Genomic DNA, 113,120 nt, shown 5'->3' on the forward strand with positions numbered 1-113,120 from the left:
AAATAGGTACTCCTCCATCAAACGGCGCAGCCTGTAAAGCTTAACCTAACAGCATTGCCCCCTCCTGAGGAGGGGAACCAGAAGGATTCGTCCCTCTGGACTCCCGAAATAAGCGTTCCTTCTACGCGGCCGTCGTGGATGTGTCCGTCGAGGCGGGCCCGCTTTTGTCCGTTGGACAAAGCTCTGAGTATGCGCTTCGTTCGCGACGTTTTGCCTTGGGGTGGGGTGGTATCCTGCTAGTTCGCACGCTTGACGCAACTTCGTGCTGACCTTCGCTTTCGTCCGCTTTCGCGGACACGCTTTACTTTTTTGGATCCCTATACTCCATCCTCGACAACGAAAAAGACCGTTCACGACGCGCGCAAGGCGTGTCATGAACGGTCTATAATGTTAAATCATTATTTCAGCTTGCTCAGTTTGTCGCCGAAACGCTCAGCCAGCGTGAAGCTCATGCTTTGGCCGCTCAGGCTTACGTTCGGGTTGTCGATTTTCTCGACTTTCGGACCACGGTCGCGGTTGTCGCGATCGCGAGGCGCGCGCTCCGGCTTAGCCGGTTGCTCAGGCGCTTCTTCCGTCTCTTTGATGGAGAGGCTAACGCGCTTCTCAGCTGGGTTGAAGTCGAGGACTTTCGCTTTAACTTCTTGGCCTTCTTTCACAACTTCTTGCGGCGTTGCCACATGGCGGTGCGCCAGCTGCGAAATGTGAACGAGACCTTCTACGCCTGGAGCGATCTCAACGAACGCGCCGAAGCTTACGATGCGGCGGACTGTGCCCGTCACGATGTCGCCAGCGTTGAACTTGCCGTTAGCCGACTCCCAAGGACCTGGCTCAGCAGCTTTCATGCTGAGGCTGATTTTGCCTGCAGCCGGATCGACTTTCAGTACTTTCACGCGAACCGCTTGACCTTCGGATACGATGTCCTTCGGATGCGCGACATGCTGCCACGACAGCTCGGAAACGTGAACCAGACCGTCGATACCGCCGATGTCAACGAATGCGCCGAACGGCGTCAAGCGTTGTACCGTACCTTCGATTTCTTGGCCAACTTGCAGGTCGGACATGATTTTTTGTTTGTTTTGCTCGAATTCCGCGTCAAGCACTTCTTTCGCCGAGAGGATCACTTTATTGTTCTCGCGGTCGATTTCTTTTACTTTCACACGCAGCGTGCGGCCTTTGTAATCGCTGAAATCTTCAACGAAGTGGCGCTCTACCATCGAAGCCGGGATAAATCCGCGAACGCCGATATCCGCTACCAGACCGCCTTTAACTACGTCTGCAACAGTTACTTCGAAAGCTTCGCCGCTCTCGAATTTCGCCTGCAGTTCATCCCAAGCGCGTTCGCCGTCGATCGCGCGTTTCGACAGAACGAGTTTCTCTTTCTCGTCATCGATGGATACGACCTTCAACTCGATCTCTTGGCCGACTTGAACCGCTTCGGCTGCATTATCCAATTGGATGGAGGAGAGCTCACGAAGCGGGATAACGCCGTCGTATTTATATCCAAGGCTTACGAAAGCTTGGTTGTCTTCGAGTTTGACGATCGTTCCTTTTACCGTATCGCCTTTCTTCAAGGACACAAGATTGTCCATGGCCTCTTGTTGATTTTCTTGCACTTTTGTTTCTTCTGACATTTGAAATAACCTCCTCAATTCATACCCCAACTTTATTTAAACGTACACGAGCGCGTTGAAACATCCTCACCCGCATACCGCCTAAAACATTTACTTATAGCCTTCGCGAACCATTTCACGGATATTCGCCATAATTTCGTCCGTTACACGCTCCAGCACATCGGAGGAAGAATCCTGAATGAAGGCCGACAAATCGATTGGCTTGCCGTAACGGATGACCATTCTGCGAAAAGGCTTATACGATCCGATGACCGCAACCGGAATGACAGTCGCTTTGCTCCGCATCGCAATCATGGCCGCGCCCTTCTTACCCATTCCTGCTGGCGATTTGCGGGAACCTTCCGGGAAAATCCCCATTACGCCCCCGTTCTCCAGCAGTGCGATCGCGCTGCGAATGGCGTCTTTGCTGACACCGCCACGCTTGACCGGAAATGCGCCCAAGCCCCGAATCAGCGGACCAAATAGCGGAATGTTGAACAGTTCCGCTTTCGCCATGTAATGCACTTTGCGGGGCACCTTGATGCCTACCGTTGGCGGATCGAAATTACTGATATGATTGGAACAGAGTACGACTGGCCCCTCGGCAGGAATATTCTCCAGTCCAACTGCCTTGAATCGGAACACGACCGCGTAAAACATTCGGAGCAAGCCCCTTGCAACTACGTACAACATAGATTATTTCGCCTCCGCCATTCTGGATCTGCTAAGATCGATAATCGCGGCTACGACCTCGTCGATCGTAAGCTCGCTGCTGTCGACCACGATGGCGTCTTTCGCGCAAATGAGGGGCGAGATTTCTCGTTGTTCGTCGCTGCGATCGCGTTCGGCAATCTCCGTCTCCAACTGCGCGAGCGGAATGCGCTGATCTTCGGGAAGCTCCTGATAACGGCGCTGCGCCCGGATTTGCACGCTAGCCGTAAGGAAGATCTTCAGTTCAGCGTCAGGCAGCACGTGCGTGCCGATATCCCGGCCGTCCATCACAATGCCGCGGGCGGATGCCAGTTCCCGTTGCAATTCTACGAGCTTCGCGCGCACCGATTCGTTCGCGGCAAGCGGAGATACAATCAACGTGACCTCCCGGCTGCGAATCGCTTCCGTGACGTCCTCCCCGTTCAGGTAGACGGTCTGGCCTTGCTCGCCTGGCTTCAACTCGATCCGAATCGTGCCGATGAGCTCCTTCAGCTTGTCCGCTTCATCAGGCGCTATGCCTTGGCGAAGCGCCGCGAGCGTTACCGCCCTGTACATGGCGCCGGTATCGACGTACACGTAACCAAGCTCTCCGGCCACTCGTCTTGCGACCGTGCTCTTGCCCGCGCCCGCCGGCCCGTCGATGGCCACGTTCATTTTTTCCGTGCGGACCCTCTCATCCTTGCTCAACGGTGTTAAACCTCCTTGGGGACCGATACTTGACCTGCATGCCCGCTCCCAGAAAGAGGCAAAGCTCCAAGTCGTCAAGAAAAAAGCAGGCTCTGCCTGCGAATGTGAAAATTATACCACACTAAAGAGGCAGATGCAAAGAACGTACATCTACCGAAAGGGCGTACCTTCCAGTCGATCTACGCCAGTCACCCACCTTCTTATTGGAGCCGATTGGAGCGCCAATTGACTCAATACAGCAGCAATCAGCAGCGTGATTACGATTTTTTGCAGCATTTTCGACACTTCGTCCGAGATACGGATCAGACGTTTGGTCCGACCGCCGGACACCTTGTTTTTTCGCGCAAACCATAGGTTGGCCTTCATCCCTGCAACTCCCTTTCCGACCGCTTGGGAGTAGTGTCTTCGATGAATCGCGCGTTTATGCACGGGAGCCGAAACGACTCATGGAAATACCTGCGAAACCGGCTCGACCGGCTGGCTAGTTTTTCCTCAACTCGAATTGGCGTTCGAAGCAGTACCGGATGATTTTTTGCCGCTCGTTCTCCGAAATTCGCGTAAACTTCGACATAATTTGCAGCCTTCCTGACTCCAGCTTCTTCAGACGCACGACTTCCGCTTTAAAGAATGCGTGATCAATGCCGCCGTTCCGGTAAGGGAGCAGCAGCCAGCATTCCATCTCCAGTCCTTCCTTGAGCGGCCGTTTGCCATCGCTAAGGAACGATACGCCTCCGCCGCCCAAATCGTCCGTCACGACGAGAAAACGAAGTCCCGAGAAATGAACCGCCATCTCCAGTTCCGCGCCGACGCGAAGGAAGTTGCGGCGCTGCACCTTCGTCACAGATTCTGGTTCAGGTTTGCGGATGCGAACGAGCCGGATCACATCCTCTTTATATCCCATAACGTGGGAGTTGAAATAATGCTTCACGCCTTCCGACGACACGTAGTATGCGCTCAACTCGTCCCCAAGGAACAGCCGCTTGTACTGGCTCGTCCCTTCCCGAACGGGAAGCTCGATCAGCAGCTCATTCTCGGTTTCGTCGGCAATGCGGGTCTTATATTCGATGGACGCTTCCTCTTCGTCGGAGGAGGCGACTTGCAAGTAGATCAATTGATTGATTTTCGGCAGCATGATGGTGACTCCTCCCGTTTCCCCCGATTATAGCACAAGCTGTCGAAATGTGGCGACAAAATAAAGCGGGAGGCGCATGTCTGCGCCTCCCGCCACGATCTCCACCGATTATTTGGGAAGCTGCTCGATCGATTCTTCGGTCCCGTTGTCTGCGTTGATGTAAATCCGGTATTTGCCTCCGTTAATTCTACCGGAGAACTCGTAGCAGAGCACTTCCTTGCCCAGATCGTTCAAAATGACCGCCAGCCCCTCGTTCTCCCGCTTTAAGCCCGGGTTCAACGCTTTCCTTGCTTCTCCTGCGGACAGCTTCGGCTTCGGAATCTTGCGCTTATGGTGCTCATAGACATAGTCGTTCGCTTGAAGGCCGGTAACCTCGCCGTCATCAAGCGCAACTTTGATGATTAGCTTGTCGGGATAGATCAATACGCCTTGCTGTGTGCCGACCGCCGTGAATGCTATGACATTGTTGTATTCGTCGTAATTGGTCAGCTTCATGCCTTTATAGCCGTGCGTATTCAAAAATTTCATGGCACTCTTCTCTGCTTGCGACACGGAAAGCTTGCTCGCGGCGACGTCCTTCGGATTCATATACCAAATGAGCTGTCCGCCCTTCTTGGTGAAATCCATCTGAATCATCCGATCGCTGCCGGCGATCGGCGCGGAGGCGGAGAAAGACTCGTATTCCGTCCCTTTGCCATTCTCGACGACGCGGATCGCCGATGTGTCCTTGAGTCCTGCAAATTCCGCGGCCAGCTTCTTAATATCCTCTGCCGTCTTCTTCGTCCCGCCAAGCATCTGGACAGAACGCTTCTGATACATGCTGGCCACAGAAGGCCCCCAGTTGATCTCTGGATACTCGCTTACTTTCTTGTCCACCGTCTTGAAGCCGTCGATGATCGTATTGTCTTGCGTGGACTTCTCCGTCGCAAGCGCGGATTCCACGTCCATCCAGCGCAGGTTGTTCGCCAGCACCTTGCTTTGCACGTTCAACAAATTGCCCGCAATTTCGTCGGAGTTTTTGTAGAGCGTCATCAGTGTCTTATATTCGTCATCAGACAACGGCTCCTTCGCTAAATCCCGTACGGATGCTTTATACGCGAAGTTCGAGATTTTCGACAGAAATTCCTCCGTGGTATTAAACGGCAGCAGCGTCAACGGCAGCTGGTTGATCTCATTCTGCGCTTGGCTGGTCAAGCGCCATACGTTCACCAGCGATTTGCGCTGATACGCCTGCGACGTCGTATTGACAGCCAACGTGCTGCCGAGCTCTTTGTGCAGCTGCTCCACATGATAGGAGAGGTCGTGGAACGCGCGTTGGTATTGGTTTTCCGCTTTGATAAGGATGGAATTCTTCTCTTGATGCTCCTGATAGCCCCAGTAGATCGACCCGATAAACATTAGCGTCATGATGGGGAATAGCACCGCGCTTAATCGATGGTACATAAGGCAAAAGCTCCTTTCGTATGCAAACCCTGCCATTAGTGTGGTTTGCCCGAAGGAGCTTTATGCACGTTTCCTCAAGATCTGGAATTGTCTAACCGCTAGAGCGCGAGCTCTTCGACTTCGAAGTCATTCGCGTTGTCGCACAGACATTGTTTAAATCCAGTATCGACCTTGCCTTTGTCGCGTCGTCCGCGAAGCACGAATTTCTCGCCGCACAGGTTGCAGCGGATCGTGACTTTAACCCTTGGCGTCGTCATGATGTCCCTCCATAACGGAAATGGTCTTCTCGCTTAAACCCACTTCCTTATTATGGACGGAATCATTAAAGCTTAACCTCTTCTTCGCGGCGCAGCAAACGGAACGGCGATCTGGCGTTCGCCCGATTGATTTTGCGCATGCCCTTCACCCATAAATAGATCATAAGCGGAACGATAAACCAAATCCAATAGACCGTACCCGACCCCATGATCCAGTCGTACACGCCATGTTCGATAATGGCTAGCGTCAACGACAGAATAATGAACTGTCTGACGCGGGCGCCTTGCGCGAACTTCGCTTTGCCAAGATAGTAGCCCATTGTGACGCCGAACAGAGCGTGACCGGATACCGGAAGCAGCGCGCGTACGAACAGCGATCCGAAGGAGGCTGGCTGGAAGATGGCGTACAGCACGTTCTCGACCGTCGCGAACCCAAGCGAGATCGCAACCGCGTACAATATACCGTCGTACGGCTCATCGAATTCCGTATGATTATAGATGATGTGGTAGAGCACGAACCATTTGACGAGTTCTTCGACGCCCGCGGATATTCCGAACGCGAAGAGGAAATTATGATCACCCAACCAAATCAGCAGCCCACGCTGGATGACCATGATTGGCAGGACGATCAGCACGCCAAGCAAAAACACGCGAATGACCATTGATATCGGTTCCGCGTCGTACCTGTCCTTCAAATAGAAGTACATGAGCAGAGAAATGCCCGGTGCAACGGCAGCCGTCAAAATCGATAATAGCAGCATCCTCTGATCTCTCACCTCCATTTGGCGGCAGCGGACGCGCTACCGATTATATAAGCACGATCATACCCATCCCCGCAAACGCGAAGCTTCTGCCATTTTGCGAACGCCTACCATATAGGCGGCCAAACGCATGTCGACTTTGCGGGTCTGATGCTGTTCGTACACTTGATTGAAGCCGCGAATCATCATGCGCCGAAGCTTCTCGTCCACTTCGGCTTCCGACCAATAGTAACCTTGATTGTTCTGCACCCATTCGAAATACGATACGATTACCCCCCCGCTGCTAGCGAGCACGTCGGGCACGAGCAGAATGCCGCGTTCGGTAACGATGCGGGTCGCCTCCAGCGTCGTCGGGCCATTGGCCGCTTCGACGATGATTTTGGCTTTGATCCGGTCGGCATTGTCGGACGTTATCTGATTCTCGATTGCCGCCGGAACGAGCACGTCGCAATCAAGCGTGAGCAGCTCGTCATTCGAGATTGTCTCGCGGAACAGATTCGTCACCGTTCCGAACGAATCCCTTCGATCGAGTAAGTACTCGATATCGAGTCCCTTCTCATTATACAACGCGCCGTTCACATCGGAAATACCGATAACTTTGGCACCAGCCTCATGCATGAATTTGGCCAAGTAGCTGCCGGCATTGCCGAAGCCTTGAATGACGACGCGGGCGTCTTCTATTGCAATGCCTTTCTTGCGCATCGCCTCGTCGATCATGATGGCGACGCCACGCGCGGTCGCGGTCTCCCGGCCCTGCGAACCGCCGAGCACGATCGGCTTGCCTGTGATGAAGCCCGGCGAGTCGAACTCCCGAATCCGGCTATACTCGTCCATCATCCAAGCCATGACCTGGGAGTTCGTCATCACATCCGGCGCCGGGATGTCTTTCGTCGGACCGACGAGCTGACTGATTGCCCGGACATAACCGCGGCTTAAACGCTCCAGCTCGCGAAACGACATTTTGCGCGGATCGCAGATGATACCGCCTTTGCCCCCGCCGTAAGGCAGATCGGCAATGCCGCATTTCAAGCTCATCCAAATGGAGAGCGCCTTCACTTCCGCTTCATTCACGTCCGGATGGAACCGGACGCCGCCTTTAGTCGGGCCTACAGCATCGTTATGCTGGGCGCGGTAGCCGTGAAACACTTTCGTCTTCCCGTCATCCATCCGTACCGGAATGCGCACGGTAAGCAGCCGGATCGGCTCCTTCAGCAGTTCCACCATTTCATCGCCATATCCCAGCTTGCGCAACGCTTCCTCGATTACGATTTGCGTTGAAAGCAAGACATCCTTCGATTCTGTACCACTCATTGGAAACGTCACCACCTTTTCAATGCATAATATGGGCGGGAACCGTCGTCTCTATGCGACTTCGCGTCCTGCGGAGAAAATCTCATAACATCTTCACACCCGGACACAATAAAAGAAGCATCGCGCAAAACGGTGGGCCCGCTGCTTGATGCTCCGGAAGCTTGAGATTCGGTTAAAAATGAACGCAAATCTCCGTAACGGCTTTGCTGGGGATAATTACTTTGCCGTATTCGTCCAGCACAGCGGTCGTAACGGATGCTGCTTCCCCGTATTCGGCAAGCAACGCGATCAGCGCCTGGTAACGCGCCAGTTCCAAACCCGCCGGTTCGAAAGCCAGCATATATTTGTTGTTGTATGCATACAGCCGGCCATCTTCGGACAAACCAGCCGTGTTCAATTGTTTGCACGCTGCAATGACGTCTTCGAAATCACGAAACGTATAAAGGACGACATCGCTTTGTTCCATCGTGACTTCCAGCTCGTATACATCCTCGTCGTTCTCTTCTTCCTCCATGGCGCGTTCTTCAGGACGGGCGCCTACTTTGCCCCGCGTGACGATGACGACCATGCCTTGAGCAGGCAGCGCGAACACTTCCACCGCCAACGGCCCGCTTGCATCAAAACCAAGCTCGGTATACGCCTGGTCCATCATCTCGCTGAACAGCTCATGCACCTTGGGAATTTCGCGCCACATGTCTTCCTTCTGGATCCCACGCTCCAGCAGGTCGTCGAACGTCAGAAAAATTCGTATCTTGTCTTGATTGAGTCGTTCGATTTTCATGTTAGGATCCTCCTCTTCGAAAGCATCTGCTTCGTTTCGCGGAACCAAACAGCTACTTATATGGCGCTTAACGCGGCAGTATCTGTTGTAAACAGCGTATGAAACAGCGAGCAATGTGTGCTTAATTCGTGCTATGTACCTATGTTATCATTTTCGTACAGGGAATGCACTAATTCGGACAAAAAAAGAATCGTCCTGGCCTGCCTTATCCTACGCGGCAGAAACCCGAACGATTCTTTTTTTATACGAGCTTAATGTGTGGTCGGAGCCTCGCTTGCGATCTCTTCCGCTTGTCTTTTCACTTCCGGATCGCTGTTCACGAGCATCTCGATTTGACCCCAAGATTCGGTGGAGTTAGCCGTTCCTGCGCTATTCGCCGATGCCGGCTGCGCGGCAGACTGGGCCTGGCCGAATTTGCGGTTCATCACGGCGCTGACCGCCTTGCCTTTCATGGACGAAATGATATCCCCCGTTGCTGCACCAGCCCAAGCGACCATGCCCGGACGTTTCTTCGACAAGTATGCGGCTGCGGCCATTCCCGTAATTGTACCGATAATAAAGCCCGTCATTCTCATCTCACGCAAGTCCTCCTTTGATATCTGGGATACGCGATTAGTGTGCCGCGGCAAGCAGCCCCGCATCCGCCACAAATTCAGGAAGGACACTTGGCGTATACGGCCGCGTTTTCGAAATATGATACAATGAGGGCGATAACGGGTATCCCTTAAGAATAACCAACCTAGATTCATTCCGGGAGGATCACCAATGCAAGTTCCTACATATGCCGTTAGAATTACGACAACCCTCGCACTGCTCGCATGCCTGAGCGCATGCGGCAATCCAGCGTCTCAACCGAACAGCCAAGCGCATGCCGAGTCTGCTGCCAATGTCAAAATCACGGAGCCGCAAGAAGCACCTTTCACGTCAGGCGCAATGAACAGCGAAAGCCCCGCAAAAGAAGACGCTTCCATTAAAGAGACGACCACGCCTAAACCGACGAACACGCCAAAGCCGGACGCGGCGAAGCAAAAGGAACAGACGAAGCCCTTGTATACCATGAATGCCGCGTACCGATTCGAACCCATTGCGGGGACGGGAGCCGCGAAGAAAGCCGTCTTGCTCACGTTTGACGACGGGCCAAAGGACAAGACGACACTGACGGCGATGCTGGATACGCTGGATAAGCATCAGGCCAAGGCGATTTTCTTCGTCAACGGCTATCGCGTCAAAGCAAAACCCGAGCTGCTTAAGCTGATCGCAAGCCGCGGACAGACGATCGGCAATCATTCCTGGGATCACATTGATCTGAAGAAAGAGGACGAATCGACGGTGCGCAAACAAATCGGCGACGTGCAAAGCATCGTGAAGGAGACCATCGGGCAGACGCCTCGATTCTTCCGGCCGCCCTTCGGCTCCGGCGGCGATGTCGTCAAGCAGATCGCCCGCGACTCCGGAATGCTATTCATGACCTGGTCCAACGGCTCGCTGGATTGGGACGCCAGCTCAAAGGATAAGCCGGAGAAAGTCATCTCGAACGTGATGGAGCAGCTTCATCCCGGCGCGAATATACTCATGCACGAGCTCCCATGGACGAAGAATGCTCTGGACAGCTTGCTTACGAAGCTCGAAGAAAAAGGCTATGGTTTCATCGATCCAGCCACGATCGATTCGGTTCCTAAGCCTAAGGCAACGCGCGCAAAGTAATGATGTGATATTGTGCAGGAGCCGCGAGTCGAAGCGGGAATTTCGATGTGCCGAATCCACAACTGACAAACATCCGGGGCCGCGACGTCCCGGATATTTGCCGTCCATCCCCGTTAAACCAACCTCTCGTATACGCGAGGATGTTCTCGGTTCTTGCGAGAGGACCGATAAATGGCAGCACGATCTGGCCGCCATGCGTATGACCGGCTAAGATAAAGTCGATCTGCGCAGCTTGATCTGGCAATAGCCGCTCCACGATAACCGGATCGTGGGCAAGCAGCAGCGTGAACAACTCGGCGTGACCGTCTTCGCCGCTTAACGCCGCAAACACATCTTCCCGATTCGTACGTGGATCATCCACGCCGGAAAGTCTGATTGCCCCGCCGCCCGCTTGTTCGAGCACAACGGATTCATTGGATAGCACGCGAACGCCCTCTTCGCGGAGCATCACTTCCAAGTGCCGAATATCATCGTCGTAATCATGATTGCCGTATACCATATAAATAGGGGCGATATTCCGCAACGCGCGAATATTGCCCCTGCTTCTTTCGAGCGGAACCCCGCCTTCCCGCAAATCGCCGCCGATCAGCACCAGCTCGATATCACCTCGCCGTATGCAAGCATCCACGACTGCTTGCGGAATTCGGTGCCCGTGAATATCCGAGACGAACAGCACTTTCACGCCGTCAAATGACGCCGGCAGCCTGCTCGACGCCATGGTCTGTTCATCCATTTGATATCGAAGCGCATTCCGGCACATCGCATAAACCGCCGCGGACGATAATCCGATAACAGCCGCGACCGCAATCGCCAAGCTATAGACCATAGCGTTTCTTCCCCCACATCAGCAGACCAGCCGCCAGCATAATAAACAAAAAGATAAGAACCCGGTAAAACCAGTACGTAACTTTGAAACGATGGGAAGGATATACGTCGCGGCGCGGAGGAAGCTCCCCCTCGCCTGCCGACCATCCGTTCAACTCGGCGGAAGCGGCCGCGATCTCGGCCGACGCTTCGATATCCGCGCCGAGACTTTGCGTTGTGTCATGTTCACGCTGACGTTTCTTGCCGAACTTCTCTACTCTGCTCATTACTGCTGTTCCCTCCGAAACCTGATAATCAAGCCCATCACGGCATCAATTAGGAAATGCGCCGCAATAGGCGCCCACAATGTATCCGATTGCTCGTATATCCAACCTAACCCATAACTGATCGAGAACACCAGCCCCGTCGGAATCCAATGCCGCAAATAGCGTACGTGAATAGCGGCGAACACAATGCTCGTCCAGTAGGGCCCGATGAGGTGCTGAACGCCTCCTCTAAATAAGGTTTCCTCGCAAACAGCGACAATAAACGACAATAACACGATATGCCAGACCGCTCGGTTTTTGAAAATACGGTCATTAACGCCCCCGTCGTCCCCCACTTCATCCGGAACAAACCGGGAGACGAGCAAATCGACCACGAGCACTGCCGCGGCTAAGCCGGCCCCCCAATAAAGGAACTCCCAAGAGCCCGGGTTGGAAAATAATAAAAATGGGTTACCCTGCTGAAAAAATACCCATATCAAACCGATAATAAAAGTAACAGCTTGCGTGGCGTACAGATTGATGAGCAGCATGCGGTCGTCGATATCGTCAATGGAGACGGTCCGCAATTTGAACTTGCTCAGGTCCAGCTTTTTCATAGATTACCGCCTGTCTTAAGTAGGTTCGTATTTTCTTTTGATTTGAATTCCCCTATACTAGTAGGACAATTGCTGCCGCGAATTATGGCGAAAATTGGGACGAAGGAGATTACCATGGAGAAACGACTAACCCGATCAGAACTCATTTTTAGCCTCAGTTTCATCTTTATGCTCGTCGTAGCCGTGGGCGCCTTCTTCTACGGAGCCAAGATCGGCGCCGAGAAGACGGAAGCAAAGTATGTAGAGCAGGCGAAACATCTCACCGGCGCCGAGGCAAAGCCTGGCTCTTACCCGCAGCAAGATCTGGTCTCCTTCTATCATACTGTATTTTTACCTTATCGTGAATTTCAATCCGAATGGTATAAGACGATGGAGAAGATGAAAGCCGGTCAGCTCACCGAGCCGGCATCCGCTTTGAAGGAACTCTCAAGCCTTGCAAAGCAAAAATACGCGCAAGCCCAAGCGGCTTCCATCGCCGGCTCGTCCCCGCTCCTTCAGCAAGCGCAAGTCGAGATATTGAAAGGTCTGAAGCTGCTCGGAGACGCTGCAAGTCGCGGCGCAGTATCATCCAAGGACGTCGCGACGGACAAGCTGCTCGTCGCGCTGAAGAAGGATTCGTACTACAAGGAAGGCGTCGACCAAATCATGTCCGGCCAGCTGGATTACTACCAGTCCATGCTCCGCTGGAGCAACACCGTCAACAAGAAAATTCCGGCCACTTACGAACTATCAGCCATTCTTGGGATTAACCAATGGAAAACGCTGCCCCTTACGATCAAGAACAAGCTGATGGCCGAACACATGAAAGCAAGAATGCTTCTGACGTCGTATTATCCGCAGGATCTAGTGTCCGCGGTAGACGAGTACATTCTATCCGGCGAAGCGGCCAAGATGAAAATGAAATCGGTCGACGCCGTCGTTGATTTGCTCGTCAATGCAAACGCCGTTCGGTATGGCGACTTCCTGAACAGCAAAGCGAAAGTTTACGCCCAAGAAACGATTCCTCAGCTTCCGTTCTTCTACCCGGAAGATAATTGACGGACCTGCGCAATTAGTCGTACTCAAACCCTTGAAGATCGGCTACGGCCGCCATTCCGCCTACAACGTTGCGGAGGCGGCTGTAGCCTTTTTCGCTCAAATATGCACAAACGCGGTCGCTGCGAATGCCATGCGCACAAATAATATATAACGGTTGATCCGGGTTCAATTCATCCAGCCTACTCGGGATGGTTTGCATCGGAATCCACGTCGATTGCTCCAAATGATAGTAATCCCATTCTTCCTTCTCGCGCACGTCGATAATTTGCGCACGGTCGATTTCTCCGGCATCCAGTGATTCGACAAACTTTTCCGGACTGATTTGCGACCATTTTTCCATAGGAAACACCTCGGTTTTCAGCCTTTATTTGCCCTTGATCATAACGAAATTTTCACAAATGGGCAAGTTTCGGCATTGATTTTATCCACAAGGTTGCTATAAAATAGTAGAGACCATAGTAGTTCGGTGTACGTAAAGTCGAACATTCTCGGCATCATTCGTCAAAACGTTCGATTTTGCGGTCATGATAGAAGTGGATAGCATGCCAGACTCTCGCCCCGCTCCTTTACCAGCGGCTTGCGAGGGTTTTTAGCATATGCGACTCCGCCGCACCCGAAATATTCGCAGATTCGCACGCTTTAAATCGTTAATCGGTCAAAGCGCTGCCGGACTTGCGGGAATAACGCTCAGGAGGCACGTTCACATGTTCAAAGTATTGGTTTCAGATCCGATCAGCGATCTCGGTATCCAGAAGCTGGTGGAAGCTACCGACGTCGCTGTTGACAAAAAGCCCGGCCTTAGCGAGGATGAGCTCATCGCCATTATCGGCGAATACGACGCCCTGCTGGTTCGCAGCCAAACCCGCGTTACCGCCCGCATCATGGAAGCAGGCAAACAGCTGAAGGTCGTCGGTCGCGCAGGCGTAGGCGTCGACAACATCGACCTCGAAGCGGCTACGCAGCGCGGCATTATCGTGATCAACGCACCAGACGGCAACACAATTACGACCTGTGAACACACATTCGCGATGATGATGGCGGTTGCGCGCCATATTCCGCAAGCTTATCTCAAAACGGTCGGCGGAGTTTGGGATCGCAAATCGTTCGTCGGCGTCGAACTTCGCGGCAAGGTGCTCGGCGTGCTCGGCATGGGCCGCATCGGCAGTGAAGTCGCGAAACGCGCCAAAGCATTCGGCATGGACATCTGGGGCTACGACCCATTCATGACGGAAGAACGCGCGGAACAGCTCGGCATTCGCCTCTCCACCGTAGACGATATCGTACGCAACGCGGATTTCATGACGGTACATACGCCGCTCACCCCCGAGACGCGGCATATGATCGGCAGCGCCCAATTCGAAGTGATGAAGAAAGGTATGCGTATCGTCAACTGCGCGCGCGGCGGCATTATCGACGAGCTCGCCCTTGTGGAAGCGATTGACAACGGCATCGTCGCAGGCGCCGCATTCGACGTCTTCGAAGTCGAGCCGCCGGCTGCCGACCATCCGTTCCTGAATCATCCTAAGATCATTGTAACGCCTCACCTGGGCGCTTCCACGGTAGAAGCCCAAGAGAACGTTGCTATCGACGTTTCCGAGCAAGTGCTGAATATTCTACGCGACGCGCCGTTCTCGAACGCGGTGAACATGCCACCGATTCCGGCAACACTGCTCAAGACGCTCCAGCCTTACTTCACGCTAGGCGAGAAGCTGGGCAGCTTCGCGGCTCAATTGACGGAAGGCGCCGTATCCGAGATCAAGGTCAGCTATTCCGGCGAACTGGCAGATGTGGATACACAGCCGCTTACCCGCTACATCGTTCGCGGCGTGCTGGCGCACCATCTCGGCCGCGAGCAAGTGAACGTCGTCAACTCGATGCATCTGGCGAAAGAACGCAGCGTCAACATTATCGTGAACAAAACGAAGGAGTCGCGCGACTTTACGAACCTGGTCTCCGTCAGTCTCCGCACGAAGAGCGAAGAACGTCTCGTCGCAGGCACGCTGCTGACCGGTTATGGTCCTCGCGTCGTACAGATCGACAAGTTCCCAGTCGATGTCGCGCCGGAAGGCAATCTCGTCCTTGTTTCGCATAACGACAAACCGGGCATCATCGGTAAAATCGGTACGCTCTTCGGCAACAACGACGTCAACATCGCGACCATGCAGGTTGGCCGTCAACTCGCCGGCGGCAGCGCCATTATGGTGCTCACCGTCGACAAAGCTGCGCCGAAAGAATTGCTCGCCGAAATTACGGCTTTGCCCGACTTGAACACAGCGAAAGAGATCACCCTTTACTAAAATTTCATATGACCTTTTACCAGGCGCTGTCTCCTCCGAGACAGCGCTTTTTCCATGCATATGCGTGTCAGATTGGAGCCGTAATTAGTTAACCGCGCGATTTTTGCATAAAGTCTATGAAAATTGTTTCACGACCAACAAGATTTCTCGGCTTGCTTCAACAAAAAAAGCACACCGATTCGGTGTGCTCAAACAAATTCTATGGCGCTTCGACAGGAAGCAGCAGCGTGAAGGTCGTGCCTTGGCCGATCTTGCTCTTCGCTTCGATCTTCCCGCGATGCGCCTCGATGATGTTCTTTACGATCGCAAGGCCCAGACCCGTTCCGCCTCCGCCTGACGTGGCGCCGCGCTTACGGGCTTTGTCCGCCTTATAAAACCGCTCGAAGATAAAGGGCAAATCTTCTTCAGGAATGCCTTCGCCTTCATCCGCCACGCCCAACGATACCCAATGCTTGCCGTCCAGCACCGTATAGCTGCCAGTCAGCCTGATGCTTGCGCCAGCGCTGGTATACCTCAGCGCATTGTCCAACAAATTCGTCAACACCTGCTCCAGCCGATCTTCGTCGCCCGCTTGGATGTTCAGCTCTTCCTCGCCAGTCGACAGTTCAAGCTTGATTCCCCGTTCCTTCGCGTAGACGTTGAACTTACGGTGAACTCGCCGCAACAACGCGGTCAAATCGACATCCACCGGGTTCATCTCCATGTGTCCGGCTTCCATCCTGGCGAGATCCAACAGATCCTTCACCAACCGTCCCATGCGAAGCGATTCATCATGAATGACCTGCACGAGCTCCTGCCGCTCTTCAGGGGAACTCGCGATATCATCCAACAGCGCTTCGCTGTAGCCTTGCAGCATCGAGAGCGGCGTACGGATCTCGTGCGAGACGTTCGCTACGAAATCGCGACGAAGCTTCTCAAGCTTAGACTCTTCGGTTACATCCCGCATGACGGCTACCGCACCACGCACGACATCATGCGACTTGAGCGGCGCCATCACGATCGACCAGACCCCGCTCTGGACATGAATCTTGTCGGTCATGTCCCGACCTTTGCGCAGCACGTTCCGGTAAATCTCGAAGAGCGGAATCGGAACCTGATTCCGCACCCGGTATTTGCCCGTCGCCTCGGCCTCGGACCAATCGAGCCCGTTCCACCGGTCGAGCAGCTGCTGGCCTGGCGGATTGGAGAGAATGACCGTCCCTTCAGCGTCGAACGTAATGACCGCGTCCGCCATGCTCCGAAGCACGCTAGCCAGATGGTCCTTCTCATGGTTCAGATCCCGAATGAGCGTATCTAGCTCTTGCGCCATGTGGTTGAACGTATCGGCCAAATCTCCAATCTCATCGTTGGAGCGAACGGGCACGCGCGTCCGGTATTCGCCATTAGCGATCAAATCCGCAGCCTTCTTCATCTGGATGAGCGGCTGCGTGATCTTCGTCGATAGGAAGAAGGCGAAAAACGTAGAAAGCAGAAACCCGATAATGCAGGTATAGACGAACAACACTTTAACCCGATGCGAAGTTGCTTCGTCAAACTGCAGATCGATATACTGCAGGAGAAATCCGCCCAGAATGAGCAGGACGACGGCTACCAAGCCGATAATCGTCATCCACAGCTTACCGACAACACTGCGCCACAGCGGTCCCATCATCGTTTACTTCGGAACCTCCAGCTTGTAACCGACGCCCCACACGGTCGTGATCATCGACGCCGCATCCGGCGACACTTTATTCAGCTTCTCGCGCAGCCGCTTCACATGCGTGTCGACCGTGCGAAGATCGCCGAAAAATTCGTAATTCCAAACATCCTTCAGCAGCTCCTCGCGGGAGAATACTTTATCCGGGGAAATCGCCAAATAATGCAGAAGCTCGTATTCCTTCGGCGTCAAGCTGACTTCATGCCCGCCAGCCATCACGCGATGCGCGTCATGCTCGATGACGAGATGCGGGAAGACGATGTTGTTGCTTGTCAGCGTCTCCTTGGACAAGAAGGCCGTCGCTGACGAGCGGCGGAGAATCGCTTTGACGCGATAGATCACTTCACGCGGACTGAACGGCTTGACGACGTAATCGTCCGCGCCGACTTCGAATCCTTGCACCCGGTTCATCTCCTCGCCTTTGGCGGTGAGCATAATGACCGGCGTTGCTTTGACTTGTCGAAGGCGAGAACACACCTCAATGCCATCAATACCGGGGAGCATGACATCAAGAAGGATGAGATCGAAATCTTTGCCGCTGGCCATCCGAAGCGCGCTTTCCCCGTCTTCCGCTTCTTCGATGACGTAGCCTTCCTTCTCCAAGTACATTTTCAATAATCTGCGGATACGTTCTTCATCGTCTACGACGAGAATGCGGTGCTGCTGTTCGGACATGGCGTACCGGCTCCTTTATAGGTTTCGTTTAGTTATCAACGCCTGCGTACGAGTGCAGGCCGACAAGAACAAGATTGACACCGACGAGGGTGAACATAACAACGATAAATCCGATGACCGCAAGCCAAGCCGACTTCTCGCCGTGCCAGCCGCGGGAAAGACGCAAGTGCAGGTAAGCCGTGTAATACAGCCACGTGATGAGCGCCCATACTTCCTTCGGATCCCAGCCCCAGAAACGCGACCACGCGAGATACGCCCAAATCATCGCAAATACGAGGCCGCCCAGCGTAAAGATCGGATAACCGATCGCGATGATCCGGTAGCTGATTTCATCCAGATCGTCAGGATCCATCCCCCGTGTAAGCGGGTGAATGACCGCGCCGATCGGCTTGCGGATGATGACCCGAATGAGCGCGTAAAGGATGAGTCCAATAATAATGGACCAGACGATCGTATTCCATTTGCGTGCGGCATCGACGCCTTTCATCCAGTGCGGCGTCTCGAATAGGCCGTCCTTCAGGCCGAGGAACGAATCCATCTCCTGCACGTGGCTGTTGTATGGCTTGAAGATTGGCGGCAGCTTGTACACGACCGTATCGGTCTCCGTGCTCTCGACGCCAGCGTTGCTAATATGGACATTCTCTTGCAGGAAGGTAGCCTCATAACCAGCTGCGCGGAAGCCGAATACGCTGATCAAATAACCGACCATAATAACCGCAATGACCATCAGCACCTCGACCCAGCGCTGGGAACGGCGGGCGCGCGGCCCTTTCTCCCGGAAGTCGACAATGCGCAGCAGCTGCAGCAGCGCGACCGCGAATCCCACCGCGAGGAACGCTTCGCCGAGCGCGACCGTCGTCACGTGAATCTTCAGCCAAGGGGATTGCAGCGCCGGTATCAGCGGCTGTACCTCCTGCGGAAATACCATCGCATAGGCGACGATAATGACGGTGAGCGGCAGCGTGAACAAGCCGATCAGATGTTTGCGATAAATGGCAAACGTCACGACGAATGCCAGCATGATCATCATGGCGAAGAACGACATGAATTCGTACATGTTGCTTGTCGGAATATGTCCGCCGCCGATCCAACGCGTTATGAACGACGTCGCATGGCTAATTAAGCCAAGCAGGGAAATCACGTACGATATTCTGCCCCACTTGCGGATATGCTTCTCGGGATCCCGTTTGGTCAACCGCGCGCCCGCGATCGTCATCCCATACGAGATAAAGCCGAGGCAGTATAAGAAGAAAGCGACGAGAAAGACGTCGCTGCTGAAATTAAGCAAAGCGTTCAAGACCGATTACCTCCGTTATCGAGCGACTTGGGCTCCACGTCGATTCCCGTCCGCTTCAGAACGGCGGCGACGTCGCCACGCATGCCGTGAAAGTTTTTGTTCGTGTGGGCGCCTAGGAGCAGCCGCCCGTTGTCCACTCTCAGCCAGATCCGGCGATGATACCAGTAAGAGCCTAAGAAGACACCGAAGATCCAAATGCCGGCGCCGACCCAAATATACGGCATCGCTTTATCGATGCGAATATTGAGCGTGCTAGATACACCCGCGAAGTCGACTCCCTCCATGGACGGCACCTTGATCTCGAACCGATCGGCCAATTCACCGTTGATTTTATCTTGGCTGAACGTGACCCGGTCGTTCTGTTTGACAAAGTAGATGTACGGCTCGCCATTCTCCGCAAGTCCGGGCCCTTTAAGCATGAAAATAAACGCCGGCGCGTTGGGTTCGTCCGACTTCGTGCGCGGATTGCCCGCTTCGTCGATCGCGAAGTCCAAATACTTGGAATTCAGTTCGAGCGTGTACGGGCCAAGCTTATATTGCAAATCCGGGCTGCGCATCGACAGCTTGAATGGCCCGTAAGTCTCGCCCGTTTGCTTGTTGACGAGTACGGGATTCACCGCGGCGATCTTCGCCGTATCGTCGTAGCCGTACTGATAGATATTCATCCCCTTGTAAGACAAGGCTTCGTTGACGATGATGCCATGACGCTTGACTTCTTCGAGCACCGGCTCTTTGGTCGGATCTTCGCAGTCGGCCGCGCAGGTGTAGAGCACCGCGTCTGTCTTGAACAGCTTGGGTCTCGACGTTCCTTTGAGGCTCTCCGGAAGTTCGTCTTCCGTGTAATAGTCGATGGTGAACTTCTCGTTCTTGATATAGTAATTCGTCTCCGGGATCTGTAGCGTCTCTCCTTCGCGAATCGCCATATAGTTATCCATTGACCACCCCGGCATCGACCGCAGCAGCACCGCGATCAGAAACACGATCAGACCGATATGGTTAATGTAAGGGCCCCAGCGACTGAACCGGTTCTTCTCGGCCAGCAGCGCAGCGCCTTCCCGTTTCACCCGGTACCGCTTGCGCTTCAGTTCTTCTTCCACCCGAGCCGTCCAGCTTTCGGGGTCTTGCGTCAACTCGACCTCGTACATCGTGCGCTGGCGTCTGAGAAACTGTTCGTGTTTGCGCACCTGCTGCTTGCTCAGTGCCTTATATAGCGGCAGCACCCGGTCAAGGCTGCAGATGACGAGCGACGTACCGATCATGACGAGCAGAAGCGTGAACCACCAAGATTCGTATGTATGCGAGAAACCAAGCTTATAATACCATTTGCCGATCCAACCGTACTTCTCCTCGTAATACGTCGAGGCATCGAAGGAGACAAAGGCGCTCTCCTGCGTGAAGACGGTGCCGATCATGGCCGCGATCAAGGTGATGACGATGAGCCACACCGCGATTTTGACCGACGAGAAAAAATTCCATACCCGGTCGATGATGCTCGGGTTGGCCTTCTGCGAACGCCGCGCGGCCCCGTCGTAGCGCATCTCGAGCGGTGCTTGCGAAGTTGCCTCCGCCTCCTCCAGCGGATTGCCGCAGCTCTCGCATAGCACCGTGCCGACCGGGTTCTGATGGCCGCATTCGCATTTGGTATTCTGAAAAGATAACAACGTATATATCCTCCTCCGGGTCAGGACTGAAGCAGTTTCGTGACGCGCGATTCAATGTCCTTCTCCGTCATTCCGCCTACGAATACGTCCATGACCGTACCGTCGGGCTTAACGAAGAACGTCGTCGGGAAGGATTTCACGCCGTATTCCGCCATGACCTTGCGCCCTTTATCGAGAAGAATGTCGTACGTCACGCCGTACTGCTGGGCAAACTGATTCGCCGTCAGCTGGTCTTCGCCCAGATTGATGCCGATAACTTCGAACGGCTTGCCTTCACTTCTCCACTTCTCGTATTGCTTCTGCAAATCGGGCGTTTCGGTTACGCAAGGCGGGCAGAACGTGCCCCAGAAATTGATGACGAGCGCCTTGCCTTTGTAATCGTCCAGCTTGTGCGCTTCCCCGTCCGTCCCGAGCAGCGCGAACGCCGGAGGCGCTTCTCCTTTGCGAACCAAGCCGTCATCAGACGAAAAAAGCGCCTTGCCGATTGCGTAACCGCCGAGCAGCAAGACTCCGATGAAAATGACGATCTGCGTTATTCTGCGGTATTTCCCCATTGTTGTGCGTCACCGACCTTGCCAAGTTAAACTTTGGTTCCGATTTCATTATAACGAAAATCGGACGGCAGTTAGATTGCCGTCGCGACGTTATTTTTGAACTTTATGTGTCTTGACTGCCATGTCCCGAAGCTCCTGCACTTCCTTCGGCGTCAAATGGCGATATTTGCCCCGCTGCAGATTCATAAGTCCCAACTCGCCGAAACGAATACGCTTCAGCCGCGTTACAGGATGATGAATGGCGTCGAACATGCGTCGAACCTGGCGGTTGCGACCCTCGTAAATCGTGATCATGATCGTCGCCTGCTTCTTCTCCGGATCGACGTCCTGATACTCCACTTCCGCCGGTTGGGTCATGCCGTCCTCCAGCTTGATCCCTTTCTGCAGCTTCTCGAGCGCCGTCCCATGCGGGACGCCCTTCACCGTTGCCAAATAAGTCTTCGGTACATGATGGCTAGGATGGGTGAGCAAGTTCGCGAACTCGCCGTCGTTAGTCAAAATAAGCAGCCCTTCGGTATCATAGTCCAATCGGCCTACCGGATATACCCGTTCCTTGATGTCCGGCAGGAAATCGGATACGATTTTGCGGCCTTGCGGATCGCTCGCGCTCGTGATGACGCCTTTAGGCTTGTTCATCATGAGATAGAGCTTCTGCTCGCCTCGGATCGGTTTTCCTTTCACCGTAATGACGTCCGTCGCCGGATCCGCCTTGACGCCGAGCGTCGTGACCTTCTCCCCGTTCACTTCGACCAGCCCGGCCAAAATCAATTCTTCGCACTTGCGGCGCGATGCGACGCCCGCCTGCGCTAATATTTTTTGTAATCGTTCCAATTCTTTCACCTCACCTTTCATCATACCCTAAAATCGACAAAGAAGAAAAGCCGAGCAGCGAAAAGAGCCCGTTTTTCGTCGATGTGCCGATTGGGCAGGCCGACAAATAACGGGCTTGGTCAAATAATTGCGCATTTTAACCGAATATGTACAAACAAATGAAGATGGCGGCGAGAAATCCGACGATGTCCGAGAACAAACCAACCTTAAGCGCATAACGACTCCGGCGAATGCCGACGGCCCCGAAATAGACCGTCAACACATACAACGTCGTATCCGTGCTGCCTTGTATGGTGGAAGCGATACGGCCGATCATGGAGTCGGGTCCGTGCGTCTTGATCAACTCCGTCGTAAAAGCAAGCGAGCCCGCTCCGGTAATCGGGCGCAGCAGCCCAAGCGGAAGCACCTCGCTCGGAATGCCCAATTGATCGAATAATGGACGTATGAGTGCAATGAGCAAATCCATGGCGCCGGATGCCCGAAACATGCTGATGGCGACCATCATGCCGACCAAATGCGGGATAATGTTGATCGCTGTTCCAAAACCATCCTTCGCCCCGTCCAGAAAGCTCTCGTAAACGGGAACCTTGCGGAAAGCCGCATAGAGCGGGATAAAAACGATCATGAACGGAATGGTCCAAGCGGAGATCGTCGAAATCCATTGATACATACGGCGCTCACCCCTTCCCGCCGGCCGCTGGCGGAACGGCGGTTATGGAGGCAATCGTAGCGCCTCCGGAAGCGGTTGGGGAAGCTCCCGAAGTATCGCGGCCAATCGATGTAGGCGGACCGCTCCGATCGCCGCTAATCGGGGGCTTGCTTCGGTACCGGTACCAGCGATCGGCCAAAATGGCCGCTGCCGTCGCCACTGCCGTCGCCGCGAGCGTCGTGCCAACAATCTCCGCCGGATGAGCTGAGCCATACGTCATGCGGATCGCAATCAGCGTCGTCGGTACCAGCGTGATGCTCGCGGTGTTCAACGCAAGCAGCGTGCACATTGCCGGCGTCGCCGTTTCTTTGTCAGGGTTCAGCTTCTGGAGCTCCTGCATCGCCTTGATCCCCATTGGCGTTGCCGCGTTGCCAAGGCCGAGAATATTCGCGCTCATATTGCTCATGATGTAACCCAGCGCCGGGTGGCCCTTTGGCACATCGGGGAACAAGAAGCGCACGATCGGCTGAAGCAGTGCGGCCAGCTTATTCAGCAGCCCGCCCTCCTCCGCTACGCGCATCAGCCCCATCCAGAACACCATAACGCTGATCAGCCCGAAGCTAACCGATACTCCGTTCTTCGCGCCGTCGAACGCCGCCTCCGTCAACAGCTCCATTCGGCCGTTGACGACGGCTGCAACGAAACTCGCCGTAATGAAAAACAGCCATATCCAGTTGACCATTAAATGGCCTCCTTCCCCCCAAACAAAACTTTAAGCACCTGCTTTAGCGAACTAGCGAAAGCGTATGTCCAGGGCTTGTTCAGCCGTGCCGTCTGCTCCATCGTCGACCAGGCCGGTCTCTCCGGCATATCGATACGCGTCCCTTCCGGATCGTATACTGGCGTCTCTGCGATTTTCTTCGCGTTCAAATACCATTCGATCCTGCCGCGTTCGCCCAGTGTATAGTTCATCGTCATCGGGCTCACGAGCACCAGCTTGGACGTCAGGTTCGCCCGCTCGCCATTGCCGAACGGATATCGGAACGTGCGCCCAGCCGCCAAGGGCTGTCCGGCGATCATCTGACCTTTATGAACCACTTCTTCCAGCGGGAAGTGTTCGAACCCCCAATCGAGCAGTCGCTTGTGATCTACCCAATCACTTCGGTCGCTGAGCGTGACGGCGGCCAGCTGCTGACTGCCCCTCGTAGCAGAGCTGACGAGACAGCGCAGCGCTGCTTTCGTATAGCCGGTCTTTACGCCGTCCGCGCCTTCATACATACTTAGCATCTTGTTTTTGTTCATCCATTTGTAATCACGGCCGGCGGCCAGCTTCCCCTTCGTCTTCACGATTTCCTTGAACACCGGGTTGTGCATCGCGTAGGCCGTCAGTTTGGCCAAGTCATTCGCGGTGGAGTAATGGCCTGTCTGGTCCAAGCCGCTCGGATTCATGAACTGGCTGTTCTCTAGGCCGATCATCTTCGCTTTCTCGTTCATCAGATAGACGAAGCCTTCCTCCGAGCCGCCAACGTGTTCGGCAATGGCCGTAGCCGCGTCGTTGCCGGAGCGCAGCATGAGGCCGTAGAGCATGTCTTCCAGCGTCATCTCCTCGCCCAGCTTGAGGTAGATCGAGGATCCTTCTTTGCCCGCCGCCCGCTTGCTCGTTTTGACCTTGTCGGACAGTTTGCCATGTTCGATCGCGACGATCGCGGTCATGATCTTCGTCAAGCTCGCGATCAGCATCGGCTTATCGCCATCTTCGCTATATAATATTCGGCCCGATTCAACGTCGATCAGAGCGGTTGCCTGCGCATTCGTATTAATCGGCGGCGCCGCCATTGCCTGGGACGCAAGCATAAACGGACCACCAGCGCACGCCATAACAAACGCAACTATGCCGGTTATCCATGCGCGTGGGGTGAATTGCCTCATATAGAGTGATCCTCCTTGTATCGTGGACGCACGTAAAGCGCCGGGTCTTGTCTGGTACAGTATATGTGCGAAGGACAAGGTTATGTCCTGGAAGTCGCGATCGCAACGTGCAGAAAACAAGAAAACTGCTCCGTCAGAGCAGTTCTCTCGCATGGCTTTGCGCACTAGATGATATGCCCATCCGTGGTGTTGATCGTATCAATATAGACCGAGGTGTTATCCTCCATTTGGTTGCCGCCGTTCTTCTTGAACATGCCCTGCAGCTTTTCGAAAACTTGCGGCGCGGACTCGATTACCCGCTCGACCAGATGGGTCTGACTATCCAGCGGCACGACGCGAACGCCTTGCGCGCCGACGACGAGGAACGCGATCGGCGTAATCGACACGCCGCCGCCGCTGCCGCCGCCGAACGGCATGCTGACGAGCGAGTTGTGGGCATCCGCCGTGGCATGGCTTCCTGTTTGCGTCTGATCCGCGAGATTGCCAAGACGGATGTCGCTGCCGCCGGCTACGAACCCGAAGCCGACCTTCGAGATTGGCATAATGACGCTGCCGTCAGGTGTCTGTACCGGATCGCCGACGATCGTGTTGACGTCCACCATTTCCTTGATGTTCTCCATCGCTGTCTGCATTAAACCTTGTATCGGGTGCTCATTCATGACCAAAGCCCTCCTTCGTAATCAAAGGTAACGAATACTCCTAACAGTCTGCTCTCAAGACGAGGGGAATATGTACGCGCGATGACCGGAAGCATCTATGCCTGCTTACAGCCACAATCCCCTAAGGCTACACGCTGCTGTTCGTCGTGCGCGGTCACAATCCTTCCGTGGACACGGGTCTCTATACCGTCTATATCGCCGGTTAACCCTCCAAATCATCCCGTTATACAAAAGAACCAAGCGAAGCTTGCGCTTCGCTTGGTTCTTTAAATTGTCGCTATGATGCGGGCATTCCAACGTCATGCACGAAGCAGGATTCGCTGCCAACCGACCAGACCGCGGAAGATGCCGCGCATATGGCGCATTTTGAACAACAGGTAAATGCCTGCGAAGATCATATAGCCGAAACGCAGCTTCACGGTAAAATGCCACTCGGTCGAAAAATGGGCGGAGGCGTATACCGGCTCCACGCTGATTTGCGGATCGGTTTTCAGCCGAATCATTTGAGATAGAACACCGATTGCCGTCGTTTTGATCGTCCAAACCATGCCCGTCGCCATCGCCGTCCACATCGCGTCGCCCGTGCCGACCGCCGTTCGCCAGCGCCACTCCGTCATATGAACGTGATTCAGCGTCGTCTTCAGCCAGCCGAGCAGCGAATCGGTCTGCTTGAGCAGCATGTTCATCCAGTCGATCGATCGAATTACGCTTTGCGCATCCACCTTATCCTTCGAAGTTTGCTCACTGTCGCCACCTATGTTGCGTACCGACTTCTCCCGCTTCACCTCGACGCCGCTCCCTTTCATCTTCATCACGGGCATCTCCCAATGGTAATGAATAAGCCCCATTAACCCGCGGATCCTCAGCTCGGCGTGATCGTCAGTGCCAATCCGTTTGGCCGTTCCGTGGATGACGACTCGGGACATGAATACCGCGACGATTAGCAACAAAAAAAGACCTGCCGCGATCCACCATCCGAACGGATAACCAAGCATGGGCGTTTCCCCCTCTGCTCCCTTGTTATAGTTGGATATAGTATGGATCAAGCGTACAGATCTCATGCGCGCCGTCCTTATAGCTCAAGCGCTGTTCTATTCTTTCGATTGGACAGGTGCGGGTGGCAGCTCTTCCAGCGTCATTTGGCGTCCTTCGAGTTTCTCGAACAACAGCTGCGTCTGCTCGTCCAACGAATCATCGTCGACGGAGGTTGGCTCGGGCAATGATTCCAGGCTCGGCAGGCTGAAATAATCGAGGAACGACTTGGTCGTGCCGTAAAGTATCGGTCGTCCGATGGCCTCGGCGCGCCCAATCTCTTCGATCAGGTCTTTGGACACCAACGTCGCGATCGCTCGATCGCTTTTCACACCGCGTATCTCTTCGATGTCAATGCGCGTAATCGGCTGGCGATACGCCACAATGGACAGCGTCTCAAGCGCGGCCTGGGACAGGCTCGAGCGAGTCGGCGTATAAGCCATCCGCTCGAAATACGGCGCGTGATCGGGGTTTGTTGTCAGCCGGAATGCACCGGCGACGAGCGACATTTGAATGCCCCGCTTTTTTTTCTTCAATTCGGCCATCAGCTCTTTGGCGATATCGTGGGCAACGGCGGCGTCCGTTTGTAAAATGTCGGCCAGCTGCTTGGCGGTCAAGCCCTCGTCCCCCGCCATGAACAGCAAGCCTTCAATAACTGTCTTCCACTTCGAGTAATCCACCTTCTGCCGCTTCCCCTCTCCAATGTATTACGATATCGTCAAACAACCCATGCTGGTAGCAGCGAATATGCTTCATCTTCATCAGCTCAAGCAGGGCGAGGAACGTCACGACGATCTCGTGGCGGCTCATCTCCTGTTTGATCAATTTCGAGAACCTGACCGTCTCGTATTGCCGCAGCACCTCGACGATATCGCGAATGCGGTCCTTTACCGAAATCTCGTCCCGGTGCACCGTCGCGACCACGTTGCGGCGCGCCTCGCGCTTGAGCGCTTTTTGGAAAGCCTTGATCAAATCGCCGATATGCAGTCCCTTGACAGGGTTGTCCGGAATGACTGGCATATAAGGCGTCAAATCCTCGGCTTCCTTCGTATAGACGAGGCTTCGTGCGAATTCCATCGTGCGTAACTCTTCCGCGATCTGCTTGAATTTCCGGTACTCCACGAGCTTGGCGATCAGCTCGTCGCGCGGGTCAAGCTCGCCTTGATCCTCCCAGTAATCGAACTCTTCTTCGATGACCGGAGGTTTCGGGAGCAATTGCTTGCTCTTAATCGACAGCAGCGTGGCCGCCATGACGAGAAACTCGCTGGTTACCTCGAGCTCCAGCTCCTGCATCGCATTCAGGTAGTCCATATATTGATCCGTGATTTCGCTGATGGACACCTCGTGAATGTCGATCTCCGCCTTGTCAATCAAGTGAAGAAGCAGGTCAAGCGGACCCTCAAAAGACTCCAGTTTGTATGTCACCGACATGTTGCGGCTGCCTCCTGCGTGAATATACTATGTCCCGGGCTTGATTAGCCTTTAAGTGCCTTGGCCAAATTCGCCATCTCGATGGCGCTGACCGCAGACTCCCAGCCTTTATTGCCCGCTTTCGTGCCTGCACGTTCGACCGCCTGCTCGATAGAGTCCGTCGTCAGCACGCCGAAGATCGTCGGCACGCCGGTCTTGAGCCCAACCGCGGCCACGCCTTTGGCCGCTTCATTGCAGACGAAGTCGAAATGCGGCGTAGAGCCGCGAATGACCGCGCCGAGCGTAATGACGGCATCGTATTTGCCGCTCTCTGCCATCTTCTGCGTAATGAGCGGAATTTCGAACGCGCCTGGCACCCAAGCAATCTCAACCTCGCTATCGTCTACACCATGGCGCTTAAGCGCATCCAGCGCGCCGCTCAGCAGCTTGCTGACGATGAATTCGTTGAAACGGCCGACGACGATCCCGTAGCGCAGCCCTTGCGAAACTAAATGTCCTTCGTATACATGCGGCATAAAATCCGTCATCCTCTCATGGTTCGATGTTGGGGGAATTTAAATTTCAAACTCAAGATAATGACCGAGTTTTTCTTTTTTGGCATGCAAGTAGTCCGTATTGTCCGCTTTCAGCTCCGTCTGAATCGGCACGCGCTCGACCACTTCGAGCCCGTAGCCCTCCAAACCGCGGATCTTGCGCGGATTGTTGGTGAGCAATCGCATTTGGCGGACGCCGAGGTCTTTCAAAATTTGCGCGCCGATGCCGTAATCGCGCAGATCAGGAGCGAATCCCAATTTAATATTCGCGTCAACCGTGTCGAATCCCTGCTCCTGCAGCGCATAAGCTTTCAATTTGTTGATAAGCCCGATGCCGCGGCCTTCCTGGCGCATGTACAGCAGCACGCCGCTGCCCGCTTCCTCGATCTGGCGGAGCGCCGCGGCCAGCTGAGGCCCGCAGTCGCAGCGGTGCGAGTGGAACGAGTCGCCAGTTAAGCACTCCGAGTGCACGCGCACGAGCGTCGGCTGTTCCGGCGTGATGTCGCCTTTGACGAGCGCCACGTGCTCCTTGCTGTCGACGTCATTCGTATACGCCACGGTGCGGAACGTGCCGAAATCCGTCGGAAGATTGACCTCCACGGCGCGGTGAACGAGCTTCTCCTTCGCGTTGCGGTATTGGATCATGCCCTCGATCGAGATTAGCTTCAGCCCATGGCGCTTCTTGAATTCCACCAAATCATTCAATCGCGCCATCGTCCCGTCTTCCTTAATAATTTCGCAAATTACGCCTGCCGGCGCGGAGCCGCACATCCGAGCCAGATCGATGGCCGCTTCTGTATGTCCAGCTCGGCGCAGCACGCCCCCGGCTCTGGCGATGAGGGGGAAAATATGGCCCGGGCGGCGGAAATCAGAGGGCTTGGCAGTCGGGTCGATTAGCGCCTGAATAGTCTGCGACCTCTCGCCCGCCGATATGCCCGTTGACGTCGTCACATGGTCAACGGACACCGTGAATGCCGTCCCGTGGTAATCCGTATTATGCGTAACCATCGGCGGCAGGTCCAACTCTTCCGCCCGTTCTTGCGTTATCGGCACGCACACAAGTCCGCGCGCCTCGGTAATCATGAAGTTGATAACCTCCGGCGAAGCCATATCCGCAAGCGCGATCAGATCGCCTTCGTTCTCGCGGTCTTCATCGTCCACTACAATAATGCACTTGCCTTCGCGCAAATCCCGCAGCGCGTCTTCGATCGGGTCGAATATCGATTGATCCGTTGTCATGCTTCGTTCACTCTCCCTAGAAAAAGCCGTTCTCGGCGAGAAAAGCCGCCGTCAAGCCGCCGCTCTTCTTCCGGCCTTGATCCCCGCTTGACGCATCGCCGCCCGGATACCGCAGCAGATGGTCAACGTATTTGCCCAGCACATCGCCTTCGATATTGATCACGCTGCCAGGCTGCTTCAACTGAAGCGCGGTCTCTCGCAGCGTATGCGGAATGATCGAGACGGAAAATTCGGAATCGCTCCGGTCGATAACCGTTAAACTGATACCGTCTAGCGTGACAGAGCCTTGCCCGATCACATACCGCATGAGCGACGTGTCATGAGGCTGAATCGTGAACACGACGGCATTCGCGTCCGGCGTGCGTGCGACGATCGTACCCGTACCGTCGACGTGTCCCTGCACGATATGGCCCCCGAAGCGGCCGCCCGCCTGCATCGCTCGTTCCAGATTGAGCCGCTCGCCTGGCCTCATGTCCTTCAAATTCGTATGGCGGTAAGTCTGCGGCATGACATCCACCGTAAAGGAGGCGGCATCGAAGTCCGTTACGGTCAAGCAAACCCCGTTCACAGCGATGCTGTCGCCGTCCTTCACGTCACCCAGCACGCGCGCCGCTTCTATTGTAAGCTTCATCGCTTCGCCCTGCTTGTAGGTCCGCTTCAGCGTGCCCACTTCTTCAATCAATCCCGTAAACAATTTTCTCCTCCTCCCGCTTCCACCAGCGATGACAGCAACTGCCGGTCAGGCGTACACCGGATAACCGGTCAGGCAATAATCGTCGCCGACCTGCTCCATCGTCACGCCGCGCAGGCCGATTGCTTCGCTCATCCGCTCAAAGCCGCCGAAGGAGAACGCTTCCGGCGCGCGTTCGCCGCCGATGATCTTCGGCGCGATGAACAGCATGACCTTATCGATCAAGCCTCGCTCCAGCATGGCGCCGTTCAGCTTGCCTCCGCCTTCCAGCAAGATCGACCCGATCTCCAGTTCGCCCAATCGGGTCATCGCCAGCTCCAAGTCAACCTGCTCGCCGCTGCCGCACGCCAGAACTCGCGCTCCAGCCGCTTCCAGCTCAGCACGGCGCCGTTCGTCGGCACCTTCAACGGTCACGATGATAACGGGCACTTCTTTGTTGTGAAACAAGCGGGACGTCACGGGCAGCCGAAGCTTCGAATCGACAATTATACGGGCCGGATGCACGGCAGGCACGCTTAGCCTTGTCGTCAGTTCCGGATCGTCGGCCAGCGCAGTCTGCACGCCGACCATGATGCCCATATGCTGATGCCGGAGCGTATGTACCTGTTCACGGGAGGCCGAACCGCTGACGTAGCGGCTGTCTCCGGTCTTCGCGGCGATCTTCCCGTCGAGCGTCATCGCCGTCTTGAGCGTCACGAACGGCTTGCGCGTCGTAATGAATTTGTTGAATTTCTCGTTCATCCGCTCCGATGCGTCGCCGAGCAGACCAACCTCGACCTCGATCCCCGCCTCCTGCAGACGCTTCACGCCGCGGCCGGCCACCATCGGATTCGGATCCGTGCAAGCAACGACGACACGGGACACCTTAGCCTCGATGAGCCGCTCGCAGCATGGAGGCGTCTTGCCATGGTGACTGCATGGCTCGAGAGTCACGTAAGCGGTGGCGCCTTCCGCTTGTTCGCCAGCCATCCGCAGCGCATGCACTTCAGCGTGACCTTCGCCGCGCTTCAGATGGGCGCCAAGTCCGACAATGCGGCCTTCCTTGACGATAACGCAGCCAACGACCGGGTTGATATCGGTCTGGCCGCTTGCTTTCGCCGCCATATCCAGAGCGAGCTGCATATAGTATGCGTCATTTAACACGATCGACAAAATAAAAACACCCCTATCCGCATGAAGCCGACGGGGTGATGGGAGATACACTAGGAAACAGCACAAGGACGCGCTCAAATAAAACCCAAGACAACGTGAAAAAAAGAACAAGTCAAAAGGTTATATTCATGAACGGTATACGCTGCCGCCTCCTTCTCCCATCCAGACTATACTGTCGGTCCCGGAATCTCACCGGGTCCACCGTTCATGCGCCGCCGCTCTCGCAAGTCGAGAAGCGCCGTGCATGGACGGGTCACGGACTGACAAGATCGACCTCGGCTCGCACTCGTCATGCGTGGCCGAATCCGTCTTGATCACCGCCGGTTGGGAATTTCACCCTGCCCCGAAGGTAAGCTGCAATACTTTGACAAAATGTTACCACTCCCCCTGAAAAAAAGCAACCAGCTTTCATTTCCGCAGCAATAGGCAGATCAGCTTACGCATGGCAGCCCGCTGAAGTCCGCCAAAAAGCAAAAACGCCCGGTTGCCAGCAGGCGCCCGAGCATCGATTATTCAACTCTGTCTGCTCACTTGTAACCTGGCAGATAGTGGTTCTGGTTCTCCAGCTTCGGCAAAATGTCCATCGACTCAATATGCGCCTTTGTCTCCGGCGTGCCGATCTTGTAGATGTAGGCGTAGAGCATCTCCAAATGCTCGCTGAACCGGTCCGTCGCCGGATCGCGCTCGGCGGACTTGTACGGAATGACCGCCCGCACGTGCGTCAGTTGGTCGTCCTTGTCTTCGACGTCCAGCAGCGTCTCCAGCTCGCGCAATTCCTCCTCGTTCGCATAGACCGTCAGCTGTTCAGCGATCGACGGTTCCTTACCGATCGTGCGCGCAGAGACGGATACGTAATACTGTTCTCGTTCCATGAGGCGGCTCCCCCTTCAACCATTCGCTATTCCCGGCGTCGGGCGCGTTCACTGACTTACCTGCACCGGGATTCGTTAGTTGTTAATACACGGACGAGCTTCCCGCGAAACAGAAAAATCCCCCAGGCGGCCAGTGCCGCTTCGGGGGACGAACGAAAGCTTGCGATTATACTTCCACGATTTCGACTTTCTCCATCTTCACGCCATTTTTGAACGTGTCCACGTGCTCCATGCCTTTAGCTACTTTACCGAAGACGGTGTGTCCGCCGTCCAGGTGAGGCTGAGGCTGGTAACAGATGTAGAACTGGCTGCCGCCTGTGTTACGGCCGGCATGCGCCATCGCGAGCGTGCCGCGCTCATGCTTGTTCGGGTTGATTTCGCAGTTGATCGTGTAACCTGGGCCGCCTGTGCCCATGCCGTCCGGGCAGCCGCCTTGCGCGACGAAGCCTGGAATGACGCGGTGGAACGTAAGACCGTTGTAGAAGCCGCTATTCGCGAGCTTCTCGAAATTTGCTACTGTATTAGGCGCGTCTTGATCGAACAGATCCAGGACGACTTCCGCCCCGTCCGCCATCGTAATTTTCGCTTGTTTTGCCATTGAAATCCACCCTTTCGGTTGTATAAACATTGCCATTATAGCAGAAAGCGTCCCCGATAAAAAGCTTGTCCCCCGGCGATCGCCGCATGAAGCGGCTGAAAGCACCGGGGGACGGCCCGTGAATTATTGAACAGCGGACACTTTCTTCATGCGCGCAGGCAAAATATCGTTGCCCACAATGTCGTCGAGCGACTCGCGCTTGACGACCAGATCCGAATGACCGTCCTTCACGAAGACGACGCTCGGACGGCGAATCCGATTGTAGTTGCTCGCCATCGAATAGTTATAGGCGCCGGTGCACAGCACCGCGAGCAGATCGCCCGTGTGCGGCTTCGCCAGCTGGCAGTCGATGATCAGCTTGTCGCCGCTCTCGCAGCATTTGCCCGCGACAGTTACAGTCTCATCAGCCACTTCACCGGCCCGGTTGGCGATGACAGCCTCGTACTTGGACTCGTACAGCGCCGGGCGCGGGTTGTCGGTCATGCCGCCGTCGACGGCGATGTATTTGCGCACGCCGGGAATATCTTTGCTTGTCCCGATCGTATACAGCGTCGTACCAGCGTCCCCAACGATGCTGCGGCCAGGCTCTACCCAAATTTCCGGAATCGGATAGCTCGCCCCGCCGAAGTTGTCCTTGATCGCGCTGGTGATCGCTTGGACGTAAGTCGCAACCGGCAGCGGCGTATCGCCTTCCACATACCGGATACCGAAGCCCCCGCCCAGATTGATAACCGGGAACGTGACATTCAGCTCATCGCGCACGAGCAGCGCGAACTGCGCCACTTTGCTCGCGGCCACCTCGAAGCCGTCGACTTCGAAGATCTGGGATCCGATATGGGAATGAACGCCGAGCAGCTCCAGATTCGGCAGGCCATTCGCCTCGCGCACCGCGCGGAAAGCGGCGCCGCTTTCAACGTCGAAACCGAACTTGGAATCCTGCTGGCCGGTCGAGATATACTCGTGCGTGTGCGCTTCCACCCCTGGTGTCACGCGAAGCAGAACATTCACCTTCAGACCTTTGTCGCCAGCTAGCGCGTTCAAGAGGGCAAGCTCATCGAAGTTGTCAACGACGAAACAGCCGATCTGTGCATCCAGCGCCATATTGATCTCGTCCGGCGTCTTGTTGTTGCCGTGGAAATGGATGCGCTGCGCCGGGAATCCCGCCTTCAGCGCGGTGTACAGCTCGCCGTCGGAGACGACATCCAGCGACAGTCCTTCCTGCTCCGCGATTGCGCACATGGCCATGACGCTGAACGCCTTGCTGGCGTATGCCACCTGGAATTTCAAACCTGATGCCTTGAACGCATCGACGTATTCGCGTGCGCGTTGACGCACAAGCGTCTCGTCCACGATGTATAGCGGGGTTCCGTATTGTTTCGCCAATTCGGTGACGTCGCAGCCGCCGATTTCCAAATGCCCTTGGCCGTTAATTGCGCTTGTTCCGTGTAAATACATTGTTTCCCCTCCGGCTTCTCCATGAAATCCCCATGACGGTTGGTTTGCATCATTTAACGAAAGTATAGCTTACCCCTGTCCCCTGGTAAAATGGATAAATCCGCATTTCATTTGCATTATTTGCGGTAGCGAAGCCGTCAGTGCACCTGGCCTCCGCCCCCGGCTCCCCCGCCTCCGCTTCCATTGCCGCTGCCGCTCGTTCCACCGGGCATCCGGTCGCGCTGCTGCGGCTTGAGCAAGTTCGGGCGCGTGCGGTTCTGGAGCACCGGAGGACGGACGATGATGCTCCACATCCCTTTCGCGTCGAACGGAATGAACGGCCACATATAGGGACGGTTGAATGAACGTTCCGTCGTCAGCATGATTGTGATGGCGGCAGCCGCGATCATGAAGCCCGGCACGTGCAGCGTGGCGGCGACGACGATGAACAGCAGCCGCACGATGCGATTGGCCAATCCCAGCTCGTAGCTCGGCGTCGCGAACATGCCGATCGCGGCAACAGCCATATACAGAATTACCTCGTTGATGAACAATCCCGTCTTTACGGCGATGTCCCCGATCAGGATTGCAGAGATAAGCGACATCGCGGTCGCGAGCGGCGTTGGCGTGTGTATGGCAGCCATCCGGAGCAGGTCAACCCCAAGCTCCGCCATGAGAAACTGCACGACCATCGGCAGTTTGCCCGCCTTCTGCGCGCCGAGGAACGCCAGGGCAGTCGGTTTCAGAGCTGGCTCCAGCGCATACAGGAACCAGATGGGCAGCAGGAACAGCGAGGCGAAGATGCCGAAGAAGCGCACCCATCTTAAATAGGTGCCGATGAACGGCGCTTGCCTATTCTCCTCCGCATGCTGGATATGGTCAAAAAACGTCGTCGGCAGAATCATAACGCTCGGCGTCGTATCCACGAATACGGCAACATGCCCTTCGAGCAGATGAGATGCCACCGTATCCGGGCGTTCCGAATAGCGCACGAGCGGGAACGGGCTCCATCCGCGTTTGACCGTTGCTTCTTCCAGCTGTTTGTCGGCCAGCGGCAGCCCGTCGATTTTGAGCATGGATATTTTATCGCGTATCGACTCAACGAGCTCCTTGTCGACGATATCATCAATATATGCGATACATACGTCTGTCTGCGTCCGTTCGCCGACGCGCATGATTTCGTAGCGCAAATGTTTGTCGCGCAGACGGCGCCGCACGAGCGTCACATTCGTCATGAGGGTCTCGACGAAGCCGTCCCGGCTGCCGCGCACCACACGCTCTAGCGTCGGCTCTTCCGGACCGCGAGCCGGGAACGCCTTCGCGTCGATGATCAGCACTTCCCTCTCGCCGTCGATATACAGCGCGCTCGCCCCGGCCAGCACGTTCGTCATCATGTTGTTCCAGTCCGCTTCCTTCACGACCTGCACGGCCGGCACATAGTTGTCAAAGAAAGAATGAAGCGCCCCTGTCGATAAGTCGTCCGGGTGCAAATAACTCAATCGTTTGAGCACGTCCTGCAGAATCGTATCCTTGCCGAACCCATTCATGAAAAAAAGCGCTGTTTTCCGCTCCCCAAACGTCATCTCCCGAACGACGACGTCAAAGCTCTTCTTATAGCCGACCTCCTGCTCGAGCAGGTCGATATAATCATCGATATGTTCAGGGATCGGAACAGGTTCAGGCTTTTGCTCCTTGCGGTCCGCCCGTTTCCGCCGACCGGTGAGCGCCGTGCCGAACGTGGACAAATGGTAGTCATGACGGACCGGCTCCTCGTCTTCGCCGTGCTCGTCCGCCAGTTCCGCGTCATCCAGCCAAATCGGATGGATCGTCCGACGTCCGCCCTCCCGTGATTGCTGATCCTGATCGAAATCCGTCATCTTCCGTCACTTCTCCCTCGCTTTGAAATTATCAATTCAGCCGTTGAAATACGAGCCAATCAAACAAGGAGCCGATTATCTTCCCGAGCACCATCGCCATGACGAGCGAAACCATATGATCATGCAGGTGCAGCCGTCTAGCCAGGATGGGCAATACGTTCATCACTTCCGTTAACGCCGCGGCCAGCATGCCGACGAAAATGCCCGACAACAGCCCGACAGGAACGAGCATAACGACATCCGGAACCGGAATCCGAAGTTTCCAATCCATCATGTCCGTAACCGACCAATACATAGCGCCCGACAGAACAGCCGTCTCGAACCAGAACGATTTGCGATACGCGCTCGCCACCTGGGCTAGGCGGGGGATCAGATCGAGCACGATCAGCAGCGAGACGAGTCCGCTGCCGACAGCAAGTCCTCCGGCCAAGCCAAGCAGCGCGACGAATAGATTCCCCGCAGCACTAGCCATCGCCCTCGCCGCCTCGGTTCAAACTCGTATCCCCTTCTGCCTCGAGCGCCTGCCGGCTCTTATTTTTTCTTCGCATTTCATCGGCAATGACGTAATTGTTGACGTTCTCTTCGTACAAGTAGAGTTCCACCTCCAGCGGGTTCGGCTCTTCATTGAACCGTTTGCGGAACAGATGGTTGAAGAAGAGCACCATGCCGATGCCGATCCCAAGCGAATATGGAATTTGCAGCCATAGCGGATGGTCCGATTTCTTGCCCGTCACGAGCTCCGCGATCCGCGTGTGCACTTCTTTCATGCTGACGTCCGTATGGAAATTCATGATCGCCAGGCCCGACCCGAAGAACAGCAGCAGCCATGCGACGATGAGCATGAACCTGCGCGGTTTAGGCACCTTATCTCTCACGATGACCAGTACCTGCGGATCGCCGAACGTCTCGATCTCCAGCTGCGGACACGTCTCCTGGATCGTCTTGACGATCTGAAGCAGGTCGATGACGACGCGATTGCCGTCCTTCACGTGGTGACGATGAAGCTCGAGCGCCCGCAGCCGCTGCTCCAGTTCGGGGTCCGCCGCGAACAGCCTGGCGGCTAATCCGAGCGTCACGATTCCTCCGGGCTTGATTCCGATCCTTCTGCGCAAGCGCAAGTAGAGGACCGACCGCGCTTCCGTTCCCATCGCGCTTCCCTCCCTGCCATTTCAAAGTAGAAACGGCTTCGCCATGTTTTGCGGTGCAGCGCGTTTCATTCGCATTCGCCGCAGCCTCTTTCGTTAGTATGAGAAAACGGCCGCCGACGTACTCCCAAAACAAGCAAAAAGACCAAGCCGCTCTTATTGAGCGATTTGGTCCCGGATAGACTGTAAAATTTTTTTCTCCAAACGCGAAACTTGCACTTGCGAAATCCCTAGTCTCGAAGCGACTTCCGACTGGGTCTGGTCCCGGTAATACCGGAGGAAGACGATCAAGCGTTCCCGCTCGGTCAGGCCGCCGATCGCTTCCGATAGCGCCAGCTTGTCGAACCAACGTTCTTGGGAGTCGTCGGCGATCTGGTCCATGAGCGTAATCGGGTCCCCGTCGTTCTCGAACACCGTCTCGTGAATCGAGGTTGGCGGTTTGTTCGCCTCCTGCGCGAAGACGACGTCCTCGGGACTGATGCCAAGCCGTTCGGCAACCTCCTTGATTGTCGGCAGCCGGCCCAACACTTTGGACAGCTCATCCTTCGTCTTGCGTACTTTATTCGCCGTTTCCTTAAGCGACCGGCTGACCTTGAGCGTTCCGTCGTCGCGCAGGAACCGCTGGATTTCCCCGATGATCATGGGAACCGCGTACGTCGAAAACTTGACTTCGTACGAGAGGTCGAACTTGTCGACCGACTTCAGCAGGCCGATGCATCCGATCTGGAACAAATCCTCCGGTTCGTAGCCGCGGCCGATAAAGCGCTGCACGACCGACCAGACCAGGCGGATGTTGCACTGCACGAGCGTATCGCGCGCGATCGAGTCACCGGATTGACTGAGCGCAATGAGCCGTTTGACTTCCGAATCGTCCAAAAATGGCTGCGCCGTTTGTTTCAAATCGACTTCCATGAGGTCCAACCCCTACGCGCCTAATTAAACAGCGCTTTTTTCGATTCGATGCGCTTCGTCATTGCAATAGATGTCCCTTTGCCCGGTTCGCTGATCACTTCGAAGCCATCCATAAAATTTTCCATGATCGTAAAGCCCATGCCGGAACGTTCCAGCTCCGGCTTGGACGTGAAGAGCGGCTGGCGCGCCATTTCCAAATCCTCGATGCCGCTTCCGCTATCCTTGATAACAAGCGACACTGTATCTCCGACGATCGTGGCCTCGATCGTCACCATGCCGGACGGATCGCTGTCGTAGCCATGAATAATGGCGTTGGTGACCGCCTCCGACACGACTGTCTTCAAGTCGTTCAGCTCCTCCATCGTCGGATCCAACTGAGACACGAAGGCGGCTACCGTAATGCGTGCGAACGCCTCGTTTTCCGAACGCGCGGAGAACGCGAGCCTCATTTCGTTCGATGCGCTCATGAAACGACCTCCAGACTTGTGAGCGCAGAGCGCTCGTTCTCGTGAATCGGCAGTATTTTGAACAGGCCGGAGAGCTCGAACAGCCGATACACGCCGGGATTCACGTCGCATACGACCATTTTGCCATCTCGTGCCTTCAGCTGCTTATACCGCCCCAAAATAACGCCGAGACCGGAACTGTCCATAAAGAGGAGATCCTTCAAACTTAGGATGACGTGCGCGCTGTTGCCGCGTAATATCGCCTCTTCCATCTTGAACCGCACAATGTCGGCCGTATGATGGTCTAGCTCGCCTTTCAGCCGGACGATCAGCACATCGCGGTAATGCTCCAGTTCAACCTGCAAACTCATCGCCTGTTCACTCCTCAACGAAAATCTTCGAAGTAGGCCTCGTTGCAGCTCCGCTCTCGCGTCGAACGCGAAAGCGAACGCTTCGGTTTTGGCTTGGAATAGCATTTCCACATGCGGATTGGCATTTCCTGCCTCCCGACAAAACTAGAAGCAGGGCGATAGAAGACGACAAAAACCTGCGTGCCGCGCAGCTTTTGGAACAAAGCTACCGCGCCAGCTTTTGCTAAAAGAGGCTGCCGACCGACCGCTTGAACAGCTTCCACCAGCCGGCGCGCTCGACTGTGGCCGGCGAATCGACGTTGAATTCGGTCAGTACTTGGTCGCCTTGATAGACGATCAGCTTGCCAATGGGCTCGTTCACTTTGATCGGCGCCATCAGCTTCGGCATTTGCAATTCATAGCGAATGTCCTTGACCGAGCTGCCTTTCTTCAGCAGGACGCTGTAGGAATGCTTCGCCGTCAGCGTGAGTTCCGGCACGCTGCCCTTCTCGATTTTGATCGTACCCATCACATCGTCTTTCTTGAAAATCGTGTGATTCATGTACTGGGCGAACGAATAATCGAGCATTTGCGACACTTCCGCATTGCGGGTCTTCGTGTTCGGCTCGCCCATGACGACCGCGATGACGCGCAGATTGTCCCGTTTGGCCGTGGCGGTCAAACAGAACTTCGCCTCGCTCGTAAAGCCCGTCTTAAGGCCGTCCGCCCCGCTGTAGAAACGAACGAGCTTGTTCGTGTTCACGAGCCAGAACGGCTTGTCGCTTGATTTGCGCAGGTAGTCCTGATACAAGCCCGTGTATTTCGTAATTTCCGGATGCTTCAGCAGCTCGCGCGACATGACCGCGATATCATGCGCCGAGGTGTAATGGTTGTCGACCGGCAAGCCATTCACGTTCGAGAAATGGGTATTCTTGAGGCCCAGCTCCTCGGCGCGCTTGTTCATCATGTTGACGAATTCGGCCTCGGTGCCGGCGATTTTCTCGGCCATCGCGACGGAAGCGTCGTTGCCCGATGCCATCGCGATTCCCTTGAGCATCTCTTCGACCGTCATTTCCTCGCCCGGTTCCAAGAAGATCTGCGAGCCGCCCATCGACGCGGCATATTCGCTTGTCGATACTTTATCGGTCAGCTTGACGACGCCTTCGTCCAGCGCCTCCATAATCAGCAGCATCGTCATGACCTTCGTGATGCTGGCCGGGGGCAGCTTGTCGTGGCTGTTCTTCTCGAAAATAATCGTGCCGCTATCGGCATCCATCAAGATCGCGGAACGCGCCGATGGAGCCAGGTTCGCCTGCGCGGCTGGCGCCTGCTGACCGGCAGGCGCTTGCTTGGCCGCCGGTTCCTGCGCCCAAGCGGAAGCTGGCGCAAGCGCCAGCAGCAAAGCGGTGCAGAGCGCGAGCACAAGTTTCGTTCGATTGCTTCTCATTCTATCGGTCCCCTCCTGAAATGTTGGCCTCTGCCGCAAGCGCGAGCGATTGCCAAAAGCACTCCTAAAATCTCATCCTTAGTGTGGACCGATAAGCGTTAATTTATTCCAATGGAAGCAATCCCTTCATGCGATTGTTTTGCTCCCCCTTCCGCTCCTCTCTCCGTAATGCTGTCAGGTTAAGGAGGGCTCCGCCCCTATGACCCCGCTTTTGTTGCTACCTCCCCCTTCCCCCTCCGCTGAGGGGAACCAAGCATATGCTTCCGAAGTGCGCTTTCCGTTGGAAAACGCTCAGACTTCGCCCTCTGGACTCCCCATTTCGTGCTGGCTCGTTGTTCGCGGTCGGCGGGTTGCTTCGAGCTGGCACGCTTTTGTCCTCGCGGACAAAGCTTCAGTCGGTTTTCAAGTCTGTCCTAAGACATAAACCTGTCAACTATAGGCCACGGTTGGCTTCACCCGGACGTATTTCCTTAACCTAACCGCATTGCCCTCGGCCGAGGGGACTCCAAAGGGCGAAGCATATGCTTCCAAGGCTAGCTTTCTTCAAGAAAGCCTCGCCTCTGGACACCCCCCTTTCCTTATGCCTCGATTGTTAGCGGTCGGCAGTATGGTATGAGCCAGCCACGCTTTTGTAGGAGGTTCCTCCCCTTGCAATTCCAAGCCGGCCCTCCGCTTCCGTTTGCTCCTGCGGACATGCTAAAAAAGCCCGGAACAGGGTTCGCCTGTTCCGGGCTTAAGAAACCGAGCTACTCGATTAAACGAATCGCTTGACGCCATCCGCCGTGACGACGGAAAGCAGCAATGGCGAGACACTTGGCTGATCTGCGCCAATCGTGTAGGCGTCGATAATTTTGCGAGTTACTTCCGCAACCGACTCGTCGTTGCGGCTGGCATGCAGCAGCGCGATCGTATCGCAGGCCTGCACCTGCTCGCCGACTTTGCGCTGGAGCACGACGCCGACCGCGTGGTCGATGACCGCTTCCTTCGTCGCTCTGCCCGCGCCAAGCAGCATAGCCGCAAGGCCTAGCTCTTCGGCATCGATGCGCTGCACGTAGCCGCTAGTCGGTGCTTGGACTTCAATGACGAATTCCGCCTGGGGCAGTCGGGTCGGCTCGTCGGCGACCGCCGGGTCGCCGCCCTGCGCCGCGACAAACTCACGGAACTTGGCCAAGGCCGCGCCGGAAGCTAACCGTTCGCGCAGCATCGCCTCGGCTTCCTCGTGCGTCGCCGCAACGCCGCCGTGAACGACCATATGCGCGCTGAGCGCGATACACAGTTCCGTCAGGTCGGCTGGACCGCTGCCGCGAAGGGTATCGAGCGCTTCACGAACTTCAAGCGCGTTGCCGATCGCGAAGCCGAGCGGCTGGTCCATGTCGCTAATGAGCGCGGACGTCTGACGGCCGACTTCGGTGCCGATTTCGACCATTGCCTTAGCCAGCTCTTCCGCCGCATCGACCGATTTCATGAACGCGCCGCTGCCGGTCTTCACGTCCAGCACGATTGCGTCCGCGCCAGCTGCGATTTTCTTACTCATGACCGAGCTTGCGATGAGCGGGATCGATTCGACCGTCGCGGTCACGTCACGCAGGGCGTACAATTTCTTGTCGGCCGGCGTAATGTTCCCGCTCTGGCCGATTACGGCCAGGCCGATCTCATTCACCTGAGCGAAGAACTGCTCGCGCGTCAGCTCCGTGCGGAAGCCAGCGATAGACTCGAGCTTGTCGATCGTGCCGCCCGTATGGCCGAGGCCGCGGCCGGACATCTTCGCCACCGGCACCCCGCACGAAGCGACGAGCGGGCCGATGATCAGCGTCGTCTTGTCGCCCACGCCGCCCGTGCTATGCTTGTCCGCTTTAACCCCGCGGATCGGGGACAGATCGATCTGATCGCCGGAACGCGCCATCGCGAGCGTCAGCTCCGCAGTCTCGCGCGCCGTCATGCCGCGGAACAATACCGCCATGGCGAACGCCGACATTTGGTAATCGGGAATATCTCCCTTGCTGTATCCTTCGATCAGGAAGGCGAGCTCGGAAGCCGTCAGCTCTACGCCCTCCCGTTTCTTATGTATGAGATCTACTGCCCGCATCTAAGATGCCTCCTCTAAAATACGCTGCAAGCCGAATCAGCCGCCTGTGGCATTGGTGCCCTTCAACCGTCTGATCTTCTCAGCCTGCGCCTTCACAATAAGCAAATCCAGCGACTGGCTTAGCAGCAGCACATCACGGTGAAGAAATGTCTTCTTGCGCGCCGCGGCCTCGACCAGCTCGCCGCGCATTCGTTCTAAACGACCGTGTTCTTTGTCCATATGTAATCCCCACTTTTATCCATATATAAATATTGTATGAAGGAGATTATACGACGACGATCGCACAAAAAATGTCATATTCGGTCGAGCGCATTATTACAATTTTATGACAGACCGGGACTAAATCAGCGGCACTACGCCCTGCACGAGTCCGAGGAATCGGGATTTGACCGCTTCGGTCGTCTCCATGACCTCATCGTGGGACAATGGCTGGTTCAAAATACCCGATGCCATGTTGCTGATACAGGAAATACCCAGTACTTCCAGCCCTGCATGGCGCGCCGCAATTACTTCCGCTACTGTCGACATCCCGACGGCATCCGCGCCAAGCGTCCGCATCATCCGGATTTCGGCCGGTGTTTCGTACGAAGGACCAAGCACGCTCAAGTATACGCCTTCTTGCACGTCGAAACCTTGCTGCTTCGCCACTTCCCGTGCCAGCGTGCGCAGACGCCCGCTGTAAGCTTCCGACATATCCGGGAAACGCACGCCAAGCTCATTATCGTTCGGACCGATCAGCGGGTTGCGTCCGGTCAGGTTAATCTGGTCGCTAATCAGCATCAGGTCCCCGGCTTGGAAGTTCGTGTTGATGCCGCCCGCGGCGTTCGTCACGACCAGCTTGCTTGCGCCGATCGCCTTCATGACGCGCACAGGGAACGCCGTCAGCTCAGGGCCGTAGCCTTCGTACATATGGAATCGCCCGCGCATCAGCACGACCGGACGATTGGCCAACGTCCCGATCAGCAGCTCGCCGGCATGGCCTTCGACTGTCGATACCGGGAAATGCGGGATGTCATGGTAAGGGATGACAACCGGGTTCTCGATATAATCGCCCAGCACGCCAAGACCCGAGCCCATGATGAGCCCGATCTCGGGTTGAATCGAAGTTTTGGACTGAATATAAGCGGCTGCTTCTTTGATTTGTGCAGCTGTTAATACGTTCATGGGAAAGCTCCTCCTTATGCGGCCGTACAGACCGCATGCCTGATGTCAGTGTTATACGAGCGAAGCAAGGAACGATGTGCCATTAGCAGGCGCCTTCGCCCCAAAATTGTCGGCGATCGTCGCCGCGACGTCCGCGAATGTAGCGCGAACGCCAAGCGATCCCGGCGACTGTAGAGACGGGCCGTACACGAGCAGCGGCACGTATTCCCGCGTGTGGTCCGTGCCGGGGTGCACCGGATCGTTGCCGTGGTCGGCCGTCACGATAAGCAGGTCGTCCGAGGCGAGCTTGCTCACAAGTTCAGGAAGCGCGCGGTCGAACTCTTCCAGCGCCTGGCCATACCCAATCGGATCGCGGCGATGGCCATACAGCGAATCAAAGTCGACCAGGTTCGTGAACAGCAGGCCTTCGAACGGACGCGCCAGGGCGTCGATCGTCTTCTGGATGCCATCCGCATTGCTCTTGGTCGGATGGGACTCGGTAATGCCGTGGCCGCTAAAGATGTCGTTGATTTTGCCGACGGAAATAACGTCCAGCCCTTTATCCTGAAGCGCATTCAAAACGGTCGGTTCCGGCGGATCGACCGCGTAATCATGGCGGTTCGGCGTCCGTTTGAACGCGCCTGGCTCGCCCACATAGGGTCTGGCAATGACGCGGCCGACCGCGTATCGATCATCGAGCGTTAGCTCGCGGGCGATTCGGCATGCTTCGTACAATTCCTCAAGCGGAATGATGCCCTCATGCGCAGCAATCTGGAAGACGCTGTCGGCCGAGGTATAGACAATCCACTTGCCGGTCTTCATCTGCTCTTCGCCCAGCTCGTCCAAAATTTCCGTCCCGCTTGCCGCCTTATTGCCGAGCACGCCTCGGCCGGTCTTCGCTTCAAATGCCGCGAGCAGCTCCTCCGGGAATCCGTTCTCGAACGTGCGGAACGGCACCGTCACCTTGAGACCCGCCAATTCCCAGTGTCCTGTCATCGTATCCTTGCCGACGGATACTTCGGCCATCTTGCCGTAGTACGCCCGCGGTGCCGCTTCGCTCTTCCAGTCGCCGAGCTGCGCGATCCGGTCCAAGCCCCAGCTTCTCAAGTTGGGCAGCGCCAGCTGCGGCATCCGCTCCAAAATATGGCCGATCGTATGCGAGCCTGTATCGCCGAAAGCAGCCGCATCCGGCAGTTCGCCGATGCCGACGCTGTCGAGTACGATTACGGTCATCCGTTTAAATGTCATGGTGTCCTCTCCTTGCGCGGCGCCGTATGCGCCCGCCGCGTTTACTTCACTTTCGCCCTGGGATGGGACTGGTTGTACACGTCTTTGATGCGCGCTTTGCCCATCCCCATATAAATTTGGGTTGTCGAAATGTCGGCGTGGCCGAGCATTTCTTGTACCGATCTCAGGTCTGCTCCGTTCTCGAGCAGATGCGCGGCGAACGAATGCCGCAGCGTATGCGGGGTAATATCCGCCTCGATGCCGGCTTCCTGGGCGTATTTCTTGATCAGCTTCCAGAAGCCCTGCCTCGTCATCGCATGGCCCTGTTGATTGAGGAATAGCGCCTGCTCGTCGCTGCCCTGCTTCAGCAAGCCGTCTCTTGGTCCGTCCAAATAGGCAGCCAGCGCGTCGCATGCCAGGCGGCCCAGCGGAATAATCCGCTCCTTGTCCCCCATCCCCGTACAGCGAATAAAACCGAGCGGAACATTCGCGTCCCCAAGCTGCAGCGAAATTAGCTCGCTAACCCGGATGCCGGTCGCATACAGCACTTCGAGCATCGCTTGGTCGCGCGCGCCAGCCGGCGACTGGCCATCCGGGGCGGCGAGCAATTTCTCGATATCCGCGATCGGCAGGATAAGCGGCGTCCGTTTCTCGGGCTTGGGCGTCTCCAAATGCAGCGACGGATCGTACACAAGGACGCGACTGCGCGTCAAATATTGAAAAAACGAACGAAGCGACACCATATGCCGGGATACCGTAGCCACTGCTCTGCCCTGTTGGCGAAGCGACTGCACGTACATCGTCAAATGGTGCTGCTGAATATGTTCCGGTCGGATCAGTCCGAGCGACTCCGCATACTCGGCAAAACCGGCCAAGTCGCGTTCATAGGAATCCAGCGTGTTGCGGGATAACTTGCGGTCGTTTTCCAAATACCGGATAAAGGTTTGCATATGCGCTCTCATAGATCGATCCTTTCTTCGGACGCGAGTCCACGACTAGCTATATTCCGCAGAAAGGGGCCAATCTCCTGCCTGGGACGATAAACCGCCTTACTCGCCGTACCAGTAAAACAACCGGAGCCGATCGGCGAAGGTCGGCTCGTGAACCGCGTAGCTCGAGGATCCAAACACCTTGAGCGCCGCGCCCTGCGGCACCCGATACGGATCTGACGGTACAATCCACTGACCCAAGACGCGACAGCCATTATACATGACGAACGTGGCAAGAACAAGCAAAATTACGAATGCCGCTCTTCGGAACCAGCGGCGCGCGGAAAAGACGAACAACACGATTACCCCCTTCTGCATAAAAAAGAGAAGACCGCCGCCGGCGGTTTGTCCTAAATAAGAGGGCGCAAAAATGATCAATGTAATACGCGAAACGCACGCCTCTTATTCCTCCGGATGAAACGCGCTGCACCGTCTCTAAAGTCGGCGACAGACAGCGCGTCTCGCCTTTGTCTTCTCCATGTTATGCTGGGGGTCTAGCAATCATGTCCATGCAGCTTCCCAAGTACGGAAGACTCGCCGCTCATCAGTAGGCGATGTCGCTTCGGCCGAGTGTCTATCTTTGTTAAAGCAGCGTCGCAAGGTCTACATATGGCAGGGACACCGCTTCGGCAACCGGCTTATAGGTAACGTGGCCTTTGTACGTATTCACGCCTTTGCGCAGCGGCTCGCTTGCCTTCGCCGCAGCCTCGAAGCCTTTGCCTGCGAGCTCGAGCGCGTACGGAAGCGTAACGTTGGTCAACGCGAAGGTGGAGGTGCGCGGCACGGCTCCCGGCATGTTCGCGACCGCATAGTGGAGCACGCCATGCTTCTCGTACACGGGATCGCTATGCGTCGTCACCCTGTCGATCGTGGCGATTGTCCCGCCTTGGTCAACGGCGACATCAACGATGACCGCGCCTTTCTTCATCGTCTGCACCATCGCCTCGGTGACCAAATGCGGTGCGCGCGCGCCCGGAATGAGCACGGCGCCGATCAGCAGATCCGCTTTCTTGACGGCATTGGCGATATTGTACGGATTCGACATCAACGTATGGATTCGCCCCGCGAACACTTCATCGATATAGCGCATCCGCTCTGCGCTGCGTTCAAGCAACGTCACGCTCGCCCCCATGCCCAGCGCCATTCGCGCCGCGTTCAAGCCGACGATCCCCCCGCCGAGCACGATGACTTCCGCGGGCGGCACGCCTGGCACGCCGCCGAGCAGGATGCCTCTTCCGCCGAAATAAGCTTCCAAATAGTGCGCGCCGACCTGCACCGCCATTCGCCCCGCCACCTCGCTCATCGGGGTTAGCAGCGGCAGACCTCCGCCGGGCAGCTGGATCGTCTCGTACGCGACGCCCGTCACTTTCGCATCAGCAAGCGCCTTGGCTAGCGCCGGCGCCGCCGCCAAGTGCAAGTACGTGAAGAGCAGCAGCCCTTCCTTGAAGAAACCGAATTCTTCCGGCAGCGGTTCTTTCACCTTCATAATCATGTCCGCGCCGGCCCACACCTCGGACGCGCCGTCCGTGATCTCCGCGCCTTCGGCTGCGTATAGTTCGTCACCGAACCCGCTTCCGTCCCCCGCTCCGGATTGCACGATCACGCGATGTCCGGCCGCCTTCAGCATGCTGGCGCCAGCTGGCGTTAGCGCGACGCGGTATTCATTCGCTTTTATCTCCTTCGGTACGCCGATCAGCATCACGATTTCCTCCTCCGACCGTTATCGGCATGCATTCTTCTGCCCTTCTATGCATCCGACTTCGGGATTGACAGTCCTTCCGTTACGTTGTCCAACGCCATCCCCAAATATGTGAACTGCAGGCGAATGGACCAACCTCCGCGGCAAGCGCCTCATACAATGAATACACCGTACAAAGTCGCATTAAGCGTAAAACGAACTTCGAGGAGGAAGGATATTTGCCTAGTACAGCGAGATTAATCGCAGGTTGCGCGGCCTCATCTGCCGGGCGCGGCACCGAGCGTGCGCTCATCCGCTTCACGCATCGCAAGCATTACGATGCTTGTGTAGCCGAATTACGGGCAAGCGGCATTCAGCCGCACAAGACACTGCGGTACAGCCGCCTGATCTGCGCACAAGTCGATCCCGCGCAGCAGCGTGCGCTTGCGGCGCTGCGCCGCCATCCCCACGTGCATTTCGTCGAGAAAGACGGTCGGGCCGCCGCTCACACGCTAACGTCAGCCATCCGCACGCCGCGCAAGACTCGCAACGTCTCCGGCAAGATGAATGCCCCGGTGAAACAATCGGCTCAAGTGCCCTGGAATGTTTGTCGCGTGCAAGCTCCTTCCGTATGGAGGGCGACGAAAGGCGCAGGCGTGAGAATCGCCATTCTCGATACCGGTATTGGCCCGAACGCTGACGTGAGCGTCAGCGGAGGCGTCAATACGATCACGGGCGGCTCCTTTCGTGACGATAACGGCCATGGCACGCACGTTGCCGGCATCGCCGCCGCCCGCGGCGCGAAAGGCCAGCAGTATGGCGTGGCGCCCCGCGCCGCGCTCTATGCGGTCAAAGTGCTCGATGCGACCGGAAGCGGCTTCATCTCCGACATTATTGAAGGCATCGAATGGTGCATCCGCAACCGTATGCAGGTCATCAACATGAGCTTCGGCTTGCTAGGCGGCGAAAGTCCCGCATTGCAAGCAGCCGTCCGCCAAGCCTATCAACGCGGTATCGTGCTCGTCGCGTCGGCGGGCAATAACGGGCCGCTCGACGTCGGTCTGGACGCGCCTGCCCGATATCCGCAGACGCTGGCCGTCGCCGCCTCGACACGCGCCAACCGGATTGCCTCGTTCAGCAGCCGCGGCAAAGGCATTGCGCTTACCGCACCCGGCAATTTGATCCGCTCGAACAAACCTGGCGGCGGCTACGCGATCATGAGCGGCACCAGCATGGCCGCCCCGCACGTGACAGGCGGCGCGGCGCTGATGCTGGCACGTTATCCGGGCCTGAAGCCGAAATGCGTCGCCCGCAAGCTGAAGAACGCGGCTCGTAGGCTCCCTGGCTACAGCACGCTAGCGCAAGGCGCCGGATTGCTCCAGCTCGCCGATGCGGTCAGCGCGAGGAAGATATGCCGCAGACGCCCTGCCTCACGGGCGTAACCAGCTATTACCAAATAGGTCGTTCTCGAACGCAAAAAAACTCCCTTTGCGCGGCGCGCGCTAAACTCGGCGCACGCTGCACATGGGAGTTATTGCTGTTGCTGACTATCGTTCTTCTGACGGCATTTGCTGCAGACGCCTTGGAAATCAAGACGGTGGTCGATAACTTGGAAACCGTATTCCTTCTCGAGCCGCTCTTCTAGCGGTCCGAGCCAGTCCTCCAATATTTCGGTCATCGTGCCGCACTGCACGCAGATCAGATGATGGTGGTGATGCTTGTTATTATCCGTTCGGAGATCGTAACGCGCTACGCCGTCGCCGAAATTCATTTTCTCCACGACGTGCAGTTCGCTTAAGAGCTCGAGCGTTCGATATACGGTCGCAAGCCCGATTTCGGGCGCTTTGTCCTTAACGAGCATAAACACGTCCTCGGCGCTCAAGTGATCCTCTTCGTTCTCGAGCAAGACGCGTACGGTCGCCTCACGCTGCGGGGTAAGTTTATACCCTTGTGACTGCAGCTGCTGCTTGATTTTATCAATCCGGGATTCCATGGTTTCCCCCCTCGCATGGCTAGTACCCATCGCCGGAACATTTGCTTTCATTATAGGGGCACTTCGCGAGGAAAGTCAATTTTTTTTAGAATCATTCCAAACCTGATATGAATCCGGAATTGTCCAGCAGCGGAGCTGCCCATCGCAGCAATCCCGGGGATACGAACGCTTCCACCAGGGCGGCCGCGCCGATGACAAGCACCATGGCGACGACCGTCGACGTATGCGACAGGAGCGGCTGCGCGAGCGTCCCTGAGCTGCCGAGCAGCCTGCCTTTGACGATGAACAGCGAGAAGGACAGCGCCGAGACGCTGGCGATCAAGAGCGCCGGCACCACGATGAGATTTTGCGGCGCAACGGAGACGAGCGCGAACAGCAGTCCTTTCCATTCATGCTGGCTGACGAGCGTCCCGATCGCGAACCCGACGAGCACGCCTTTCAGAAAGTCGAGCGCCAGCACAAGCGGCATCCCGACAACCGTTATGCCGAGCACCCAGACGAGTACAAGCCATTTGGCGTGGAACAATGCGCGATCCCAGAAGGCATCTGCCCCGTCCAGCGTCGCCCCTTCCTGGAGACGAAGCGCGAATTGTCCCACCTCGGTGGCAAGCTTCTGCTGCTGGTCAAGCGTGAGCGCGCTGACGAGCAGCGCGCCGAAGACGCTGCCCACGACAAACAACACGGAGACGAATATATAAAGCGTCAATTGATCTCGTACAAGCGACCCGCGAACCGGCGATCCCACCTGCACACCTCCTTCACAGGCTTGTACCCCATTATATGAGTACCCCTGCGAAGCTATGACCTTTGCCCAAGTCCGTCTCGGTTGACTGCCGCTTCTCTCGTTCAATATCCGTCCGTTGCCAGAGGACGTCAAGCGCTGCTGGTTAGCCGTATGGCGCGAATTGGCGCTTATCCGTCATTGCCGCTTCTCGTCACCCGTCCATAACGTCCGCCGCCGCCCGCATCGAGCGCCAGCGTCCCTTCCCTGGCTTGTACGATCATCGCCGCTGCCCGAGCTGGCACGGCCATCGCAATTTCATCTTCGGACGCATCGTGCAGGACGTTCATTTCGGTGCCGAACCGGTCGAGCAGCTTCGCCATGGCCGCCTTGCCAATGCCCGGCACGAACTCCAGCGGTACCTGATAAACGTAAGGCGGCCGGCCATCCGGCACATACGTTTCGGTGCGCCCTTGAAGCGCGCCAAGCTCTTCGATCCGGTCCATGACGCCCCGAGTGAGCTTCGGACTTCCGCATTGCGCGCAGCGCTCCGTGCTCGTCTCCTCCTCCGCCAGCGATCCGCAATTGAGGCAATAGGTACGATGGTACTTCCCAAGCAGCGGGTTCAAGCCGTAATTAGCCGATATCTGCCGCCCATCCCGATTCTTCAGAGCCAATTCGAGCTCGCGGAACGACGGCTCATGCAACCGCAGCTCGTTATATTCCCGTCCGATCTTCGAGAGCGAATGCGCGTCCGAATTGGTGACGAACGGCAAGCCGTCCAGCTCTGGAATCAGACCAGCCATCGTGCTGTCGGCGGACAAGCCGAGCTCGACCGCGTCCACCAATTCCGGATCCAGCACTTCGCTCATATAGTCCGTGCAGCTGCCATACAAGCTCTTGTGCGGCGTGAAGACATGGGCAGGTATGAACAATCCGCCACGCGCCCTCACTTCCCGCTGCAGTTCTCGCGTAGGCACGTAGATCCGTTGCGAGCTCAGCTGCACATTGCGCATATGCCGGCTCATCCAAGTCGTAAAGTCACGCATTAGCGCAAAAGTCGGCAGGAACGCCAAGTAATGCGCGGCCCCCCTCCCCGGCTCCTTCACCTCGATCTCGGAACCGAGCAGGATCGTCGTATCCTGATACCGGATGCCGCCTCCGTCGATCTCGGCCATTTCGCCTGTCTCAAGGCAGTCCGCGATATCCGCCTGCACGCCCGGCGAATGACAATCGATGATGCCAAGCAGCCCAATGCCTTTGCGATGTGCTGCCTCGTGAGCGATCCGGCTGAACGTCAAATCCCGGCTGCCGCTGATTTTGACCGCTTCGCCGCGACTCGTGCTGCCGATATGAATATGTAAATCCGCGAAGACGCGCGACAGCGGCTGCCCCGTCATCGGTTAAATCTCCCCTGTCAATCGGTAGATATGCCACGCATAGACAGCCAGCACAGTCTTGGCATCGCTAATGCGTTCTTCCCGGATATATTGCTGCGCTTCGTCGAACGTAATGGCACTCACATTCAAGTATTCATCCTCGTCCGGACGGCTCTCGCCAAGCGTTAATTCCTCCGCGATGTAGACGTACAGCTTCTCGTCGGCGAACCCCGGCGACGTGTAGAACGCGCTGAGCGGACGCAGCTTCCCGGCCCGGTATCCGGTCTCTTCTTCCAGCTCTCTCGCCGCCGCGGCCATTGGGTCTTCGCCTGCATCCAGCTTGCCCGCTGGAATCTCGACCTGGAACTTCTCCATCGGCTTGCGGTATTGCTCCACGACGAGCATCTTGTCGTCGATCAGCGCGAGCACCGCGGCGGCACCCGGATGACGCACGATCTCGCGCGTCGCCGTGTTCCCGTCCGGCAGGCGAACGGTATCTACCTGAAGCGAAATGATTTTCCCTTCGAATATCGGCTGCGTGCTTACCGTAGGCTCACGGAATTCTTCCGTATTCTTCAACATGTGCTGGTTCCTCCTTTAGTTATGCGAGGGCTATTACGTTCTACTTACTTCTTGTCCTGCTTATTATGCATATCATGTCCTGCCTGCGCATAATCTTCATTATATCAAATTCATCTGCTTACGACGGACCCATTTGGGATTAATACCATATTAAGGAGGGAATGACCATGAAACAATTTTCCGTCTCCCATCAATTAACCCTCGTCGGCAAAGCGTGGGAAATCCGTTCCCGGCTCCGCAGCATGATGGCGGAAGGTCGTACGCTCGGCGAATATCTTGGGAGCCGCCAGCCAGTAGGCCCGCAATAACGCCTCCCTGTCGCATCGTTACCTTTGCGTATCGGACTTCCGCCTATTCATATCGCCATAAAAAAGAGCCGGACGTGGCGCCACGTCCGGCTCTTGCTTGCCTTAGGCTTGCTTCTGCGCCGCCAGCTTGATGATTTCGAGTACGAGCTCGGTCGTCTTGACGAGATCCTCGACCTTGATCCGTTCTTTGGTTGTATGGATCTCTTCATAGCCAACCGCGAGGTTCACCGTTGGCACGCCGAGTCCGTTGAAAATATTCGCGTCGCTGCCGCCGCCGGAATGGAACAGCCGCGGCGTTCCGCCGATATTGCCGATCGCCGTCTTCGCCAGTTCCACGACCGGGTCGCCCTCGCCGTATTGGTAGGCCGGATAGATCAGCTTGCTGACGAAGCCCGCAGTCGCGCCGAATTCCACCGCAACGGCTTCCGCCGCTTCCTTCATTGCCGCTACCTGCGCGTCCAGCTTCGATTGCACGATGCTGCGCGCTTCCGCTTCGAGCTTCACGTAGTCGCACACGATGTTCGTCGCGCCGCCGCCTTCGAACCGCCCGATATTCGCCGTCGTCTCGTGGTCAATGCGCCCGAGCGGCATGCGCGAGATCGCTTTCGCCGCCACTTGAATCGCGCTGATGCCCTTCTCCGGATTGACGCCGGCATGAGCCGATTTGCCGAAAAATTCGATCGTCACCTTTGCCTGCGATGGCGCCGCAACCGCGATGGAGCCGATCTCGCCGTTGGAATCGAGCGCGTAGCCGAACTTCGCTTCAATCTTCGAGCGGTCCAGCACGCTTGCGCCGACGAGCCCGGACTCTTCGCCGACCGTGATGATGAACTGGATCGGCCCGTGCGCGATCCCGTTCTCCTTCAACACGCGGATCGCTTCGAACATCGCCGCTAACCCGGCCTTGTCGTCCGCGCCGAGAATCGTCGTGCCGTCGCTGCGGATATAACCGTCTGCGTCCAGCTGCGGCTTAATGCCTTTGCCCGGCGTCACCGTATCCATATGGGACGTGAAGAAGATGGGCACGGCGTTGTCCGCCCCGCTCGCGTTCAGCTTCACGATGAGATTGCCTGCGCCATGGCCTGTCTTCGCAGCCGCGTCGTCTTCTTCGACCGTCAGCCCCAATTCCCGAAACTGCTTCGTCAGCACGTCGCAAATGTCGCGTTCGTGCTTCGTCTCGCTGTCCACCCGGACCAGCGACATGAAATGCTCGACCAACCGGTCTTGCGATACCATTGGCTTTCCTCCATCCGTATCTATCGTTTACAATGTTAGTAGCAGTAGCCATCCCTATCTCGATATCGAAAGGAGACATCGATCATGCGCGTTAACCGGCTTGCTAAAGTGTTCGTCTGGTTCGTTATTATATCCATGTTGCTATCGACGCTGCTATTTAGCATTGGCTGGATCTTCCAGTAATGCCTCCGGCGTCCTAGCTTCGAACCCGAACAGACGGCAGAAGTGCGGGATAAGCTCCCTCGCCGCCCGTTCAACGGACAAGTGGATGCCCGTGACATCCGCGAACGACGTAACAGCGTACTCTTGAATGCCGCACGGAATAATACCTTTAAATCCTTCTTCCCCGATGCCTGCCCGCACGTTCAGCGCGAAGCCGTGGCTAGTAACGAAGCCGCGGCGGGCACGGCATTTGTTAAACTTCACGCCGATGGCCGCGATCTTCGCGTCACCGACCCAAACCCCCGTATATTCCGGTTTCCGCCCGCCTACAATGCCGTAATCCGCCAGCCAGTCGATGATGACCTGCTCCAACTGCCGCAAATACGCATGCAGATCAAGACCGACTGCGTCCAAATACAGGAGCGGATAGCCGACGAGCTGTCCGGGTCCATGGTACGTGATATCCCCGCCCCGATCGATCTCGAACATCTCGATGCCGCGTTCCCGCAGTTCATCCTCCGAATATAACAGATGCTCCGGATGTCGCTGCGAACCGATGGTGTATGTTGGCGGATGCTGAAGGAGCATCAGCCTCTCGCCGCGCTCCTCCTTGTCGATCCCCTTCACATACGCCTTCTGCATCTCCCAGGCATCAGCATAGCCGATCAATTGATCATAGCTGACATCGAGCGTTCTCGCATTGGCCGTCGTCATGCTTCATCGCCTCGTTTCAATACAGTTTCGTCTCCGCGTCGAACGCCTCGAGCGTCTCTTTCACCTTCTGCAGGAACCGGCCGCAAATGACGCCGTCCAAAATCCGGTGGTCCAGCGACAAGCAGACGTTCGCCATGGAACGGACGGCGAGCATGTCATTAATAACGACTGGACGCTTCACGATCGATTCGAATGTAATGATGGCCGCTTGCGGGTAATTGATGATCGGCTGGGTCAAAATCGCGCCGAATGAGCCGGTATTGTTGACCGTAAACGTCCCGCCCTGCACGTCGTCCAGCTTTAACTTGCCTTCGCGCGTCTTGCGGGCGAGCACATCGATCTCACGGGCCAGACCGGCGATATTCTTCTGATCGGCGTTCTTGATGACCGGCGTTATGACGGAGTCTTCCGTACCGACCGACAGCGAAATATTGATGTCGCGCTTGACGATGATTTTGTCGACCGCCCACACCGAGTTAATGATCGGATATTCCTTGATGGCGTTGACGACCGCCTTGATAAAGAACGCGAGGTACGTCAGATTGATGCCTTCGCGTTTCATGAATTCGTCCTTCAGCTTATTGCGCGCGACGACGAGGTTGGTCACATCGACCTCGATCATCATCCAGCCGTGCGGAATTTCCGTCACGCTCTGGCGCATCTTCTGGGCGATCGTATTGCGGATCGGCGTGATGTCGATGAACGTCTCGCCGCGGCCCGGTATCGGCTGGCCTTCCACTTCCACCTGTGGAATGCGCGGCGTCTCGGACAAATGCAGCCCGCTCGAACGCACCGCGACATGCGTTGCGTCTTCCGTCTGCGACGAGCCTTGGACGACTGGCGATGCCGCCGCAGCAGGTGCTTGAGGCGCCGACTGCGGTTGCTGCCGGCCGGCGCCGCCTGCCGCGACATAGGCCAGCACGTCCTTGCGCGTAATGCGCCCGCCTAATCCCGTGCCCGGGATAAGCGTCAAATCCAGCTTGTGCTCGGCGGCCAGCTGCTGGACGGCTGGCGAGTATCGGCTTCGCATGGATTGATCACCTTGCGGCTGGGCTTGGTCCGATGTGTATACGCCGCTTGCGGACTCGGTTCCACGAATTCCCGCGTTCGCGCCACCTTGTGTTGATGCGGCCGGTGCGTTCTCGCTTACCGTCTCGATTAGGCAGATCGGCGCGCCGACCGGCACAGTCTCGCCAGCGCCTGCCAATATTTTGACCAGCGTTCCCCGCAACGTCGACGGCAGCTCGGCCGTCACCTTATCCGTTATGATTTCGGCGATCGGCTCGTACATGTCGACCGGATCCCCCGGCTGCTTCAGCCACTTGTCGATCGTAGCCGACACCAGCGACTCGGCCAGCTGCGGCATGATGACTTCCGTTACGGTTTTCATCGTATCAACTCCTGAACGTTGTATGCGTCTATGCGGATCTTGCATGCGCCGCATTCGAGAAGAAAGCCGCCGCAATAGCCGGCAGCTTCCTGGTAGACGCAAAATGAAACGGCTAACGCCGTCTTTGCGGCAGCGCGCGTTTCATTCTGGAAAAGCAGATTGGATTGCGTCCCAATTCGAAGATTGGGAATGCAGCATTCAGCGAAATGAAATATAGGGTTATTTGTAAGCATGTAACTTATAAATTCCTGTATTTCAAGAACCGCCGGCAGCCGTCTTCGCTTTAATATTGCGCCAGATGGCGCATCGCTTCTTTGACCTTCTCTTTGTTGAGCATGAAAAACTTCTCGCCCGGCGGGTTGATCGGCATCGCCGGCACGTCCGGACCGCATAGACGCATGATCGGCGCATCCAGCTCGTAGAGCATCTCTTCGGCCAGAATCGCCGATACTTCGCCGCCGATGCCGCCGAATTTGTTATCTTCATGAATAATGAGGACTTTGCCTGTACGGCGTGCCGCCTCCAGAATACCTTCCTTGTCGAGCGGCTGCAGCGTGCGCAAATCGAGAATATGCGCCGAGATGCCTTCCTGGGCCAGCTCCTCCGCCGCTTCGAGCGCGAAGTGCAGCGGCAGACTATAGCTGATTACCGTAATATCGTCGCCTTCGCGCAGCACGTTGGCTTTGCCGATCGGCACGACATAGTCGGTCTCCGGCACCTCACCGGTCACGAGCTTGTAGCACTTCTTGTTCTCGAAGAACAGCACCGGATCCGGATCGCGGACCGCCGCCTTCAGCAGCCCCTTGGCGTCATACGCCGTGTAAGGCGCGACGATCTTCAGACCCGGCGTGCCGAAGAAGACCGATTCCGGACACTGGGAGTGATACAACCCGCCGAAGATTCCGCCGCCAATCGGCGCGCGGATGACGAGCGGACACGTCCAGTCGTTGTTGGACCGGTAACGAATCTTAGCCGCTTCGCTGATGATCTGGTTCGTCGCCGGGAACATGAAGTCCGAGTACTGCATCTCGGCGATCGGCTTCATGCCGTACATGGCCGCTCCGATCGCGGCGCCGGCGATGGCCGATTCAGATAGCGGCGTATCGAGCACGCGCTCTTCGCCGAACTGCTCCTGCAGCCCCTTGGTCGTCGTGAACACGCCGCCCTTAACGCCGACGTCCTCGCCGAGTACGAATACGTCCTCGTCCCGCTCCATCTCTTCCTTCATCGCCAGGCGAATCGCGTCGATATATTCCATTCTTGCCATCTTAACGTCCCCCTTCGCGGTCGTCTTCCGCATATACGTGGCGCAGGACGCTCTCCGGCTGAGGGAACGGTGCTCGATCGCCGTACTCGGTCGCGTCGTCGATAACGGCGCGGATCTTCTGCTGGAGCTCAAGATCCTTCTCTTCGTTCCAGATGCCGCAGTCGATCAAATATTGCTTGTAGTGCAGGACGCCGTCCTTCGCGCGATGCTCGTCGACCTCTTCCTTCGTCCGGTATGCCAAATCGTTATCCGACGTGGAATGCGGCGACAGCCGATACATCATCGCTTCGATCAGCGTCGGGCCCTCGCCCGCGACCGCGCGCTCGCGCGCTTCCTTCACGACCCGGTACACCTCGAGCGGATCGTTACCGTCCACGCGTATACCCGGGAAGCCGTAGCCGATCGCCCGCTCATAGATATTGCCCGATACCGACTTATGCAGAGGCGTCGAGATTGCGTACTGGTTGTTCTCGCACATGATGATAACTGGCAATTTATGCACGCCCGCGAAGTTGCAGCCTTCGTGGAAGTCGCCCTGGTTGCTCGAGCCATCGCCGAACGTGACGAACGACACGAACTTCTTGCGTTTCATCTTCGCGGCCAGCGCGATGCCGACTGCATGCGGCACCTGCGTCGTAACCGGACTCGAGCCCGTGACGATCCGCAGCTTCTTGTGCCCGAAATGTCCTGGCATTTGGCGGCCGCCGCTGTTCGGGTCTTCCGCCTTGGCGAACACCGAAAGCATCAGCTCGCGCACCGTCATGCCGACGCCGAGCACGAAGCCGTAATCCCGGTAATAGGGAAGGAAATAGTCCTGCTCGCGATCGAGGGCGAACGCAGCCGCGACTTGCGCCGGCTCCTGGCCGATCCCCGATACGTGAAAGTTGATCTTGCCTGCGCGTTGAAGCAGCAAATTACGCTCGTCGAACTTCCGAGCGGTTAGCATGGTTGCATACATATCAATAGCTTGATCATCCGATAAGCCGAGCTCCGCATGTCTGGACGCTTGCTGGGTGGACCCAGTTGGTGTCATGTGGGAACCCCTCCTTTTAGCTACTCTTAAAACCTGGTACTAAGATTTGATTTCATTATACCCGAATAGAGCAAAAAAGGAAATGTTGACGGACAGGTGCAGAGCTCTAGCCAAGACGGCCGGCTCGCCGGGCAAGCTTGTCCGATCGACGCGTTAGAACGCGATCGCTTTGCCGTCCACGGCGAGCATCGCTTCGCCGATCGCTTCCGACAGCGTCGGATGAGGGTGAATGACCGCTCCGACCTCCCACGGCGCAGCGTTCAACAGCATGGCGAGCGACGCCTCAGAGATCAGATCCGTCGCGTGTGCGCCAATCAGATGGACGCCCAGGATATCATGGGTTTGCGCGTCTGCTACTACCTTGGCGAACCCTTCCGGATCGCCCAGCACAAGCGCCTTGCCGATCGCCTGGAACGGAATGCGTCCGACTTTGATCTGATGTCCCCGCTTACGCGCTTCTTCCTCCGTTATCCCGACTGAAGCGATCTCGGGACGGGAATAAATGCACCTCGGCACGAGACTCGAATCCCCGGCGCTTTCCTTGCCACCTAGAATATGATCGACCGCGATCAATGCTTCATGCGCGGCCGCATGAGCGAGCTGAAGTCCGCCGTTCACGTCGCCCACGGCATAGATGTGAGGTTCTGTCGACTGATAATATCCGTTCACTTTCACCGCGCCGTCCACGATCTGCACATCCGTGTTCTCGAGCCCAATGCCTTCCGTATTCGCCTGGCGGCCGACGGATACGAGCATCCGCTCCGCTTGGAGCCGAATCGTCTCCTCGCCGCTGGTCGCCTCGATGGACACCTGTCCTTCCTCGTATGTATACGTATCGAGCTTCAGGCTAATGCCCGTCAGCACGTGCACGCCGCGCCGCTTCAGCTGTTTGGCAAGCTCTGCCGACACATCCGGGTCTTCCGCCGCGAGCAATCGGGGCGCCGTCTCCACGATCGTCACGCGGACGCCGAAGTCCGCCAGCATCGAGGCCCACTCCACGCCGATAACGCCGCCGCCCACGATAAGGATCGAGTCCGGCAGCTGCTCCATCCGCAGCGCGTCGTCGCTTGTCATCACTCGCTCTCCATCATGCGGCAGGCCGGGTAGAGTGCGCGGTCTGGAACCTGTCGCGATGATCAGGTTCGCCGACACGACCGTCTCCATCTCGCCGTCCGCCAATTCAACGGCCACGCTTCCGCTTCTCGGCGAGAAGATCGACGGCCCGATAACCCGTCCGCTGCCGTTCACGACTTCGATGTTATTTTTCTTCATCAGGTGCTGCAATCCGCGGTACAATTGATCGACCGTCTGTTCCTTGCGCGCCTGCACGCCGCCAAAGTCGACCGCTACGGCGTCATCCGCAACTCGAAGGCCGAAGTGATCCGCCTTCTTCAGCGTGGCGAACACTTCCGCGCTGCGCAGCAGCGCCTTGCTTGGGATGCAGCCTTTGTGCAGGCATGTCCCGCCCAGCTTCTCTTTCTCGATCAGCACGACCTTCTTGCCCGCTTGCGCCGCGCGTATGGCTGCCGTATATCCCGCAATGCCGCCCCCAAGGACTGCAATATCGCATTGTATTGTCATCTCGCCAAAGCTCCTTACGCCGATTTTTGCCTTCCCACCTCCTATTGTACCTTTTTTCATTCTCCGGGAAAACCACGCGCCGCCCGCAAATAGACAACCTTGTCTCCAAAGGAGTATGATAGGATAGAAGGTAATCCGAACCTGCCCGCGCTTGAACGGCGGCGTGCGGATTTATACCGGATATTGGAACCCATTACGGACGACTACGCGCAGGAGGCTCTACCTCGAACATGAAACCCGTTATAGCCCGCTTCATCGCGATTTTATTGCTCGTTATTCCAGGCATTGGCGCCACGTACGGTTTTCTGCTTATGAAAGATGCCGTCTTTCATTATTTTTCTTCGTTCGCCCATGAAGAAGCCGCCGCACGCAGCTTCGAATTCGGACGCTTTATCGCGGGCTTCTTGCTCTTCGGAGTCGGCGTCGGCTTTATCGGCGGTTGGACGTTCTTCCGAGACCGCAAGCGCAATTACGTCGCCCCTCGCTTCCGTCAGAAACGTCCTCGCCCGCCTCGGCCCGGCGCTGGACAATCCGGGTCGTGATCGTAGCGACTGCAACGAGAACGGCCCCTTACCGCAATCGAGCGATAAGGGGCCGTTTGTTGTCATCTGTCGTCACCAAGAGGTATTTATGTGTGCTATGCCTTCAAAATGATCGCGTCGACGAGACCATAATTTTTGGCATCTTCCGCACTCATGTACCGGTCGCGATCGGAGTCCTGCTCAATTTGCGTGATCGACTGCCCTGTATGCCCCGCGAGCAGCTCATTGATTTTGGCGCGCGTCCGAATGATCCAGTTCGCATGAATTTGAATGTCGCTCGCCTGTCCTCTTGCTCCGCCAAGCGGCTGATGGATCATAATCTCACTGTTCGGCAGCGCGTACCGCTTGCCTTTCGCCCCGCCCGCGAGCAGTATGGCACCGAAGCTTGCTGCGAATCCCGTACAGATCGTCGACACATCCGGCTTAATATACTGCATCGTATCATAAATTGAGAATCCGGCCGTTACAGAGCCGCCAGGCGAGTTGATGTACATTTGAATATCTTTATCCGGGTCATCGCCGGCCAAGAAAAGCAGCTGCGCCACAATCGCGTTCGCCATGTTATCTTCGATCTCACCGCTCACCATAATAATTCGATCCTTCAGCAGCCGGGAATAGATATCATAGCTGCGTTCTCCGCCTCTGCCGCTTTGTTCAACCACGTAAGGAATCAATGTCATGGTCGTGCCTCCTTAAAGTTAGGAATAAAAAAAAGCAGTTCCGGCGCCTCGTGAATAAGGCCGTACTGCTTTCGTTCGAATCTATGCCGCCCACATGGCCATAACCATGGATGTGGCGTCTGCCCGGGTATATCCGCTGCTTGTTTGACCCATCCCGATCCCCGGCATTCCGACCGCAACGGTCGTCTGCTCTGCAGGTTGCATCTGCGTTAACGCAAGGACCACGAGTCCGGCCGTATTCGCACTTTGAAAGGCTTCGGTATACGCCCGTACAAATTGTCGTTCCTTCTCGGAACGTCGCTCCTCGAACCTCTCTTCCGACATCAGCTGAACGCGAATTCGAGCCAGACCTCGCCTTGCTCGTAATAAAGCAGCTTTCACTGCACCTTCAGACGTGTTCAGCAGTCTCGCCGTTTCGATCGCCGTATATTGAAAAACATCCCGCAGCAGAAAAATCGTCAGTTGGAGCGGGCTTAGCGAACGATTCAAAGCGCCAAGCAGCTGCTCGGTCTCCATACCGGACTTCGACATGCCATCCTCAGCCTCGTTGCCGACTTGCAGCTGTTCATGCAGGATGGTCTGGAGCTTGCGCTGTCGGCGGCACTGGTCGATCCATATATTTTTAGCCGTGCGCAGCAGAAGGGCTTGCAGATTTGGATGTCGTCGCTCGCCGGTCAAATAAGCAAGCACACGCAAACTGGTCTCCTGAACCAGATCCTCGGCTTCCCAATCGGAAGACGTAAGCCGCTTACAATACCGGTATAAATCTTGGCGCCATTGCGCCGAAGACACAGCCTGATCGCTAGTCGACATTGGAGCTCCTCCTTCCTTCGTTGCTTATAGTGTAAACGAACAGGGGACGTCTTAAGATACGGGGTGACGAAAAATTTATTATTTCCCATCATGCATCGGCCTTCATTGTCGCTCAGTGTGAGGGTTAACGGTACACGGTTACGTTGTTCAACGCCTTGCTGATTCGGCACTTATAGATGACCATTGATTAACGTACATGGCGCAGTAGCCGTATCCAGCTGTTCAGGTGCCGGCAACAAAAAACCGCCGAACATTCCATTCGGCGGGCGGCTAATTTTATGTTATTCGTTCTTACGCTCTCACGACACCTTGTGCTCGATCCGCAGCTTGTCGGCGACCATGGCGATGAACTCGGAGTTTGTTGGCTTCGACTTGCTGATGTTGATTGTGTAGCCAAACAGATGGCTGATGCTATCGATGTTGCCGCGCGTCCAAGCCACTTCAATGGCATGACGGATGGCACGCTCTACACGAGATGGCGTTGTTTTGAATTTCTCCGCGATCGCCGGATACAGCGTCTTCGTGATGGCCCCGAGGATCTCGATATTGTTGTACACCATTGTAATCGCTTCCCGCAAATATTGATAGCCTTTAATATGCGCAGGCACACCGATTTCGTGAATGATGCTTGTAATATTCGCATCCAGATTTTTGCCTTTGGCGAGCGGCACGACATTGGAAGACGATTTCACCATCGAAGAACTGCCGCTGAACACGCTCGCACCCGATCCGGACATTGCCGTCGCGTTGCCAACCAATTGACGGATACGATTCGCCAGTATTTCCATATCGAATGGTTTCAGTATGTAATACGAGGCGCCCAGCTGAACGGCTTTCTGCGTAATGTTCTCCTGGCCGAATGCCGTGAGCATTATGATCTTCGGCATTGGGGACAGATTCAGTTCTCTCAAACGTTCCAATACGCCCAATCCGTCGAGATGAGGCATAATAATATCTAAAATAAGGACGTCCGGCGCTTTGCGGGATTCTTCTAGCAAGCGAAGTACTTCTTCGCCGTTATAAGCAATTCCGGTCACGACCATGTCGCTTTGTTCCGAAATGTATTCAGACAGCAAGTTCGTAAACTCTCGGTTATCGTCAGCAAGTAGAACTTCGATTCTTTGCAAGGTAAAATCCTCCTTAGTGTTAGTAAACGGTATATACTCAATGCGTATTTAAGTTCACTTCTTTTCTGCTGACTAACATTTTCGACACTTTGAAGTAAATTCCTTCTGTCGAATAATATTTTTGTTTATTTTTATTTTCGGATGAATTATAATGGAAAATTTACAACAAGATCATTCTTTTTTCGTTCGTATTCGACAAATAACTAACAAAAAACAAATCCTAAGGGGCTTAAGCCGCCTTAAGATTTGTCCCCTCCGTCTTGAGCAATATGCCCGCGTCTTGCAGCATCCACTCAATGAAACATCCATATCCTGAAGTCGGATCGTTGACGAACACATGCGTCACCGCGCCGATCAATTTTCCGTTCTGAATTATCGGACTGCCAGACATCCCTTGAACGATGCCGCCCGTCTGCTCGATGAGCCGAGGATCCGTAATCTTAATGACCATGCCTTTCGTAGCGGGTGACGCTTGTTTCGTGACATGCACGATCTCCACATTGAATCGTTCGACCTTCTGACCGTTCACGACAGTGAGCAACTGCGCCGGTCCTTCTTTTACCTCTTCCGCGAACGCGACCGGTAGCGACTGTGAATCATAGCTGTGCGTCGGTTGCTCGCTCATTTTGCCAAATATCCCAAACGGTGTGTTCCGTTCGATATTGCCAAGTACTTTGCCTTCTTTGACGAAAGTAGCTCGCTTCTCCCCTGGTTCGCCATTTTGGCTCTTGTTAATCGAAGTAACATGCGACTGGAGAATTTGTCCTTCTCCAACTTCAATCGGCGTTTGCGTGTCCATGTCGGTAATGACATGACCTAAGGCGCCATATACGCCTTGATCCGGAGCATAAAACGTAAGCGTTCCTACGCCTGCCGCCGAATCGCGAATGTACAGTCCTAACCGCCAGGCTTGGTCCTCGGCATCGAAAACCGGGTCGAGCTTTGTGTCAAATGTACGATCACCGCGTTTCACTGTAAGTACCAGCGGCTTCTTGGCTTTGCCTGCTTGCTCGGTAAGATTGGCTACCAGCTTCACTTCGTTTACGGACTTCCCGTTAATATGCGTGATAAGATCACCTAGCTGCAAATTGGCGAGTTCACCGGGCGAAACCTTTACACCTTTGGAGGAAACCACTTGATGATGGCCTACGATCATGATGCCGGCTGACTTTACTTTGACGCCAATCGTTTGACCGCCCGGTATAACACGAAGATCAGGCACAACGTTTACTTTCACGGTTTTGAATGGTATTTTGCCGAATAACTTCAACTTCATCGTCGTTTCGCCGCTGTGTTCGGTCTGCAAAGACAACGGCTTGTTCAAATCAACTGACAACGACCGGCCTTTTGAACCATTCACGTGAAGGATCGACGGGTCAACAGTTACTTGTGCATGGACAGGCATGCCATAGTCTAACTGTTTCAACTGGCCGGAGAACAAACGAAGTTCGTTCGGGAATGCGGCGAAATGTTGAAAGGGGGAGGAAAGACCAAGCACGCAAACGAAGAATACGAGAACAAGACCGAGCCACCGCTTACGCTGATTGGCATTCAATGACTTCACGCTCCCTGTGCATACTTTCGCTTGACGAGAAAGGCGTTCGCCATTTGCGTACTTATAAGGTAACCCTGCCCCTAATGTTTTATGTCGATAAAAACATTCCCTGAAACCCTTTCACTACGCGCCTTTCTGTTGTCTGGCCAAGTCGAGCATTTCCTGCGCATGGTGCCTTGTTTTCTCTGTGACCTCCACGCCGCCGAGCATGCGAGCGAGCTCTTCAATGCGGGTGACGAACTCCAACTCGGTTACATTCGTCGATGTCCGTTCGGCGACGATCGACTTGCGGATTTCGTAATGATGGTCGGCCATACACGCCACTTGCGGCAAATGCGTAATGGAGAACACTTGGCATTGACGCGACAGACGCGACATCTTCTCTGCGATCGCTTGAGCGGCACGGCCGCTAACACCGGTATCGACCTCGTCGAAAATAAGCGTCGGAACTTGATCGATCGATGCGAATATCGTCTTAAGCGCCAGCATGATCCGCGACATCTCGCCGCCCGAGGCGATTTTGTTCAGCGGCTTCAGCGGCTCGCCCGGATTCGGTGCGATCAGAAAAACAGCTTCATCTATACCGTTGTGAAGCAGCTTGTACTTATCGCCGACCTTGTGCATGAGAAGCTCGACCCTAAACGTAGTCCGTTCCATCTGAAGCTGGCGCAGCTCGGATTCAATGGCGGCCGCGAGCTTATGTGCAGCACCGCGGCGCAGCTCCGATAACGACAGGCCGAATCTCACCGCTTCCTCATAATGAAGCTCCTCTTCCTTGCGGAGACGTTCAATATGCTCGTCCCGGTTCTCCATCTTGTCGGCTTCGTGCTGTATCCGCTTCAAGTAAGTTAAAATATCCGGAATTGTCTCTCCGTACTTGCGTTTGAGGCTGTGAATGAGATCAAGCCGATCATCAATCTCGGCGAGTCGTTCCGGATCCGACTCTACACCGTCGCGATAGTCGCGCAATTGGAACGCGGCATCCTCCAGCTGGTAAAAAGCGGACTGAACCTGCTCCAGCAGGGGGTTCAGCACTTCGGGATCATAATCCCGTATATCATCAAGCCGAGAGATCGAACGGCTAATCGCGTCAAGCCCTTTGTTGCCATACAGTAACGCATAGGCTTCAGATGCGGAATCTCTGCGCTTTACGGCATACATTAGTTTTTGCTTCTCTTCCTGAAGCGATTCATCTTCTCCTGGCTTCAGCTTCGCTCCGGAAATTTCTTCGATTTGGAACCTGTACAGATCCAGCATCTGCATGTTCTGACGCGATGAATCCTCCAGCTCCTTCAGCTTATGACGCGCCTCATCATATTTGCGATGGGTCTCCTTATAGCGTGCGATAAGTCCTTCGACGCGTTCGCCGGCATATAAGTCAAGCCAGTCCAAATGTCGCTCCGTCTTGAATAACGACTGATGCTCGTGCTGACCGTGGATATTGACAAGGAATTCGCCGACTTCGCGAAGCATGGACATCGTGACGATCCGGCCATTAATTCGGCTCACGTTCTTCCCTTGTGCGGAGAGCTCGCGACGAACGACCAAACCTTCCTCCGACGACGCTTCGATCCCGAATCCATGAAGCGTTGACCAGACGGGATGAACAGCCGGAAGCTCGAACATCGCTTCGATCTCGGCTTTATCGCAGCCGTATCGGACCATATCCGACGACCCTCTGCCCCCGACAATTAGGGACAGCGCATCGATGAGAATCGATTTGCCGGCGCCAGTCTCCCCCGTCAGAACATGAAACCCATCGTGGAACCGGACCGATACCGATTCAATAACAGCCAAATTACGAATAGATAATTCGCGAAGCATGCAGAATTCCTCCTTGTTAACGGTGGCCTGATAATTAGTTCATATAAGCGAGCATGCGCTCGATGACGTCGCCGCTCTGTTCCTTGGACCGGCAAATAATAAGAATGGTATCATCGCCGCAAATGGTGCCCATCACTTCGTTCCACTCCATGTTGTCGATCATCGCGCCGATGGCGTTTGCCGTTCCCGGCAGGCATTTCATGACAACTAAATTCTCCGTGGAGTCGATATGAAGAAAGTGATCCGCCAACGCCCGCTTCAGCTTGTGGACCGGGTTCATGCGCTGCTCTTGCGGGAGTGAATAGCGATAGCGTCCATCCTCAGCAGGCACCTTGATCAGTTGTAGTTCCTTGATATCGCGCGACACCGTAGCCTGGGTCACTTGGAGCCCGGCTTCGCGCAGCGAGTCAACCAGTTCCTCCTGGGTTTCGACGATGCTGCCCGTAATAATCTCTCGTATTTTCATATGACGAACACTCTTCATGGTATCCTCCTATATTGACGCCTACTGGTCTGGAAAATGGAACGTAATCATTCTTACCGTTCGTTCGCGCGCGTTCACGTAAACCACGCCTGACGCCTCCGGAAGCAGCAGCGCATACACCAATAGCTTGTCTCTCAACCCGCTGCCTGTCCATTCCAGCGGCATGCGCTCTCGTGCCGTCTTCACAATATAATGCTTCCCGTCTTTCTCCGCGATCATGTCGATGAACAGCCTGCTCTGCAGCTGCTCGCCTGTATCAATGTCTATATGGATTGGGACCTTGTATCGCCCGTATGTAACGTCGAAGCCTTCCTCTTCCAGCAGCTTCACATGCTCGTCCTCGTCATCTACCTCTTCCGCCCGGCTAAGCAGCACTTCGGAATGCATGGAAGGCGGCTCATGCAGCCAACGATAGAAGAGCCGATAGAGCAGCAGGACAATTAGCACAACCGCGACCAGCATGACAAGCCAGTCTCCGTATTTCCCCAAGCCGATCCCTCCGTTCGCTCTTCTCCTGTCCGTTCTGTTCGAAAAGCGGTTTGCCCGCTTGGCCGCAGCATGATGCAGAATAGGTAACGTAGGAGCCTGAGCGAACAATGCGACGCATTTACGAACGCTTGTTTGCTTTTTCAGTTTATCAAATATTTGCGCCCGTGCAAAGGGGAACAAGACGAAAAAGTCTCTCAAGCATATGCATCGCTTAAGAGACTCATTCAAGCCAATCTGTATCTTATTTAAAGGTCGTTCCGGCTTCGGCTACGACCGCGGCGATCTGGTCGTCACCAGGCACGCTATCAACCGGAGCCCCGCGCCAAACCCAATGCGCCAAGAACTCCACATTCCCTTCACCGCCCGTAATCGGCGAGAACGTTAGATGACGAAGCTCGTATCCAGCGGCGGCGGCAAAGTCGGTAATGGTTCGCAATACCTCTCGGTGGACCGCCGGCTCTCGTACGACGCCTGATTTCCCGACTTTCTCGCGTCCCGCCTCGAACTGGGGTTTGATCAACGCCATGACCCCCGAACCAGGCGCGAATAACGTGCCGAGCGTAGGCAAAATCAGTTTGAGCGAAATAAAGGAAACGTCGATCGTCGCAAACGTCGGCACCGGACCTTTCAAATCCTCTGGCGTCATGTAGCGGAAATTCGTCCGCTCCATCACATTGACGCGTTCGTCTTGGCGGAGCGACCAGTCCAGCTGATTATAACCGACGTCGATGGCGTACACATAACGTGCGCCGTTCTGCAATGCGCAATCTGTAAATCCCCCGGTCGACGACCCGATATCCAACATGACGACATCGTTCATATCCAGGCTGAATGCGCGAATGGCCTTCTCCAGCTTCAATCCGCCGCGGCTAACATAGGGATGCGGCGCGCCTTTGACTGTAATCGATGCGGTGCGCGGCACTTTCATGCCGCCCTTCTCCACCCGTTCCCCATCCACGAGGACAAGACCTGCCATTAGAGCGGCCTTTGCTTTCTCGCGGCTTTCGTAATAACCCTGTTCAACAAGCAAAATATCGATTCGTTCTTTCCCTGAGGTCATGCTACTCTCCCGCTCTTATGCCGTTCCGTTCGCTCGCTGCCGCAATACCGGCTTCAATGCGCGCAGCTCCTTGCAAACGCGTTCTGCCGTAAGTCCCGTCTCTTGGCGCTGTTCCTTGATGGAACCATGCTCAACGAAAACATCCGGGACGCCGATAATCCGAATATTCAAGCCGCTGATGCCGCGCTGCGAGTAAAATTCGAGAATCGCGCTGCCGAGACCGCCTTGCTCGGATCCCTCTTCCAGCACAATTATGCTCAAGCCTTCCTTCGCCAGCTGCAGCAGCATCGCTTCGTCAAGCGGCTTGATGAAGCGCGCATTCACGATTCGCACATTCTGTCCTTCGCGCTTGAGCTGATCTGCCGCTTCCTCGGCGACTTGCACCATCGGGCCGATGGCCACAATGACGGAGGAGTCGCCTTCGCGCACGGTCTCCCACGTGCCGATCGGAATCGGAATCATTTCCTTCTCGATCTCCACGCCGACGCCGTTCACGCGCGGATAACGGATTGCGATCGGTCCATCATTGTAGTCGACGGCCGTCTTCATCATCCGGCGCAGCTCGTTCTCGTCCTTCGGCATCATGAGCACCATATTCGGCACATGGCGCAAATAAGCGATGTCATAGACGCCATGGTGCGTCTCGCCGTCCGGACCGACAAAGCCGGCGCGGTCAATCGCGAAGATCACGTTCAGATTCTGCCGGCAAATATCGTGAACGACTTGGTCGTACGCCCGCTGCAGGAAGGTCGAATACACTGCATAAACCGGCTTCAAGCCTTCCATTGCCAGTGCCGCGCACAGCGTGGCCGCATGCTGTTCGGCGATGCCAACGTCGATCATGCGCCCCGGGAACAGCTCGGCGAACTTCAGCAGTCCAGATCCGCCCGGCATGGCCGGCGTAACGGCGACAATGCGCTTATCCTCCATAGCCAGATCAATCAGCGCTTCGCTGAATACTTCCGTATACATCGGCGGTCCGACCGCTTTCAATACCTGTCCCGATTCAATCTTATAAGGCGAAATTCCGTGCCACTTATGCGAGTCCTTCTCTGCCGGGGAGTACCCTTTTCCTTTTGTCGTCACGACATGGACCATTACCGGACCTGACGCATTCTTCGCTTGTTCCAGCACATCAAGCAGCTGCGGAATGTCATGTCCGTCAACCGGTCCGAAATACGTAAAGCCGAACTGTTCGAACAAAATGCCGCTGACGAGCAAATATTTGACGCTGTCCTTCAGTCGTTCAGCCGTCTTGGAAAGCGTCCCGCCGATAGCTGGTATTTTCTTCAGGAACTGGTTCAACTCTTCTTTGGCCTTCTGGTAATGACGGTCCGTGCGGATTTTGGACAAGTAATGATGAAGCGCGCCGACGTTCGGGGCAATGGACATCTCGTTATCGTTCAGGATGACGAGGAGATTCTTCTTCTCATGCCCGATATGGTTGAGTGCTTCCAACGCCATGCCGCCCGTAAGCGCGCCGTCGCCGATCACGGCAACGACTTTATTCGTCTCGCCCTTCAAATCGCGCGCCAGCGCCATGCCCATCGCGGCCGACAACGACGTGCTGCTATGTCCCGCTTCCCAGACGTCGTGCTCGCTTTCGGAACGCTTGACGAACCCGCATAGACCTTTATGTTGCCTTAACGTGTCGAATTGGTCTTTCCGGCCAGTCAATATTTTATGGACATACGATTGATGTCCGACATCGTAAATAAATTTATCCGTCGGGCTGTCGAAAAGATAATGCATCGCAAGCGTTAACTCGACGACGCCCAGATTTGGAGCAAGATGACCACCCGTAACGGAGAGCTTCTCGATTAGAAAAGAGCGAATCTCAGCGGCAAGCTCATCCAGCTGCGGAACGGTTAAGGTTTTCAAATCTTTAGGCCCGTTAATATGTTCGAGCAACACATTCATTTCCTCGCTTTCATTGCAGGCGGCTACCGGTTCTCGATTTACGTCTGACTTTGTGACACATTATATCACAGTGTTACAAAATCCCCAATATGTTAGCCGTTAGCAGTTAGTGGTCCCGCCGCATCAAGTAATCCGCGATGTCGATCAGCCGCTCGGGCGATGTCAGGTTGGCTCTTGCCAGCGCCTCTTTCGCTTCCAGCGTCAAACGTTGTACAAGTGCCGTACTCTCCTCGAGTCCAATTAAGTAAGGATAGGTGACTTTTTGCTGATCAACGTCGCTGTTGACGGGTTTGCCGAGCTTCGCTTCATCGCCCGTAACGTCGAGAATGTCGTCTTGGACTTGGAACGCGAGCCCCAGCTTGCGGGCGAATTCGCCCACGGCCGTCAGCTGCGCCGCGGAAGCCCCGCCAACCCTTGCTCCCGCAGTCACGGAGAACACCATTAGATCGCTCGTCTTGCGAAGATGGATATATTCAAGCTCTGCAAGCGAAGTAATCCCCTGCTCGCCCAGAATGTCCGCCGCCTGACCGCCCACCATGCCCGGTGCCCCTGCGAGCAAAGCTAGGTCCGACGAAATCGCCAGTACCGTCTCGGCAGGCACGCCCAGCTTCGCTGCTTGAGCTACTGCATAGAACGCATGCGTCAGCAGCCCGTCGCCCGCCAGAATCGCCATCGCTTCGCCGAACACCTTATGATTCGTCAGCTTGCCGCGGCGGTAATCGTCATTGTCCATCGCAGGCAAATCGTCGTGAATCAAGGAGTACGTATGAATCATCTCGACGGCGCACGCAACCGGCATCGCTGCTTGGCGAAGCGGCTTGCTGCCGTGCACCGCTTCCGCCGCGCTTAGTAAGAGCGCGGGGCGAAGCCGCTTGCCGCCGGCTTCCAGCGAATACATCATCGCTTCGCGCAGCGTGGCCGGCACGCCGAGCTCGGATGGGAACGAATTGCCAAGCGCTTCTTCCACCTCGGCCGTCACGGTTTTCAAATATTCCTTGATCGAAATCGAAACGCTCACGTCTAATCCCCTCTGTCTTCGTTTGCAGGCGCAAACGGTTTTTTCTGAAGACCGCTTTCACCCTCAATCAGCACCTCGATCTTGCGTTCTACCTCTTCGAGCTTCGAGCCGCACAATTGGGAGAGCTTCATGCCTTCTTGAAACAGCTCGATCGCGGTTTCGAGCGGAACGTCACCGTTCTCCAGACGTCCTACTATTAATTCTAACCGTTCCATCGCTTCTTCAAAGCTTACTTGCTGTTCTTCCATATGCTCACGATTCCCCTTTCATCGACCATACCTGGCAATCCAGCTGGCCATCGGCTAATTTCACTTTCACGATATCGCCTGGCTGCACGTCCTTGATCGATTTCAAAAGCTGCTTCTCCGCCTCATCGTAGACCAGGCTATAGCCGCGTGACATAACCTTAAGCGGACTTAAGGCATCCAGTTGTTTCATCGCCGACACCAGCATCAACTGACGCTCTTTCATCGTGCTGTTCATGGCGCCTTCCATACGGCGGGTCAGCGCTTCGACGCGCTTGGCTTCAATCGCCACGCGCTCACCCGGGTGGGCCGAGGCCAGCTTCGCCTGGATTCTGAGCCATCTCTCTCTGCCTCGTTCCGCACGGCGCACGGTGCGCGCTTCAAGCCGCTCTTTCAATCGGTCGAGCCGTTCGGCTTGCTGTAGCAAATATCTGCGCGGATTGACGAACACCGGCGATCGCCGCAGCCTTGCGAGCCGCTCGCCTCGCGATCTAACCGCGGACTTCAAAGCCTGCGCGAGCCTCGCGTTCATCTGCCCGAGCTGCGTGCTTAATTCTTGTACGTTCTGCACGGCTAATTCCGCCGCCGCAGTAGGCGTCGCCGCCCGAAGATCAGCAACGAAATCGGCGATCGTGAAATCTGTTTCATGACCGACCGCGGAAATGACCGGTATCGTCGACGCCGCGATGCTGCGGGCGACGCGTTCATCGTTGAACGCCCACAACTCCTCTAACGATCCGCCGCCGCGCCCTACAATTAATACGTCGACTTCCGCCAATCGGTTCATCGTTTCAATCGCGTTAACGATGGCCGGTGCCGCGCCAGTCCCTTGGACAAGAACAGGAAAAAGCAGCACCGGCACGGAAGGGTGGCGGCGCTGCAGCGTGATGATAATATCGCGGACGGCTGCGCCGGTCGGAGATGTTATAATGCCGACGGCCTTCGGAAATTTCGGGATGGCCCGCTTACGGGAGACGGCGAACAAGCCTTCTTCCTCCAGCTTCCGTTTCAACTGTTCGTAAGCCAAATATAAGCTGCCGATCCCATCAGGCTGCATCTGCATCACGTAGAACTGATAATTGCCGTCCCGTTCATAAACCGAGAAGTTGCCGCGCGCCAGCACCTTGGCGCCTTCCTTCGGTTTGAAAGGAAGACGCTGGTTATGGGAAGCGAACATGATGCATTTAAGCCGGCTGTCGGGATCTTTCAGCGTAAAATACATATGCCCACTGGAATGGTGCGTAAAATTGGAAATTTCGCCGCGTATCCAAACGTCGCCCAGCACATTGTCCGATTCGAGCTTCATTTTGATGTAACGCGTGATCTCCTTAATTGAATACACTTTCGCATCTTGTTTCATGGCCGAATCACGCCTTACGCGCCGCCGAAGCTTTCGCCGCCTTCAGCGTGTTGGCCAGGAGCATCGTAATCGTCATCGGACCAACGCCCCCGGGTACCGGTGTAATGTAACCGGCTACGTCCTTCGCCGTCTCGAAATCCACGTCGCCGACAAGCCGGTTGTCCGCCAAACGATTAATGCCAACGTCGATAACTATCGCGCCCGGTTTGACGTAACTGGCGCCGATCGCTTCCGGCTTACCGATTGCGACGACGAGGATATCTGCCGTACGGGCGATCGCTTCCATGTCCGTGGTACGTGAATGGCAAATCGTGACGGTTGCGTTCTCACGCAGCAGCAGCATCGAGACCGGCTTGCCCACAATATTGCTCCGGCCGATCACGACCGCATGTTTGCCCGCAATCGTATTGCCGCTCCGTTTGATTAGTTCGATGACGCCTGCCGGCGTGCAAGGAAGAAGACTGTCGTCGCCAATGACCATATTGCCAACGCTAACTGGATGGAACCCGTCGACGTCCTTCTCGACGCTAATGGCATCGATGACTGCCTTCTCTTCAATATGCGAAGGAAGCGGCAGTTGTACCAATATGCCATGGATACTCGACTGGTGGTTTAACGTATCGATCAGCGCCAGCAAATCTGTCTGGGAAGTCGCGCCATCAAGACGGTGTACTTCCGAGTAGAAGCCGAGCTGCTCGCACGCCTTCGCCTTGTTGGAGACATAGACTTGCGAAGCTTTATCCTCGCCTACAAGAATAACCGCGAGTCCTGGTACGATTCCGCTTGCCGCCAGTTGAGCCGCTTCCGCCTTTAGTTCCGCACGAATCTCATCCGAAATTATTTTCCCTTCAATACGCTGTGCCGTCACGATGTTCCTCTCCCTTAATCTGATATCGTCGTCCGCGTGTCTCCTGTCAAACGAGAAGCGTAAGGGCTCCCCTTACGCTTTTGGTTTCAACTCATCAAGCGCCTGCAGCAGCTTGCCCAGTACGCCGTTCACGAATTTGCCCGACTCGTCCGTGCCGAAATGCTTCGCCAGCTCGATCGCTTCGTTGATCGCAGCTTTCGGCGGCACATCGGTCCGGAATACCATCTCGTAGGCGGCAAGCCGTAAAATTTGCCGATCGACGCGAGATAGACGGTCAACCTGCCAGCCTGTCAAATAGGTTTGGAGCATATCGTCTATCGCTTGTTTATGTTCAATGACGCCGTGAACCAATTCACGCACGTAGACCTCGATGGCTGACATGTCCGCGGCGGATGCGCCGATTTCGTTCTCATCGTTGCGTGCTTCGTCCGCCAGCATGTTCACCGCGTCCGCGGCCGTAACCTCGTTCATTTCCATATGGTACAAACTTTGTACCGCAATTTCCCGTGCAAGCCTTCGTTTCATAGGTCCTCCCTAACAATGGTCTATCTTGACGAGCCTGTCACGCTCTTCATAAAAATATGATCTCCTCCCTGCCCCGAACGTCATACTAGCCGTTCGTCCGGAGTACGGAGGAGATCATAACGCTATTTAAATGGTCTCCATCGCTGCATGAGCCATTCCGTTATCCGACCCCAAGGAATAAACGGCCCGCTCCCCTCGTCCTTGCTCTTGCCGACCGTATAGCCGATGCAGAGCAGGAGTGCGAAGAACAGCATGTCCCAAAAACCGACGATAAAGTAGAGAATGCCAAGTATGATGCCGGTCGCAACTCCCGTTATGCGCCCCCCGTAGGTTTCCCAAATCTCTCTCCGCATTGACGATCCTCCTATTCCACGCGGGGTTTCACGCTGGACGTCTGGATGATGTTCGCAACGAATACGGATACGTCAGCAACCGGTATCCCCGTAATCTCTTCAATGTGAGTTTTGACGGAGCGCTGAATCTCTTCGGTCAACGTAGGAATCGAGCTTTCGCCGTCCACGATCGCGCGGATCGTCACATCTACGCCAGCGTCCGTCAGCCGGATGCGGACACGCAAATCCTTCACGCCGCGCTGGCGTCCCGCTGCCTTCAGCACCAGATTCTCGACCGTTTCGATCGAAATGCGGATATCGCCGAATTCGGTACGCTGATCAATCGACATCGCCGAGGCGGCGCCGCGCTTGAGCGATACATAGAAGAAACGCAGGCTAATGAGAAATACGATAGCCGAAACGATGATGACCGCGGCTTGAATCGCCTCATTCCGGTACAGCTCGTTCACTCCATCGCTTAGCCATTCCTTCGGCAGCCATTTGAACCCGGCGCAGAAGGCAAGGACGGCGATCGTACCGACCGCAAGGCTGTAGATGAATAACAGCAGCTTGTCCAACATTCTTATCACGAGCAGATTCCTCCTTGTGGCCGGACTGAATAAAAACCCCCTGGCGCCGAGCGGCAAGCCCATCCACAGGGGGTTTAATATCTAATTGGTCCAAAATGACCGATTACTTCACGCGGTGCGCCGTCTCTTCCTCTTCCGGTTTCTCCGCCGCCTTAAAGTGAACGTCATGGATATGTACGTTGACTTCGACAACGTGCAATCCCGTCATCATCTCGATGGAACGCTTCACGTTGCGCTGGATCTCCGAAGCAATCTCAGGAATACGGTTACCGTATTCGATAATGATCGAGACATCGACGGCCGCCTCGCGCTGTCCGACTTCGACCTTAACGCCTTTCGCCAAGTTCTTGCGTCCAAGCAGCTCGGTAATGCCACCGGCAAAACCGCCGCTCATGCCCGCTACGCCGGGAACTTCGATCGTGGCCAAGCCAGCGATCACTTCAATGACTTCGGGTGCAATCTGAATCGTGCCCATGTCTGTCTTCTCATAATCTGCCGCAAGCGTGCTCATGGTCTTCTTACACCTCCCGTAAAGTAGCGTACCAACCGGCCCGCAGCCGGAAGGGCTCATCCGCTTCCTATTCTTATACTATAGCATTCGGCGGGAATTATGACAAACCTTCGGGGACAAAGAATAGCGTATTCCCCCAATAAGGTTGAACCCACAGTGCGCCGACATGTTCGTTTCGCGACAAGAGGGAGCGCGGACGCTCCCTCCGTTCAAGTCCGTGTCCTCGAGCGAAGCTGTTAGCAGGCTATTGCCTGCTGACAATCACGCTTCTTCGGGAGTTGGATTATTGACGTCATGTTCTTCCAGAAATTTGATGTCGAAATTCCCTTTCAGGAATTTCGGATGATTCAGCAGCTTCAGATGGAACGGAATCGTCGTCCGGATACCGTCGATTGCGAATTCGGACAGCGCCCGCTTCATCCTCGCAATCGCCTCGTCGCGCGTCTCTCCCCATACGATCAGCTTCGCGATCATCGAGTCGTAATGCGGCGAGATGGTGTAGCCCGGATAAGCGCCGCTGTCGACACGTACGCCTAGACCGCCCGGCGGCAGGTAGAAATCGATTTTGCCTGGAGACGGCATGAAATTGCGCTCCGAGTCCTCGGCGTTAATGCGGCATTCGATCGCCCATCCGTTGATACGAAGATCTTCCTGCTTGAACGAGAGCGGATTGCCCTCGGCGACAGAAATCATTTCTTTGATCAAATCGACGTTCGTGATCAATTCCGTAACCGGATGTTCGACCTGAATACGCGTATTCATCTCCATGAAGTAGAAGTTGCCGTCTGGCCCAAGCAGAAACTCAAGCGTGCCGGCTCCTGCGTAGTTAACGGCTTGCGCCGCGCGTACGGCCGCTTGTCCCATCCGCTCGCGGAGCGCCGGGGACAGAACCGGACACGGCGCTTCTTCGACAAGCTTCTGGCGCCTGCGCTGCACGGAGCAGTCGCGTTCGAACAGATGGACCGCGTTGCCGTGCTTGTCGGCCATAATTTGAATTTCGACGTGTTTCATGCCCGTCAAATACTTCTCCAAATATACGCCGGCATTGCCGAATGCCTTCTGGGCTTCCTGTTGAGCGGTCGTAATCTGCGAAATCAGCGCGTCTTCGTTCTCGGCGATACGAATGCCTTTGCCGCCGCCGCCCGCTGTCGCTTTGATAATGACCGGATAACCGATCTCACGCGCGACACGGACTGCTTCGTCCATATCCTCGACGAGGCCGTCGGAGCCTGGAATAACTGGAACGTCCGCTTCCTTCATTGTAAGTTTGGCTACCGCCTTGTCGCCCATCTTCGTAATGGCTTGCGGCGACGGGCCGATGAAGGTGACGTTGCATGCCTCGCAAATTTCTGCGAAATCGGCGTTCTCCGCCAAGAATCCGTAACCTGGATGAATGGCGTCGCATTCCGTTAGCGTCGCCACGCTCATAATGTTCGTCAAGTTCAAGTAGCTGTCCTTGGAAGCCGTCGGTCCAATACAGTACGCCTCGTCCGCCAGACGAACGTGGAGGGACTCTCTGTCCGCTTCCGAGTAGACCGCGACCGTCCCGATGCCGAGTTCACGGCAAGCGCGGATAATCCGCACCGCGATCTCACCGCGGTTGGCGATTAAGATTTTGTTGAATTTCACGTAGTAGAGCTCCTTTCGTGCGCTTTGTTCAGGCTACGCCGTCCTGCGGCTCGCCTTCCTATTCAGGTCTGACAAGGAACAAAGGCTGCCCGAATTCGATAAGCTGTCCGTTCTCGACGAGTACCTCGACGATCTCGCCTTTCACTTCCGCTTCCAGCTCGTTCATCAGCTTCATCGCTTCCAAAATACAGACGACCGTCTTCTCGTTGACGCGGTCGCCCACGCTGACGAACGGCGGGTTGTCCGGCGAGGAAGCACGGTAGAACGTGCCTACCATCGGGGATACGATCCGGTGGAGGTTGTCCGCTTGCGGCGCAGCTTGCGCCGTGGACGGCTGGGCAGCAGGCGCGGCTTGCGGCGCGGCAGCCGCAGGCGCCGCGACGGCAACGTGTGGCTGCGTATATGTAGGTACCGGGGCGGTCTGCACGTTCACCACTTCGGTTTTGCCTGGCTTGCGAATAAGCAGACGCGTGCCCTCGTTTTCGATTTCCAGCTCGTGTACGGACGTTTGATCGACCAGTTTGATCAATTCTTTAATCTCGTTCAGCTTAAACATGACTTCACTCCTAAAAGGTTTCTGTGCTGCCTGAAGGTGTCCCGAAATGGGGAAACCGGTTCCGAAAGCACCCGCGCGAAAGATGCCGCCCGGTCCAGCTTGAAGTGTTGCGATCCAAGCCATAACAACCGGGTGCCCAGGGCGGATGCCAAAAGTTGCACATAACAGAGTTATTATAGCATAAACGCTTCTGAACACGAACTTAAATATTTACATGGACGAAATACAGGAAGCCCCCTGAACGGATCGACTCGACCGGCACAGAGGGCTTGCCCGCGCGCAGCGCGGTTATTTCTATTGTACGAATTGCACTGAGACCTGCTCGGCCTTCAAGTTGAGCGCGCCGACAACTTTGACAAGAATATCGTCCGCTTGGCTTCTGTCGACTTTCTCGCTTTTCACGACTACTTTGTATTTATCGCCTGCTTGCGGCGTGATAATGACCGATTTGTACGTCTTGGTCAGCTCTTCCTCCAAGCTTGTTACCTTGGTGTTCTTCTCTTCCAGCTGGTCGAGCTGGTCCATCGCCTGCAGCGCGGAATCCGTATTTTGCTTCGTATCGCCGAGCGCCGCCATCAGGCGCGATTCTTCTTCGGCGTTCGCTTGGTCGCGCTTCAGCTGCAGCTCATCGAACACATTGCTCGCCAGCCCTTGTTCCGCCACCTGCTCCAGCGCCTTGGCATCCGCTTCTTCCGCCGCTTTCGTATCTTGCGCCGTCATCTTGCCGTCCGCAGCGCCTTCCTGCGTCACTTCGTTCACGACGAGCTCATCGTTTTTCGCACCGCCGCCTGCCGTCACTTCCGTCGCGCCGTCTACTGGCTGCTCCTGCTTCGTCCCATCCGTCAGCAAGTCCGGAGACGTGCTGACATCTTCGGTGAACAGATAGTATGCGGACAGAATCACCATTAAGCTGAGCATCGATACGAGCCACACCGTTTGTCTCTTCGTATTCATGAACCTTAGCCTCCCTTATACTTGTCCTTGTTTACTTGTCCTATCTTATGACGCATGTTTGCGAGGAATGACAGAAATATTGTTTTGGGGCACATCGAGCCCTTTCTGGACCGCGTCCAGGAGCAGCCTTCGGACGGTCAAATTCTCCGCCCCCTTCGCGACGATCATCACGCCGCGGATGCGGGGCTTTATTGTCTTCACGATAAACGGTTTCTTACCGTCTGCCGTCTCATAAATGACGATCGTACCGTCTCTCGTAATCGAGGTGATGTTCCGGCTGCCGCCGTTTTTGTCCTTCTCGCTCGTGACGTCTTGCGATTCGCTTTCGTCCCGACCGGGGACACTCTCTTCGGTCGAATCCACCGTGACGAACACGTCGACTTCGCCGACCCCCACGATTTTCTCCAAAATGTCTTTCAGCCGGCTCTCAAGCGGCCGCTCGATCGCATCGAAGGGCGTTTCTTCGCCGCCACCGCCGCCTAGAAACGCAGCTTGGTCCCCCCCGGAAGCGCTCTGGGGCGCCGGGTCTGCCTCGAGCGTCGTATCCACCGTGCGCACGGTCAGGAACGAGTTGAACAGGACCAGACCGATTCCGATCGCGCCGATCAGCAGCAGCCACCGCATTGTTCTCACGCGCTTCTCCCCTCCCGGGCCACCGCCGACGAGCTTCTCGAACCCTTCCAGCCATTTGGCCACCGTAAACACTCCTTCCCGCATTCCTTGCGCCTTCCCCGCCTCAGCTTCGGATAGGCTCGAGGCCGCTTATGCTCACAATCTTGGGGGGCACGCCGAATCCGTCGCTTAGGGCCTGGCGCACTGCTGCTGCGCGCTGCTGGTCCACGGGAGAGAACGTTTCGACCGCTTCTTGCCGCTCTTCCCCCTTATATTCGCTTCCCTCATCCGCCACGTTATCCCCGTTCACGCCGATCTCAACGGATTTCACCGCGTCTACTTCCACCTCTCCGATCGGATGTGCCGCGCCTTCGCCGGAGCTCCCCGCTTCTTGAGGCGGGAACAGCGCGACCGCCACCGACGCAAGTTCTGGCTCTTTCGACGAGCTCCCCCGGTCCAAGCTTACCTTCACGCGTTCGACGGCAAGCCCCGTCTTCTTCGTGATCTCCTCCGCCATCGCGGCCGCAAGGTTCTTCTCTGTCAGCGCCGCCGCGGCGTCCTCCTGCTTGCGCTTCATCTCTTCGGCGTCACGCTGGATGTCCTGCAGCGTCGGCATCTTGTATTTGTTGTCCGGCGCGCTGGTCAGCCAAGCGTCGAAGCTCTCGTGCAGCTTCGTGCCGAAATCCCCTTGAAGCACGCCCATGATCGGGGAGAGGATCGTCAGCAGAATGATCAAGCCGGCGACTAGCCGGACGTAACGCTGCATCGCTTTATTCGGAAGAAGCAAGTCGACGATGCCGGCCAGCAGCACGACGGCGATGATCTGCCTCAGCCAGCCGGCCAGCCAGTCCAACATGACGATCCCCTCCTTTCCTACTTGCGGTCACCGCATCATAATGGCCGCATTGCCGGCGGTTAGAATAATCGTCACGGCCAGAAAAAACATAAGCCCGACCGCAGCCAGCGCGGCGAAAACGTAAATGAGCGTTTTGCCGATCGTTTGCAAACAGCCGACGATCGGACTGTCGCCGAGCGGCTGCATCACCGCCGCCGATACGTTGTAGATTAAGGCCAGCGTCAATATTTTGATCGCCGGAAACGCGCAGAGCAGAATGAGAATGATGACACCGGCCAGACCGATAGCATTCTTCACAAGCAGGGACGCCGACATGACCGTATCCGCCGCATCCGAGAACGTTCGACCGACAACCGGCACGAAATTGCCGGCAACGAATTTGGCCGTTCGCATCGTCACCCCATCGGTCACCGAACCCGTCGCGCCTTGGACCGAGATGACGCCCAAGAAGATTGTCAGCATGATGCCCATCAGTCCGACCGCGAAATTCCGCAGCACGTTGGCCAGCTGCGTCACCTTGAACTTGTCCGTCACCGCGCTTGCGATGTGCAGCACCGCCGAGAAGAACAGCAGCGGGAATACGATCGTGTAGATGACGGTCCCCACGGCATGAATCATGAAAATGATCAGCGGGTGCATCACCGTTACCGTAACGACGTTCCCCATGCTGGCGAGCAACGCCAACAGAAGCGGAATCATCGCCATCATGAATTGAATCATCCCGCTGATGGCATCCTTCGCGTAGCCGATCGCCACGTTGAAGCTATTCACCGCGATGACGATCATCACCATATAGGTGATGCTGTACGCCACTTTGCTGACCGTGTTGCGCTCGAACGCCGTCTGCAGCGTTTCCAGAATCATGCTAAAGACGGTCAGCAGCACGATTGTCACGAGCAGCTTGCCGTTATATAGCACTTCGTGCAGCACATATTCGAACAACCCCCGGAGCACCGTTGTTAACTTGAGGCCTTCGCCGCCGGGGATGATCATCTCCATAAAGCTCGGCACTTCGCGGTCCGGGAACAATCCCCCGTATTCCGCCATCAGTTTGTTCCAATACGATTCGACCGCCGCCGTGTCGATGCCCTGAAGTTCCTCTTCCGAAAGCTCTTGCGGGCCGATCTCCTTCGCGGCGTCATTCGGTCCTTGCTCTGGCGAAGCAGCTGCCGGCGCCCCCCAGGCCGATGGGCTGCAAGCGCCTAAGATCACGACCAGCAGGATCAATCCGGCGAACACCCTGCATAAGCGCCTCATCCTTGACCACTCCCTGCCGGCAGCAGGCCGATAACCGTCTCAACGATGACGCCGATGATCGGCACGGCCATCACAAGAATGAGCACTTTGCCCGCAAATTCGATCTTGGATGCCACGCTCTCTTGTCCCGCATCCCGGACGATCTGGGCGCCGAACTCCGCGATGTACGCGATGCCGATGATTTTCAGAATCGTCTTTAAATAAATGGAAGGGATGCCGGACCGCTCGGCGAGCGATTCCAAGACCGTAATTACGGCTTCGATTTTGCCGATCATGTACAAAAAGATGAAAAGTCCGGTAAATGCGGCCAAGAGAAAGGCAAACATCGGCTTTTGTTCCCGAATGACGAGAATGAGCACGGCCGCAATCAAACCGAGTCCGACAATTTGAATGATTTCCATCCGGGTTCACCTGCCTAGTCTGCCGTTATCCGTCATTGGAACAGAAAAATCGTCTTGATCTCTTGAAACAGATCATTCAGCAGCCGGACGACCATGAACAGCACGACGACAAATCCGATCAGCGTTACCCAATGCGCCATGTCTTCCTTGCCCATCTGCTTCAGCACCGTATGAATCATCGCGATGATGATGCCGATGCCCGCGATCTGGAATATGGCGCTAACATCAATGTTCATCCCTGCGGCACCCCACTAAACGATCAAAATGACGACAAGCGCGGCAACTAGGACGCCGAGGCTCTTGCTCATCTTCTCATACCGCGCTTGATCGTCTCTCGCCGCCTCCTCTTCCGCCTGCAGCTGCTGGACCGCAAGCCGCAAATGTTTGATTTGGTCGTCCCGGTCGCTAATGCCAAGCGAGGACCCAAGACGTATGAAGGCGGCACGCTCCGGTGCTTTCATCGCGGTGTGCGGCCAATGGAAGACAGCCGCCTGCTCCCAGCACTCCCGGAAGCTGTATTCCTTGTCCGATTGGAGCGTGTCGCTAACGGTTCGAAACATGGCGCGTATCGCGCCCTGCATATGTTCAGCGGTGCGCGCGACCGCCTCGGGCAGAGGCGTGTAGCCGTAGCCGATCTCCGTCTCGAGCCGCTGCAGCGCATGGATCAGCTGCCGAATATGGCGCGGGCGATTCGCGAATCGGGAGGCCTGCTGGAAACCGATCATCGTGCCCGCGAACAGGATAAGAACCGCGCCGATCATTTTAACCATGCGCGTTCCCTCCCGCCGGCGCCCGCTCCAGGGGCGACGGACTTCGCGCCGCCGGCAATGCGCGCACAACCCGGCTTGACAGCCCGTCCGAGCTCTTGCGCAGCTCGACGCACACGTCGAACGCGCCCGCCGCCAGCAGACGCCCGATCGCCGGACGTCCTCTGGCTTCCTCCAGATCTTTGGCATGCGCGGTCGCAATCACCGCAATGCCCGCATGACTCGCATCCAGTATCGCTTCGGCATCCTCCGGTCGGCCGATCTCATCGACGATCAGCACATCCGGCGACATCGAGCGGAGCATCATCATCATGCCTTCGGCTTTTGGGCACGCGTCCATCACGTCGGTTCGCGGCCCGATGTCGAAGGTCGGTACGCCTCGCACGCAAGCGGCGATCTCGGAGCGTTCGTCCACGATCCCGACTTTGCGCCCTTCCCAGCCCGCCGCTGCAGCATGGCCCCAGAGACCTGCGCTAACCGCGCGCGCGATATCGCGCACCAGCGTCGTCTTGCCCTGCTGGGGAGGTGCCACGATCAGCGCGGGCAGCACGGAACGACGGTTGAAATCGAGCAGCTTCGGGAGAAGCTTGGCCGATGCGCCAATGACTTCCCGAGCGATCCTAATGTTAAAGGCGCCGATATCGCGGATGCCCCGGACATGTCCGCCTTCGAGAACCGTTCGTCCGGCGATCCCGATCCGGTGACCGCCTGCGACGGTAATGTAGCCTCTTCGCAGTTCTTCCTCCATCGCATACAGCGAATAGTTCGTCACGCGCTCCAATAGCTTCCGGCATAGATCGCCGGTTGGCCGGTACGCGCCATCCGGTCGCGACATCGGCGTGCCATCAGGCGCAATGTACCGGAAGCCGCCGTCGAAGCCGATCTCCAAGGGGCGGCTTTCCCGAATGCGGATCTCTTCCAGCTTGTCTTTCACGTGATCCGGCATTCGTTCTAGCACAGCCGCAAGCTCCCCCGGCAGCAGATGCACGACGCGTGTCAGCATTTCGTTCGTCCCTCCCGATCCAATCTAGCCGCGATGCGCATCGCGCATGCCCGCTTCTCTTGCTTCCCCATCGTATGCGGACAACCTGCTGGTTATGACACCGGCCTGTCCGCCCGCCGCGACCGCAAGCGGCCTCCACGTCAACCAGAGGAGCCGCAAGCTATTTTTTGAGAATCCCGATTAATAGGCATGCAATGCCCGCCACGATCCATGCCAGCTTGGACAACGACAGCTTATCGGACATCCCAACCAGCCCGATCGTCGTCGTGGCAATAAGAATAAGCGGACCGACAAAAGCAAGCGACGAGTTGACGACGAGCGCCTTGTCGATCTGATTCAGACGCAGCATGAGCAGCGCCGCGCATATTTCGATCGAGCCGGAAATAATGCGCAGCGTCGCCATACTAAGCACGATTTTATTGATCACAAGCCGTTTCCTCCTCTCCTATCTCTGATTCTGCCAAACTGGTATTTCGCTATCGGTTGTCGCGTTCTTAATAGAGTGTATGCGTGCTTGTCTGCTCTTCATGCCGATTTTTGTCCACCTTGCGACCAGTTTGTCCATGCGGGCACACGCCCGGAAGACGATGCATAAGATGCTCATGTCTTTGGAGCAAGAGGAAGAGAGTTTTTTAAGCGAGGAGAATGCTGCATGAACGAATTGACGCGAAAAATATGGCCGCCTGCCCTGCTGGATCCGAGCGGTCTTCGCGAAGCCGGCGCGCAGGCTGCTCACAAGCAAGGCGCGGACCGTACGAGCGGACGCGGCCAAACGATGATTATCGATAAAGGGCTTGGGCGTCACGGGTTCGCGGATTTATTGGAGACTGTCGGCGATTATATCGATTGCATCAAAATCGGATTCGGCACAGCGCCTCTCTCGAAGACCGAGCTGCTCCTCCACAAAATCGAGCAGGCAAAGCTGCGCGGACTACTGATCATGCCGGGCGGAACGCTGCTCGAAGCCGCGGTCAGGCAAGAGGTCGTTCCGGAGTTTTTCGAAGCGGTATGCACGCTGGGCTTCAACGCCATCGAAGTGTCCGACGGCACGATCGAGCTGAACCGCAGCTTGCGGACTGCGCTCATCAAAGAAGGACTCCGTAACGGACTGCGTGTCGTAACCGAGTATGGCAAGAAGCTCTCTGGTTCGCTCGTCGACGCCGCCGACCTGGCCGAAACGGCAGAAGCCGATCTGGCCGCCGGCGCGGATCACGTTACCGTGGAGGCCCGCGAGTCGGGCGTCGGCGTTGGGGTGTTCGACGAACATGGCAACTGCCGGGAAGATATGCTCGAAGGGATTTGCCGATTCGTCTCGGACCCTAGCCGGCTGATGTGGGAGGCGCCGCTGAAGCACCAGCAGGTGCTGCTGCTGCAAATTTTCGGCGCCGGCGTCCATCTGGGCAATATTCCACCAGGCGACGCGCTCGCGCTCGAGACAATGCGTCGCGGACTTCGATCGGATACATTCGGCTTCGGACAACTGTCCGACTATCGGAAAAGGATCGAGTATATGATTTAGATGCCCGTAAACCGGGCGATAGAGGAAGGCGGTCTAAGTAGGATTATGCACATTGAAGTGGTATCTTCCGTGAATGAGGCTAGAGAAGCACGGCTTACGCAGCGAACGGCGATCGTCATCGACGTGCTGCGGGCCACGAGCACGATCGTGACTGCCCTTGAGGCCGGCGCAGCCGGCATCATGCCTGTCGAGACGGTACTGGAAGCCAGAGCGCTGCAGCGTCCGGGCGACGTCATGGCCGGCGAGCGATTCTGCCGCAAGATCGCAGGGTTCGATCTGGGCAACTCGCCATTCGAATTCACGCCCGATGCGGTGAAGGACCGCCGTATCATCTTGACGACGACGAACGGAACGCGCGCCCTGCACAAGGCGCTGCGCGCCGATTATGTCTTGGCCGGCTCGCTGCTGAACGCGTCGGCTTGCGCCAAGGCGGCCGCCGATTTGCGCCGTGACGTGGTCATCCTCTGCGCGGGCAGCCACGACGAATTCGCGATCGAGGACGGCCTGTGCGCCGGGCTCATCATCGACCGTCTGCAAGCGCTCGGCATCCCGACGGAGACGAACGATTTTGGCGCGGCCATGCGCGGCTTCTACCGGGATTCCCGCCCGTTCTTGGCCGAGACGATGCTGCAAGGCGCTACGGGCAAACGGCTTCTGAAGCTGGGCTGCGCACGCGAGATCGAACGCTGCGCGCAGGTCGATGCCAGCGAGGCGGTGCCGCGGCTGCAGGGCGATACGCTCGTGATAGGCTGACGAGCTGACATATCCTCATGGCTTGTTCCATACAATCTACTAACGCACGACGCATGCCTGCCGTCAGCCGGCAGGTCAAGCGACATTCGTAGCCAAGGAGCGGACAGCCATGAACGGTCAAGTCATTCTCGTCATTCTCATCATTATCGGCTTGATCGGCCGATCGCCGATCATCTCGACGGCAGCATGCGTGCTGCTAATCGTCAAATTGGTTCATCTGGAACGTTACTTACCGACCATCGAACGCCGTGGACTCGAGCTCGGGTTATTGTTTCTCACCTTCAGCGTGCTCGTCCCTTTCGCTTCCGGCCGCATCTCCACCAAGGATATTACAGGCGCGTTGACCTCCTGGCCCGGCATTCTGGCGCTAACTGGCGGCGCTCTCGCTACTTACGTAAACGGCAAAGGACTGGAAATGCTCAAATTCGACCCCCAGCTGGTCGTCGGTCTCGTTGTCGGTTCCATCATTGGCATCGTATTTTTCCGCGGCATCCCCGTCGGCCCGTTGATGGCTGCTGGTATTACCGCCGTGTTGTTCAAACTGTTCACCTTCATTGGAGGACGATTCTAGCGACAGACCAAAAAAGCCAGCCACTCTCATTCGCGTCCCGCGAAGATAGTGGCTGGCTTCGTATTGTCAAGCTTGTGATGTGGATTAACGACGGTCTTGCGGCCCGCCGACGAATACTTGTTCCGCCGTGTCCAAGCCATAGGCCGTGTGCAAGCCGCGGATGACGTCCTGTACGCCTTCGGCAGCGATGACACAAGACACCTTGATTTCGGAGGTGCTGACCATTTTGATGCTGACGCCGAGCTTCGAGATCACGTCGAACATTTTGGCTGCAACGCCCGGGTTGCTGACCATGCCTGCGCCGACGATCGATACTTTCACGAGGTCGACTTCGGACGTCACTTCACGGTAAGGAACGGAAGCCCGGATGCTCTCCACGACTTGCGTCGCTTTCTCCTGGTCGTCTTTGGAGACCGTGAAGGAGAAGTCCGCTTTGCCGCCGAGCACGCCGCTCTGCACGATAATGTCGACGTCGATGCCGCCGTCCGCGAGCGCCCCGAACACTTTCGCCAATACGCCCGGCTCATCCTCCACGCCCAAGATGCTGATTCTTGCTACGTTCTTGTCAAACGCGATGCCGCGTACGACGACTCCTTGTTCCATGACCGCTTCCTCCTTCACCGTCGTTCCTTCGTTCTGTGTAAAGCTCGAACGCACGACTAGCCGCACGTTGTTATGTTTCGCATATTCTACCGCACGCGGATGCAGAACAGCTGCGCCAAGGTTAGCCAGCTCCAGCATCTCGTCGTACGAGATTTCGTCCAGTTTGCGCGCGCACTTCACGACCCGCGGGTCGGTGGAATAGACGCCGTCCACGTCGGTATAAATTTCGCACACGTCCGCCTGAATCGCAGCTGCCAGCGCCACGGCTGTCGTATCGGATCCTCCGCGGCCGAGCGTCGTAATTTCGCCGTCGTCCGTCATGCCTTGGAAACCCGCCACGATGACGGCATTACCCGCGTCAAGCGCTTCGAAAATACGACTCGGCGAGATATCCGAAATTCTCGCTTTGCCATGAATCGCCTCCGTACGAATGCCTGCCTGCCAGCCCGTGAACGATACCGCGCGATGACCGATCGCATGGATCGCCATCGACAGAAGGGCGACCGAAATTTGCTCCCCCGTTGTCAGCAGCATATCCATCTCGCGCGCCGGCGGATTTGGGTTTAATAGTTTCGACTGGTCGATCAAATCGTCCGTCGTATCGCCCATCGCGGATACGACCACAACAACCCGGTGACCCGCTTCTTTATAGTCGGCAATCCGTTTGGCGACACGCTGCATCCGTTCAGTCGTGCCGACGGAGCTGCCGCCGAACTTCATCACAATCAACGACACCGCTGATCCACTCCCCAACGATTACTTTAACTCTTTAACGTTATACAAGGTCAAATTATAGCACAATTATCCCTATTTGGATATACGCCAAATCGACATAATCCGCTATACTGCGCCATTTTCGGTACCGGTCCATACATAAAACGAAGCCGCCCGAGTACAACCCGGACGGCCGCCATTGCATAATTATGCGCGGGAGATGTATTTTCCTTCACGCGTATCGATGAGCAGCACGTCGCCTTCGTTGATGAAAAGCGGCACTTGCACGTTCAGGCCAGTCTCGACCGTTGCGTTCTTCGTTGCGCCTTGCGCTGTGTTCCCCTTCACGCCTGGCTCCGTCTCGACAACCTTCAGGTCGACGCTGTTCGGCATGTTGATGCCAATGATCTCGCCTTGGTAGCTCGTGATGTTAACCGTCATGTTTTCTTTGAGGAAGTTCACTTCCCACTCAAGCTGCTTCTTCTCGAGCGTGAACTGGTCGAACGTCTCGTTATCCATGAACGAATATTCGTTGCCGGAGTTGTACAGGTATTGCACGGCGCGGTTCTCGATGATCGCGCGGCCGATGTTCTCGCCAGCGCGGAACGTGCGCTCGACGGTATTGCCGTTGCGAAGGTTCTTCAGCTTGGAGCGGACGAATGCCGCGCCTTTACCTGGCTTAACGTGTTGAAAATCGATAACTGTAAAAATGTCGCCGTCCACTTCGACGGTCAGGCCTGTTTTGAAATCGTTGACTGAAATCACTGCAAATTCCCTCCTAAAGGTAGTAAACCATTATCTTACGTTAACGTATGTAGTTCTTTCGGCGAAGCCGTCAACCGCTCGTTGCCGGTCTCGGTAATGACGATATCGTCTTCGATGCGGACACCGCCGAAGCCCGGCAAATAAATGCCCGGCTCGACCGTTACGGTCATTCCCGGCTCCAACACGGTATCGCTCATCTTCGATAGACGCGGCGATTCGTGAATCTCCATGCCCAGCCCGTGTCCGGTGCCATGGCCGAAGTGATCCCCGTAGCCATAACGTGCGATAACGTCGCGCGCCAACGCATCCGCATCGCGTCCAGTCATGCCAGGCTTGATGCCGGCCAGAGCCGTCATCTGCGCCTCAAGCACGATCGCATAGATCTCTTGATGCTTCTCGGTAGGCTTGCCCACGACAACCGTGCGCGTCAAATCCGAGCAATAGCCGTTGTAATAAGCGCCGAAATCGAGCTTCACGAATTCGTTGTTACCGACGATCCGGTCGCTGGCCACGCCGTGCGGCAGCGCAGAACGCTCGCCAGAAGCAACGATCGTGTCGAACGAAGGGCCGGAAGCGCCGCCTTTGCGCATGAACGTCTCCATCTCCAGCGCGATATCGCTCTCCCGCAAACCAGGCTTGATCACGCTTAGGATATGCTTGTACGTGGCGTCCGCCAATGCACAGGCTTCGCGCATGACGGCAAGTTCCGCCTCATCCTTGAACATTCTCAGCTTCTCGATCACACCGGATACCGGGACAAGCTCGATGCCGGCCAAACCGTCTTTCCAGGCGATATACTCGGAGAAGACGACGTGATCCTGCTCGAAGCCGAGCCGCTTCACGCCAGCGGCGCCCGCCAGCTCCGCGACGGAGTCCAGCAGCTTGACGCCGTGCTCGACAACCGTGAACGCGGGCGCTTGCTCAGGCGCTTGGGTTCGGTAACGGAAGTCCGTTACGAGATAGTTCTGCGTCCCGGTCAGCAGCAGTACGCCGGCCGACCCGGTAAATCCGCTTACATAACGCCGGTTCACCGCGCTTGTCACCAGCAGGCCGTCCAGGCCAAGCTCGCTCATGCGCTGTCGAATACCGGTTACGCGTTTGGTCGTCATATCCTCCACCCTTTCCATGGCCTTCGCGCTATGGGGTTCAGCCTTTCGCGCCGGCCGTCTCCAGATGGCGGACAAGGCCGGTCAGGCCCAACACGTAGCTTTGTGCGCCGAAGCCCGCAATCTGCCCGACCGCCAATTCGGCCGTAACGGAAACATGCCGGAACGGCTCGCGCTTGTGGATATTGGAGAGATGCACTTCGACGAACGGTATCGCTACCGTACTGAGCGCGTCCCGCAGCGCGTAGCTGTAATGCGTCAGCGCGCCAGGGTTGATCACGATCCCGTCTACGTGTCCGTAAGCCTCGTGAATCCGGTCAATAAGATAACCTTCATGATTCGATTGATAAAACGACAGCGTCACGCCTAGATTCGCCGCGGTCTCCCGCAGCAGCGACTCGATGTCGCTCAGCGTGGAGGTGCCGTAAACACCGGGTTCGCGAACGCCGAGCATGTTCAGGTTCGGTCCGTTTAATACGAGTATGGATAGCATCAGGTACCTCCCCGGCGCATAGATCAATTGCCATTTTACCACATTGACCCCTGCTTTGAGAAGTAGCTTATCTCGCTCCCGCCCGTCCCGCACCCGTCATCATCGGCTCTCTCGACGCCTCGTCATGGTACTCGAACGCATGGGTGTAGCCGATGAAAACGCCCCATAACGCGAACACCGATAGCTCGGTCGCCAGCGTGTTGTACCCGATCTGGCGAATTGGCTCCACGATGCCGAGCAGTGGACCGAGCGCGATAAACAGCACTCCCCACCATATTACGCCGTAAACAATCCCCGCCCATGGCCCTCTGAATCGGCCGAGCAGGAACATATACAGAAACGTCGCCACGATCGAAAATACAATAAAACTCGCGATGCCGATGAGCTGTCCCCAGCCTGATTTCAAGAACGCGGCGAGAAAAAACGGGTCCAGCATGAAACCCGGCAGCGTGTTCGTAAAATTCATGTTGTAGAGCAGCCAGCGCAGCGTGCCCCAAATCAAGCCCGCGAAGAAACCCAGGTTAAGTCCGAACAAGAGCGGGTTCGTTCTGTGCCGACGCCTGCGCATGACCTGTCTGTGTGTAGCTCGCACCCGTTGCGACCTCCTTGTTGTATCTAAACCGTATTCGTTGCTACCGGATTAGTATGGCGCATTTTCCACGTCAATAAACGATCTCTTCGGAGGGGGCTGCGGTAAAGGATGCCGCTCGCAATCGTTACGCGAATCAAGTACAATAGAAGAAGATTTGATCATGAAGGATGGTGATTCGCCCTTGTCGCAGGAGCCGCGCAATATCTATGGGGGGCAAGCCGTCATCGAAGGCGTCATGTTTGCAGGCAAGCATGTCAATGTCACGGCGGTTAGGCGCAAAAACAACGAGATCATGTTCTACGAAGTTCCACGCACATCGCAGCCCTTCTTGCAGAAATTAAAGAAAATCCCGCTCATTCGGGGCATTGTCGGCATTCTCGAATCCAGCGCGAAAGGTTCCCAGCATTTGAACTTCTCCATGGAGGCTTATGCGGAGGACGAAACGAAAGACGAGGAAGCGCCGGCGGCCAATACGGACAAGCCGGAGAAGAGCGGCTGGAGCCTTAGCATGATCGTCGGCGTGACGGTCGCCGGCATCTTGTCCTTTATTGCTGGCAAGCTCGTATTCACGGTCGTTCCCGCGGTCGTGGAAGAATTGATCTTTGGACAAACCTTCTCGAATAGAATAGTACACAACCTGATTGAAGGTATTATTAAAATTCTGTTCCTCCTTACCTATTTGTACATCATCTCCTTAACGCCGATCGTCAAGCGGCTGTTCCAGTATCACGGCGCAGAGCATAAAGTCATCAGCGCCTACGAGGCCGGCGTGCCGCTTACCGTCGCGAACGTGCAGCGGTTCACCCGCTTGCATTACCGTTGTGGCAGCAGCTTCATCGTCTTCTCGGTTCTCGTCGGGGTCGTTATCTATTCCTTCTTTACGTGGGATTCGTTGTGGGAGCGGATTTACATTCGCATTCTTCTTCTGCCGGTCGTGCTGGGCGTGTCCTATGAGACGCTTCGCTTCACGAACGCGCTGCGCGAAATCCCCGTGCTCCGCTACTTGGGCTATCCTGGCCTGTGGCTGCAGAAGCTGACGACCAAGGAACCGAATGATGAGCAGGTGGCCGTATCGATCGCCTCGTTCGAACGCATGCTGGAGATGGACCGCCAAATGGGTAAAACCGCTTAACCGTTCAGGTTAACATCGGGAGAAAGGGTGAGTGTTATGCCGCGAAAAATGAGTCCTCTGTTCGTCGCCGTTTTAGTTCTCGCCGGATTAGGTCTTGTCTATCAGCTGATCTTTTTTCCCGGACGACTGCTGCTTCCGGTCATCGTGCTCGGCGCGATCTTCGCCGCGTACTTCTACCAGATGCGCAGCCGGCGCGCCAAGCCGAAGGCCAAACCCCACACGCGAACGCAGCAGCCGGCACAAAGCAAGCCGAAGACGCGGAAGACGATGCCGTTCCGCGTCATCGAAGGCGGCAAGGATGACGACAACTTGCCGAAATATCATTAGACATACGGTCTGAACACACGGCAGTCCGGAGATCCGAAGTACGCCCGGGCCGCGTCGTAACCGGACTTGTATAAAGCATTGCTTTCCTCTAGCGTGAGTTCGAAATCGGTCGAACGCATGCCGAGCGTCGGGATCTTGATCGTGCGCTCGCGGTTCTGCTTCTCGATATACCGCTCGTCATGCGCTTGCAGCATCGTCTCGAACATCGCTTGAAACATCGTAACCGGACCTCGGATGACACGGGGTTCGGTTTCGTTTTTTCCGACGAGTTGATAGCCGACAACAGGCATCTTCGCTCCCCCTTCGCCTTGTTCTGGATCGAACAGCCAAAGCGGGAAGTTGCTGAGCAGCCCGCCATCCACGATATACGCCCACATCCGTCGGGCGCCCTTGTCCAAGCGTTGCGGCCTTGGTAAACGCAGCCGAACCGGATCGAAGAAGTACGGAATGCTTGCGCTCATGCGGACAGCGGCAGCCACCGGCATGCGGCCAGGATCCAGCTGATAATCCGCGATATCGTCCGGAAGGACGAGCAGCTTGCCGTTCGTAATGTCGGAAGCCACGATCTTCAGCCTGCCTGGGGGCAAGTCATCGAACGTGCGGATGCCTTTGGCCGCGAGCAGGCTCGTCATCCAATAGGTTAGCCCCTCACCGCTGTATAGACCACCCTTAATAAACAATCTCGCAGCCGGGCCGACCAGCTTCATCCGGTAAAGCCCTCCTCGGCTCAGAAACGCCCGGAACGGCGTCCCTTCTACGATCTGCTTCAGCTCCGCTGCCGTATAGCCGGCAGCTAGCAATGCCGCAATGATCGAACCCGACGAAGTGCCGGCCACCCGTCCGAAGGCGATCCCCCGCTCCTCCGTCGCCTTGATCGCGCCTACCAAACCAATCCCTTTCACGCCTCCGCCTTCGAAGACGGCGTTGATCATCGTCATCGCTTACCCCCTGCCTCCTCAGCGCGTCCGATCCCGAAAGTCGGCTATTCGCCCTGAAGCGTCAGGTCATATATATGCGCGCGAAGCTTGGCACTGGTTGTGCCCGTGACAGCATCCGCCAATAAAAAAAGCCCGCACCTAGAAAGGGCGGGCGGCCGAAGCCGTGTGGTTATTCGTTATCCAGCTCTGAGCGAAGCGAGCGCAAATCTTCCTGACGCTGCGGATCGCGCCGGAAGTATTCGACCAACGTCTCGATACATGTGATGGAATCCCAGCTTAAATGATGTTCGATTCCTTCCACGTCGGCATAGATGTTGGCTTCCTGGACACCGATCGTCGTCAAGAACGATTCCAGCAGCTGGTGCCGGTCGACCAACCGCTTGCCCATCTTCTTGCCTTTGTTTGTCAGGACGAGGCCGCGATACTTCTCGTAGATCAAATAATCGTCTTTGTCCAGCTTCTGGATCATCTTCGTCACGGAGGAGGGATGCACTTCCAGTCCTTCCGCTATATCGGATACGCGCGCGTAACCTTTCTCGTCAATAAGCTTATAAATGCGCTCCAAGTAGTCTTCCATGCTTGGCGTCGGCATTGAAAGAACCCCCATTCAACCATCGTCCTTACGCTGCGCTTCGATCGCGTTCATGCCGCGGCCCTTATCTCCCGAAGCGTGCGGCTTGTCCTTATCAAGCGGAATTCCCGCTTTTTCACTCTATGTATCATACAATGCCGTCGATGCCGGAAGCAACCTCGAGCGGAACTTTCCATGTTTGCCCCTTCCTGTCATAGCGCAAACTAGCCGCGAGCACAGATTCTGCTTAAGGAGGAAAGCCGCAATGAGCACAACCACGCTGGAGCGTCCCGCCGCTGCCCCCAAGGGTGCATCGCCGTTCGTGCCGGAGCTTGTCTACTTCGAGCCGGCCGCCCTGGAATATCCGAAAGGCAAGCGTATCATGGAGTGGGTGGAGAAAACCGGCATTCCTTACCGGATGACGACATCTCACAACCGGATCACGAATTTGCCCGGAGAATCCGAGCTGGAGCAGTATAAAATCGCCAAACGTACGCTCGTCGTCGGCTTACGCAAAACGCTGAAGTTCGATACGTCCAAGCCTTCCGCCGAATACGCCATTCCGATCGCGACCGGGTGCATGGGCCACTGCCATTATTGCTACTTGCAGACGACGCTCGGAGCGAAGCCGTATATCCGCGTCTACGTCAACACGGACGAGATCATCGAAGCGGCACGAAAGTACATCGTCGAACGTGCGCCGGAGGTAACCCGCTTCGAAGCGGCCTGTACGTCGGACCCGGTTGGCCTTGAGCCGATCACGGGCAGTCTGGCGGAGCTCATCGAGTTCATGGCGGATCAGGAGCATGGACGTCTTCGCTTCGTTACGAAGTTCCATCATGTCGATTCCTTGCTCGACCTGCGTCATAATGGCCATACGCGCATCCGGTTCAGCGTGAACGACAAATACGTCATCAAACATTTCGAGCCTTCCACTTCCCGGTTCGAGGATCGCATCGAAGCCGCCGCCAAAATCGCGCGAGCCGGTTATCCGCTCGGCTTCATCGTTGCGCCGATTATCTGGCACGACGGCTGGGAGGATGGGTATGCCGAGCTATTCGCCTCCCTAGCCGAGGCGCTGCCGCAGGAGGCGCACACAGGCCTAACGTTCGAGCTTATCCAGCACCGGTTCACGAAGACGGCGAAAGGCGTGATCGAGAAGCGCTACCCGAAGACGAAGCTTGAGATGGACATCGAGAAGCGCAAGTACAAATGGGGCCGTTGGGGGCAAGGGAAATACGTATACCCCGATGAACAAGCAGATGCGCTCCGCATGTTTATCTCGGAGCGCATCTTTGACCATTTTCCCGATGCAACGATCGATTATTTCACTTAGAACTTCAGCCATTCCGGCGTAATGCCGTTGAGGTAGATCGTAATCTGCGTCATCTGGTCCGTGAAGAGCAGGAAGCCCATCAAGATCATGACGGCACCGCCGACCTTCATCATGATCGCGGAATATCTCACGATCCAGCGAGCCGTGCCGATGAAGAACGCCAGCACGAAGAACGGAATCGCGAAGCCGAGCGAATACGCGGTCGTCAGCTGGAACCAGGTGCCCGGCTCTGAAGCGGCCATCGCCAGAATGGCCGCGAGGATCGGTCCCGTACATGGCGACCAACCGGCCGAGAAGCCGATACCGAAAATAAACGAGGCGAAGTAGCCGGATTTTTTCATCCGCATGTCAAACTTACGCTCCTTCAGCAGGACGCGCGGTTGGATCAATCCCGTCAAAATCAATCCCATGAGAATAATCAGAACAGCCGATAATTGCCGAATGAGCGACTGATACTCGGAGAACAAATCAGCGAACGCGTTCGTACCGTAGCCCAATGTGTAATAGACGATGGAGAAACCGAGAATGAAGAACAGCGTATGCGTCATCGTCTTGATTCGAATGCTGGCGCCGGGCTTATCGTTCTTGAGATCCGTCACCGAAACGCCGGTTATGTACGACAAATACGACGGGTACAGCGGCAGACAGCATGGCGAGATGAACGAGGCGAAGCCCGCCCCGAACGCCATCCAAATATTTACGTCAGACATGTGTATCCACTCCCACCTGGCATTAAGCTTTGCGTCTTCGGAAGGTTAGCAGCAGCAGAAGCATCGCGATCAGCAGCATGACGATCGTGCCGCCCGGCGCCAAATTCCAAACGCCAGCGATGGTCAATCCGGCGATGACGGCAATCTCCGCGATGACGACCACCGTCACGACCGACTGCTTGAAGCTTCGGGCGAACACGAGGCTGCAGGCGGTCGGTATCGTAAGCAGCGCCGATACGAGCAGCGCGCCGACGATCTTGATCGAGACGCTGATGACGAGCGCGGTCAGCACGCTGATCATCATGTTGAAGTATTTCGTGGGCAACCCGCTGACCGCCGCCGCATCCTCGTCGAACGAAATGAGAAACAGTTCCTTGGCATGGAGCGCGACCGCAACAAGCACGACGAGCGTCACGATGCCGATCAGCATGAGATCCAGATCGTCCAGCGTATAGATACTGCCGAACAAATAGCCTTCCACGTTAATGCCCGGCCCCGACTCCAGCGAGAACAGCAGTGACGCCAGCGCAACACCGCCGGACATGATGATCGCGATGGACAGCTCCGCATAGGACTTGTACGCTTTGCGGAGCTTCTCGATCGCGAAGGTGGCCGCTAGCGCGAACACGAGACCTACCCCTAGAGGGTAGACGCCGATAATGAACCCGAGCGCAACACCGGCGATCGAAACGTGAGATAGCGTGTCTCCGATCATCGACAGCCTGCGCAGCACGAGGAACAACCCCATTAGCGGGGCTGTCACGCCAATCAGCATGCCGCCGATCAGCGCTCTTTGAAAAAATTCGCTTGTTAAGATTTCCAACTGGACACGCTCGCTTTCCCGTTCTCCGACCGCTGCCGCAGCTCCCTAAGGCTGTGCGTCAAATTGGTCTCGCGGCAGTCCTCCAACTCGTGGGAGTGTTTCACGTACAGCTTGATCTTTCCGCTCTCCTGTTTCGGATGTTCCCCGATATAAGACCGAACCCAATCCATATCATGGGACACGAGAAGAAACGTGATGTTATGATGTTGATGCATATGCTTGATCAAGTGAAAAAATCCTTGCTGCGTCTCCGCGTCGATTCCGACGGTAGGCTCGTCCAGAATAAGCAGCGCCGGATTGTTGATCAAGGCTCTTGCAAGAAAAGCACGCTGCTGCTGGCCGCCGGACAGCTCGCCGATCCGCTTGGAAGCCAATTCCTCGATGTTCATCGCGTGCAGCGCCTCGTCGCATTTCAGATGATCCGCTCGGGTCACCCGCTTGAACAGCTTGTTCTTATTGTATAGGCCGGAGAGCACGACCTCCCGCACCGTAGCCGGGAACAACGGGTTGAAGCTGTTCTTCTGCGGCACGTAGCCGATCCGGTTCCATTGGCGGAACCGTTCAATCGGCTCGCCGAACAGCTTGATACTGCCGCTGTCGGGTTTCAGCAGGCCGACGATCATCTTGAGCAATGTCGTCTTGCCTGCGCCGTTCGACCCGATTAGCCCGACGAAATCGCGTTCTTGCACCGCGAAGCTTAAGTTCGAGAGCACAGGCTTCTGCTGGTATGCGAACGACAGATCGTTCACTTCGATAATGTTCTGATGGCAGAACGGCTGTTGGATAACGTTAAGCATTGGCCGCCGCCTCCTTGTCTGTCATAGGTCTCGTTGCTTATTGGAGCGCCTTGAGCAGATTGTCCAAGTTACGTTCCATGAGGGTAACATAGTCGTCGCCCGCCTTCTCCTGCGCCTTCGTCAAGCCCTCGGCCGGATTCAACACTAGCGTCTTCGCGCCGGTCTCCCGTGCTAGTGTGTTGGCCAGCTCATCCGAAACAAGCTCCTCGAAGAAAATATAGGTAATGCCATTCGCCTTCACGAACTTCGCAATCTCGAGCAAATCTTGCGCCTTCGGCTCCGCGTCTGGCGATAGGCCCATGATCGCGACTTGATTCAGCCCGTAGTCGCGGGCGAGATAACCGAAAGCCTGGTGCGTCGTGACAATGTCTTTCTGCTTCACGGCGCCAAGCTTGGAGGTGAAATCGCCGTCCAACTTCGCAAGCCGCTCCTGAAGCACCTTGTAGTTCGCTTCGAAATCAGCTTGATGCGCCGCATCCGCTTCGCTCAGCGCCTTCAGTACGTTATCGGCCATCACGAGCATCGAACGCGGGCTTACCCATGTATGCGGGTCATGATCGCCGGCGTGTTCGTGCGCATGCTCTTCCACATCGTGCGCTCCGTTCTCCTCGGCGGCATGCTCTTCGCCTTCGTGCTCCTCGTCTTCGCCAGAAGCCTCGATGAGCTTGATTCCGTCGCTGACCGCCTTCGTCTTGAGCGTGCTGTTCTTCGGAAGTCCCTGCAGAAAATCCTCCACCCAATTTTCAAGCCCAGCCCCATTATACAGCAAAAGCTGCGCTTTGGATGCCGTATTCAAATCTTGGCTCTTGGGCGTCCAATCATGCGGCTCGACGCCGGCCGGAATCAAATTCACGACGTTCACCGCATCGCCGCCGATTGACTTCGCCAGGAAATACACGGGGTAGAAGCTCGTCACGACATTCATCTGATCGTCCTTCAGTCCGCTAGCCGCCTCATTCTTGCCGCAGCCCGCCATTACAATCATTAAAGCGGCCAGCACAGCCGCCGTCAACACATTGCCCTTACGCCATCTTCTCACAAACCTGCACCTCATATCGTGGATAAAATGAACAATATCTCAGTATAACCAAAAACGTTAATCGTAAGACTTACGTTTCACATTATATCGACCGCTGTTCACCTTGTCAACGAAACGGCGGCTGCACGCATGCGTGCAGCCGCCTAGGACGTTCACTATTATTTCACAATCGCGCCATTGGGCATGTCATCCGGCACCGTAGCCAATGTCAGCTGATCGCCATGCGACGCCGCCAGAATCATCCCTTGCGACAGCTCGCCTCTTAGCGTCACCGGCTTCAGATTGACAACGCAAATGACCTTGCGCCCCACCATCTGCTCCGGCGTGTAGAACTTCGCGATGCCCGACACTACCTGACGCTGCTCGTAACCCAGATCCAACTGGAGCTTCAGCAGCTTGTCGGCTTTCTTCACCGGTTCGGCGGCAATGACCTGCGCGACGCGCAGCTCGACCTTGGCGAAATCGTCGATCGTGATCTCGTCTTTATGCTCGACTGCTGCGCCTGCCGCCTGTTCCTGGGCTTGAGCCGGAGCACTTGCGGCTGTCGGGTTCTCTTCCGCTGGCGCAGAAGTGCCGCCCTTCATCGCAGCTGCAATGTAAGCCACTTCTTCCTCCGCGTCCAGCCTTGGGAAGATCGGCTCTGCCTTCGCGACGCGCGTGCCTCCTGGAAGCAGTCCGAACGACTTGACGCTCTCCCATCCGGAGAAGCGCGTCTCGTCCGGCAAGCCCAGCTGCTCGCGAATGCGCGACGGCGTGCTCGTCAGGAACGGCTGCAGCAGCACGGAGATGATCCGCAGCGACTCCGCCAGATGGTACATGACCGATGCGAGTTCTCCCCGCTTCGCCTCATCCTTCGCCAGCGTCCAAGGCTGCGTCTCGTCGATGTATTTGTTCGTACGGCTGACCAGCTGCCAGATTTGCGTCAGCGCCACGGAGAACTCCATGTTGTCCATCGCCGCCTCAACTTGGGCCGAGGTGCTCGTTGCGAGCTCGGCAAGCGGCGCGTCGAACGCAGTGACGCTGCCGTCGTAAGCCGGAATCTCGCCGTCGAAATATTTGCCGATCATCGCGATCGTGCGGTTCAGCAGGTTGCCAAGGTCGTTCGCCAGGTCGAAATTGACCCGTTCCACGAAGCTCTCCGGCGTGAACAAGCCGTCCGCGCCGAACGGCACTTCGCGGAGCAGGAAATAACGAAGCGCGTCAAGGCCGTAACGGTCGATCAGCGTGACCGGGTCGACGACGTTGCCTTTGGATTTGGACATTTTGCCGTCCTTCATGAGAATCCAGCCGTGCGCGAATACTTTCTTCGGCAGCGGCAGGTCGAGCGCCATCAGCATGATCGGCCAGTAGATCGTGTGGAAACGGACGATTTCCTTACCGACCAGGTGCACGTCCGCAGGCCAGAACTTGTCATATTGGCTCGGGTCGGCCGAATTGTAGCCGAGCGCGGTGATGTAGTTGCACAGCGCATCGATCCAAACATAGATGACATGCTTCGGATCGCCTTCGACTTTGACGCCCCAGTCGTACGTCGTGCGGGATACCGCCAAATCTTCAAGACCCGGCTTGATAAAGTTATTGATCATCTCGTTCTTGCGAGATTCCGGCTGAATAAACGACGGGTTCTCTTCATAGAATTGAAGCAGTCTGTCCGCGTATTTGCTCATCCGGAAGAAGTAGCTCTCCTCCTTGACGAGCTCGACCGGGCGGCCGCAGTCCGGACACTTGTTGCCATCCACCAGCTGGCGCTCCAGGAAGAACGACTCGCAAGGGGTACAGTACCAGCCCTCGTATTCGCCTTTATAGATATCGTCCTGCTTCAGCAGGCGATCGAATATCTTGGCGACCGCTTCCTTGTGGCGCACTTGCGTCGTCCGGATAAAATCGTCGTTGGAGATGTCCAGCTTGCGCCATAGCTCCTGAATGCCGACGACGATATCGTCAACGAATTGCTGCGAAGATTTGCCGCTCTCCTTCGCCTTGCGCTCGATCTTCTGTCCATGCTCGTCCGTTCCGGTCAAATACCAGACATCATAGCCGCGCAGCCGCTTGTAGCGGGCCATTGCGTCGCCAGCCACCGTCGTGTACGCGTGGCCGATATGGAGCTTGTCGCTCGGGTAATAAATCGGGGTCGTGATATAGAACGTCTGGTTCTTGTCGCTCATTGGTTAATCGCCTCCATGGGTTAATGGACAAAATAAAAAGCCTTCATCCCGTATGGGACGAAAGCTTGTAAGCTCACGCGGTACCACCCAAATTCCTCCCGCCCTATCGGGCGAAAGCTCATGTATCGCTCGTGCCGTGCGCAGCGAGCGGATGACCTGTAACGCGGCCGACACGCCGCTCCCTTGCCGACTCATGCGGTTCGAAAGCGGATTCTCCCGGACCATCTTCCACAAGCGGCTCCTTGCCGGTTCGCAGCTGCCCCGGCTCTCTGAGAAGGACCTATCTCGTGTACTTATCCGTTCATTGAATATGGTATGGAATGCTCTTGTTCCAAATGATACCGAATAGGACAAACCGCTGTCAAGCGCGCCGCTTCTCGGCAGCTGGCGGCACGTAATCGAGCCCGCCTGGGTGGAACGGGTGGCAGCGGCATATCCGCTTCACGGCTAGCCATGAGCCCCTCGCCGCCCCGTGCTTCTCGATCGCCTCCAATGCATAGGCGGAGCAGGTCGGGTAGAACCGACAGGTCGGCGGCTTGAGCGGCGAAATAAATTTGCGATAGAAATGGATCGGCCCCTGTACTACTTTCCGCATGGATGAATCCTCTCTCCCCAAGCTAATGCGTACGATTATTGTAACCTATTCTCGCCGAGAAAGCACATCCGCGCCGCGGTGCAAAAAGAAGCCCGCCGATTGGAGTCGGCGGGCTTCAGTCATGACCGGTAAGAGGAATGAATAAGGGCTATTCGCGTTTAATATCTGACTTCCGGCATCGGCAGGAACAACATCGCAAGCGGCAGGAAGCTGCCCGACGCCAACGTGAATTTGATCTCAACCGATTCTTCCGTACTTCCTGTTCGATACAAGACGGCCGCTTCGCTGTTGTTCAGCAGCACGGACTTGTTCGTCACCGTCACAAGCTGGCCGTTCACGAGGAACGCCCCCGTATAAACGCCGCCGCGCGGATTCAGCGCGATGACCGTGTTCGGCGCGACATGATCAAGCTTCATCGTGTACATAACGCCGAAGTTGCCGACGTTTAGCTCGTTGACGCCGCTCGTGTAATCGTAACCGAAGAGGTACGAGTCCATCGTACGGTCGCCAAGCGTTATTCGGTTCGCCTCGTAACCGAGCTGATCGCTGATCTCGATCGTCCGGTTCGCGTTGTTGAACGTCCCGCGCACATGCTTGCCGTCCCGCGGCATGACGGACAGCCACGGAAGATAGGCGATCGGATCTTTGTCCGCGGCTACGACGACGACGTCATAGACAAGCTCCTTATCGGAATACAGATCCGCATAGGCGGAATAGATCTGATTCGCCTTGATCGGCACTTTGCCAAGCTCCGGCAGCAGCACGACTGTCTGGCCCGGCTTCACGTTCGTCCAATTCGGCGAGGCGTTATTCGCAATCGACTGCAGGTAGCGGACAACCGACAACTTGCCGGTATTCTCCACATAGCCATCCGGCCCGCCGATGCCATACGAACTCGTATTGACGTTGACCGACGTACTGCCGCGGTTCGTCGCGAGCAGATACATGCGGACTGGATAGCCGATCTGGTTATAGTTGTGGAACAGGAAGCGTACGGGACCCGTTAGTTGATCCTCGTAGGCGATCCCTTCGCTGATGAGCGTCTCCGGGCTATTGCTGCGCACCAGCTGCGCCGTATCCGACTGAATGGCGTATTTAATCGAAGGGTATTGTAATACGGCAGATCCATTAACCGTGAACTTATCGCCGACATTCGCGAATAGACGGCCGAATTCTTCCTTTGTATAGAGTACATCCTCCGTCACGGTGATCGTCTTCGTCACGGAGCTAGTCAGCCCATGGCTGTCCGTCACTTCGAGCGTGATCGATTTCTCGCCGGCTTCGAAGAAGGCATCGTTATCCGGACGGCCGATATATTTGGTCTTCACGATCGCGTTCTCGTCATCCGTGCTCAGGTCGGTGAACAAAATTCTCTCGCCGATCCGGTACTCCTCGCGCTCCACCTTGAAATCCGCCACAGGCGGTTGATTCGGCGGCAGCACTTGAATCGTGACCGAATACGGATCGCTCCATGCGCCCGTCACATCCTGCACCTGCCGGGTAATCGTATGAAGGCCTACCTCGTTGAAAATCTCCTCTTTGCCTGTCCACAGCTCGTTCACGAAAGGCCGTCCCGTCTGATTCGACGATCGATCGGTATACGTCACGGTCGTCTCGCCCGCGTAAATCTTCATCGGCGCGACTTCGAAGTTCGCCGTCGGCTTCGTGCTCCATGCGAGCGTAATCGTCACGCCCGTCAAATTCAGCTGGCTGTCGGTCATATTCGACCATGTGCGGATCGGCACCATCATCGAGCCGTTCTGCGCATATGGCGCAAGCGGCGCTTTGACTGCCTTGCCGTCTCGTGTGATCGTCTTCCGGTCTGCCTTGAATCGGAATTCGTGCAGCGCACTCTTCACGACGGATTCTCTCGTCTTGGGATCATACGAAACCTTATAGCCATATTGGTCGGCTACCGACTTGAGCGGAATGAACGACGTGCCGCTCTTCGCCGTAACCGGCTGGGCCGACATGGAGCTGACGCCGTTCTTGATCATCATCTTGCTGTTCAGCTGCAGTATGAGCTGATTATCCGCCCCTTGGGCCACTGCTTCCTTCGTGCCGACGACACCGATCGGTGCGGCCAGCAGCGACAAACTCAGCAACCATTTCAAAGATTTCATGTCCCGTCTCCTTCTTCTGCTAGTTGCACGCTGTTGTTCGTTCATGGCAGAATGCGCCAAGGCGTCTGCCGATCAAACCCACGCCAACTTAAACGTCAAAAAGAGCGATAAAGTTTCGCTCTCTTGTCGAAAAGACATCATATGGACACATTTCTCAGAATAGGATGCGACCGCCTCTTCAGCCGTTAACGCGCATATTAATCAGGAAGCTTGCCGCCATACATACGAACGCCACGGCTGTCAGAATGCCCGCGATGTTCCGGGTAAGAATCGCCTTGCGAAGCGGCTCCGGCTGCCCCTCCATACGTTTCATCGTAACCGTACGGTGCGCGAACATATAGAAAATCAACAGCGCGACAAAGGCCATATTAACGAGAAACCAAATTTGCTGCCACACGTATAATCATCCTCCAATTGGACAAAGCGTAACGCTTCAACTAGACTAGACTGTATCGGATTATGCGGTCGATTGCAACCGCGGCTTTAAGCAACAGCGGTGGAAGGAAGTGGCTTATGAATCCTAATCAGGCATTGCTAGTATTACGCCGAACATTCATCTATGGTACCTGCGCGGCAGCGCTCGCAATCTCGCTGAGCGGCTGTGCCGGAGGTAAGGACGAGACGACCAACGCAAGCGCCCATGCGGGCCACGAAGACGCACACATGGCCAATGGCGATTTGCGGCAGACGACTGCCGGCGCCCAGACGCTGCCAGCTTTCCTGACCGATGCTCACAGCGTGATTGTCCAGTCTTATCAAGCGGCGGCGGCTTCGCAGGACGTGCTCGCCTTCATTCCCTGCTATTGCGGATGTGGCGATTCGGCCGGCCACCGCAGCAATTTGGAATGCTTCATCCACGAAACGAACGCAGACGGTTCCGTGACGTGGGACGATCATGGCACCCGCTGCGGCACGTGCATGGAGATCGCGGTCCAAGCTGCCGTCATGAAACAGGAAGGCAAGAGCATCGCGGACATTCGCAGCGCGATCGAAACCAAATACAGCTCGCAAGCTCAATATGCGACAGATACCCCGCAGCCGCCTGCACCCTAACGAACAACGAAGAGAGGTATACGCACCGATGACAATCGCACACGAACAACATGCATCCCTTCCGGAGAGCGCTTCGCATACGCCTTTTGCCGGATTCAACCAAGACGACTTCGACGTGTTCGCCGCTCCGGGCTTGGAAGCACGCATGTCGCTGCTCATCGAGCGGATTCGGCCTAAGCTATTCGAACTCGGCGACCGCCTCGCGCCGGCGCTGACCGAACTATGCGGCGAAACGATCTACCCGCACGTCGCCAAACACGCGCGCCGCACCATCAACCCGCCGAACGATACTTGGGTCGCTTACGCCCCGAACAAACGCGGCTACAAAGCGTTCCCGCACTTTCAAATCGGCCTGTTCGGCTCCCATGTGTTCGTCCAGTTCGCCATTATTTACGAATCGGATAAGAAAATGGTGTTCGCCGATAACGCGCTGAAGCAAATCGACGACATCCTGACGCATATCCCAACACATTATGTATGGTCTGGAGATCATATGGTGCCCGGCGGCGATCTGCAGGGCGATCTCGGCGAGGCAGGCTTGCGCGCGTTATTGGAACGACTGAAGAAGGTCAAAGCATCCGAAGCGCTCTGCGGGATCATCATCGACCGCCAAGATCCGCTGCTGCAAGACGGCGAAGCCTTTGTCGCCAAAGCGCTGGAGACGTTCCGCACCGTGCTGCCCCTATACAAAATGTCTTGGTAAGGTTGCGCGTTACACCAAGATGTCTTGTCAGCTTCAGTTGGATATACGAAATGCCAAAGAGCACCATCCCAAGAGGGACGGTGCTCTTTTTTTGTCCTATCGTTCACGCATACCATGCGAAATCGCTCAATTATGCGGCATGCTCGATACGTCCGGCCGCGCGGCGTTCTTTTCTCGACTTCCGGAAGAAGAACAGTTCGTAGATCACCGGCACGATGACGAGCGTGAGGACCGTTGCGGCCGTCAAGCCGCCGATAACGACGATCGCCAAGCTTTGGGACACGATGCTTCCGCTTTCGGCCGAACCGAATACGAGCGGCAGCATGGCGCAAATCGTCGCGACGGCCGTCATGAGAATCGGGCGCATCCGCGTGGAAGCCGCTTCGACAAGCGCATCGCGCACCGTCATCGTCTCCTCGTTCTGCTTCACCCGATCGATCAGCACGATCGCGTTGGTGACGACGATACCGACCAGCATGAGGGCGCCGAACGCCGCCGTGAAGTCCGGCGAGATACCGGAGACGAGCAGCCCGACGATGGCGCCAATTGCCGCCAGCGGCAGCGAGAACATGATTGCGAGCGGCGCCCGCAGCGTGCGGAACGTAATGACCATGATCAGGTACACGATTCCGATCGAGATGAGCGCGGTCATGCCGAGATCCGCGAAGTCGCTCGCTTGCTGGGCGGACGCCCCGCCGATAACGAATTCCACGCCTTCCGGCGCTTTGAGCGCATCCACCTTCTTCGTGATTTCCGCCCCGGCCACCGACAGCTGGCTCGGCTCGACGTCCGCGGTCACTCGAATGTAGAGCTTGCCGTCTTTGTGGTAGAAGGTCGTCGCCTCTTCCGCTTGGGTCAATTTTGCAACCGTAGATACCGGAACCGGCCCGCTGTCCGCCATGACCGTCAGGCCATTCAAATCGGCTACCGTTGCCGGGTTAACCGAAGGCTGCAGGATGACTGGGGTTTGGCGGCCTTCGAAGGCAATCGACCCGACAGGGATCGGATTGAGCATCGCCTGAAGCTGAGCTGCGATTTCGCCGCCCTTTGCTTTGACCGGATCCAACTCGAACGTATAGACCGATTTCTTCTCCTCCTGGTTCGACTTGATTTTTAGGACATCCTTCACCGGCTTAATGGCGGCCATGACCTGCTCGGCCCCGTCCTCCAACGCGTTCGGGTCGTCGCCGATAATATCGATCGTTACGCTCGAGGAACTGCCGCCCCCCATCATGCTGCCTGCCGACGCGTTCAGCTCCGCGCCAGCGTAGTTCGAACGCTCCGCTTTGACGGCGTCGATTACCTTCTCGGCGTCTGCGCCTTCTTTGATGTGCACCATATACGTCACGAGCGTTAAGGAGGAAACTTCGCCGTACTTGGCATTATCCGCGCTGTTCCCGTTCATCATCATGACCCAATCCACTTCGCTGCGATCGTTGAGAAGCGTCTCGAGCTTCCGCCCATTCTCCAGCACCTGCGCGTGCGGCGTCTTCGACGGATACTCCAGCGTGACGTTTACTCTCTCCGCGCTGGACGAATCCAATGCCGCTTTCGGCATGACGACATATGCGCCAAGCGAGCCGACGAGCAGAAGACCCGCGATAATTAACGGCACCCACTTATGCTTCAGATTCCAAGTCAGGAAACGGGCGAACCGCTTCGACCCTTCATGCTCCACCATCCGCGTGCCGCGGAGGAATACGGCGCTCAGCAGCGGGACGACGGTCAGCGCGACGAGCAGCGAAGCCAGAAGCGAATACGTGACCGTCAGCGCGAACGGAAGCAGGAACGCCTGCAGCGAACCGCTAAGCAATCCGAGCGGCAGGAATACCGCGACCGTAACGAGCGTGGAGGACGTTATCGCCGACGCGACTTCCTTAGTCGCATCGATGATCAGCTGTGGCGAGAACGACTCCTTCTGCAGACGTCTGTAAATGTTCTCGATAACGACGATGCTATCGTCAACCAAACGTCCAACCGCTACCGCTACGCCGCCAAGCGTAATAATGTTCAGCGTTACGCCCGAAGCGTGCAGCAGATAAAGCGTTATGCCGAGCGATAGCGGGATCGACACGATCGTGACCAGCGTTGCGCGAATGTTGCGCATGAACAGCAGGATGACGATCGTCGCGAACAGCGCGCCCATCAAGACTTCCCGCATCATGGAGTTGACGGAATGCACGACCTGCTCCGCCGTGCTCAGCAGCACCTTGGCTTCGACGCCCTTCATCTCCTTGTTGATCTTGTCCGCCAGCGCTTCCGCATCCTCGCCTACCGTTACCGCGTTGGCATTCGCCGTCTTGGAGATCGTCAGCATCATGACGTCCTTGCCTCCCAAGCTGCTGATGCTCTCCTGCTGCTCGCTCAGCTTGACTTCGGCTACGTCGGCAAGCGCAACGCCCGGCGCGACCGGCAGCTTGCGAAGCGTCTCCAAATCGGCAATATCGGCGCTAACATTCAGATTGCTCGATACGCCGGCAATATCCTTCTCCCCGACGGCCGCTTGCGACGAACGGTTCTGCAGCACGCCCATTAGCGCTTGAACCGGAATGCCCTTCGCGGCCAGCTTCTTCGTGTCCGGTGCGATCGATATGGCAGGCTGCGATCTGCCGCTCAAGCTGACTTCGCCCGCGCCATCGATTTTTTTGAACTCGTTAACGATGTTCTTCTCGGCTTGTTCGCGATCCGCCTTGCTCATGTTGGCATCGAACGCGAACGTCACCCAGGAGATCGGAATCATCGAGGTATTGAATTGTACGACATATGGCGCGGATACGTTCTCCGGCAGCTGGACGGCCGCCGCCGCGCGCTCGATCTCCGCCTTTGCCTCCTTCATATTCGTGTCGGAATCGAAATTCAGGTTGATTTGCGAGAAACCGTTCCCTGTCGTGGACTCCATCGACGTCTTGCCTTTCGTAAACTGAAGCGCGTCCTCCAGCTTAGCGGTGACCTGAGATTCCATCGATTTCGCGTCATACCCTTGGCCAATTACCGCTACCGTCACCTGCGGATTATCCGCTTCCGGCAGAAATTCCATCGGCAGACGGAAATAGCTGACCACGCCCATGATCAGCGCCATCAGCACGACGATGATCATCGCCGCCTTGTTCTTGAACGCCCACTTCGTAATTGCTTGCATGCCCCTCTCGGCTCCCTTCAACATCGTTCTACTCGGAGAACTTCTTGCTAAAGCTTACCGTTTTCGGTTGCCGCTCAAAAACGTCTGTAGACTAATCTTTACCCCCGTCTCGGGACGGAGACTTGCTCAGGCTGCAGGTGGAATCCGCCCATGCAAAAAACCGTTATTCTGCCTGCCCATTAATGGGAAGCGGAATAACGGCTGAAGATGACCTCGTGCAATGAAGTTCGTTGAATGCGCACCGTGCCTCGGTCGCGGACGCCTATGAAGCGGCCGTCGTCTTGGACCTCGCCGAGGATCGGTCCAGCATGCGGAAGCGCATGAGCAGCAGAAGCGCTGCCAACGATAACAGCCCGCCGATCAGAAACGGCAGCTGCAGGTCCAGCTTGAACAAGAACGTGCCAAGCAGCGGGCCGACGATCCGGCCGAGCGAGTCCATCGAGGAACTCAGACCCGACGCGGCGCCCGTCCCGACAGTCGTCTTCTGCGTGATCAGCGACGTGACGCACGGGCGGATCAGCGCGTTACCGATGCCGAATATCGCCAAATAAAGCGTAGCGGTCCACAAGCTGTGCGCGGTAATGAGCAGCAGGAACCCGACGGCCGATATAATCAGACCGATCGCAATATACTTGGGCTCGTCCCCTTTGCGGATCATCCGTCTGACGACCCCGCCCTGCACAAGCGCGCCGACCAAACCGCAGACGAGGAACATGATCCCGACATCGAGCGGCTTCACGTCGAAGCGTTGAATACCGAACAACTGAAGCGTCGACTCCAGACCTGCAAGGGAGAACGAGACGAACAGCGCCAGCACGTATAAATATTTGACCGAGCCGGTGAACGCGGTCCAACGGGACGCTTTGCGCTCGGGAGCGGTCCGATTCTCCGGCGGATGCGACTCCGGCAGCTGCGTTACGGCCAGCAGGAACGTCACAAGCGCCAGCGCCGATGCGGCGTAGAACGGCGTATTATTGGACACCAGACTAAGCAGGCCGCCGAAACCCGGACCGATCGTGAAGCCAAGGCCGATCGACATGCCGACAAGCCCCATCCCCTTCGTCCGTTGATCAGGCGGCGTAATATCCGCTACATAAGCGACGATGACCGATGTCACCGCGCCAGAGAACAAACCTCCCACTACGCGCGAGACGTACATGAGCACCAAATTGCCGTCGGCAATACCGAAGACGAGGAAACTTGCGGCAAAACCAAGCACCCCGACAAGAATAACAGGACGCCGTCCGATCCGGTCGGACAACCCGCCCCACAGCGGCGAAAGCAAGAACGAAATCGCCGAATAAATCGATAGCATCCATCCGGTATGCAGCTCGTAGGCATCCGGACTCGAGGCCTTGATCAGCTCTGGCAGCACCGGGATAATGATGCCGAACCCGATAAAGGTCGTCATCAGCATGAGCATGACGATACCAAGTCGTTTATCCTTCATATCCATTCCTCCACCCCGCTATCGTACCACAACCGCCGGGCGCTTGGTTATGAACAAATGAAGAACAAACAGGACCAGCATAACGGAGCCGCTGACCAGGAAAGGCGCATGCGGGCCGAACGTATCGAACAGACTGCCAGACAAAATGCTGCCCGCGACCACGCCCAGACCTTCGATTGTAAGGAAGAACCCCCATACCGCGCCCCGCTCTGATTTCGGAATCGCATCGGCGATCAAGGCGTTCCACGCCGGAATAATCATCGCATAGCCAAGTCCGACGACTGCCACGATGGCCAGGACCAGAGGAAGCGAACGCGTGAAGCCGAGCATGGGCAGCGAGATGGCAGACAGAATGAAACCAACATGGAGAAACCATTTGGTCCCAACCTTATCGACCCACTTGCCTACCGGAATGAGCCCTACCACCGTGACGGCGCCTCCTGCGACTAGATACATACTGTATTGCTGGGGCGTCAGATGAAGCACCGTGCGGGCATACAGCGTGAGCACAGGCGTTAGCAGCCCGAGCGCGAAATTCTGAATGAACATGGCCGGGTAGAGCAGCCAACTGGCATGCATCGAGCTTCGGACCTGAGCGAAGTAGCGCCTCACTCGTTCCGCAAGCGGCGCTTTCCGCTCCGCGCCCGCATGATGGATCACTGGCTCTGCCGTGCCCTCGATCTCGCGGGACTTCGAACGACCCGGCAGCAGCAGCGCGACGAACACGACGACGACCATCATGCCGATCAGGAGACGGAACGCAGGCGCGAACGAATGCAGGATAAAAAAGTTGATGACGACCGGACCGATCCCGACGCCCGTTAACCAGGCCATATACACGACGCTCATGATCGAGCCGCTAGCTTCGTTGCCCGCGACCGCCGTAGCTCCCGTAATGACGCAGGGCCATAGCGGCGAGGTGCCGATGCCAAGCAGGAGGCAGGCCAACACGATCCAACCTACGCCTTCGGTGAGCGATACGATCGCCACGGATGCGAACGTCAGTATAACTCCGAACAACATAACCATCCTATAGCCTAGACGGTCGATAATCCATCCGAGGGGGCTGCGAAACGCGTTATCGCCTATATATTGAAGCGCAAGCGCCCAACCAATGGCATACGCCGAGAACCCGAGCACCGTCCCCATGTAGACGGGCAATATGGACACCATAAGCGCACCTTTCACGAATTCAACCAAAAACATGATAATGAGTAGCTGTAGGACAAACGGCGAAGACAGCACCTTTTTGCCTGCCCAGCCGGCAGAGATTTTCATATGGACTCCCCTTTCGGTACAATCGGAAAGAACGCGGACGCCTTAAGGCCGGCTCCCTCCGGAAACAACGGAAAAGCCGCGCCGCTGCTAACGCTTCACGGATTCCTGTTCACCATCAGTTTCAACAAAAAAGTTACTTGCAATCCCCCCTGATTTTGCTATACTCAAGCTTGTTTGCGAGTTAGACGATAATTTGACGAAAGGCTGGGATGAAGCGAAATGGATCATACCCGGACCCCGCTGTTCAGCGCACTGCGCGAGCATGCGGCACAGAACCCCGTGCAATTCCATATTCCCGGACATAAGAAAGGCTTGGGCAGCGACCCTGAATTCCGGGCGTTTATCGGCGATAACGCACTGTCGATAGATTTGATTAACATCGCGCCACTCGACGACCTGCATCAACCGACAGGCGTTATCGAAGAAGCGCAGCAATTGGCAGCCGATGCTTTCGGAGCCGATTATACCCTTTTTTCCGTTCAAGGAACAAGCGGCGCGATCATGACGATGATCATGTCGGTCTGCTCGCCGGGCGACAAAATCATCGTGCCGCGCAATGTGCATAAATCGATTATGTCGGCAATCATCTTCGCCGGCGCAAGACCCGTCTTCATCTCGCCGGCGCGCGATGCCAATCTGGGCATCGACCACGGCATTACGACCCGCTCCGTCAAACGCGCGCTGGAGAAGCATCCCGACGCCAAGGCCGTATTGGTTATTAACCCGACCTACTTCGGCATATGCGCGAACCTGAAAGAAATCGTTGATCTGGTTCACAGCTACGACATTCCCGTCCTGGTCGACGAAGCGCACGGCGTGCTGATCCACTTCCATGAGGACCTGCCGATGTCGGCTATGCAAGCCGGTGCGGATATGGCCGCCACCAGCGTGCACAAGCTCGGCGGCTCCATGACGCAGAGCTCCGTGCTGAACGTTCGCAAAGGCCGGGTCAATCAACATCGCGTGCAGACGATCATCAGTATGCTGACGACGACGTCGACCTCTTATATCCTGCTTGCCTCGCTTGATACGTCCCGCCGCCATCTGGCGTTGAACGGACATGCCATCGCAAGCAACGCGATCGAGCTGGCGCAGGCCGCGCGCGCGCAGATTAACGAGATTCCGGGCCTCTACAGCCCAGGCAAAGAAATTCTCGGCGGCGAAGCGACGTTTGATCTCGATCCGACGAAGGTGATCGTCCATGTACGCCATCTGGGCATTACCGGCTACGAATGCGAGAACTGGCTGCGGGACAACTTCAATCTCGAAGTCGAATTGAGCGATATGTACAACATTCTCGCCCTCGTTACGCCCGGAGATACGCAGGATTCCGTGGATACGTTGGTCACCGCGCTCCGTGCGATGGCGGAAGCCCACAATGGACGCAACGAAGTGAAGGAGCTCGTGGTCAAGATTCCGGAAATTCCGCAGCTCTCCCTCACCCCGCGTGACGCGTTCTACGGCGATACGGAGGTCGTAGCGTTCAAGGAATCCGCCGGCCGGATTATTGCCGAGTTCATCTATGTCTACCCGCCGGGCATCCCGATTCTGCTGCCAGGCGAGGTCATCTCGCAAGAGAACATCGATTACATCGTCGATCACGTCGAAGTCGGCCTGCCGGTCAAAGGTCCGGAAGACCGCAGCATCCAGTACGTCAAAGTCATCGTCGAAGAAGAAGCGATTTTCTAAGCCGCCATTACGACAAGTATGCGCCGGTTCGTACAGCCGGGAGCTTCGTGCTCCCGGCTTTTTGACGTACCTGTTCCATATTGTATCCTTCCGGATTGGCATGCTAAGATGGGGGAGGGGTGAGGTTGGAATGAGTCAAA

General features: G+C 56.2%; 121 protein-coding genes, 1 riboswitch and 1 other annotated feature (1 of these 123 running past the window's edge). Of the genes, 16 read left to right on the forward strand and 105 right to left on the reverse strand.

From position 1 onward, the window contains the following. Positions 1-398: 398 nt before the first annotated feature. The 11 genes from rpsA to ACFFSY_RS04915 form a co-directional block, all read right to left on the reverse strand. Complete coding sequence (rpsA, locus tag ACFFSY_RS04865) at positions 399-1,631, reverse strand: 30S ribosomal protein S1 (protein ID WP_377490724.1); 1,233 nt, start codon at positions 1,629-1,631, stop codon at positions 399-401. Positions 1,632-1,721: 90 nt separating this feature from the next. Then, the gene (locus ACFFSY_RS04870; protein ID WP_377490727.1) at positions 1,722-2,303 is read right to left on the reverse strand and encodes a lysophospholipid acyltransferase family protein; all 582 of its coding nucleotides are present in this window, start codon (positions 2,301-2,303) and stop codon (positions 1,722-1,724) included. Between the two features lie 3 nt (positions 2,304-2,306). Then, positions 2,307-2,975: a (d)CMP kinase gene (cmk, locus tag ACFFSY_RS04875; RefSeq protein ID WP_377491583.1), complete on the reverse strand. Its 669-nt coding sequence runs from the start codon at positions 2,973-2,975 to the stop codon at positions 2,307-2,309. Between the two features lie 183 nt (positions 2,976-3,158). Beyond that, the gene (locus ACFFSY_RS04880) at positions 3,159-3,374 is read right to left on the reverse strand and encodes a hypothetical protein (protein ID WP_377490729.1); all 216 of its coding nucleotides are present in this window, start codon (positions 3,372-3,374) and stop codon (positions 3,159-3,161) included. A gap of 115 nt (positions 3,375-3,489) precedes the next feature. Further along, positions 3,490-4,140, reverse strand: a complete 651-nt coding sequence (locus ACFFSY_RS04885) for a flagellar brake protein (protein ID WP_377490732.1) — start codon at positions 4,138-4,140, stop codon at positions 3,490-3,492. Positions 4,141-4,248: 108 nt separating this feature from the next. Then, positions 4,249-5,583, reverse strand: coding sequence for a germination protein YpeB (gene ypeB, locus ACFFSY_RS04890; RefSeq protein WP_377490735.1), 1,335 nt, complete (start codon positions 5,581-5,583; stop codon positions 4,249-4,251). A 98-nt stretch (positions 5,584-5,681) separates the two neighbouring features. Continuing rightward, the gene (locus ACFFSY_RS04895) at positions 5,682-5,840 is read right to left on the reverse strand and encodes a hypothetical protein (protein WP_377490738.1); all 159 of its coding nucleotides are present in this window, start codon (positions 5,838-5,840) and stop codon (positions 5,682-5,684) included. Between the two features lie 65 nt (positions 5,841-5,905). Beyond that, positions 5,906-6,601 (reverse strand): glutamic-type intramembrane protease PrsW, encoded by a 696-nt coding sequence (prsW, locus tag ACFFSY_RS04900; RefSeq protein ID WP_377490741.1) that lies wholly within the window; start codon positions 6,599-6,601, stop codon positions 5,906-5,908. Positions 6,602-6,661: 60 nt separating this feature from the next. Beyond that, positions 6,662-7,912 (reverse strand): Glu/Leu/Phe/Val family dehydrogenase, encoded by a 1,251-nt coding sequence (locus ACFFSY_RS04905; RefSeq protein ID WP_377490744.1) that lies wholly within the window; start codon positions 7,910-7,912, stop codon positions 6,662-6,664. Positions 7,913-8,084: 172 nt separating this feature from the next. Continuing rightward, the gene (locus ACFFSY_RS04910) at positions 8,085-8,693 is read right to left on the reverse strand and encodes a genetic competence negative regulator (RefSeq protein WP_377490747.1); all 609 of its coding nucleotides are present in this window, start codon (positions 8,691-8,693) and stop codon (positions 8,085-8,087) included. A 251-nt stretch (positions 8,694-8,944) separates the two neighbouring features. Beyond that, complete coding sequence (locus ACFFSY_RS04915) at positions 8,945-9,268, reverse strand: hypothetical protein (RefSeq protein ID WP_377490750.1); 324 nt, start codon at positions 9,266-9,268, stop codon at positions 8,945-8,947. A gap of 190 nt (positions 9,269-9,458) precedes the next feature. Here ACFFSY_RS04915 and ACFFSY_RS04920 point away from each other — a divergent pair, with 190 nt between their 5' ends. Further along, positions 9,459-10,397, forward strand: coding sequence for a polysaccharide deacetylase family protein (locus tag ACFFSY_RS04920; protein ID WP_377490753.1), 939 nt, complete (start codon positions 9,459-9,461; stop codon positions 10,395-10,397). Here the strand turns inward: ACFFSY_RS04920 and ACFFSY_RS04925 are convergent. Genes ACFFSY_RS04925 through ACFFSY_RS04935 form a run of 3 tightly spaced genes read right to left on the reverse strand, consistent with a single transcriptional unit; the run spans position 10,375 to position 12,084 of the window. After that, on the reverse strand, positions 10,375-11,223 hold the full coding sequence (locus ACFFSY_RS04925; protein ID WP_377490756.1) for a metallophosphoesterase: 849 nt from the start codon (positions 11,221-11,223) through the stop codon (positions 10,375-10,377). The two genes, ACFFSY_RS04920 and ACFFSY_RS04925, sit on opposite strands and share 23 nt — an antisense overlap. Then, positions 11,213-11,488, reverse strand: a complete 276-nt coding sequence (locus ACFFSY_RS04930; RefSeq protein ID WP_377490759.1) for a hypothetical protein — start codon at positions 11,486-11,488, stop codon at positions 11,213-11,215. The genes ACFFSY_RS04925 and ACFFSY_RS04930 overlap by 11 nt, the downstream gene beginning before the upstream one ends. Next, a complete protein-coding gene (locus tag ACFFSY_RS04935) occupies positions 11,488-12,084 on the reverse strand; it encodes a CPBP family intramembrane glutamic endopeptidase (protein ID WP_377490762.1) in 597 nt (198 codons plus the stop codon). The genes ACFFSY_RS04930 and ACFFSY_RS04935 overlap by 1 nt, the downstream gene beginning before the upstream one ends. A 114-nt stretch (positions 12,085-12,198) precedes the next feature. Between ACFFSY_RS04935 and ACFFSY_RS04940 the strand changes: the two genes are divergently transcribed. Beyond that, positions 12,199-13,122, forward strand: coding sequence for a hypothetical protein (locus ACFFSY_RS04940; protein ID WP_377490765.1), 924 nt, complete (start codon positions 12,199-12,201; stop codon positions 13,120-13,122). 13 nt (positions 13,123-13,135) lie between these two features. On the opposite strand, the gene ACFFSY_RS04945 is transcribed toward ACFFSY_RS04940, so the two are convergent. Next, positions 13,136-13,462, reverse strand: a complete 327-nt coding sequence (locus ACFFSY_RS04945; protein ID WP_377490768.1) for a rhodanese-like domain-containing protein — start codon at positions 13,460-13,462, stop codon at positions 13,136-13,138. 364 nt (positions 13,463-13,826) lie between these two features. On the opposite strand from ACFFSY_RS04945, the gene serA reads away from it, so the two are divergent. Next, on the forward strand, positions 13,827-15,419 hold the full coding sequence (serA, locus tag ACFFSY_RS04950; RefSeq protein WP_377490771.1) for a phosphoglycerate dehydrogenase: 1,593 nt from the start codon (positions 13,827-13,829) through the stop codon (positions 15,417-15,419). A 199-nt stretch (positions 15,420-15,618) separates the two neighbouring features. Here serA and ACFFSY_RS04955 read toward each other — a convergent pair whose 3' ends face one another. The 34 genes from ACFFSY_RS04955 to ald all read right to left on the reverse strand — a co-directional run bounded on the left by ACFFSY_RS04955 (position 15,619) and on the right by ald (position 47,673). Next, complete coding sequence (locus tag ACFFSY_RS04955; RefSeq protein WP_377490774.1) at positions 15,619-17,070, reverse strand: HAMP domain-containing sensor histidine kinase; 1,452 nt, start codon at positions 17,068-17,070, stop codon at positions 15,619-15,621. Positions 17,071-17,073: 3 nt separating this feature from the next. Beyond that, complete coding sequence (locus tag ACFFSY_RS04960) at positions 17,074-17,790, reverse strand: response regulator transcription factor (protein WP_377490777.1); 717 nt, start codon at positions 17,788-17,790, stop codon at positions 17,074-17,076. Between the two features lie 28 nt (positions 17,791-17,818). Further along, complete coding sequence (gene ccsB / locus ACFFSY_RS04965) at positions 17,819-19,087, reverse strand: c-type cytochrome biogenesis protein CcsB (protein WP_377490780.1); 1,269 nt, start codon at positions 19,085-19,087, stop codon at positions 17,819-17,821. Continuing rightward, complete coding sequence (resB, locus tag ACFFSY_RS04970; RefSeq protein WP_377490783.1) at positions 19,084-20,748, reverse strand: cytochrome c biogenesis protein ResB; 1,665 nt, start codon at positions 20,746-20,748, stop codon at positions 19,084-19,086. The genes ccsB and resB overlap by 4 nt, the downstream gene beginning before the upstream one ends. A gap of 20 nt (positions 20,749-20,768) precedes the next feature. Beyond that, a complete protein-coding gene (locus tag ACFFSY_RS04975) occupies positions 20,769-21,302 on the reverse strand; it encodes a redoxin domain-containing protein (RefSeq protein WP_377490786.1) in 534 nt (177 codons plus the stop codon). 90 nt (positions 21,303-21,392) lie between these two features. Continuing rightward, on the reverse strand, positions 21,393-22,133 hold the full coding sequence (locus ACFFSY_RS04980; protein ID WP_377490789.1) for a pseudouridine synthase: 741 nt from the start codon (positions 22,131-22,133) through the stop codon (positions 21,393-21,395). Between the two features lie 136 nt (positions 22,134-22,269). After that, entirely contained in the window at positions 22,270-22,803 is a 534-nt protein-coding gene (locus tag ACFFSY_RS04985) for a spore maturation protein (protein WP_377490792.1), read from the reverse strand. Between the two features lie 7 nt (positions 22,804-22,810). Continuing rightward, positions 22,811-23,524 carry a nucleoside recognition domain-containing protein gene (locus tag ACFFSY_RS04990; protein ID WP_377490795.1) on the reverse strand — a complete coding sequence of 238 codons (714 nt, stop codon included), beginning with the start codon at positions 23,522-23,524 and terminating at the stop codon, positions 22,811-22,813. Then, entirely contained in the window at positions 23,524-24,636 is a 1,113-nt protein-coding gene (locus tag ACFFSY_RS04995; RefSeq protein ID WP_377490798.1) for a D-alanyl-D-alanine carboxypeptidase family protein, read from the reverse strand. Before ACFFSY_RS04995 ends, ACFFSY_RS04990 begins: the two co-directional genes overlap by 1 nt. 239 nt (positions 24,637-24,875) lie before the next feature. Continuing rightward, positions 24,876-25,370 (reverse strand): GerW family sporulation protein, encoded by a 495-nt coding sequence (ytfJ, locus tag ACFFSY_RS05000; RefSeq protein ID WP_377490801.1) that lies wholly within the window; start codon positions 25,368-25,370, stop codon positions 24,876-24,878. Positions 25,371-25,669: 299 nt separating this feature from the next. Beyond that, positions 25,670-26,365 (reverse strand): DUF2953 domain-containing protein, encoded by a 696-nt coding sequence (locus ACFFSY_RS05005; protein WP_377490804.1) that lies wholly within the window; start codon positions 26,363-26,365, stop codon positions 25,670-25,672. Between the two features lie 96 nt (positions 26,366-26,461). After that, on the reverse strand, positions 26,462-27,082 hold the full coding sequence (scpB, locus tag ACFFSY_RS05010) for an SMC-Scp complex subunit ScpB (protein ID WP_377490807.1): 621 nt from the start codon (positions 27,080-27,082) through the stop codon (positions 26,462-26,464). Then, positions 27,051-27,833, reverse strand: coding sequence for a segregation and condensation protein A (locus ACFFSY_RS05015; RefSeq protein ID WP_377490810.1), 783 nt, complete (start codon positions 27,831-27,833; stop codon positions 27,051-27,053). Before ACFFSY_RS05015 ends, scpB begins: the two co-directional genes overlap by 32 nt. 44 nt (positions 27,834-27,877) lie before the next feature. Further along, a complete protein-coding gene (ribH, locus tag ACFFSY_RS05020; protein WP_377490813.1) occupies positions 27,878-28,348 on the reverse strand; it encodes a 6,7-dimethyl-8-ribityllumazine synthase in 471 nt (156 codons plus the stop codon). Positions 28,349-28,387: 39 nt separating this feature from the next. Then, complete coding sequence (locus ACFFSY_RS05025) at positions 28,388-29,605, reverse strand: bifunctional 3,4-dihydroxy-2-butanone-4-phosphate synthase/GTP cyclohydrolase II (RefSeq protein WP_377490816.1); 1,218 nt, start codon at positions 29,603-29,605, stop codon at positions 28,388-28,390. A 16-nt stretch (positions 29,606-29,621) separates the two neighbouring features. After that, the gene (gene ribE, locus ACFFSY_RS05030) at positions 29,622-30,299 is read right to left on the reverse strand and encodes a riboflavin synthase (RefSeq protein ID WP_377490819.1); all 678 of its coding nucleotides are present in this window, start codon (positions 30,297-30,299) and stop codon (positions 29,622-29,624) included. 45 nt (positions 30,300-30,344) lie between these two features. Beyond that, positions 30,345-31,418, reverse strand: a complete 1,074-nt coding sequence (gene ribD, locus ACFFSY_RS05035; protein ID WP_377491586.1) for a bifunctional diaminohydroxyphosphoribosylaminopyrimidine deaminase/5-amino-6-(5-phosphoribosylamino)uracil reductase RibD — start codon at positions 31,416-31,418, stop codon at positions 30,345-30,347. A 176-nt stretch (positions 31,419-31,594) separates the two neighbouring features. Further along, positions 31,595-31,803, reverse strand: a riboswitch (FMN riboswitch). Positions 31,804-31,975: 172 nt separating this feature from the next. Then, positions 31,976-32,320, reverse strand: a complete 345-nt coding sequence (locus ACFFSY_RS05040) for a hypothetical protein (protein ID WP_377490822.1) — start codon at positions 32,318-32,320, stop codon at positions 31,976-31,978. Positions 32,321-32,486: 166 nt separating this feature from the next. Continuing rightward, entirely contained in the window at positions 32,487-32,918 is a 432-nt protein-coding gene (locus tag ACFFSY_RS05045; RefSeq protein WP_377490825.1) for a peptidylprolyl isomerase, read from the reverse strand. Between the two features lie 123 nt (positions 32,919-33,041). Continuing rightward, complete coding sequence (gene lysA, locus ACFFSY_RS05050; protein WP_377490828.1) at positions 33,042-34,373, reverse strand: diaminopimelate decarboxylase; 1,332 nt, start codon at positions 34,371-34,373, stop codon at positions 33,042-33,044. A gap of 137 nt (positions 34,374-34,510) precedes the next feature. Beyond that, positions 34,511-36,229 carry a spore germination protein gene (locus tag ACFFSY_RS05055; protein WP_377490831.1) on the reverse strand — a complete coding sequence of 573 codons (1,719 nt, stop codon included), beginning with the start codon at positions 36,227-36,229 and terminating at the stop codon, positions 34,511-34,513. A 31-nt stretch (positions 36,230-36,260) separates the two neighbouring features. Then, complete coding sequence (locus ACFFSY_RS05060; protein WP_377490834.1) at positions 36,261-36,701, reverse strand: stage V sporulation protein AB; 441 nt, start codon at positions 36,699-36,701, stop codon at positions 36,261-36,263. Then, positions 36,694-37,377, reverse strand: a complete 684-nt coding sequence (locus ACFFSY_RS05065; RefSeq protein WP_377490837.1) for a stage V sporulation protein AA — start codon at positions 37,375-37,377, stop codon at positions 36,694-36,696. The genes ACFFSY_RS05060 and ACFFSY_RS05065 overlap by 8 nt, the downstream gene beginning before the upstream one ends. A 153-nt stretch (positions 37,378-37,530) precedes the next feature. Continuing rightward, entirely contained in the window at positions 37,531-38,286 is a 756-nt protein-coding gene (gene sigF / locus ACFFSY_RS05070; protein WP_377490840.1) for an RNA polymerase sporulation sigma factor SigF, read from the reverse strand. A gap of 20 nt (positions 38,287-38,306) precedes the next feature. After that, positions 38,307-38,753 carry an anti-sigma F factor gene (gene spoIIAB / locus ACFFSY_RS05075; RefSeq protein ID WP_377490843.1) on the reverse strand — a complete coding sequence of 149 codons (447 nt, stop codon included), beginning with the start codon at positions 38,751-38,753 and terminating at the stop codon, positions 38,307-38,309. After that, positions 38,750-39,103 (reverse strand): anti-sigma F factor antagonist, encoded by a 354-nt coding sequence (spoIIAA, locus tag ACFFSY_RS05080; protein ID WP_148928315.1) that lies wholly within the window; start codon positions 39,101-39,103, stop codon positions 38,750-38,752. The genes spoIIAB and spoIIAA overlap by 4 nt, the downstream gene beginning before the upstream one ends. Positions 39,104-39,326: 223 nt before the next feature. Then, positions 39,327-40,529 (reverse strand): D-alanyl-D-alanine carboxypeptidase family protein, encoded by a 1,203-nt coding sequence (locus ACFFSY_RS05085; protein WP_377490846.1) that lies wholly within the window; start codon positions 40,527-40,529, stop codon positions 39,327-39,329. Positions 40,530-41,283: 754 nt separating this feature from the next. Then, positions 41,284-42,615, reverse strand: coding sequence for a pyrimidine-nucleoside phosphorylase (locus ACFFSY_RS05090; RefSeq protein ID WP_377490849.1), 1,332 nt, complete (start codon positions 42,613-42,615; stop codon positions 41,284-41,286). A 36-nt stretch (positions 42,616-42,651) separates the two neighbouring features. Next, on the reverse strand, positions 42,652-42,834 hold the full coding sequence (locus tag ACFFSY_RS05095; RefSeq protein ID WP_377490852.1) for a Spo0E family sporulation regulatory protein-aspartic acid phosphatase: 183 nt from the start codon (positions 42,832-42,834) through the stop codon (positions 42,652-42,654). 120 nt (positions 42,835-42,954) lie between these two features. After that, the gene (locus ACFFSY_RS05100) at positions 42,955-43,779 is read right to left on the reverse strand and encodes a purine-nucleoside phosphorylase (protein WP_377490855.1); all 825 of its coding nucleotides are present in this window, start codon (positions 43,777-43,779) and stop codon (positions 42,955-42,957) included. 51 nt (positions 43,780-43,830) lie between these two features. Further along, entirely contained in the window at positions 43,831-45,006 is a 1,176-nt protein-coding gene (gene deoB, locus ACFFSY_RS05105) for a phosphopentomutase (protein WP_377490858.1), read from the reverse strand. Between the two features lie 41 nt (positions 45,007-45,047). Continuing rightward, on the reverse strand, positions 45,048-45,947 hold the full coding sequence (gene xerD / locus ACFFSY_RS05110) for a site-specific tyrosine recombinase XerD (RefSeq protein WP_377490860.1): 900 nt from the start codon (positions 45,945-45,947) through the stop codon (positions 45,048-45,050). Positions 45,948-46,034: 87 nt separating this feature from the next. Continuing rightward, positions 46,035-46,274 (reverse strand): DUF4227 family protein, encoded by a 240-nt coding sequence (locus tag ACFFSY_RS05115; RefSeq protein ID WP_377490863.1) that lies wholly within the window; start codon positions 46,272-46,274, stop codon positions 46,035-46,037. A 283-nt stretch (positions 46,275-46,557) separates the two neighbouring features. Next, positions 46,558-47,673, reverse strand: a complete 1,116-nt coding sequence (gene ald / locus ACFFSY_RS05120; protein ID WP_377490866.1) for an alanine dehydrogenase — start codon at positions 47,671-47,673, stop codon at positions 46,558-46,560. Between the two features lie 218 nt (positions 47,674-47,891). Between ald and ACFFSY_RS05125 the strand changes: the two genes are divergently transcribed. Continuing rightward, positions 47,892-49,094: a S8 family peptidase gene (locus ACFFSY_RS05125; protein WP_377490869.1), complete on the forward strand. Its 1,203-nt coding sequence runs from the start codon at positions 47,892-47,894 to the stop codon at positions 49,092-49,094. An 89-nt stretch (positions 49,095-49,183) separates the two neighbouring features. Here ACFFSY_RS05125 and fur read toward each other — a convergent pair whose 3' ends face one another. The 4 genes from fur to ACFFSY_RS05145 all read right to left on the reverse strand — a co-directional run bounded on the left by fur (position 49,184) and on the right by ACFFSY_RS05145 (position 52,327). Then, the gene (gene fur, locus ACFFSY_RS05130; protein WP_377490872.1) at positions 49,184-49,645 is read right to left on the reverse strand and encodes a ferric iron uptake transcriptional regulator; all 462 of its coding nucleotides are present in this window, start codon (positions 49,643-49,645) and stop codon (positions 49,184-49,186) included. Positions 49,646-49,736: 91 nt separating this feature from the next. Next, the gene (gene spoIIM, locus ACFFSY_RS05135; protein ID WP_377490875.1) at positions 49,737-50,390 is read right to left on the reverse strand and encodes a stage II sporulation protein M; all 654 of its coding nucleotides are present in this window, start codon (positions 50,388-50,390) and stop codon (positions 49,737-49,739) included. Between the two features lie 167 nt (positions 50,391-50,557). Beyond that, entirely contained in the window at positions 50,558-51,766 is a 1,209-nt protein-coding gene (locus ACFFSY_RS05140) for an endonuclease Q family protein (protein WP_377490878.1), read from the reverse strand. Positions 51,767-51,769: 3 nt separating this feature from the next. Beyond that, positions 51,770-52,327, reverse strand: a complete 558-nt coding sequence (locus ACFFSY_RS05145) for an NUDIX domain-containing protein (RefSeq protein WP_377490881.1) — start codon at positions 52,325-52,327, stop codon at positions 51,770-51,772. 167 nt (positions 52,328-52,494) lie between these two features. Here ACFFSY_RS05145 and mciZ point away from each other — a divergent pair, with 167 nt between their 5' ends. Next, positions 52,495-52,635 (forward strand): Z-ring formation inhibitor MciZ, encoded by a 141-nt coding sequence (gene mciZ / locus ACFFSY_RS05150; protein ID WP_377490884.1) that lies wholly within the window; start codon positions 52,495-52,497, stop codon positions 52,633-52,635. A gap of 102 nt (positions 52,636-52,737) precedes the next feature. Here mciZ and ACFFSY_RS05155 read toward each other — a convergent pair whose 3' ends face one another. The 6 genes from ACFFSY_RS05155 to lpdA all read right to left on the reverse strand — a co-directional run bounded on the left by ACFFSY_RS05155 (position 52,738) and on the right by lpdA (position 60,018). Further along, complete coding sequence (locus ACFFSY_RS05155; RefSeq protein ID WP_377490887.1) at positions 52,738-53,871, reverse strand: M20/M25/M40 family metallo-hydrolase; 1,134 nt, start codon at positions 53,869-53,871, stop codon at positions 52,738-52,740. Between the two features lie 153 nt (positions 53,872-54,024). Continuing rightward, positions 54,025-54,747 carry a lipoyl(octanoyl) transferase LipB gene (gene lipB / locus ACFFSY_RS05160; RefSeq protein ID WP_377490890.1) on the reverse strand — a complete coding sequence of 241 codons (723 nt, stop codon included), beginning with the start codon at positions 54,745-54,747 and terminating at the stop codon, positions 54,025-54,027. 16 nt (positions 54,748-54,763) lie between these two features. Beyond that, on the reverse strand, positions 54,764-56,137 hold the full coding sequence (locus ACFFSY_RS05165) for a dihydrolipoamide acetyltransferase family protein (RefSeq protein ID WP_377490893.1): 1,374 nt from the start codon (positions 56,135-56,137) through the stop codon (positions 54,764-54,766). 283 nt (positions 56,138-56,420) lie between these two features. Beyond that, positions 56,421-57,404, reverse strand: a complete 984-nt coding sequence (locus ACFFSY_RS05170; protein ID WP_377490896.1) for an alpha-ketoacid dehydrogenase subunit beta — start codon at positions 57,402-57,404, stop codon at positions 56,421-56,423. 1 nt (position 57,405) lies between these two features. Continuing rightward, positions 57,406-58,437 (reverse strand): thiamine pyrophosphate-dependent dehydrogenase E1 component subunit alpha, encoded by a 1,032-nt coding sequence (locus tag ACFFSY_RS05175; RefSeq protein ID WP_377490899.1) that lies wholly within the window; start codon positions 58,435-58,437, stop codon positions 57,406-57,408. Between the two features lie 153 nt (positions 58,438-58,590). Continuing rightward, positions 58,591-60,018, reverse strand: a complete 1,428-nt coding sequence (gene lpdA / locus ACFFSY_RS05180; RefSeq protein ID WP_377490902.1) for a dihydrolipoyl dehydrogenase — start codon at positions 60,016-60,018, stop codon at positions 58,591-58,593. 230 nt (positions 60,019-60,248) lie between these two features. Here lpdA and ACFFSY_RS05185 point away from each other — a divergent pair, with 230 nt between their 5' ends. Beyond that, entirely contained in the window at positions 60,249-60,560 is a 312-nt protein-coding gene (locus ACFFSY_RS05185) for a DUF2627 family protein (protein ID WP_377490905.1), read from the forward strand. A 95-nt stretch (positions 60,561-60,655) separates the two neighbouring features. Here the strand turns inward: ACFFSY_RS05185 and clpP are convergent, their stop codons facing one another. The 28 genes from clpP to ACFFSY_RS05325 all read right to left on the reverse strand — a co-directional run bounded on the left by clpP (position 60,656) and on the right by ACFFSY_RS05325 (position 84,423). Next, positions 60,656-61,240 carry an ATP-dependent Clp endopeptidase proteolytic subunit ClpP gene (gene clpP / locus ACFFSY_RS05190; protein ID WP_377490908.1) on the reverse strand — a complete coding sequence of 195 codons (585 nt, stop codon included), beginning with the start codon at positions 61,238-61,240 and terminating at the stop codon, positions 60,656-60,658. Between the two features lie 81 nt (positions 61,241-61,321). Then, positions 61,322-62,053, reverse strand: a complete 732-nt coding sequence (locus tag ACFFSY_RS05195; protein WP_377490911.1) for an RNA polymerase sigma factor — start codon at positions 62,051-62,053, stop codon at positions 61,322-61,324. A 299-nt stretch (positions 62,054-62,352) separates the two neighbouring features. Beyond that, entirely contained in the window at positions 62,353-63,180 is an 828-nt protein-coding gene (gene spo0A, locus ACFFSY_RS05200) for a sporulation transcription factor Spo0A (protein WP_377490914.1), read from the reverse strand. A 229-nt stretch (positions 63,181-63,409) separates the two neighbouring features. Beyond that, on the reverse strand, positions 63,410-64,735 hold the full coding sequence (gene spoIVB / locus ACFFSY_RS05205) for a SpoIVB peptidase (RefSeq protein WP_377490917.1): 1,326 nt from the start codon (positions 64,733-64,735) through the stop codon (positions 63,410-63,412). Between the two features lie 123 nt (positions 64,736-64,858). Then, the gene (recN, locus tag ACFFSY_RS05210; protein WP_377490920.1) at positions 64,859-66,559 is read right to left on the reverse strand and encodes a DNA repair protein RecN; all 1,701 of its coding nucleotides are present in this window, start codon (positions 66,557-66,559) and stop codon (positions 64,859-64,861) included. A 34-nt stretch (positions 66,560-66,593) separates the two neighbouring features. Beyond that, positions 66,594-67,043 (reverse strand): transcriptional regulator AhrC/ArgR, encoded by a 450-nt coding sequence (gene ahrC, locus ACFFSY_RS05215; RefSeq protein WP_377490923.1) that lies wholly within the window; start codon positions 67,041-67,043, stop codon positions 66,594-66,596. Positions 67,044-67,064: 21 nt separating this feature from the next. After that, complete coding sequence (locus ACFFSY_RS05220; RefSeq protein ID WP_377490926.1) at positions 67,065-67,532, reverse strand: hypothetical protein; 468 nt, start codon at positions 67,530-67,532, stop codon at positions 67,065-67,067. Between the two features lie 241 nt (positions 67,533-67,773). Then, positions 67,774-68,592: a TlyA family RNA methyltransferase gene (locus tag ACFFSY_RS05225; protein ID WP_377490929.1), complete on the reverse strand. Its 819-nt coding sequence runs from the start codon at positions 68,590-68,592 to the stop codon at positions 67,774-67,776. A 15-nt stretch (positions 68,593-68,607) separates the two neighbouring features. After that, positions 68,608-70,506 (reverse strand): 1-deoxy-D-xylulose-5-phosphate synthase, encoded by a 1,899-nt coding sequence (dxs, locus tag ACFFSY_RS05230; protein WP_377490932.1) that lies wholly within the window; start codon positions 70,504-70,506, stop codon positions 68,608-68,610. A gap of 112 nt (positions 70,507-70,618) precedes the next feature. Then, entirely contained in the window at positions 70,619-71,530 is a 912-nt protein-coding gene (locus ACFFSY_RS05235; protein ID WP_377490935.1) for a polyprenyl synthetase family protein, read from the reverse strand. 2 nt (positions 71,531-71,532) lie between these two features. Next, positions 71,533-71,778 (reverse strand): exodeoxyribonuclease VII small subunit, encoded by a 246-nt coding sequence (gene xseB, locus ACFFSY_RS05240; protein ID WP_377490938.1) that lies wholly within the window; start codon positions 71,776-71,778, stop codon positions 71,533-71,535. Between the two features lie 4 nt (positions 71,779-71,782). After that, a complete protein-coding gene (xseA, locus tag ACFFSY_RS05245) occupies positions 71,783-73,135 on the reverse strand; it encodes an exodeoxyribonuclease VII large subunit (protein ID WP_377490941.1) in 1,353 nt (450 codons plus the stop codon). A gap of 7 nt (positions 73,136-73,142) precedes the next feature. Beyond that, positions 73,143-74,003 carry a bifunctional methylenetetrahydrofolate dehydrogenase/methenyltetrahydrofolate cyclohydrolase FolD gene (gene folD / locus ACFFSY_RS05250; protein WP_377490944.1) on the reverse strand — a complete coding sequence of 287 codons (861 nt, stop codon included), beginning with the start codon at positions 74,001-74,003 and terminating at the stop codon, positions 73,143-73,145. Between the two features lie 72 nt (positions 74,004-74,075). Further along, a complete protein-coding gene (nusB, locus tag ACFFSY_RS05255; RefSeq protein WP_377490947.1) occupies positions 74,076-74,528 on the reverse strand; it encodes a transcription antitermination factor NusB in 453 nt (150 codons plus the stop codon). Positions 74,529-74,650: 122 nt separating this feature from the next. After that, positions 74,651-74,881 (reverse strand): DUF2273 domain-containing protein, encoded by a 231-nt coding sequence (locus tag ACFFSY_RS05260; protein ID WP_377490950.1) that lies wholly within the window; start codon positions 74,879-74,881, stop codon positions 74,651-74,653. 11 nt (positions 74,882-74,892) lie between these two features. Further along, positions 74,893-75,450 carry an alkaline shock response membrane anchor protein AmaP gene (gene amaP, locus ACFFSY_RS05265; protein ID WP_377490953.1) on the reverse strand — a complete coding sequence of 186 codons (558 nt, stop codon included), beginning with the start codon at positions 75,448-75,450 and terminating at the stop codon, positions 74,893-74,895. Between the two features lie 103 nt (positions 75,451-75,553). Beyond that, complete coding sequence (locus ACFFSY_RS05270; protein WP_377490956.1) at positions 75,554-75,961, reverse strand: Asp23/Gls24 family envelope stress response protein; 408 nt, start codon at positions 75,959-75,961, stop codon at positions 75,554-75,556. A 261-nt stretch (positions 75,962-76,222) separates the two neighbouring features. Continuing rightward, positions 76,223-77,590, reverse strand: a complete 1,368-nt coding sequence (gene accC, locus ACFFSY_RS05275; RefSeq protein WP_377490959.1) for an acetyl-CoA carboxylase biotin carboxylase subunit — start codon at positions 77,588-77,590, stop codon at positions 76,223-76,225. Between the two features lie 58 nt (positions 77,591-77,648). After that, the gene (accB, locus tag ACFFSY_RS05280; protein ID WP_377490962.1) at positions 77,649-78,146 is read right to left on the reverse strand and encodes an acetyl-CoA carboxylase biotin carboxyl carrier protein; all 498 of its coding nucleotides are present in this window, start codon (positions 78,144-78,146) and stop codon (positions 77,649-77,651) included. Between the two features lie 294 nt (positions 78,147-78,440). Beyond that, a complete protein-coding gene (locus ACFFSY_RS05285; RefSeq protein ID WP_377490965.1) occupies positions 78,441-79,100 on the reverse strand; it encodes a SpoIIIAH-like family protein in 660 nt (219 codons plus the stop codon). A gap of 45 nt (positions 79,101-79,145) precedes the next feature. Further along, entirely contained in the window at positions 79,146-79,796 is a 651-nt protein-coding gene (spoIIIAG, locus tag ACFFSY_RS05290; protein WP_377490968.1) for a stage III sporulation protein AG, read from the reverse strand. Between the two features lie 40 nt (positions 79,797-79,836). Next, positions 79,837-80,568, reverse strand: a complete 732-nt coding sequence (spoIIIAF, locus tag ACFFSY_RS05295) for a stage III sporulation protein AF (protein ID WP_377490971.1) — start codon at positions 80,566-80,568, stop codon at positions 79,837-79,839. A 27-nt stretch (positions 80,569-80,595) separates the two neighbouring features. Next, positions 80,596-81,825 (reverse strand): stage III sporulation protein AE, encoded by a 1,230-nt coding sequence (gene spoIIIAE, locus ACFFSY_RS05300; RefSeq protein WP_377490974.1) that lies wholly within the window; start codon positions 81,823-81,825, stop codon positions 80,596-80,598. After that, positions 81,822-82,226, reverse strand: coding sequence for a stage III sporulation protein AD (spoIIIAD, locus tag ACFFSY_RS05305; RefSeq protein ID WP_377490977.1), 405 nt, complete (start codon positions 82,224-82,226; stop codon positions 81,822-81,824). Before spoIIIAD ends, spoIIIAE begins: the two co-directional genes overlap by 4 nt. Before the next feature lie 32 nt (positions 82,227-82,258). Continuing rightward, positions 82,259-82,462: a stage III sporulation protein AC gene (gene spoIIIAC / locus ACFFSY_RS05310; protein ID WP_110043494.1), complete on the reverse strand. Its 204-nt coding sequence runs from the start codon at positions 82,460-82,462 to the stop codon at positions 82,259-82,261. Positions 82,463-82,477: 15 nt separating this feature from the next. Then, on the reverse strand, positions 82,478-82,996 hold the full coding sequence (gene spoIIIAB, locus ACFFSY_RS05315; protein ID WP_377490980.1) for a stage III sporulation protein SpoIIIAB: 519 nt from the start codon (positions 82,994-82,996) through the stop codon (positions 82,478-82,480). Continuing rightward, positions 82,989-83,996: a stage III sporulation protein AA gene (gene spoIIIAA, locus ACFFSY_RS05320; RefSeq protein ID WP_377490983.1), complete on the reverse strand. Its 1,008-nt coding sequence runs from the start codon at positions 83,994-83,996 to the stop codon at positions 82,989-82,991. The genes spoIIIAB and spoIIIAA overlap by 8 nt, the downstream gene beginning before the upstream one ends. A gap of 160 nt (positions 83,997-84,156) precedes the next feature. After that, complete coding sequence (locus ACFFSY_RS05325; RefSeq protein WP_377490986.1) at positions 84,157-84,423, reverse strand: YqhV family protein; 267 nt, start codon at positions 84,421-84,423, stop codon at positions 84,157-84,159. A gap of 225 nt (positions 84,424-84,648) precedes the next feature. Between ACFFSY_RS05325 and comA the strand changes: the two genes are divergently transcribed. The 3 genes from comA to ACFFSY_RS05340 all read left to right on the forward strand — a co-directional run bounded on the left by comA (position 84,649) and on the right by ACFFSY_RS05340 (position 86,839). After that, positions 84,649-85,515, forward strand: a complete 867-nt coding sequence (gene comA / locus ACFFSY_RS05330; RefSeq protein ID WP_377490989.1) for a phosphosulfolactate synthase — start codon at positions 84,649-84,651, stop codon at positions 85,513-85,515. Between the two features lie 69 nt (positions 85,516-85,584). Next, positions 85,585-86,268 carry a 2-phosphosulfolactate phosphatase gene (locus tag ACFFSY_RS05335; protein WP_377490992.1) on the forward strand — a complete coding sequence of 228 codons (684 nt, stop codon included), beginning with the start codon at positions 85,585-85,587 and terminating at the stop codon, positions 86,266-86,268. Positions 86,269-86,377: 109 nt separating this feature from the next. After that, entirely contained in the window at positions 86,378-86,839 is a 462-nt protein-coding gene (locus ACFFSY_RS05340; RefSeq protein ID WP_377490996.1) for a DUF441 domain-containing protein, read from the forward strand. Positions 86,840-86,923: 84 nt separating this feature from the next. Here ACFFSY_RS05340 and ACFFSY_RS05345 read toward each other — a convergent pair whose 3' ends face one another. The 5 genes from ACFFSY_RS05345 to ACFFSY_RS05365 all read right to left on the reverse strand — a co-directional run bounded on the left by ACFFSY_RS05345 (position 86,924) and on the right by ACFFSY_RS05365 (position 91,112). Beyond that, positions 86,924-88,177 (reverse strand): aspartate kinase, encoded by a 1,254-nt coding sequence (locus ACFFSY_RS05345; RefSeq protein ID WP_377490998.1) that lies wholly within the window; start codon positions 88,175-88,177, stop codon positions 86,924-86,926. Between the two features lie 186 nt (positions 88,178-88,363). Beyond that, the gene (gene efp / locus ACFFSY_RS05350; RefSeq protein WP_377491001.1) at positions 88,364-88,921 is read right to left on the reverse strand and encodes an elongation factor P; all 558 of its coding nucleotides are present in this window, start codon (positions 88,919-88,921) and stop codon (positions 88,364-88,366) included. A 35-nt stretch (positions 88,922-88,956) separates the two neighbouring features. Beyond that, a complete protein-coding gene (locus tag ACFFSY_RS05355) occupies positions 88,957-90,030 on the reverse strand; it encodes a M24 family metallopeptidase (protein WP_377491004.1) in 1,074 nt (357 codons plus the stop codon). A 37-nt stretch (positions 90,031-90,067) separates the two neighbouring features. Next, positions 90,068-90,520, reverse strand: coding sequence for a type II 3-dehydroquinate dehydratase (gene aroQ, locus ACFFSY_RS05360; protein ID WP_377491589.1), 453 nt, complete (start codon positions 90,518-90,520; stop codon positions 90,068-90,070). Positions 90,521-90,587: 67 nt separating this feature from the next. Continuing rightward, positions 90,588-91,112, reverse strand: coding sequence for a YqhR family membrane protein (locus ACFFSY_RS05365; RefSeq protein WP_377491007.1), 525 nt, complete (start codon positions 91,110-91,112; stop codon positions 90,588-90,590). A gap of 160 nt (positions 91,113-91,272) precedes the next feature. On the opposite strand from ACFFSY_RS05365, the gene ACFFSY_RS05370 reads away from it, so the two are divergent. Both ACFFSY_RS05370 and ACFFSY_RS05375 read left to right on the forward strand, forming a co-directional pair. Next, positions 91,273-92,244 carry a DUF1385 domain-containing protein gene (locus tag ACFFSY_RS05370; RefSeq protein ID WP_377491010.1) on the forward strand — a complete coding sequence of 324 codons (972 nt, stop codon included), beginning with the start codon at positions 91,273-91,275 and terminating at the stop codon, positions 92,242-92,244. Positions 92,245-92,280: 36 nt separating this feature from the next. Then, on the forward strand, positions 92,281-92,571 hold the full coding sequence (locus ACFFSY_RS05375; RefSeq protein WP_377491013.1) for a hypothetical protein: 291 nt from the start codon (positions 92,281-92,283) through the stop codon (positions 92,569-92,571). Here ACFFSY_RS05375 and ACFFSY_RS05380 read toward each other — a convergent pair. After that, positions 92,568-93,509: a patatin-like phospholipase family protein gene (locus tag ACFFSY_RS05380; RefSeq protein WP_377491016.1), complete on the reverse strand. Its 942-nt coding sequence runs from the start codon at positions 93,507-93,509 to the stop codon at positions 92,568-92,570. The two genes, ACFFSY_RS05375 and ACFFSY_RS05380, sit on opposite strands and share 4 nt — an antisense overlap. A 169-nt stretch (positions 93,510-93,678) precedes the next feature. After that, on the reverse strand, positions 93,679-94,101 hold the full coding sequence (mntR, locus tag ACFFSY_RS05385; protein WP_377491019.1) for a transcriptional regulator MntR: 423 nt from the start codon (positions 94,099-94,101) through the stop codon (positions 93,679-93,681). 244 nt (positions 94,102-94,345) lie between these two features. Between mntR and splB the strand changes: the two genes are divergently transcribed. Continuing rightward, complete coding sequence (gene splB / locus ACFFSY_RS05390) at positions 94,346-95,416, forward strand: spore photoproduct lyase (RefSeq protein ID WP_377491022.1); 1,071 nt, start codon at positions 94,346-94,348, stop codon at positions 95,414-95,416. Here the strand turns inward: splB and ACFFSY_RS05395 are convergent. The 8 genes from ACFFSY_RS05395 to ACFFSY_RS05430 all read right to left on the reverse strand — a co-directional run bounded on the left by ACFFSY_RS05395 (position 95,413) and on the right by ACFFSY_RS05430 (position 104,065). Then, positions 95,413-96,126, reverse strand: coding sequence for a cytochrome c biogenesis CcdA family protein (locus tag ACFFSY_RS05395; RefSeq protein WP_377491025.1), 714 nt, complete (start codon positions 96,124-96,126; stop codon positions 95,413-95,415). The genes splB and ACFFSY_RS05395 overlap by 4 nt on opposite strands. 22 nt (positions 96,127-96,148) lie before the next feature. Next, positions 96,149-96,949: a metal ABC transporter permease gene (locus tag ACFFSY_RS05400; RefSeq protein ID WP_377491028.1), complete on the reverse strand. Its 801-nt coding sequence runs from the start codon at positions 96,947-96,949 to the stop codon at positions 96,149-96,151. Beyond that, positions 96,937-97,746: a metal ABC transporter ATP-binding protein gene (locus ACFFSY_RS05405; protein WP_377491031.1), complete on the reverse strand. Its 810-nt coding sequence runs from the start codon at positions 97,744-97,746 to the stop codon at positions 96,937-96,939. Before ACFFSY_RS05405 ends, ACFFSY_RS05400 begins: the two co-directional genes overlap by 13 nt. Before the next feature lie 37 nt (positions 97,747-97,783). Beyond that, positions 97,784-98,800, reverse strand: coding sequence for a metal ABC transporter solute-binding protein, Zn/Mn family (locus ACFFSY_RS05410; RefSeq protein ID WP_377491034.1), 1,017 nt, complete (start codon positions 98,798-98,800; stop codon positions 97,784-97,786). 143 nt (positions 98,801-98,943) lie between these two features. Then, complete coding sequence (gene metG / locus ACFFSY_RS05415; protein ID WP_377491037.1) at positions 98,944-100,950, reverse strand: methionine--tRNA ligase; 2,007 nt, start codon at positions 100,948-100,950, stop codon at positions 98,944-98,946. 50 nt (positions 100,951-101,000) lie between these two features. Beyond that, positions 101,001-101,264, reverse strand: a binding site (T-box leader). Between the two features lie 47 nt (positions 101,265-101,311). Further along, the gene (gene yidD / locus ACFFSY_RS05420) at positions 101,312-101,545 is read right to left on the reverse strand and encodes a membrane protein insertion efficiency factor YidD (protein ID WP_377491039.1); all 234 of its coding nucleotides are present in this window, start codon (positions 101,543-101,545) and stop codon (positions 101,312-101,314) included. Between the two features lie 158 nt (positions 101,546-101,703). Continuing rightward, on the reverse strand, positions 101,704-103,668 hold the full coding sequence (locus tag ACFFSY_RS05425; protein ID WP_377491042.1) for a stalk domain-containing protein: 1,965 nt from the start codon (positions 103,666-103,668) through the stop codon (positions 101,704-101,706). Between the two features lie 178 nt (positions 103,669-103,846). Further along, positions 103,847-104,065 (reverse strand): hypothetical protein, encoded by a 219-nt coding sequence (locus tag ACFFSY_RS05430; protein ID WP_377491045.1) that lies wholly within the window; start codon positions 104,063-104,065, stop codon positions 103,847-103,849. A 116-nt stretch (positions 104,066-104,181) separates the two neighbouring features. On the opposite strand from ACFFSY_RS05430, the gene ACFFSY_RS05435 reads away from it, so the two are divergent. Both ACFFSY_RS05435 and ACFFSY_RS05440 read left to right on the forward strand, forming a co-directional pair. Then, the gene (locus tag ACFFSY_RS05435; protein WP_377491048.1) at positions 104,182-104,721 is read left to right on the forward strand and encodes a PCYCGC motif-containing (lipo)protein; all 540 of its coding nucleotides are present in this window, start codon (positions 104,182-104,184) and stop codon (positions 104,719-104,721) included. 28 nt (positions 104,722-104,749) lie between these two features. Further along, positions 104,750-105,424, forward strand: coding sequence for a YktB family protein (locus ACFFSY_RS05440; RefSeq protein ID WP_377491051.1), 675 nt, complete (start codon positions 104,750-104,752; stop codon positions 105,422-105,424). A 130-nt stretch (positions 105,425-105,554) separates the two neighbouring features. On the opposite strand, the gene ACFFSY_RS05445 is transcribed toward ACFFSY_RS05440, so the two are convergent. The 3 genes from ACFFSY_RS05445 to ACFFSY_RS05455 all read right to left on the reverse strand — a co-directional run bounded on the left by ACFFSY_RS05445 (position 105,555) and on the right by ACFFSY_RS05455 (position 111,291). Further along, positions 105,555-108,563: an efflux RND transporter permease subunit gene (locus ACFFSY_RS05445; RefSeq protein WP_377491054.1), complete on the reverse strand. Its 3,009-nt coding sequence runs from the start codon at positions 108,561-108,563 to the stop codon at positions 105,555-105,557. 262 nt (positions 108,564-108,825) lie between these two features. Further along, positions 108,826-110,013 (reverse strand): MFS transporter, encoded by a 1,188-nt coding sequence (locus tag ACFFSY_RS05450; protein WP_377491057.1) that lies wholly within the window; start codon positions 110,011-110,013, stop codon positions 108,826-108,828. Positions 110,014-110,031: 18 nt separating this feature from the next. Further along, the gene (locus ACFFSY_RS05455) at positions 110,032-111,291 is read right to left on the reverse strand and encodes an MFS transporter (protein ID WP_377491060.1); all 1,260 of its coding nucleotides are present in this window, start codon (positions 111,289-111,291) and stop codon (positions 110,032-110,034) included. 219 nt (positions 111,292-111,510) lie between these two features. Here ACFFSY_RS05455 and ACFFSY_RS05460 point away from each other — a divergent pair, with 219 nt between their 5' ends. Then, complete coding sequence (locus ACFFSY_RS05460) at positions 111,511-112,980, forward strand: aminotransferase class I/II-fold pyridoxal phosphate-dependent enzyme (RefSeq protein WP_377491063.1); 1,470 nt, start codon at positions 111,511-111,513, stop codon at positions 112,978-112,980. Positions 112,981-113,110: 130 nt separating this feature from the next. After that, positions 113,111-113,120, forward strand: the 5' end (the start) of a protein-coding gene (locus tag ACFFSY_RS05465) for a DUF1885 family protein (protein WP_377491066.1). Its footprint extends 419 nt past the window's final position; 10 of the gene's 429 nt are visible here — the first part of the coding sequence; it begins with the start codon at positions 113,111-113,113; its stop codon lies beyond the right edge, outside the window.

Source organism: Paenibacillus aurantiacus (assembly GCF_042431225.1).
In the GTDB taxonomy this organism is placed as follows: Bacteria; Bacillota; Bacilli; order Paenibacillales; family Paenibacillaceae; genus Paenibacillus_Z; species Paenibacillus_Z aurantiacus.

Excerpts from the sequence above, each read along its gene's own strand:
- rpsA (WP_377490724.1), bottom strand. The coding sequence starts at position 1,631 with ATGTCAGAAGAAACAAAAGTGCAAGAAAATCAACAAGAGGCCATGGAC.
- ACFFSY_RS04870 (WP_377490727.1), bottom strand. The coding sequence starts at position 2,303 with ATGTTGTACGTAGTTGCAAGGGGCTTGCTCCGAATGTTTTACGCGGTC.
- cmk (WP_377491583.1), bottom strand. The coding sequence starts at position 2,975 with ATGAACGTGGCCATCGACGGGCCGGCGGGCGCGGGCAAGAGCACGGTC.
- ACFFSY_RS04880 (WP_377490729.1), bottom strand. The coding sequence starts at position 3,374 with ATGAAGGCCAACCTATGGTTTGCGCGAAAAAACAAGGTGTCCGGCGGT.
- ACFFSY_RS04885 (WP_377490732.1), bottom strand. The coding sequence starts at position 4,140 with ATGCTGCCGAAAATCAATCAATTGATCTACTTGCAAGTCGCCTCCTCC.
- ypeB (WP_377490735.1), bottom strand. The coding sequence starts at position 5,583 with ATGTACCATCGATTAAGCGCGGTGCTATTCCCCATCATGACGCTAATG.
- ACFFSY_RS04895 (WP_377490738.1), bottom strand. The coding sequence starts at position 5,840 with ATGACGACGCCAAGGGTTAAAGTCACGATCCGCTGCAACCTGTGCGGC.
- prsW (WP_377490741.1), bottom strand. The coding sequence starts at position 6,601 with ATGCTGCTATTATCGATTTTGACGGCTGCCGTTGCACCGGGCATTTCT.
- ACFFSY_RS04905 (WP_377490744.1), bottom strand. The coding sequence starts at position 7,912 with ATGAGTGGTACAGAATCGAAGGATGTCTTGCTTTCAACGCAAATCGTA.
- ACFFSY_RS04910 (WP_377490747.1), bottom strand. The coding sequence starts at position 8,693 with ATGAAAATCGAACGACTCAATCAAGACAAGATACGAATTTTTCTGACG.
- ACFFSY_RS04915 (WP_377490750.1), bottom strand. The coding sequence starts at position 9,268 with ATGAGAATGACGGGCTTTATTATCGGTACAATTACGGGAATGGCCGCA.
- ACFFSY_RS04920 (WP_377490753.1), top strand. The coding sequence starts at position 9,459 with ATGCAAGTTCCTACATATGCCGTTAGAATTACGACAACCCTCGCACTG.
- ACFFSY_RS04925 (WP_377490756.1), bottom strand. The coding sequence starts at position 11,223 with ATGGTCTATAGCTTGGCGATTGCGGTCGCGGCTGTTATCGGATTATCG.
- ACFFSY_RS04930 (WP_377490759.1), bottom strand. The coding sequence starts at position 11,488 with ATGAGCAGAGTAGAGAAGTTCGGCAAGAAACGTCAGCGTGAACATGAC.
- ACFFSY_RS04935 (WP_377490762.1), bottom strand. The coding sequence starts at position 12,084 with ATGAAAAAGCTGGACCTGAGCAAGTTCAAATTGCGGACCGTCTCCATT.
- ACFFSY_RS04940 (WP_377490765.1), top strand. The coding sequence starts at position 12,199 with ATGGAGAAACGACTAACCCGATCAGAACTCATTTTTAGCCTCAGTTTC.
- ACFFSY_RS04945 (WP_377490768.1), bottom strand. The coding sequence starts at position 13,462 with ATGGAAAAATGGTCGCAAATCAGTCCGGAAAAGTTTGTCGAATCACTG.
- serA (WP_377490771.1), top strand. The coding sequence starts at position 13,827 with ATGTTCAAAGTATTGGTTTCAGATCCGATCAGCGATCTCGGTATCCAG.
- ACFFSY_RS04955 (WP_377490774.1), bottom strand. The coding sequence starts at position 17,070 with ATGATGGGACCGCTGTGGCGCAGTGTTGTCGGTAAGCTGTGGATGACG.
- ACFFSY_RS04960 (WP_377490777.1), bottom strand. The coding sequence starts at position 17,790 with ATGTCCGAACAGCAGCACCGCATTCTCGTCGTAGACGATGAAGAACGT.
- ACFFSY_RS04975 (WP_377490786.1), bottom strand. The coding sequence starts at position 21,302 with ATGGGGAAATACCGCAGAATAACGCAGATCGTCATTTTCATCGGAGTC.
- ACFFSY_RS04985 (WP_377490792.1), bottom strand. The coding sequence starts at position 22,803 with ATGTATCAATGGATTTCGACGATCTCCGCTTGGACCATTCCGTTCATG.
- ACFFSY_RS04990 (WP_377490795.1), bottom strand. The coding sequence starts at position 23,524 with ATGGTCAACTGGATATGGCTGTTTTTCATTACGGCGAGTTTCGTTGCA.
- ACFFSY_RS04995 (WP_377490798.1), bottom strand. The coding sequence starts at position 24,636 with ATGCTTGCGTCCCAGGCAATGGCGGCGCCGCCGATTAATACGAATGCG.
- ytfJ (WP_377490801.1), bottom strand. The coding sequence starts at position 25,370 with ATGAATGAGCACCCGATACAAGGTTTAATGCAGACAGCGATGGAGAAC.
- ACFFSY_RS05005 (WP_377490804.1), bottom strand. The coding sequence starts at position 26,365 with ATGCTTGGTTATCCGTTCGGATGGTGGATCGCGGCAGGTCTTTTTTTG.
- ACFFSY_RS05015 (WP_377490810.1), bottom strand. The coding sequence starts at position 27,833 with ATGTCGGTGACATACAAACTGGAGTCTTTTGAGGGTCCGCTTGACCTG.
- ribH (WP_377490813.1), bottom strand. The coding sequence starts at position 28,348 with ATGCCGCATGTATACGAAGGACATTTAGTTTCGCAAGGGCTGCGCTAC.
- ACFFSY_RS05025 (WP_377490816.1), bottom strand. The coding sequence starts at position 29,605 with ATGACAACGGATCAATCGATATTCGACCCGATCGAAGACGCGCTGCGG.
- ribD (WP_377491586.1), bottom strand. The coding sequence starts at position 31,418 with ATGCAGCTCGCTCTGGATATGGCGGCGAAAGCAAGCGGCCAGACCGAT.
- ACFFSY_RS05040 (WP_377490822.1), bottom strand. The coding sequence starts at position 32,320 with ATGGAACGAGAACAGTATTACGTATCCGTCTCTGCGCGCACGATCGGT.
- ACFFSY_RS05045 (WP_377490825.1), bottom strand. The coding sequence starts at position 32,918 with ATGGCAAAACAAGCGAAAATTACGATGGCGGACGGGGCGGAAGTCGTC.
- lysA (WP_377490828.1), bottom strand. The coding sequence starts at position 34,373 with ATGTATTTACACGGAACAAGCGCAATTAACGGCCAAGGGCATTTGGAA.
- ACFFSY_RS05055 (WP_377490831.1), bottom strand. The coding sequence starts at position 36,229 with ATGACGGATTTCGATCAGGATCAGCAATCACGGGAGGGCGGACGTCGG.
- ACFFSY_RS05060 (WP_377490834.1), bottom strand. The coding sequence starts at position 36,701 with ATGGCTAGTGCTGCGGGGAATCTATTCGTCGCGCTGCTTGGCTTGGCC.
- ACFFSY_RS05065 (WP_377490837.1), bottom strand. The coding sequence starts at position 37,377 with ATGGGAACGGAAGCGCGGTCGGTCCTCTACTTGCGCTTGCGCAGAAGG.
- sigF (WP_377490840.1), bottom strand. The coding sequence starts at position 38,286 with ATGGAAGTCGATTTGAAACAAACGGCGCAGCCATTTTTGGACGATTCG.
- spoIIAB (WP_377490843.1), bottom strand. The coding sequence starts at position 38,753 with ATGAGCGCATCGAACGAAATGAGGCTCGCGTTCTCCGCGCGTTCGGAA.
- spoIIAA (WP_148928315.1), bottom strand. The coding sequence starts at position 39,103 with ATGAGTTTGCAGGTTGAACTGGAGCATTACCGCGATGTGCTGATCGTC.
- ACFFSY_RS05085 (WP_377490846.1), bottom strand. The coding sequence starts at position 40,529 with ATGAGAAGCAATCGAACGAAACTTGTGCTCGCGCTCTGCACCGCTTTG.
- ACFFSY_RS05090 (WP_377490849.1), bottom strand. The coding sequence starts at position 42,615 with ATGCGGGCAGTAGATCTCATACATAAGAAACGGGAGGGCGTAGAGCTG.
- ACFFSY_RS05095 (WP_377490852.1), bottom strand. The coding sequence starts at position 42,834 with ATGGACAAAGAACACGGTCGTTTAGAACGAATGCGCGGCGAGCTGGTC.
- ACFFSY_RS05100 (WP_377490855.1), bottom strand. The coding sequence starts at position 43,779 with ATGAACGTATTAACAGCTGCACAAATCAAAGAAGCAGCCGCTTATATT.
- deoB (WP_377490858.1), bottom strand. The coding sequence starts at position 45,006 with ATGACATTTAAACGGATGACCGTAATCGTACTCGACAGCGTCGGCATC.
- xerD (WP_377490860.1), bottom strand. The coding sequence starts at position 45,947 with ATGAGAGCGCATATGCAAACCTTTATCCGGTATTTGGAAAACGACCGC.
- ald (WP_377490866.1), bottom strand. The coding sequence starts at position 47,673 with ATGCTGATCGGCGTACCGAAGGAGATAAAAGCGAATGAATACCGCGTC.
- fur (WP_377490872.1), bottom strand. The coding sequence starts at position 49,645 with ATGGAATCCCGGATTGATAAAATCAAGCAGCAGCTGCAGTCACAAGGG.
- ACFFSY_RS05140 (WP_377490878.1), bottom strand. The coding sequence starts at position 51,766 with ATGACGGGGCAGCCGCTGTCGCGCGTCTTCGCGGATTTACATATTCAT.
- ACFFSY_RS05145 (WP_377490881.1), bottom strand. The coding sequence starts at position 52,327 with ATGTTGAAGAATACGGAAGAATTCCGTGAGCCTACGGTAAGCACGCAG.
- mciZ (WP_377490884.1), top strand. The coding sequence starts at position 52,495 with ATGAAACAATTTTCCGTCTCCCATCAATTAACCCTCGTCGGCAAAGCG.
- ACFFSY_RS05155 (WP_377490887.1), bottom strand. The coding sequence starts at position 53,871 with ATGGTATCGCAAGACCGGTTGGTCGAGCATTTCATGTCGCTGGTCCGG.
- lipB (WP_377490890.1), bottom strand. The coding sequence starts at position 54,747 with ATGACGACGGCCAATGCGAGAACGCTCGATGTCAGCTATGATCAATTG.
- ACFFSY_RS05165 (WP_377490893.1), bottom strand. The coding sequence starts at position 56,137 with ATGAAAACCGTAACGGAAGTCATCATGCCGCAGCTGGCCGAGTCGCTG.
- ACFFSY_RS05170 (WP_377490896.1), bottom strand. The coding sequence starts at position 57,404 with ATGGCAAGAATGGAATATATCGACGCGATTCGCCTGGCGATGAAGGAA.
- ACFFSY_RS05175 (WP_377490899.1), bottom strand. The coding sequence starts at position 58,437 with ATGACACCAACTGGGTCCACCCAGCAAGCGTCCAGACATGCGGAGCTC.
- lpdA (WP_377490902.1), bottom strand. The coding sequence starts at position 60,018 with ATGACAATACAATGCGATATTGCAGTCCTTGGGGGCGGCATTGCGGGA.
- ACFFSY_RS05185 (WP_377490905.1), top strand. The coding sequence starts at position 60,249 with ATGAAACCCGTTATAGCCCGCTTCATCGCGATTTTATTGCTCGTTATT.
- clpP (WP_377490908.1), bottom strand. The coding sequence starts at position 61,240 with ATGACATTGATTCCTTACGTGGTTGAACAAAGCGGCAGAGGCGGAGAA.
- ACFFSY_RS05195 (WP_377490911.1), bottom strand. The coding sequence starts at position 62,053 with ATGTCGACTAGCGATCAGGCTGTGTCTTCGGCGCAATGGCGCCAAGAT.
- recN (WP_377490920.1), bottom strand. The coding sequence starts at position 66,559 with ATGCTTCGCGAATTATCTATTCGTAATTTGGCTGTTATTGAATCGGTA.
- ahrC (WP_377490923.1), bottom strand. The coding sequence starts at position 67,043 with ATGAAGAGTGTTCGTCATATGAAAATACGAGAGATTATTACGGGCAGC.
- ACFFSY_RS05225 (WP_377490929.1), bottom strand. The coding sequence starts at position 68,592 with ATGACCTCAGGGAAAGAACGAATCGATATTTTGCTTGTTGAACAGGGT.
- xseB (WP_377490938.1), bottom strand. The coding sequence starts at position 71,778 with ATGGAAGAACAGCAAGTAAGCTTTGAAGAAGCGATGGAACGGTTAGAA.
- xseA (WP_377490941.1), bottom strand. The coding sequence starts at position 73,135 with ATGAAACAAGATGCGAAAGTGTATTCAATTAAGGAGATCACGCGTTAC.
- nusB (WP_377490947.1), bottom strand. The coding sequence starts at position 74,528 with ATGAAACGAAGGCTTGCACGGGAAATTGCGGTACAAAGTTTGTACCAT.
- ACFFSY_RS05260 (WP_377490950.1), bottom strand. The coding sequence starts at position 74,881 with ATGCGGAGAGAGATTTGGGAAACCTACGGGGGGCGCATAACGGGAGTT.
- ACFFSY_RS05270 (WP_377490956.1), bottom strand. The coding sequence starts at position 75,961 with ATGAGCACGCTTGCGGCAGATTATGAGAAGACAGACATGGGCACGATT.
- accB (WP_377490962.1), bottom strand. The coding sequence starts at position 78,146 with ATGTTTAAGCTGAACGAGATTAAAGAATTGATCAAACTGGTCGATCAA.
- ACFFSY_RS05285 (WP_377490965.1), bottom strand. The coding sequence starts at position 79,100 with ATGAATACGAAGAGACAAACGGTGTGGCTCGTATCGATGCTCAGCTTA.
- spoIIIAF (WP_377490971.1), bottom strand. The coding sequence starts at position 80,568 with ATGTTGGACTGGCTGGCCGGCTGGCTGAGGCAGATCATCGCCGTCGTG.
- spoIIIAE (WP_377490974.1), bottom strand. The coding sequence starts at position 81,825 with ATGAGGCGCTTATGCAGGGTGTTCGCCGGATTGATCCTGCTGGTCGTG.
- spoIIIAD (WP_377490977.1), bottom strand. The coding sequence starts at position 82,226 with ATGGAAATCATTCAAATTGTCGGACTCGGTTTGATTGCGGCCGTGCTC.
- spoIIIAC (WP_110043494.1), bottom strand. The coding sequence starts at position 82,462 with ATGAACATTGATGTTAGCGCCATATTCCAGATCGCGGGCATCGGCATC.
- spoIIIAB (WP_377490980.1), bottom strand. The coding sequence starts at position 82,996 with ATGGTTAAAATGATCGGCGCGGTTCTTATCCTGTTCGCGGGCACGATG.
- spoIIIAA (WP_377490983.1), bottom strand. The coding sequence starts at position 83,996 with ATGCTGACACGCGTCGTGCATCTGCTGCCGGGGGAGCTTGCGGCTGTG.
- comA (WP_377490989.1), top strand. The coding sequence starts at position 84,649 with ATGAACGAATTGACGCGAAAAATATGGCCGCCTGCCCTGCTGGATCCG.
- ACFFSY_RS05340 (WP_377490996.1), top strand. The coding sequence starts at position 86,378 with ATGAACGGTCAAGTCATTCTCGTCATTCTCATCATTATCGGCTTGATC.
- ACFFSY_RS05355 (WP_377491004.1), bottom strand. The coding sequence starts at position 90,030 with ATGACGACCAAACGCGTAACCGGTATTCGACAGCGCATGAGCGAGCTT.
- aroQ (WP_377491589.1), bottom strand. The coding sequence starts at position 90,520 with ATGCTATCCATACTCGTATTAAACGGACCGAACCTGAACATGCTCGGC.
- ACFFSY_RS05370 (WP_377491010.1), top strand. The coding sequence starts at position 91,273 with ATGAAGGATGGTGATTCGCCCTTGTCGCAGGAGCCGCGCAATATCTAT.
- ACFFSY_RS05375 (WP_377491013.1), top strand. The coding sequence starts at position 92,281 with ATGCCGCGAAAAATGAGTCCTCTGTTCGTCGCCGTTTTAGTTCTCGCC.
- ACFFSY_RS05380 (WP_377491016.1), bottom strand. The coding sequence starts at position 93,509 with ATGACGATGATCAACGCCGTCTTCGAAGGCGGAGGCGTGAAAGGGATT.
- mntR (WP_377491019.1), bottom strand. The coding sequence starts at position 94,101 with ATGCCGACGCCAAGCATGGAAGACTACTTGGAGCGCATTTATAAGCTT.
- splB (WP_377491022.1), top strand. The coding sequence starts at position 94,346 with ATGAGCACAACCACGCTGGAGCGTCCCGCCGCTGCCCCCAAGGGTGCA.
- ACFFSY_RS05395 (WP_377491025.1), bottom strand. The coding sequence starts at position 96,126 with ATGTCTGACGTAAATATTTGGATGGCGTTCGGGGCGGGCTTCGCCTCG.
- ACFFSY_RS05405 (WP_377491031.1), bottom strand. The coding sequence starts at position 97,746 with ATGCTTAACGTTATCCAACAGCCGTTCTGCCATCAGAACATTATCGAA.
- ACFFSY_RS05410 (WP_377491034.1), bottom strand. The coding sequence starts at position 98,800 with ATGAGGTGCAGGTTTGTGAGAAGATGGCGTAAGGGCAATGTGTTGACG.
- metG (WP_377491037.1), bottom strand. The coding sequence starts at position 100,950 with ATGAGCGACAAGAACCAGACGTTCTATATCACGACCCCGATTTATTAC.
- yidD (WP_377491039.1), bottom strand. The coding sequence starts at position 101,545 with ATGCGGAAAGTAGTACAGGGGCCGATCCATTTCTATCGCAAATTTATT.
- ACFFSY_RS05425 (WP_377491042.1), bottom strand. The coding sequence starts at position 103,668 with ATGAAATCTTTGAAATGGTTGCTGAGTTTGTCGCTGCTGGCCGCACCG.
- ACFFSY_RS05435 (WP_377491048.1), top strand. The coding sequence starts at position 104,182 with ATGAATCCTAATCAGGCATTGCTAGTATTACGCCGAACATTCATCTAT.
- ACFFSY_RS05440 (WP_377491051.1), top strand. The coding sequence starts at position 104,750 with ATGACAATCGCACACGAACAACATGCATCCCTTCCGGAGAGCGCTTCG.
- ACFFSY_RS05445 (WP_377491054.1), bottom strand. The coding sequence starts at position 108,563 with ATGCAAGCAATTACGAAGTGGGCGTTCAAGAACAAGGCGGCGATGATC.
- ACFFSY_RS05450 (WP_377491057.1), bottom strand. The coding sequence starts at position 110,013 with ATGAAGGATAAACGACTTGGTATCGTCATGCTCATGCTGATGACGACC.
- ACFFSY_RS05455 (WP_377491060.1), bottom strand. The coding sequence starts at position 111,291 with ATGAAAATCTCTGCCGGCTGGGCAGGCAAAAAGGTGCTGTCTTCGCCG.
- ACFFSY_RS05460 (WP_377491063.1), top strand. The coding sequence starts at position 111,511 with ATGGATCATACCCGGACCCCGCTGTTCAGCGCACTGCGCGAGCATGCG.